Source organism: Acidisoma silvae, from assembly GCF_020618775.1.
In the GTDB taxonomy this organism is placed as follows: Bacteria; Pseudomonadota; Alphaproteobacteria; order Acetobacterales; family Acetobacteraceae; genus Acidisoma; species Acidisoma silvae.
The window spans coordinates 398,686-511,078 of record NZ_JAESVB010000002.1 but is presented as its reverse complement, the minus strand read 5'-3'; the positions used below and the strand labels follow the sequence as shown (position 1 = coordinate 511,078).

The window sequence follows — 112,393 nt, the reverse complement described above, 5'->3', positions numbered from 1 at the left end:
GCGAGGCGATGTAGAGGCTGGCGGCCAGAATGACGAGGCCGGTCGAGATATTCAGCGCGAAGAGGAAGGAGATGGCGACGGGCGGCAACGGCACCACCAGCATGGCCAGGATCAGCAGAATGACGATCGGGCCGGACAGATCGGAGAGGGTGATGCGCCGCGGCGCGCGCGCAAGCGCTGCCTCATTCATGGATGATGCCGGGAATGGCGTTGAGCAGGCGGGACGCGTAACTGTCCAGGCCCGTCATCATGAAGCCGCCGCCGATTGTGGCCAGGCAGGCGAGGCCGATGATTTTGACGATGAAGGGCAGCGCGGAGTCGCGCAGCTGCGTCGCCGTCTGTAGCAGGCCGGTGACGATGCCAAGCGCCAGCATCAACACAACCGCCGGGCCCGCCAGTTGGGCGAAAGCAAGCCAGCCGCCGAGCGCGACGCTGGCTGCTTTCATAACGGTGTGCCATTCGGCTGATCCGCCTCTTCGACCAGCGACAGGACGCGCACGCCATAATGGTCCTGCGCCACGGCAACGACCTCGCCGGCAGCGAGACGCTGGCCATTGGCGAAAATGCCCAGCGTTTCCCCGATGACCTTATCCAGACTGATGATCTGGCCTTTGCGCAGGGTCTTCAGCTCTTTCACGGAAAGGGTGGTACGGCCCAGTTCCACCGTCAGCACGATCGGCAGTTTCTCGACCAGCGGCGGGCTGGGAATGGCTGGCGTGTTGGACGCCAAAGGTTGCAGCTGCTCCAGCTCCACCCGCTCACCGCCCTCCGGTTCCGGGCGTGACGGCATGCCGTCTTGGCTTTCCCGATTTGGCTGATCAGGCAATGGCGCGGGCTCCGTTCGCCGCAGGCGAGGCTGGCGCGATCTTTTCGGTCGCCGGACCGGCTGCGCGGTCGGCGCCTTTCTGCCCTTGGTCCTGGGCCTGGCTCTGCGCCGAACCGTGGTCGATCTGCGCTTGTCCCAAAGACAGGCCGGCACCGGCCATGGCCTGTCTCAGATGATCCATGCTGTCGGTCAAAATCTGTGCCGTCTGCGCGTTACTCGGCAGGAAGACGAGGTTGACGGTGGCGTCACTTGCATGGGTGACATGGATGGACAGGCTGCCCAGGCCCGGCGGGTCAAGCCGCAGCACGGCGCTGGCATGGCCGGAGCGGGCGACGGTGACGACAGCGGCAGGCAAGGCGCTTGCGGGCAGGAAGCTGGTGTCGGAACCCGACGGGATCGGTGCCTTGGCCGGGACAGTATGAAGGTCATGGGCCAAGGGCACAGCAGACGCCACGACAAGGGACGGACTGGATGTGACCGCCGCTGCGGCGGGGGGCGCGGTATCGCCCGGGCTATCGTCAGTCCGTGCCAAACGCAGCGGCGTGTTGCTGGCCGGCATATGGGGCTGGGGCGGGTTTGGATTGCCTGTGAGCTTGGTGGATATCGCTGCCTCGGCCCGTGGGGCGCCAGCCAAGCTTGGCTGAGGCGGTGCCGGGTCGGTGTCGGTGTCAGCACTGGCGGCTTTGTCAGCGGATGCCGTCGCGTGAGCCGCCGGTTTTGCGACGCTCGGCAGATCGGCCGCTTTTGTCGTTGCCGCCGTCGCCGTCGTCATCTTGGCTGCTACGGCCGTTGTGGAGGATGCGCCTACAGAATCCGCGACCTGTGCCGGCACGGCGGCCATCACCGCGGACGGGTGGGTGTCTGGGGCATTCGCTGTCCGGTCCTTCTGCGCAAGGGGCTCATCCGGTCCTGTGTTAGCGGAGACCGGCGACATGGCCGCAAGAACGGAGGTGATGTTAGTTGCATTATCAATGGTGGATTCAGCCGCCGTCTGGTCGGCCAAGGCGAACGAAGCCGCTGCCGGGCCATGCTTGTCCAGGACGCCGATCTTGCGCATGACGGCCTGTGACAAGGCGCTGTCCCAGAGCGCGGGCCGGATGGTTTCCGGCTGAGCCCTGGCAGCCTGGCCGGCGGCAGCCTGGCCGGCAGCGACAGGCATGGCCTGGTGCACCATCGTCATCAGATCAGATCCTCCGACGCATTGATGACGATGCGGCCGTCATTGGCGAGCTTTAGCGCGATGGTGACGATTTCCGATTGCGCGGCCATGGCGTCAGACCGGCGCAGCGGCGGCCCATTGGTCAGTTCCTCCTTCAGAAGATCCACCATGCGGCTGGACATATTGCCGAAGAATTTCGCGCGCAGGGTCTCATCAACGGGCCGCAGCGCAATCACCAGCCGCTCGCTGGGCACCTCGCGCAGCAGGATCTGAATGGCACGGTCGCTGAGCTTGACCAGATCCAGGAAGGTGAACAGGTTTTCGCGGATTTTCTCGGCGGTTTCGGTATCTTTTTCAAACAGGGCCGCCATCATCCGTTCGGACAGGCCGTTCTGGAGCAGGTTCAGAATATCTGCCGCCTGCCTGGGGCCGCCGAGATTGGCCAGCTGCCGGCCCAGACCGCCGGCATGGTTGGCGATGATTTCGCCCAGCATGTCGCGAAGTTCATTGATGGCACCGGGCGAGACGGCGTCCAGCAGCGTATAGCGGTATAGTGCGTCGGTCGCCAATTGCTCGGGGAGATAGGAGAGCATGGCGGCGCCGGTATCATGCGGAATATGGGCCAGCAGCAGCGCCAGGGTTTGCGGCCGCTCGCTGCCCATTTGCATGGCCAGGGTCTGCGCATCGATCTTCTGAAAGGGCGATTCGGAATCCGCGCGGGACAATTGCTCCAGAATCGTGCGGGCCTGGGTCTCTCCCAGGGCTGAGGTCAGAACGGTGGTCAGAAAGCGGAATCCATCTTCTCCGATATCGGCGATGCCGAAATCCTGCACGAAGGTTGTGATGATCTGGTCGCGCAGGTCGAAATTGACCTTGGGCAGAGACGTCATCACCTGGGAGATCTTGGTGATCGTTGTCTCGTCCATATGGCGCAGGATATCGACGGCCAAAGGCTCGCCCAATTCGCGCAGCACCAGGGCCGCGCGTTCCGCGCCGCTGAGCGTGGTGGTGAGGATGGCGGTCTCACTCATTCTCGGCCACCCATGTTTGCAGCAGGCGCGCGACGGCGGGAACGTTGCGGGCGGCCTCTTCCCGCAGCGACGTATATTCAACCCGGCGCGGCAAAGCTGGCGTCGGCGGCGCGGCTGCGGCTGCGGCAAGGTCGGCCGACATGGCGGTCAGCGTCAGCGGCCGGCGGATCAGCGCCAGCGTGCCGATGCGCCGTCCCATGGGCAAAGCAAGCCCGAACAGCAGGGCGATCGCGCCCAGCACTTCCAGCACGGCATGAGACAGCGGGCCGATCGCCTCTTGCAGCATCAGCGGCGGGCCGGCCGCGCGGGCCTGTGTGAAAGGCAAGGCCAGGACGGTCACAGCGACATGGGGATAGGAAAACGCCCCGGCCAAAGCCGCCTGGATCGCCGCACGATCCGTGCTGCCGAGACCGGCCTTGTCGATGACGACGGAGACGGCCAGGCCCTTGACGAACCAATCCGGCGGCGTGACGTCGCTCTCCCGCCGGTCCGTCAGATAGGTCTCGTTCGCGCCATTGCTTGTCTTCTGCGGCAAGGGCAGTGGCGCAGGGGCTGTGGATGCTGGTGTGGCGTCCGTGGCCGGTGCGGGGGCGGACCCTGCGGCACCGGGCGTCGGTGGTGGCGCGGTCGCGGCCGTTGTCGCCGCCGGCGGTTCGTTGGACAATGCGCCGGGGATGCCGAAGGCGCTGGTGCCGGCGCTGGCACCTGTCTGTGTCGTCTGGGTTTTTTCCGTGCGGTCGATCATCTGATCGGGGCCATACAGAACCTGATGCGTGGTCATCCTGGTGAAATCGACATCGGCCGAGACGGCGACGCGGAAATGATCGTGGCCCAGAACGGGGCCGAGCAGGCGAGACACCTGGGCCGAGGCCAAAGCCTCGATCTGGCCGATGGTGGCGAATTGGGTCAGCTTGTCGGACGGGTTGGCGCTGGCCGGATAGAGGCGCAGGCCTGTGGTGGTTGAGACCGTGATCTGCCCGACGTCAAGGCCCGGCACGGCGCCGGCGATGAGCGGCGGAATGGCGGGTGCGACGGCCTGGGCGTCGGCCATATCGGCCTCGATGATAACGGAGGCGCTGGGCTTCGGCTGGTCCGCCAGGAAGGGCGTGTCCTTGGGCTGGGCAATGAAGACCTGGGCGCTTCTGACGCCGCTGAGGCTTTCGATCGATTGCTGCAGTGCGGTTTGCAGCGCCTGCGTTGCCATGGCCGCCTGCGCGCCGTCGGTCGCCGTCATCGGCGCGGATTCCAGCTTGTCCCAGGCATTGGCGGCACCGCTGGCCGGCAATTGCTGGGCGCCGAGTTGCAAGCGGGCCGAGGCCAGCAGGGGCTGCGGCACCAGAATGACATTGCCGGCGGCCTGCAATTGATAGGGTATGCCGAGTTTCTGCAGGGCCGCGATGATTTTGCCGCCATCGGCGGGCGACAATCCGTCATAGAGCGCGACGAAAGGCGGGGCGCTGGTTTCAAGATACAGGACGCAGGCCAGCGCAAGGGCAACGGCCACCGCGCCGAGCCACACCATCATCGGCAGCCGCCCGGCGAAGCCGCGCATTCTCTCGACGATCTTTCGCCAGTCACGCATCAGAATTGCATGCTCATGACAGATTGATAGGCCGCCACGACCTCATTGCGGACAGCGACGGTGGCATTCCACCCGATCTGTGCGCGGTCGCTGGCAACCAGGGCCTTGCCGAGCGTGGCGCCGTTGGCACCGGTCGCGAAGCCGGATTCGGCCTGCGCTGCCTCATTCTGGTTCGCGCTGACCGATTGCAATGCCTGGTCAACCAAGGGCAGGAAAGAGCCGGTGCCTGTTCCAGATTGCGGCGCTGTCGGGTCGGTAGACGCCAGCCCTATAATCGCCGAGACGGACGGCACCCCATTCACCAGCATATGTATCACCTGTTCAGCAAAGCGGGACGGGCGTCCGGGACGGAATCTGTCATGACAAATCATGACACGTCATGATGACCAGAACCACGTAGCAGCGGAAAAGCGGACTGTTATCAGTCGATTGCTGTCATAGAGCCAAAAAGATAAACAAATCGTTTCCAATGATAATTCATAAAAATTCGATGCGTTATTGCGATTGTGTCGCACCGTAATTCTGACTAGAAAAATGCAATGCGATGAATTGCCGCATCAATTTTTTAAAAGATTATTAATAGATATTTTGTATTCACCGTAATTCATAAATTCTGAATGAAGAGCAAGACGGCCAGGGCGCTAGGAGGCATTATGCCGGTCGCATTCACGCAATATTATGGTGCTGTTCTGGATGCCGCGCAGCAGCGTAGCGATCTGCTCGCCAATAACATCGCCAATGCGGATACGCCGGGCTTCAAGGCAAGGGATATTGCCTTCAGCGACACCATCGCCGCCGCGCTGAGTCCGGGAAGCTCCGATCAGGACGGGAATAATACCGACATGCCGCTCTATCGCGAGGCTGCGACCGTCGGTCTGGACGGGAATGACGTTTCTCTGGACAGCGAGCGGCTGGAATCTGCGCAGACGGCGGAACGCATGCAGTCGGTGTCGATCTTCCTGCGCCAGTCGACATCCGACCTGATCACGGCGCTGCGCCCCAACCCGAGCGGCCTGTAAGATGGCGGATGTTTTTGCCATTACCGGCAGTGCCATGAATGCGCAGAATGCCCGTCTGAGCACCATCGCGTCCAATCTCGCCAATGCCAATTCCATCGCCGCACCGGGCGATGCGCCTTATCGCGCGCATGAAGTGGTCTTTCAGGCGGGACCGGTCGATGCCAGCGATACCGAACCCGGCGACGACGCCGATCCGGCGGGGCAGGTTGCGTCGCTTGGTGTCAATATTGTCGGCACCGTGCTGAGCAACGCGCCGCCGGTGCAGACCTATGACCCATCCAGTCCCTATGCCGATGCCCAGGGCTATGTCACCGGCTCCAATGTCTCGCAGGTCGGGCAGATGGTCGATCTCATCAATGCGTCCAACAGCTATTCCGCCTCCGTCGCGGTGCCGCAGCAGGCGACCCGTGTCGATCAACAGATGATCAGCGCATTCCAGGTGAGTTGATGACCAATCTGGCTATTTCCAACGCGACAGCGGCGACGGCGGCCGCCGCTTCCACCACGGCTGCGACGGGGGCGGCTTCCTCGGGCTCCGCCGCGACCATGAACCAGGCGGATTTCCTGCAATTGTTGATGGCGCAATTGAAATACCAGTCACCGACATCGCCGGCCGACCCGACGCAGCTCGCCTCCGAATTCGCGCAGATTTCGACGGTCACCGGCATCAATCAGCTCAACAGCACGGTCAGTGCCATTCAATCGGGACAGGCGGCCTCGCAACTGGCGGTAGCATCCACGCTGGTCGGCAAGCAGGTGACGGTCGCGGGCGATGCGTTGCTGCCGGACGCTTCGGGCAATGCCACCGGCGCTTTTTCCCTGGCCGATGCGGCGCAAAACGTGACGGTGACGATCATCGGTGCGAATGGCACGGTCGCCGGAACCAAAAGCCTCGGTGCCTTGCCGGCCGGGCAGCAAAGCTTCGCCTGGGGCGGCGGCTCTGCCGGCCAATCCTATACCTATCAGGTGTCCGCCGCCGGTGCCGACGGCACGGCGGTCTCGGTTACACCCTATACGGTCTATACGGTAAACGGCGTCAGCGCCTCCGGCTCGACCCAAAGCGTCGATGTGCAGGGCCAATCGGCACCCATTCCCATTTCCTCAATCCAATCCGTTCTCGGGGGCAATGCGTCATGAGTCTGGACACCGCCTTTTCGGGGCTGACGGCAGCCCAGACCGGACTGGACGCCGTTTCCAATAATCTCGCCAATGCCAATACAACGGGGTTCAAGAGCCAATTGGCCTTGTTCTCGGATGTTTTTCCGGTGGGCGAGAGCGGCGTGCCCGGCATTGGCGCACAATCCGCCGGCATCGATACCAATCTCATCCAAGGGACGCAGATCGCCACCGGCAATAACCTCGACAGCATGATCCAGGGCAGCGGTTACTTCGTCATCGATAATAACGGGGCGACGCAATATACACGCGACGGCGCCTTTCAGCTCAGCAATGCCGGCCAGCTGGTGACGGCGACCGGCGCTTCCGTCATGGGCTATCCCATCGATGCCACCACGGGCACGCAAAGCAGCACGTTGCAGCCGATGACGGTCAATACCGGGTCGCTTTCCGCCAATGCGACCTCCAAACTGGGGCTGACCGTCAGTCTGAATGCGGCGGACAGCCAATTCGCATCCCCGGTGACGCCGGTGCCCGGCGATAGCAGCACCTATAACGAAACTACCTCTGCCGTCTCCTATGACAGTCTTGGCAATCCCAATACCGTCAATCTCTATTTCCAGCAGGAAGCACCGGCGACGGCGGGCGGCACGCCAAGCTGGAATGTCTATGCCGAACCGGTCAGCGCCAGCGGAAGCGTGATCAGCGCGCCGTCGCTGCTCACGACGCTGACCTTCAATTCCAGCGGTGCGCTGTCATCGGGCAGCCCGGCGACGTTCGCCGTGGACTGGCAGAACGGTTCGGCTGGTTCCTCGGTCGCGGTGAATTTCACCGGCACCACGCTCGGCGCGCAAAGCTTCGCCATCGCTGGCACGACGAATAACGGCTATCCGCCCGGTAATTATCTCAGCACCTCGGTCGCGTCGGACGGTTCGGTGGAAGCGACCTATAGCAATAACCAGACCCAATCCATCGGCACGCTGGCGCTGGCGAATTTCATCAATCCGCAAGGGCTGCAGAATGTCAGCGGCAATCTGTACGCCGTGACCAATACCTCGGGCGATCCCGTCATCAATACGCCGGGCATTGGCCAGGCCGGCACTTTGCTGAGCGGCAATCTGGAACAATCCAATGTCTCCACCTCCTCGGCGCTGGTCGATCTTATTCAATACCAGCAGGCCTATCAGGCCAATGCGACCGAGTTGCAGGCCGAGCAGCAGAACTTCACCAAGCTGATTCAGATCTGATCATGAGCGCTGACAGCTATTACACCGGCATGGCCAGCCTGCAGGCGATTTCCGCCAAGATGGATGCCTTGTCCGCCAATCTGGCCAATACGCAGACGGCGGGCTATCAGGCCGTGCAGGCCGTGGCCCAGGCCGCGCCCTATGCGGGCGCCAATGCGCCGCCGGGCGCGGATGTGGTGGCTTTGTCGCCGGGGCCGGATTTGCGGCCAGGTGCTTTGACCCATACGGGCAATCCGTTAACGGTCGGCCTGGGCGGCGACGGCTGGCTGGAAGTGCAGACGGCTTCCGGCACGGCCCTGACCCGCAACGGCACGCTGCAAATTTCGGCAGAAGGGCTGCTGGCTGATGGCGACGGCAACCCTTTGCTGGGGGCGGACGGCAACCCGATCAGCCTGCCGAAACTCACCAGCCTGACCATTGGGTCGGATGGCGCCATTTCCGGCGTTCCGGTCGGCCAGCCGGGCCAGACCACATCCTATGGGCAATTGGCCCTTGCCGCGACGCCAGCCGGGGCGATGCGGGCGCTGAGCGGATCGCTGTTTCTGCCCGCCGATCCGACGCAATTACAGCAGAGCCCGGCGGCCAAGCTGTCGCAAGGCTACCTCAACGGCAGCAATGTCGATTCCGTCAAAAGCATGGTGGAGCTGATCGATGTCAGCCGCTCGTATCAGATGCAGACCAATCTGATGAAGACGAGCAGTGACAATAGCCGCGCACTCAATACCGTTCTGGCGCAAGGATAGGGCGATGGACCACGCATTGGACACGATGGCGACCGGATTGCAGGCCAGCCAGATCATGATGGATACGATTGCCGACAATCTTTCCAACGTGAATACGACAGGGTTCAAAGCGGAATCGGCGCAGTTTCAGACGCTGCTGTATCAGAACGGCATTCAGCCCGGCGCGCAATCCACCGGCACCACCATCTATCCCTCTGGGCTGGAACTCGGCACCGGCGTGAAGGCGGCGGCGGTCGCCACCATTCTGACGCAGGGGTCGCTGACCAGCACGGGCAATCCGCTGAATGTCGCGATCAATGGTGCGGGCTATTTTCAGGTCGTGCTGCCAAACGGGCAGACCGCCTATACGCGGGACGGTAGTTTTCAGCTCAACGAAAACGGGCAGTTGGTGACCTCCAGCGGCTATCAGGTTCTGCCCAATATCACCATCGCCGCCAATGCGACCAGCGTGACCATCGGCACGGATGGCACCGTCTCGGTCACCCTGCCGGGCTCGCAGCAGGCCAGTCAGGTCGGGCAATTGCAGATTGCGAGTTTCGTCAATCCGCAAGGCTTGCAGCCTTTGGGCGATAATCTCTATGCCAGCACATCCTCCAGCGGAACGGCCACGCCGGGCGCGCCGCAAAGCAATGGCCTCGGCTCGATCAACCAGAATTACCTGGAAGCCTCCAATGTCGATGTCGTACAATCCATGGTCAATATGATCGCGGCGGAGCGGGCCTATCAGCTTGGCACGCAGGTCATCGCGGCGGTCGACAATCAGATGAATTACCTGGCGCAGGCGGCCCAGGGTGCATGACCAAAAGGGCGATCTGCGGATCGCAAAGCCTGTGTCTAGTCCTGTGTCTTCTTTTGGATGGCTGCGCCACTCAGGCGCCGAGTTCGCGGTCTCTGGTGCCGGAAACGGAATTCCCCATCGCCGTGCCGCGCGGGCCGCTGGCCGAAAACGGGTCCATCTTTCCGCCGAACAGTTCCGGCTCCATCTATGAGCCCAAGCGGGACTGGCGGCCCGGCGATCTGGTCGCCATCGACATCGTGACGACAACGGCGGCCAGCAATAATGACGCAACATCGCTGTCCCGCGCCGGCACTGTCAGCAATTCCGTCACCAGTTTTTTTGGCGTGCCATTGAATATCGGCAGTCTGGCAGGAACGCCCTTTTCACCGACGATCACGACGGCATCAGCGAATAAATATACCGGTAGCGGCACGGAGGCCGCATCCAATACCGTCAGCGGCCAGATCGAAGCGGTGGTGACGCGGGTGGACCCGAACGGCACGCTGGCTTTGGAGGGGCGGACGAATGTGAATGTAAACGGAAACGTCACGGCTCTCGTGGTAACCGGCTATGCCAGCCCGCAGGATATCACGGCCAATGCCACGATCAGTTCCAACAATGTCGCCGGCATGAATGTGCAATATGTCGGCAACGGACCTATCAACGATTCCCATCAGGTGCCGCTATTACAACAGGTTCTCGACAAAATCTGGCCCTTCTGATTGCAGCAGTGATCGGCCTGCTGTGCGGCCCGGTCTGCGCGGCCGAGCGCACGACGATCGGGCAATTGGTGACGGTCGCCGGTGCGCCGTCGAACCAGCTCTATGGCTATGGGCTGGTGGTGGGCCTGTCCGGCACCGGGGACCAGACGACGCAGGTTCCTTATACGCAGCAGACCATTTTAAACATGCTGCGCAATATGGGCATCACATTGACCAATGTGAATGTCATGCAGCCGAATGATGTGGCATCCGTGATGGTAACGGCGGAAGTGCCGGCTTTCACGGCAGCCGGGCAGCATGTGGATGCGATTGTCTCGGCGGTGGGTAATGCAGCGTCGCTCGCCGGTGGCGTGCTGCTGCCGACGCCGCTGCGCGGTGGCAATAGCCAGGTCTACGCCCAGGCGCAGGGGCCGCTGCTGGTCAGCGGCTTTGCCGTGAGTTCCAATGGGTCCAGCACATCCACCAATGTGCCGACGGTGGGCTCCCTGCCCGGTGGCGTCATCATGTCGGTCGGCATTCCGGCGAGTTTCGCGGAAGGCGGCGCGACGCGTCTGCTCGTCAATACGCCGGGCTATCAGATGGCGCAGCAGATCGAGGATACGATCAACCACTTTCTCGGCTATGGCACGGCGGCCGCCATCTCGCCCGGCGAGGTCGATCTCAATAATGGCGGCAGCGCCTCCGTCAAATTCCTGGCCGATCTGCTGAGCCTGCCGATCACGCCGGCCGATGAGGCGCCGACCATCGCGGTCGATGCGCAAAGCGGCACCATCGTCATGAATGCGGGCGTGGAGCTGGGGCCGGCCGTGGTATCCCACGGTAATCTGACCGTCAGCATTCAGCAGCAGAATGCCGTGAGCCAGCCAGGGCCTTTCAGCAATGGCACCACGGTCGGCGTGCAGAATACGGTGGTGCAGGCAAGGCAAGGGAGGGCGGAGGTCGTCTATCTACCCAAGCGCGCGACGCTGGCCCAGGTGGCGCAGGCCTTGAACGCGGTTGGGGCGACGCCGGCTGATCTGATCGCCATCATCCAGGCGCTGAAACTGGCGGGTGCCATTACCGGCACCGTGAAGGTGTTCTGATGACGATCGGCAGTCTCGATGCAACGGCGCCGGTACCGTCAACGCAGACCGCGCAACTGGGGCAGACGGTGGAGAGGCTTGCCGGCAGCCTGTGGTACAATCTGATGACCGAGATGACCCGCACCGGTGGTGATGCCGGCGCGCTCGGCCCCGGCGGCGAGACCTATCAGACTATGTTCCTCTGGGAGATCGCGCAGAAGGATTTCGGCAAATACGATGCGCAGATCGAGCAGGCAGCGCTGCGGCAGATTGGCGGCCAAGGGACCACGCCTGTCATTCGCAACGCGACACCGATCGTCTCGGCGACCGCATTGCCGCAGGGTGGGATCGATGTGGAGACCGATGCCGATCAGGCGCGGCAGGCGCGGTTCCTCACGAAAGCCATCTGGCCGGCGGTGCAGGCCGTGGCCAGCCTGCTCGGCGTGCCGCCGGTCGGCGTGCTGGCTCAGGCGGCGCTGGAAACCGGCTGGGGCGCTGCCGCCCCTGGCAATAACCTCTTCGGCATCAAGGCGGCAGACAGTCAGCCGGCCAGCGACCGCGCGACGCATGAGATGATCAATGGCGTGCTGGTGCCGTTGACCGATCGGTTTCGCGATTATGCCTCGGCAGATGCGAGCTTGGCGGATTATGCGCGGCTCATCCAGTCGCGTTTTCCGCAAGTGGTTGGGCAGGCTTCGGTCGAAGGCTTCGCGCTTGCCTTGCAGAATGGCGGTTTCGCGAGCGACAGCGCCTATGCCGCCAAAATCATCGCCATCGCCCATTCGCCGCTCATGCAGCAGAGCTTGCAAGCTTTGGCGGATGAGCCGGACAAGTTTTGACCGCCCGGCGCGAATATAGCGGTCTGACGGGGAGAATAAGCCCATGAGCGGGCTGAATGCGGCGATGAACATTGCGCTCACCGGTATCGAGGCCTTCGAGCAGGGCATCGGCACGGTGTCGCAGAATGTCTCCAACCAGACGACGCCCGGCTATGCGGTCGAATCGCTGACGCTCTCGACGCTGTTTAACCAGAGTTCGGGTAGCGGTGTTGCATCGCAGGTGACGCGCGCGGCCGATGGTTTCGCCGCCGCCCAGCTGCGAACAGCGACCAGCGCCAGCCAGGCGGCCTCCGTCACCGCATCGTCTCTCACCGCGCTTGCCGGTGCGCTGGCGAATAACGGCGATGTGCAGACGCAGATCAATCAGTTCTTTCAGGACGTCAGCGCGCTGGCCGGCAACCCGACCAGTGCCGCGCAAAGGCAGACGGTGCTGTCGGACGCGCAATCCGTCGCCGGCGGTTTTCAGAGCGCGGCGAGCGCGATGACGAGCAGCCAGGCAGGGGCGGTGACCGCGCTGCAAAGCAATGTCGCCGCCGCAAATGGCCTGCTGACGCAATTGGCGGTGATCAATACGGGGCTGGGTACCAGCCCGAATGACCCTAGCCTGCTGGACCAGCAGGAGGCGGCGCTGAATTCCCTGTCCTCCCTGCTGTCGGTCAATGTCATTCCCCAGGGCAGTAACGGGCAGGTTCTGGTGGCGACCGGCGGCACGATGCTGCTGAACCAGGCCGGGGCGCAGAGCCTGACCGTGCAGCCGGGCACGCCCAGCACGGCGCCCGCCATTACGGTCGGCACCGCAGCGGTGCCTTTGGCGACCACGGCGAATGACGGCGCCATCGGCGGCAACATTGCCAGCTGGCAGGCGGGCGCGGCCGCTCTGCAATCCCTCAATGCCTTGGCCGCCATCTTCGCCTCCGCGGTGAATACCAGCCAGGCGCAGGGCGTGACGGCAAGTGGCGGCGCCGGCGGCGCGCTGTTTGCGGTGCCGCCGCCCAGCGTCACGCCGGCCGACGGCAATAGCGGTGGGGCGACCGTCACCGCCGCTTTGACGGACGCCAGCAGCCTGCCGACCGATGGCGGGCCGTTCACGCTGACCTATAGCAGCGCCAAGGGATGGAGCGCTGTGGATCAGGCCAGCCAGCAATCCTATGCCCTGGGGCAAGGTGCCAGCCTGAGTTTCGCAGGGCTAACGGTTGCGATCTCCGGCGCGCCGGCGGACGGTGACGCTTTTACGGTCAACCCCGCGCCCGCAGCGGCGCAGAGCTTTGCGCTGGCAGCGTCGAGCCCCGATGCCGTCGCGGCGGCGGACCCCTATGTCGCGACCGCCGGCGCGCTGCGATCGGACGGGTCGATCGTCAACGGCAATGGCGGCACCATCACAGCCGGCAGCAGCACGGTGACGAATGCGCCGGCATCCGGCGCGGTTGTGGTGCCGTCTTCGGTCTTCGGCCAGCCGCTGCAGATCACCTTCACCAGTGCCACGGATTTCACGGTCACGACCGCAGCCGATCCGTCCACAACCATCGCCAGCGGCGCGCTCAGCGGCAGCAACCCGACTGCAACTTTGGCACTGGCCTATCCCGATACGGGGGCCACGGCCGGCACCTATTGGCAAGTGCCGATGTCCGGCACGCCGGCGGCGGGCGATGTTATGACATTGACGGTGGGCGGCAGCGGCGACGGCAGCAATGCGACACGCATGCAGGCGCTGTGGACCGCCGCAGGGGCGACCAGCAGCGGCACGATGGAACAGGCCTTCATTGGCCTCGGCACGGGTCTTGGCAGTGCCGCCGAGCAGGCGACCACACTGTCGGGCACCACGTCCGCGCAGGTAACGACGGCGACCACCAATCTGCAAACGGTGGGCGGTGTCGATATCAATCAGCAAGCGGTTCTGCTCAGCCAATATGAACAGGCCTATCAGGCTGCGGCTCAGGTCATATCGGCGACGCGCATGATGTTTCAAAGCATTCTGCAAGCCGTGCAATAGGGAGATAGTTGCAGTTTGTTTACTTCTCTCAGGTAAAGCTGAGGGGATTGGTGAGCGGGCAAGCGATGCGCAAGATTCTGGTTACGGCCGCCGTCGCGCTGGTCTCTCTGCTTGTCGGGATCGGTGGAACATTAGGCGTCACGCAATGGCTGTTTCATGCGCCGCCGGCAGCGGGCAATGCACAGGCCGCTATTCGTAAGCCGGAAAAACCGGTGATCAAGCCGACCTTTTTCGCGTCCCTGGCCGATGTCACCGTCAGCATTCCACCGCAACCCGGTCTGCCTGCAACCTCCTATGTCGTCTTCTCCGTCAAATTCGCAACCAATGACCAGGCGGCGCTCGTCGCTTTCGATGAAATGCAGCCGGTCATCAAATCAGCCATCATCACGCGGCTGCTGAATGAAACGACGCAAAGCCTGCAAAGCCAGCAAAGCCGGACGGAGCTGATGACCGGCACGCTGAGTATTGTGAACAACATCCTGAACAAAAATCTCCGCTACAATCCGCCCAATCCTTTCACGGCCGCCTATATCGCCAATCTCGTGACGCAGGATTGACGATGGGCACAGGTGCCAATGCATCGCTGGTGCTTTGGCCGATGGCAGTCGTTCTTGCCTTGCTTGTCGTCGCTGCCCTGCTTGCGCGCCGGTTTCGTCAGCAGCGAATGCCGGGTTGCGATAACGCCGCGATTGAGATTCTCGCCAGCCGGCGCCTGGGTCTGCAAGTCTCCTTGCTTCTGGTGCAGGTCGACGGGCGAAAATTTCTATTGGCCGCGACCCGATCCGGCATCGTGCCGCTGGCGCCGGTCGAATCCGGCCCAGAACGTGACAGGCGGGGCTGAGATGCGGTGGGCATGCGCCATCGTCATCACGGTTCTGTTGGTCGTGATGCCGTATCATGTTTGCGCGCAGGGCGTGCCGCTGCTGACCGCGACGCCGGGGCCAGCGGGCGAAACCTATTCGCTGGATGTGCAGACACTGATCCTGGTCACGGGGCTGGCCTTTCTGCCCGGCCTGCTGCTGCTGACAACGGCCTTCACCCGCATCATCATTGTGCTGTCGATCTTCCGCCAGGCGCTGGGCCTGCAAACGACGCCGCCGAATATGGTGCTTGCGGCTTTGGCTTTGGCGCTGACCTTTTTCGTTATGCGCGGGGTCATAGCGGAGGAGCAGCGGGTCGCGGTCGACCCCTATCTGGCAGGCAATATCAATTTCCATCAGGCGGTCGCGGCCGCCCAGCCGCCGCTGCAAAACTTCATGCTGGCGCAGACGCGCAAGCAGCCGCTGCATCTTTTCGTCGATCTCAGCGGCGGCGAATACAAGACACCGCAGGATGTGCCTTTCGCGGTTCTGGTGCCGGCCTTCGCGACCTCGGAGCTGGAGACGGCGTTTCAGATCGGTTTTCTGGTCTATATCCCCTTCGTGCTGATCGACCTCGCGGTCGCCTCCATCCTCATGTCGCTGGGCATGATCATGGTTTCGCCGACGCTCATCGCTCTGCCGCTGAAGCTGCTGATGTTCGTCTCCATCCACGGCTGGACGCTGATCCTGGGTTCGCTTGCCCATAGTTTCGCCGGGGCCGGGGGCTGATGCCGCTCTATGTCAGGCTTTTCGGCGAGGCGCTGGCCGCGGCGGTTGGCTGTCTGGCGCCGGTGATCCTGTGTATTCTGATCGTCACCATTGCGACCGCGCTGGTTCAGTCCAGTCTGCAACTGGAGGATACGGCGCTCAGCCTGCTGCCGAAAACCCTGGCCGTTATTCTGCTTGTCCTGGTCTTCGGTCTCCATCTGCTCGGCGGTATCGAGCGGCTGATGATTGCCTGGCTGACCCATGCGGATGGATTGGTGCGGCAGCCATGGGTGTGATGGCGCCAAACCTTGTCGCCGGAGATATTTTCGCCTGGGCCGGTCGCGTGCTTTGGCCTTTGTTGCGCCTGACCGGTCTTTTCCTGACGGCGCCGCTCTATAGTTCCAGCTTCATCCCGGCACGGGTAAAGGCAGTCTTCGTGCTGGCCTATGCCTGGGCGCTGTCGCTCTGGCTGCCGCATCTGCCGCCGTTTCCCGACATCCCGGCCGTCGTGCTGGCGCAGACCGTCACCCAGATCAGCACCGGTGCCGCCATTGGGTTGACAGCGCAGCTTGTCGTGTCGGCGGTCGCGAGTATCGGCGAAATCGCTGGCCTCTCCATCGGCCTCAGTTTCGCTACCCTGCAATTCCGCGATACCGCCGGCAATACCGAGACTCTCTACGATTTGATGTTCTGGCTGGGTCTGGTCGGCTATGTCAGCCTCGGCGGGCCGCTCTGGCTTTTCGCGGCCGTCGCCCACTCCTTCCAGGGCGGCGGACTGACGCCCCTCTCAGCCCAAAGCTGGGGCGATCTGGCGGCCTTCGGTGGCGTGGTCGTCAATGCTGGCGTCATGCTGGCTTTGCCGGTCATGGCAGTCGCCCTCTGCATCAATCTGACGGTCGGGCTGATGACGGTCTTCGCCCCGCAGCTCAATCTGCTGACCATCGGCTTTCCCCTGCTTATCCTCGGCGGGCTGACCATGCTGTCGGCCTCAGTTCTGTTCATGAACGGCGCGATCCAGGCGCTGCTGGACGATGCCGCCCGCATGGTGGCCCGCATGATCACCCATGTCTGACCATGCGCCCGACGCCGAGAAGAAACATGCGCCGACCGAGCGGCGCCTGCGTCAGGCTGTTGAGCGTGGCGACATGGTGCGGTCAACCGACCTGCCCAAGGCGACCGCGACCATCCTCACCGTGCTGATCGCGCTCCATGCCTCTGCCCTGGTCGGCGGCATCATCCTACAGGTCGCTCGCACGGCGCTCATGACAGCGGGAACGGCTCCCTCGGCGGCGGCGGCGGCGGGGGCGGAGATGACCCTTGTCATGCAGTCGGTCCTGCCGGTGCTGGTGCTGGTGGCCCTGCTGTCGCTGCTGGCCTCTTTTTTGTTCGGCGGCTGGGGTTTTTCCCTTTCCAGCCTGTCGCCGGACTTGGGCAAACTTTTCTCCCTCAGCGGCCTGGGCGAGATCTTCAGCGTCTCACACCTGACCGAGACGGTGAAATCCTTCGTGAAATTCGTCGTCATCGGCGTTGTCGGCGGCCTCTCCCTTCTGCAGGAGCGGGACAGTTTACTCAGCCTCGGCCATGTCCGGCCCTTCAGCGCGGCGCCGGCTTTCGCCCTCATTCTGGGGATATTATCCCGCATTTGCCTGGCCATTGCCCTGATCGCCGCCACCGATATGGGTTTGCAGCTTTGGCTGTACCGCCGCCGCCACCGCATGTCGGACGCGGAGATGCGGGAGGAGATGAAGGATGCCGTGGGCAATCCGCAGGTGCGGCAAAGACAGCGCGCGGCGCAGCGGCGCATTGCGCGGGCGCGGCAAATGCGGCGCCTGCCAGAAGCCTCCGTCATCGTCACCAATCCGACGCATGTTGCGGTGGCACTGCGTTTCCGCAAGGGTCAAGACGCAGCGCCCTTTCTGGTCGCGAAAGGCGTGGACCTGATGGCGGCGGAGATCGTCGGCAAGGCGCGCGGCTACGGCATCCCCATCGTCGAAGCGCCGCCTTTGGCGCGTGCCGTCTATCGCCATGTCGAACCGGAGGAGCCTATTCCCGTCGCCCTCTACCGGGCCTGTGCGGAAGTGCTGGCGTATATCTGGCGGCTGGAAGCCTGGCGCGCGGCAGGCATCGCCGCGCAAAAGCCGATGCCGCCGAAAATCCCCGACATCAGAATGCCGCAGGATCAGGGCGAGGCGTGATTCTGCTGGCCTGGGGCAAGAAAAGGCTCCCGGCTAGGAAAGAAAATCACGGTGGTTTCGACATTAGATGTGAATCGCAACCGGGGAGCTGTCGATGTCGGGCAATGCCGGAACACATGTCGAATTCTATCCGTCCGTGGGAGAGTCGCAGCAGGCCATGGCGGCAGGGCGGGCGCGGCGCACGAAGCGGGGGATTGCGCAATTTCCCGTGCAAATTCTGATTCCGGAGGAAACGCGGGACGCGCTGCGGCAACGCTCGGCCGATACCGGTGCCTCCATCCGGCATATCATTCTGCGCTCGCTGGCGGCCGACGGCTTTCCGGTTCCGCGCGACAATCGCCGGCTGCGACGCCTGAGCTGACAATGGCGGCCGGTGCTTAACCTGGCCGCAATATCGGCCTGTCATGCTTCCCCCTCATCCGCAAGGAACGACCTGGGGAGGGATGACCGATGACCTTGCATCACTGGGTGAAGGCGGCGGTCGGGGCAACCTTATGTCTGGCCCTGATGACTGGCTGGCCCGCCCTCGGCCCGGCGCAGGCCGCAAGCGCGCTGAACTGCGCGGCCGCGATGACGCTGGTTTCCCTTCATCCGGGCATAGAGGCGCCGAGCGTGGTGACCGATGTTCTGGCGCAATGGCAGGCGATGGATCGCCAGACCATGGCGGCCGGCCACCCGGCCATCGCCGCGCAGATGGTGAATACGCCTGCGGTCATGACCCTTCTGGCCCGGCAATGTCAGGACAATCCGGGGCAGGCTTTGCAGCAGGCTTCCGCGCAAGTCTATCTGCGCGCGCGGGCGGCGATCGACGGGTTTTAAACCTCGTCGACGGTCTTCGTGCCTTCGGTCAGCAGCCAGTCCCGGAACAGCCGCGCCTGACGGCGCAAGGGGAAGGCGCTGGGCGTGATGAGATAGAATATGCCGATCGTTTCCAGCGGCGCCGGAAAAGGGCGGATCAGTCGTCCCTGTTTCAGCGGAGCCTCGACGAAAGACCCGTGGCTGAGCGCGACGCCGATGCCTTGTTCGGCGAAAGCGAGGGCGGATTCCATGGAGTCGATCTGCAGCACCGATGTCTCGGCATCGGGGGTGACCTTGGCGAGTGTCAGCCATTCCGACCAGCCGCGCCGGTGACCGCCCACATGCAGAAGATGCTGGCTGGCCAAATCCTGGGGCGTGCGCAGCGCGCTGGCCAGTTGCGGCCCGCAGACCGGAAAGACAGGGTCATCCATCAGCACGATGGCATCCAGCCCGCTCATGCGGTCGCTGTCGAAGCTGATCTCGATATCGAATTCGTCCCAGTCCGTATCGACCCCGGCTATGATGGGCGAGATCTGTAGCGAGATTTCGGGATAGGCCGTCAGAAAGCCGCGCAGGCGTGGTGCCAGCCAGTAGGAGACGAAACCGGGTTCGGCGCGCAGCCGCACCGCGCCTTCGCTACCTGAGCCGAAAATATCGGATGTGCCCAGCCGCAGCCTTTCCAGGCTTTCGCGGACGACGCGCAGATAGGCTTCACCCGCATCCGTCAGCCGCACGGCACGCGGCAGGCGGACGAAAAGGCGCTCGCCCAGCTGCTGTTCCAGCATGCGCATATGCTGACTGACGCCAGCCTGAGTCAGGCCCAGTTCCTGCGCGGCCTTGGTGAAACTGAGAAGCCGGGCCGATGCTTCAAAGCTTCGAACCCAGTTGAGGTTAAGAGCGCGCCGCAATTGGGGACCTCGTAGGCAGTGACATCCGCAGGATTTTCAGTGCCTAAATAGGCACGGCTACCCGAGCCCTTGCAAGGGAGTTGCGACAGCCTGCGGGTTGAACCCTGGTCGAGCGGCCTTCTTCAGGCCAGCGCGGGCTCAGCCAGTTTGCGATCGTCGTAGCCCTGGGCATGGGCTTCCCGCCACCGGAAGGCGGTTTCCACCACCGCGTCGAGATCGGTGTAGCGCGGCGACCAGCCGGTATCGGCGCGCAGAGACTCGGCGCCGGCGATCAGCACGGCCGGGTCCCCCAGCCGTCGCGGGGCCAAATGGGCGGGCACCGGCCGGCCGGCGACGCGGCCCACCGATTCGATGATTTCCGTCACCGAATAGCCGCGCCCGGTGCCGACATTATAGCGCACGCTGCGGTGGGTCAGCTGGTCCAGCACGCGGATATGGGCGTCGGCCAGATCCTCGACATGGATATAGTCGCGAATGCAGGTGCCGTCCGGCGTCGGGTAATCATTGCCGAAGATCGCCAGCGGCGGCCGGCGCCCTAGCACCGCGTCGATTGCGAGCGGGATCAGATGCGTCTCCGGGTCGTGATCCTCCCCGATGCGGCCGCGTGCATCGGCGCCGGCAGCATTGAAATAGCGCAGGCAGGCACTGCGCAGGCCACAGATTTCATTGGCCCAGTGCAGCGCGCGTTCGATCATGAACTTGCTTTCGCCATAGGGCGAATGCGGCTCGATGGTGACGGCCTCGTCGATGGGGATGCGTTCGGGCGTGCCGAAGAGATTGGCGGTGGAGGAAAGGACGAAGCGCGAGACCTTGTGGCGCACACAGGCCTCGATCAGCTTCATGCCGTTCACGCCATTCTCGAGCAGATATTTGAAGGGGAGCTTCATGCTCTCCCCCACGAGGGACAGAGACGCGAAATGGAAGACGGCGTCCCAGGGGCCGTCGCTCAGAATGTCGTCGACGGCCTGGGCGTCCGATAGGTCGGCCACGATCAGCTTAGCCCCCGGCAGCACGGCCGCGCGATGGCCAAGCGACAGGTTGTCCAGCACCGTGACGTCGGCATCCTGTTCCAGAAGAGCCGCGACAAGGTGACTGCCGACGAAGCCGGCGCCGCCGGTCACCAGAAAGCGCTTGCGGCTCATGGGCGAGGACCTCGTTACAGAATTGTTGCCGTGACAGGACGTGGTTTTACCAATCCGGTCTGCGGTGCGTCAATCGGCTGAAAAGATGCGCGGCCTTCGATCTAAATAAGTAGGTTGTGTCTTTAAAAACATCACGAGAGGGTGACTGGTTTTTTCTTAGCCGGAATAATATTCGGCGCTTGTTTACGGCCTGACGACATTGTCGATAGAGACGCAAAGGCCGGATGCTTCAAAGAACGTCACCCACTCATATTGCGCGGGGGAGAGCTGGTCGCTCTCCGATTTGACTTCAACAAAGCGATAGCGGTTGTCCTTCCAGAGAAACAGATCGGGAAATCCGCGCGCATGATGACGGATATCCTGCGCGAAGCGGCGCAGCACGGCGGCCAGGCCGGTCGGGGGCAATCGCTCGATAAGGGCTAAAACGCAATGAATGACATCGTCCTGCCAGGGGACGAAGGGATTGGTCAGGCCGCGTTTGGTGGTAAACGTCGTCTGCGCGAGTGACAGTGCCTGCCCGTTCTGCGCCAGTTCCGCCAGTCGCGTTTCGATGGCATTGGCCCGACGTTTATAAAAATCGATATCGTAAAGATCTGACGGCGCGGTCTGCAATGGCGAATGAAAGGTGCCAGGGCCGGTATCGTAAATGCTGTCCCAGAGCAGAAGGCCGAAGGTCGCGTTCCATAGCCAGTTTTCGGCATGAATGCCGTTCCAGCCGCGTGCGCGGTAATGCAGGAGCGTTGCCTCTTCAACCGTATCGGCTGCATGCGTCAGATGCACGATGCGGCCCAGTTTCTGCAGGCTGCGGGCGTCGCTGGTCTGTCGGACCCGCGATAGCCGGCGTTGCAGATGCCGCGCGGCATAGGCTTCCTCCGTGCTGCGGGGGGCGGCCAGCATGGCGTCGACCAGGCGTTTGGCCTCGGCGCGGCGTCCGTCTTTCAGCAATAACCGGGCATGGCGGTCGCGCACCTTGCCCTGCGGGCTTGCGGTGTAAAGCGCGAGGGCGAGCGCGGGTTCGCGCGCGCGTTCCAGCAATCGCCCCAGCCGGTCGATCAGCCGGTCGAAGACCGCCTGGCCGGCTGTCAGAGCGCCGCGATCTATCCCCTGGCTCTGCCACCATGCGAGAGTCTCGGCGGCGCTGGCAGTCTCGCGGATGACGCGAAATTCCGCATAAAGATTGGCCATGCGAAAGGCATCCGTTGCTTCGGTGCGGCTGTGGAAGCGGATGGCAAGCTGATCCGGCGCCATCGCCTCGGGTGTCAGGAAGCCAAGTTCGCGCACCACGAAATCGGAGAGATTGTCCCGCAACTCGCCGAAGAACAGAAAGCGGAGAAAAGGCCAAGCGTCCTTGGCCGGCAACCGGACGACGCGGTAACGGGCCAGAAGCCCGGCCAGCCAGTCATCCCGCGCATCCCAATCATGAAGCCAAGCCAGCAATGCGCCGCGTTGCTTGGGTGCCGCGACATCTCTCGGCCGCAGCGCGGCCGTCAGCTCGGGCAAGGTGAAGCAGCGGAGCAGTGGGTCGCTATCTTCGCCCGTCTGGCAGCTGTGCAGCAGGTCAGCAGCCTGCAACTCGGCGATGGCAGGCGCCAAAGCGGCAATCTCGGGATAGCGCAGCTTGTCGACCCGGAAGCAGGGGCCAAGCCGATTGGCCAGGCGCGCATAAAGCATCTGCGCCGGCAGGGTCAGACCCCGCAGGCGGTCGATATGCCGCGCCTCGTCCTCCGACAGCAGGAAGCCGTAGCGCGCCGCCACGGACCTCAGCACCTGCATGAAATGGTCCAGGTAATAGGGCAGCGGCGCGGGTTGCATTGCCGACCCATCCCAGGGATGACTAATCCCCAGGTCTTTATCCTCGACCTGATCCGGCTCGGCTTCGCCGCGCATCAGCCTCCCCAATCACCCGCCAAAAGCAGATTGCGCCTATGATCGTACGTCCTCATCCCAGTCCCATCAGCCTGCTGTTCATCCTGCGCGGGTCGATCATTCGCGCGATTGTCGCGGAGCTGGTGGTCGTCTTCCTGGCCGCCGCCTGCGTCACCGGGGTCTACCATCTCAGGCCGATGTGGTTTTCCGGAATCAGCCTGGCGCCCTTTACCCTACTGGGTCTTGCGCTCTCGATCTTCCTGGGTTTCCGCAACAATGCCTGTTACCAGCGCTGGTGGGAAGCCCGCCAGCAATGGGGCCAGCTGATTGCCGAGACCCGGTCCTTCATGCGTGATCTTGGCGCCCTTCTGCCGGGTCAGGAGGAGCGACGGCAGCGCCTGGGGCGCCGCGCCGTTGCTTTCGCCCATGCGCTGCGCTGCCAGTTGCGGGGCGAGCCGCTGGAGGCGGCGCAGCCCTGGCTGCCCGCGCAGGACTGGGCGGCCCTTGCGGCGCTGAGAGGCAAGCCGGGCGAAATCCTCAATATCCAGTCGCGTGAGATCGCCGGGGCGCTGCGCGACGGCGCGATGACCGATATCCTGTATCGGCTTTTTTCCGAGCGTCTGGCGGTGATGGGTAATATTCAGGCTGCCTGCGAACGCCTGCAGTCCACGCCGACGCCTTTCGCCTATACGCTGCTTCTGCACCGCACCGCCTGGCTGTTCTGCCTTCTGGCGCCGATCGGCATTGCCTCCACCCTGGGATGGATGACGCCATTCGCAACGGTCGTGCTGGCCTATGCGTTTTTTGGACTTGATGCGCTGGGGCAGGAGCTTCAGGAACCCTTCGAACGGACGGCCAATGCCGTGCCGCTGGACGCGCTGGCGCGCATCATTGAGATTTCTGTCCTGGAAGCCTTGGGGGAGACAGAGATTCCGAAACCGCTACAGCCGCAGGATTTCGTTCTGCTCTAGATACTTACCAAACGCCAATGATCAGCGTGTCGGTGGCCGCTGATAGAGGCGGACCAGCGCCCTACCGCCCTTGCGGGTCGGTGGGGCGCCTATCCTGAGAGGCGGAGAGCCTCAGACGTCTTTCTTCAGCGACGGGCTGGCCTTGAAGCGGACGGTCTTGCCGGCCTTAACCTTCACCGGCTCGCCGGTGCGCGGGTTCAGAGCCTTGCGGGCCTTGGTCTTCTTCACCGTGAAGGTGCCGAAGGACGGCAGGGTGAAGCCGCCGGTCGTCTTCAGCTGATGCACGATGGAGTCCACAAGGGCGCTCGCGGCGCGGTTGGCCGCAACACCGGTGCAATCAAGAGACTCCTGAAGAACGGAGGCGAGGAAGGCTTTGCTCATGTCTCAAAATCCTGAGTTTGACGGGTGCCGGCCCTAATGTAGTTTCCAGCACCGTGCAAGCCCTTCCGAGATTCAAAGAATGCTGGCTTGGGCTGCGTCAATTGCGTGGCGGCTGAAACTTGGCAGTGGGGTCGCGGGACGGCGGGGTTTCAGCGCTGGCGCGCCTTGCGGTCAGACATGAAAAAGGGGACCTGCCTGGCGGCAGATCCCCTTGCCATGCATCGCGATCACATCAGCAACGGCTGGCATATTCCGATTCATAGGCGCTGATGGCTGCCACTTTGGAGGCAGAGGCCGAGCTTTCGTCGAAGCGATGGGCCAGCCACTCCTTCACCAGAACCCGGGCAAGTTCCAGGCCGATGACGCGCTCGCCCAGGCAAAGGACCTGTGCATTATTGCTCAGGATCGCGCGCTGGACCGAGAAGGGGTCATGCGCCGTCACGGCGCGAATGCCGGGCACCTTATTGGCGCTGATGGCGACGCCAAGGCCGGTGCCGCAGATCAGCAGGGCGCGATCGGCGCGGCCTTCGGCCACCATCCGCCCTGCCGTTACCGCGACATGCGGATAGGCCGTCTTGTCATCACCGCTGACGCCGATATCGATGACCTCGGCGACACGCGGATCTTTCCGCAAGTCCGCAGCCAGGGCTTCGCGGAAGCGCGTGCCGGCATCGTCACATCCGATGACGATGGTAAATTTTTGCTCAGACATCGGTCTCTCCCATGAATTCCAGAACGACGCGGCTGCAAAGGGCGAAGGACACAGCCCCCGCATCCGGGTGGCCAAGGCTGCGCTCGGCCAGGGGGCGGGCCCGGCCCAGGCGCGGGATCAGTTGTTTTGTGCCCTCGGCGCCTTGTTCCGCCGCCGCAGCGCCGGCCGCCCAGGCCCTCGGCAAAGCTTCGCCTGCGGCCATGGCCGCACCGAGCGCGTCCACAAACGGCACAAAGGCATCGACCAGGGTTTTATCGCCCGGACGGGCGCGTCCCAGCGTCAGCACGCTGTCGAGCGCCTGGCGCGCCGCCTTCGCGACAGCGGCACCGTCAGCCGACGTTTGATCGGTCAGTGCGCGGCTGGCGGCCAGCAGGCCAAGGCCCCAGATGGCGCCGGAGGTGCCGCCCGCGCGGTCGGCCCAGGCATTGGCGGCAGCGGCCAGCACGCTTGCCGCCCCTGCGCCGGCCTCGGCGGCCCGCTGCGCGGCGGCAGCACCGGCGGCCGAGCCGCGGGCCATGCCCTGGCCGTGGTCGCCGTCGCCCGCTTGGGCGTCGATGCGGCCCAGTTCGGCCTCGGCGTCTTTCAGGGCTGCGGCGAGCCGGGCGAAGCCGGCGGCGATTCGCTGTCCATCGGCCTGCGATTCGGCGCTGCCCGGCGCGATCGGAGCGTCCACCACCTCAGCGGTCAGGGCGTCGATGTCTGCCGGTTCTGCGTCGATGCGGCCGACCGCCAGCACGGCGGTATCGCAGGGGGCAAGCCAGAAGCCCTCAAGCTCGTCGTTCAGCCAGGTCAGGGTCAGCGAGCAGCCTTCCATGTCGAGGCTGGTGACATATTCGCCGACGAGCGGAGCGACCGCGACCAGACCATGCGCCTTCAGTTTGGCGGCGACGCTGGTCCAGAGAACGAAGAGTTCTTCCTGCTTGGTGCTACCGAGCCCGTTGAGGATGACGGCAACACGCTGTCCAGCGCCCTCTGGTGCTTCCTGCACCAGCCGGTCCACCAATAGCGCAGCGAGGTCTGCCGCCGGCAGGATCGGGCTCTCGGCGATACCGGGTTCGCCATGAATGCCCAGCCCGATGGCCATGCGGCCGTGCGGCACGGTAAAGAGCGGCCCATCGGCACCCGGCAGGGTGCAGCCGCCGAAGGCGACACCGAAGGAGCGCGTGCGGTCATTGGCAAGGCGCGCGACGCGCTCAACGGCGTCGAGGGAGAGGCCGGCTTCCGCTGCGGCCCCGGCAATCTTGAAGACCGCGACATCGCCCGCGACGCCACGGCGCTTAGGCATTTCCTCGGCGGATGCGCTGGCAACGTCGTCGGTGATGGCCAGCGTGCGCGCGTCGATGCCGCCGCTGCGCAGCCGCTCAGCCGCCGCGCCGAAGTTCAGCACGTCACCGGCGTAATTGCCGTAGCCCAGGATGACGCCGCCGCCGCGATGCGCTTTTGCCGCAACGTCATGAACCAGACGGGTGGAGGGGGAGGCGAAGACGTCGCCTGCAACCGCCGCATCGGCGAAGCCGGGCCCGACATAGCCGGCGAAAGCCGGGTAATGCCCGCTGCCGCCGCCGATGACGAGCGCGACCTTGCCGGGCTCGGTTTTCGTCGCGCGCAGCACGCCTCCGGGGGTGGCGCGCACCAGACGGGCGTGAATATCACAGAACCCGTGAAGCGCCGCAGCCGCGAAATCGTCAGGGTCGTCGAATAGATGGGTCATGGGAATAATCTGCCCTAGCGAAGCGGAATCCGGTGCGGGAGCATCGCGGTGCGATGCTCCCGCAGTCGCAAGTTACTGCTTCAGCGTGAAGGGGGCCACGAAATCGCCGACATTATCCTTGGTGATAAGGATGCAGTCGAACAGCTGCTTCTCGGCCGAGGCGCCGGTCTTGCCGGTCTTGAGGAATTCATCGGCCTCATCGACCGCCTTCTTGGAGAAGATGGCGACCGGCTGCAGCACGGTATATTGCAGCTCACCGGCCTTGATAGCGGCAACCGCGTCCGGCGAACCGTCGAAACCGCCGACCTTGATCGAGCCGATCTTGCCGGCTTCCTTCAGGGCGGCGATGGCGCCGAGCGCCATTTCGTCATTGCCGCTGATGACGCCGATGATATCGGGATGCGCCTGCAACATGCTCTGCATCTTGTCATGACCCTGGGTGCGGTCCCAGTTGGCGACCTGAGAGGCCGTCTTCACCAAGCCGGGATACTGGCTCAGCACCGTTTCGTAGCCGTTGGAGCGCGTGGCGGCGTTGTTGTCGGAGGGCGCGCCGAGCAGTTCGGCATAATTGCCCTGCTGGCCGACATCCTTCACCCATTCCTGCGCACCGATTGCGGCGCCCTGGGCGTTGTTGGAGACGAGCTGCGCTTTGGCCAGGCCCTGCTGGTTGATTTCGGCATTGACCAGGAACACGGGAATGCCGGCGGCGACCGCCTTCTTGACGGCGCCGATGGAGCCGGACGCATTGGCGGGGTCAAGGATGATGGCGACCGACTTATTGGTGATCGCGGTGTCGATCAGGTTGCTTTCGGAATTGGTGTCGCCCTTGTTGGCGCCGACGGTGGCCTTGTAGCCCAGCGCTTCGGCTTCGGCCTGGGCAACCTTGCCTTCCGTCAGCCAGTAGTTATTGGCCGGGTCGTTGACGATGATGGAGATGAGGCCGCCGGCGGCGTGTGCGGCGGTGGGCGCCACAAAGGCACCCGTGGCGAGCGGGGCTGCCAGCGTCATGGCCGTCAGCATCCAGGCTTTGGTCTTCTTGGACATGGTCGTTCCCTTTGTTTGTAGCAGGCTCTGCCGGTTGCCCGGCTATTCTCTCACCGTCGCGGTCTGGCCTGGGTCAGGCGGGCTTGCCGGTTTGCTGAGGAGAAGCTTTCGGCGCGGGTTTGGCGCGCTTCTTGTACTGAACGGCATTCAGCAGCACCGCGAGGACGATGACCCCGCCGGTGAAGACCGTCTGCCAGTAGGAGGAGATGCCGATGATCACCAGGCCATCGGACAGGAAGCCGATGACGAAGGCGCCCAGCAGGGTGCCACGAATATTGCCGCGTCCGCCGGTCAGCGCCGCGCCGCCGATAACGACGGCGGCAATCGCCGTGAGCTCGTAGGACGTGCCGGCGGTCGGACCGGCCGAAGTCAGCTGCGAGGACAGGATCAACCCGGCAATGGCGGCGCAGACGCCCGACGCCATATAGACCAGGATCTGCACGCGCTTGGTCGGCACGCCCGACAATTCGGCCGCACGCTCGTTTCCGCCCGAGGCATAGAGCCAGCGGCCGAAGGCGGTGCGGTTCAGCATCAGGCTGCCGATGATGGCGATGACGATCATCACCAGCACGCCGATGGGAACATTGAACAGCCGGTTGAAGCCCAGCCAGTTGAAGCCGGTATTGCCGAGATCGGCCTGGCCGCTGAGATTGTTGTAGGTCAGGCCGTTGGTGATGAGCAGGGCGATGCCGCGCACCACATACATCACGCCCAGCGTGGCCACGAAGGCCGGCACCTTGAAGCGGGCGATCAGCACGCCGTTGACAAGGCCCACCACCGCGCCAAGCGCGCAGGACAGCACGACGACCACCCAGACCGAGGGATACAGCGTCACGCCCAGCGCTTTCAGCGTCACGCCCTGCATCAGGAAGCCGGCGATGATGCCTGACAGGCCAAGCGTGGAACCGACCGACAGATCAATGCCGCCGTTCAGGATGACCAGCAGCATGCCCATGGCGAGAATGGCATAGATCGCGACATGCGAGGCCATGGTCAGGAAATTGCCGACCGAAAAGTAATAGGGCGACAGGAAGGAGAAGACGATGATGATCGCGATCAGGGCGAAGAAGGCGCGGCCCTTCAGCAACATCTGGCCGATATCGAAGCCGTCGCTGAAAAGACCGGACCGGCTGCGCTGAAGCGTCTGGCTGGTGTTGCTCATGCTATGTTCCGCTACTCTGTGCGATCTGTGTCAGGCGACCACGGCTTCGCCGGAGGCGGCCATGATCTCTTCCTTGGTGGCGTCAGCGCTGAATTCGGCCGCGATCTTGCCGCGGCTCATGACGACGATCCGATGCGCGATACTGAGGCATTCGCCGACTTCGGAGGTCGAGTAGATGACGGCGAGGCCGGTTTTGGCGCGTTCGGCCAGAAGCTTGAAGACTTCCGCCTTGGCGCCGACATCGATGCCACGGCTCGGCTCGTCCAGCATGATGACGCGGGGATGGGTCGCCAGCATCTTGCCGATGACGACTTTCTGCTGATTGCCGCCCGACAGTGAGCCGATCGGCGCTTCACCGCCGGAGGTCTTGACCGTCACGTCTTTGATCGACTGCTGGATAAGGCTACGTTCCAGACCGGTCGACAAAAACAGACCGCGCACGAAATTGGTGATGCTGGCCAAAGACAGGTTTTCACCCACCGACATGGTCTGCACCAGGCCGTCGCGCTGGCGGTCTTCCGGAACCAGCGCCAGGCCTTCGGCGATACGCTGGGCAATCGTCAACCGCGACACGTCTCGGCCCTCAAGCAGAACTTGCCCGCCGGCTTTCTGCACGCGGCCGGCGACGCATTCCAGCAATTCGGTGCGGCCTGCGCCCATCAATCCGTAGATGCAGACGATTTCCCCGGCGCGGACATCGAGCGACAGGTGATCGACCGACAGTGTATCGGGTAGCGCGCCCGGAACGCTGATATCGCGGATGGAGAGCGCAACCTCGCCGAATTCATAGCCTGTCGGCGGGGAGCCGAGATCGAAATTCTCGCCCACCATATTGCGGACGATCCATTCCAGATCGATGTCGCGGGCCTCGGCCGTGGCGGTGATATTGCCATCGCGCAGAACCACCGCGTAATCGGTGATCTGCAAAGCTTCTTCCAAATGATGCGAAATATAGACGATGGAGACGCCGCGCGCCGTTAGGTCACGGATGACCTTGAACAGAACCTCAACCTCGCTCGCGCTCAGCGCGGAAGTGGGCTCGTCCATGATCAGGATTCGGGAATCGACGGACAGCGCCCGGGCAATTTCGACGATCTGCTGCTGGCCGAGGCGCAATTCCTCGACCGGGGTCAGCGGGTCGATCTCTTCTTCCAATTCCTCCATGAGCAGCTGCGCCTGGCGCGCTTCCTCGGCGAAATTGACCCCCGTGGGCGTCATGATTTCGCGGCCCATGAAGATATTGTCGCGCACGCTCAGATTGGGCGCGAGGCTGAGTTCCTGATGGATGATGGAAATACCGTGATCGCGCGCTTCGGTGGAATTGGCGAAATGCACCGGCTTGCCGTCCAGCGTGATGGTGCCGCTGGTGGGGTTGATAACCCCCGACAGGATCTTCATCAGCGTCGACTTACCGGCGCCGTTTTCGCCGAATAGCGTTGTTACCTTGCCGCGATGGATGTCGAAATTCACGCCCTTCAGGGCATGGGTATTGCCGTAGGATTTGACGACGTCGCGGGCCGAGAGAACGACATCTGGCGCGAGGTAGGAGCTGGGTAGTTGATCCATCACTGCACCTCGACCTTGACCGGGGTGATCAGCCAGCTGTTCGGCACCACATACTGGAAGGAGCCGACGACATTGACCGTCTTGCCGGTGAGGTTCTTGGTATCGATCTTGCCCAGAACCTGCTTTTTGATCTCGTTATTCAGCGATGACCCGGCATTCTGGTAGTCGATCTGATTGGTGAACTGCCCGAAGTTGATCTGGCCGGTAGCGTCGCGCACCGCCGTGCCGTTGATCGCCGGGCCCATCTGCACGCGCACGAAAAGATTGTCCGGCACGCCGGCGATCTTCATGAAATAGATGCCGAAATTGCCCTTGCCGACGACGGCCGTGAACTTGACCGAATATTCGGTGCCGATATCGGCGGCGAGGCCGTATTGCTTGGCCGCAGCCGCCGGATCCTTGGCGATGGCGGCTGCCAGCGTTGCGGCATCCACGGCCTTGGCCTCGATCGCGGACTGGATTTTCGGAAATTCGCTCTGGCCGTAGGTCGCGGGGTCGAAGGCGCCCGGCGTCGCATCGGCCTGGCTGCCGATCTTCACGATCTTCGTGTTCAGCGCCATGGCAATGACGAGCACGACCACGACACCGCCGCCGATCAGGCGGCGCAAGGCGGGGGAGGTGCGGGCAACGGTGCGGGTGGCGGTATTTGCGCTCATGACATCAAACCGTATGGAAATGGGGCAGGTCGCCGCATGGCCTGACCGCGTGAAGGGCGCGGGCGGCGGGCGGCACGAAGAGGCGCGTCATGGCTATACGCATCCCGGACATCTCTGTTCTTTTGGCGGGCAAAAGAGACAAGGCCCGCAACGGAAAAGAAGACTGGGGACTTGCGTCCCTTCTTGTCGACGGCAGTCAAAGGGGCAAGCGATGCTTGCCCCTTTTTGGTCAGGTCGCGAGCTGTTTGATCAGCCCTGCGGCCAGGGTTTCCAAAATCATGTCACAGGACGCGGCGCCGGCATCCAGCGTGCCGCGCGAACGCTCACCCAGGCGGCTGGCGCGGCCGACCTTGGCCACCATGTCGCGCGTCGCTTCCAGCCCGGCGGCGGCGGCGGTTTGTAAGGCCTCGAGCGCTTCGGTGAAGCTTTTGCCTTCGGCGACAGCGGCATTGAAGGCCTGGCTTGCGGGAACGATGACATCCACCAGGGTCTTGTCGCCCGGCTTCGCTTCGCCCAGCCCTTGAACGGCGGCGAGGCCGGCTGCCAGCATCGCGGAAAAGTCGGCGGCGTCCAGGCTGTCCTTGCCGTCCAATACTTCGCTCATATCGGTAAAGAAGGTGCCGTAGAGCGGACCCATGGACCCGCCGATATCGCTCAGCAGCGTGTCGCCCAGCAGTGCCAGACCTTCCGGCAGCGTAAAGGACGGCAGGGCGCGCAGACGCTCACCGGCGATGCGAAAGCCTTTGCCCATATTGACACCATGATCGCCATCGCCGGTCTGGCCGTCGATTTCGCTCAACTTGCCCTGTTCGCGGACGATGATGTCGGCCAGATCAAACATGACCGGGGCGGCGGATTGCAGATTGACGGAGGAAGCGCTGCTCACGCTTGCATCTCCGCAGATAGAATGTGCTGCCTCAGCATATGAGGACCGCCTCCCGTTATCTTATCTTCATTAGTTGCAGACATTCTCCGTCGCGCCCGTGCAAATGTCAACTGGCCGGCACACATGCGCAGTGCCGATCCGGTCGCGAAACCTTGACCTCGGTAGGCAATGGGGGAATTTGGGGTAAGCCTCCGGCGTTTGCGCCGGTTTTTACGTCATGATGTCGCAGACTGTCTGTCTGCCGGCCCGATGCAGCGTGAACGTCTGATCGGCCTATGAGATTTTGCTCTGCACAATTTCACCGGCCGGGCTTCGTCCTTTGCCCAAAATAAAACCGCGACAGCCCTGTGGGCTGCCGCGGTTGCCGTGCCGAACAGAAAGGCGATTGCGGTTCCGGCCGAGACTCAGTGAATGGAGAGGGAGGCGGGGCTGACCGAGACCGCCTGCCAGCGGCGGCCAGGTGACGCCGTGACGGTTGCGCCATTGAAGACATGGCCGCTGTCAGACAGCGCGATGGCGACGCGATTGGCATGGTCGCACCCCGCCATAGCAGCGAATTCGGTGGTGATGCGCGTCAGCTTCTCGAAAGCTTCCTCATGCTGCTCGCGCTGCTGCAGCGCGAAAATGTCGATGAGCGCGGCTTCATCCTCGCTGAACATGGAATTGCAGACGCAATTGACTTCCAGGCTGCGGTTGGCGCCACGGCTGAGCGCCTGCATGAAATGGTCGAAATGGAAACAGGCTTCGGAGGCGCGCAGCTGGTCGAACACGCCCTGGATGCTGTCGCTCACATCCCGCCTGCGGCAATGGCCCAGCACCCAGGCGCGCATCGTCCATAACAGGCTGTTTTCAAGCTGGGGGAGATTGTCGCAAAGTCCGACATATCTGTTCATGAGCATGACGAAAAATCCTTGTCGGGCCGACACGGTCGTGATCGACGGTCAGGGGGATGGCTGCGGCTTTCAGGGCCACATGATATCGGCGCGGTCCCAGGTCGTGCTGCGGCGGCGGGCGACCGACAGCGCCGGGCCGGGCAGGCGGCGGCAATCGCTGTCCGGTTTCGGCAGCCAGTAGCCATGCGTGGCCAGAACGGCGCCCAGCATGGAAGCGGCATCGGCGAGCGCGGAGACCAGCGCGGGATGCGGGCAGAGCATGGCCGTCAACTCGCTCAGAACGGCGTCGTCTTCGGCCTGGGCGGCGGCTGCGGCGCGCAGCAGGTGGCGTTCCTCCACCGTCATGCCCAGCTGGCTGAGTGGCGCGATATCCAGGCCCGCGCCACGTCGGGCCGTGAAGTCCCGGTTGATATCCCGAAAGAGCGCGATGATGGATTGCAGATCGCGCCAGTGATCCCGGTGACCCGTCATCCAGACACTGAAGGGCAGTCCGGGGCCGCGTCTGGCGCTGCGGATAATCCACAAGGCCAATTGCTCGGCCTGACTGCCTTTTTCGTCGCTATCAGTCATCATTCGCCTCTATCGCGGCATGGTCAGCGGCGCGTCGTGGGGCTGCGTCGTGTAAAATTGCGAACGATTCGCAATTGCAGGCTAACCGAGGGCTTCTGCCTCCGTCAAGGAATGATAGTGATAATCATTATCAATATTTTCGAAGCCCTGGCGTGGAGCCGTATCGACGCCAGGCCTCACAAAACCGGGAGCGGGGCTGGTTTGCGGGTGCGTCTTCGCTGGCCTTGGCGGAAAGGCCAAGATTGCGGGGGCAGGATGCCTATGCCAAAACCCTCGGGCGCTTGGACGGGGCATCCGGTCGTACCGAGACCCTGTTTGTTCCTCGTGACCGCTCTCAAGGACCGTGATCATGGCCGATGAAAAAATGCTGACGCAGATGGCTCAGAAAGGCGGCTTCATCGCCGCGCTGGATCAAAGCGGCGGGTCCACGCCTGGGGCGCTCCGGGCCTATGGCATTCCGGACAGCGCCTATAGCGGCGATGCCGAAATGTTCCAGCTGATGCATGAGATGCGCGTCCGCATCATGACGGCACCCGCCTTCACCGGCGATAAGGTGATCGGCGCCATCCTGTTTGAGAAGACAATGGATGGCGAGGCCGAAGGCAAGCCGGTTCCGTCCTTTATGTGGGAAGAGCGCGGCGTCGTTCCCTTCCTGAAGATGGACAAGGGTCTGGAAGCCGAGGCCGACGGCGTCAGCCTTATGAAGCCGATCCCCGGCCTGGACCCGCTGCTGGAACGCGCGGTCAAGCTTGGCGTTTTCGGCACCAAGATGCGCTCGACCATCAATCTGGCCTCGCCCACCGGCGTTGCCGCCATCGTCGCCCAGCAGTTCGAAATCGCGGCGCAGATTTCGGCCCATGGGCTGATGCCGATCATCGAGCCGGAAGTGCTGATCAAGAGCCCGCAGAAGGCCGAGGCTGAGGCTCTGCTGCAGCAGGAAATCCTGAAGGCGCTGGATGCCCTGCCGGCGGGCCGTCAGGTGATGCTGAAGCTGACCATCCCGACCGTGCCGGATTTCTATAAGCCGCTGGTCGAGCACGCGAAGGTCGTGCGCGTCGTGGCGCTGTCGGGTGGCTATTCCCGCACCGATGCCTGCCAGCATCTGGCGGCGAACCACGGCATGATCGCCAGCTTCTCCCGCGCGCTGACGGAAGGGCTGACCAAGCAGATGAGCGACGCCGAATTCAACGCCGCCATCGGCGCGGCTATCTCGGAAATCTACACGGCCTCGACCGTCAAGGTCTGAGCCCAAAAGGTTCCCCATGAAAAAGCCCGGCGGGAGCAATCCCGCCGGGCTTTTTCTTTGAAGATTTCGTGTCGTTCTACAGCGCCGGGCGCTGGGTCGGGGGCGCCATGAATTCCGGCCCGATCGGCTCCCGCACGGTGCGGGCCAGGATGGCGTCGATGTCCTTCTTGGTCTCAGCGTCGAGCGACCAGCCGCTGACGGCGGCGATCGCCTCCAGCTGGCGCGGATGGCGCGCACCCCACAGCGCGATCGTCGGGCCCTGGTCCAGAACCCAGCGCACGGCTAGCGCCAGCACATCCTTGCCGAAGCGTTCCTTCGCGAGCTTGTCCAGTTCTGCCACCGCAGCGGCGTAGCGCGGCAGCGTGTCAGGCTGGAATTTCGGGTCGCGGTTGCGCAGATCGTCGCCGTTGAACTTGGTCTCGGCGGTGATGCGGCCGCTGAGCAGGCCACGGCAAAGGGCACCGTAGCTCAGCACCGTCAGGCCGTTTTCAGCCGAATAGGGCAGCACGTCCGCTTCGATGCCGCGCTCGAACAGGTTATAGGGCGGCTGCACGGCATCCAGCCGGGCGACCTTGGCGAAAGCGGCCATCTGGGCGGGCGAATAATTGCTGACGCCGATGGCGCGAATTTTCCCCTTGTCCAGCAGGCTTTGCAGAACGGCCGCCGTCTCCTCGAAAGGCGTTTCCAGGTCCGGCCAATGAACCTGATAGAGGTCGATCACATCCGTCTGCAGGCGACGCAGCGAGTCATCGATTTCCTGCTCGATACGGGCGCTGCGGCTGTCGCGGAACACCTTGCCGTCCGACCAGGCGAGCCCGACCTTGGTCGCGATCTGCGCCTTCGCGCGCAGGCCGCCTTCGGCCAGGGCTTTGCCGACGATTTCTTCCGAATTGCCGAAACCGTAGACCGGGGCGGTGTCGATCAGGGTCACGCCCATTTCGACGGCCGAGCGGATGGTCGCGATGGCTTCCTTCTCATCGGTGCCGCCCCACATCCAGCCGCCGATGGCCCAGGTGCCGAGACCGACGCGGGACGTGACGACCCCGCTTTTGCCGATTGTCATGGTTTCCATGATTCTTCTCCGATCAGATGAGTCCGATGGCCCTGGATATAATGCGTTGTGTCCCAAGCACAGCCGTAGGAGGCTGAGCCGAATTCAGTAACCGCATGAGGGCAGTTCACAATGCCGCTGCTCGACCGCTCGACCTTGGCCGATCTCAACGCCTTTTCCACTATTTTGCGCCATCGCAGCCTGCGCGGCGCGGCCATTGAAATGGGGGTTACCGCTTCGGCTCTCAGCCATGCCATCCGCCGGTTGGAGACCCGGTTGAACGCGAAGCTGTTGAACCGGACCACGCGCTCCGTCGCGCCGACGGTGCTGGGCCTGGATCTGGCGCGGGCGCTGGAAAGCGGCTTTGGCATTATCGACGATGCGCTGCGGGTGGCGGCCGGCACCCAGGCTGAAGTTTTGGGCGAAATCCGCCTCAATGTGCCGGCGGATGCCGCTGTTTTGCTGCTGCAACCAGCCTTGCCGGCTTTCGCAGCCAAAACGCCAGGCACGCGATTGACGGTCAGTGTGGATAATCGGCCGGTCGATATCGTGGCCGAAGGTTTTGACGCCGGTATCCGCTACGGCGACGCCGTGGCGCAGGATATGATCGCCATCCCGCTGACCGGCGCCCTGCGCTGGGTCTTGGCGGCAAGCCCGGCCTATCTGGCGCGCATGGGCCGGCCGGACAGCCCGGAGGACTTGCAGCAGCATCACTGCATTCGCCTGATGCTGGGCAATAATGCCGTCTATCGCTGGGAATTGGGGGATGGCGCTGCGATGATGCGGGTCGACGTGCCGGGCATGCTGACCTTCAACGACACGCAGACCTCGCTCACCGCCATCCGTGGCGGCTTAGGCATCGGCTATGTGCTGGAAGCCCTGATAGCGGATGATCTCAAAACCGGAGCGCTGGAAGTCGTGCTGCCCACCTGGTCATCTCAAGGCGCGGGCTTCTGCCTCTATTATCCCAGCAGGCGGCAGAGCCATCCGGCTCTGGCGCGGTTGATCGCCATCATGCGTCGGCAATGGAACGATCGCACCGCGCCGGATGGTCAGGCCGTGTGAGACAGCCAGCCCAATAGGTTACGCCACAGCTTGCCGTAGCCGTCCCAGGCGACGAAGTCGTTCGGCACCCAATGCGGTCCGATATCGGAGGCCCAGGCGGCCGTCCGACCGCGACCATGGCCGCCTGTGACGAGCAGCGGATGCCCGCCTTCCTCGGCCGGCAGTCGGGCGAGAATCTCGGTGCCCGGCTTGGCTTCGATCTCGTTCGCGCCCAGCAGAACCGGCCAGGGGCCGGTGATGCCGGACAGGATCGGATGCTCGGGCATCAGGATATCGGCCTGAAATCCCTCGGGCACTTCAAGACGGTCGTCATAGGGCAGACAGGTCACGGGCAGGGCGTCTTCCACCGGCGTGCGGCGCCAGCGGGCCTTTCCGTCGATCCCCTGGAAGCTGAAATAGCCGCCGATCATGGCCAGGCCACCGCCGGCGGCTGTCCAGTCGCGGATGAGCTTGAGGCGATTGGGCACCGGCTTGCCCTGAAGCCAGACGGACTGCGGCAGCAGCAGCGTATTGGCACCGATATCGGACAGCAAAATCACCTGATATTGCTGCAATTCTTCCAGTGCGAAGGGGAATTTCTCCGCCGCTTCGTGCGACGGCATATAGGTCAGTTCAAAAGGGCTGTCCTTCAGTACCGCCACCAGGGGTTCCGCGCCCAGATGAAAGGTAACGCTGCCGAATTGGTCGAAACCTTTCAAATGCGTAGCGGTCGTGACCCAGCTTTCGCCGACCAGCAATACCTTCGTTCTTGCCATGGGATGCGCGCTCCTTGTGCGGTGAAACACGGCGCGCAGCGTCGTGCGAAGAACCTGACGACCCCTTACCGATGGCAGTGTATGGATCGTTTCAGTAGACCGGCCCACCCATCGGGCAGCCCATCTTCATCGTCAATACAAAAGCGACTGCCCCGGAATGCGCTTCAGGCAGTCTAGACCTGTTGCAATGGCTTGTGTGTTTCGACTTCGAACTAAAACCGATTGGTTTTCACGTGCCGCTCCTCGTCCGCGAAACCTGCGCGACCATGCCGTTTCGGGTGTCAGCCGCCGGCTGTGACAAGGTCGAGATCAGTCCAAAGATTGTCCGGCAGGTCCATTTCGAACCACGCGATATTCTGCAGCAATTGCGCTGTGGTCTGCGCGCCGATGACGACGGTTGCGATGCCGGCATGGCGCAGCGGAAACTGGATGGCGGCGGCGGCCAGCGGAATAGCATAGTCCGCGCAGACGGCGCGCAACGCGTCCACGCGGGCGACAATCGCGCTCGGCGCATCGACATAGTTGAACTTTTGTGCGCCACCCGGCGGCGCGGCCAGAATGCCGGAATTGAAGGCCCCGCCGAGGGCAATGGCGACGTGGCGCTTTTCGGCCAGGGGGAGAAACGTCTCTGCGGCTGAACGGTCGAGCAGGGTATAGCGGCCAGCCAGCAGGCAGGCATCGAGGTCGGTTTCCTCCAGCGCCTCTCGAATGATTTCCCATTCGTTAACGCCAAGGCCGAAGCCCGCAATGTCGCCATGCGCCTTCAATTCGGCCAAGGCGCGGAAGCCGCCGCCCCTGGTCAGGGCGGACCAGTGATGGGCCTGCCGGTCACCATGCGTCACGGGGCCGATGTCATGGACATACAGAAGATCAAGTTTGCGCAGACCCAAGCGCTGCTGGCTGTCGTCGAAGCTGCGCATGACGCCGTCATAGCTGTAGTCGAAGACCTCCCGGAACGGCAGGGCGTTCTGGAAGCCGGCATCAAACGGGTTTTTCGGCGGCTCGGGCGGCAAAGCGCGCCCGGCCCGTTCGGTCGTCATAAGCCGGCCGACCTTGGTCGAGACGACAAAATCCTCGGTCTTTTCTTGCAACAGTCGGCCGAGCAGGTGTTCCGACCGTGTCAGCCCATACATCGGCGCGCTGTCGAAATAGCGGAGGCCAGCATCCCAGCCGGTTTCCAGAACCGACATCGCGTCAGCGGCCGAGACCGGCGTGTAAAGCCCGCCGAGGGGCGCGGTGCCGAGGCCAAGCGCCGTCACGGTCAGCCCCGTTTTGCCGAATGCGCGGGGTGTCTTGGCTTTCATGGTCATGCGTCCGTCCCTGGCCCGATCTCCACCGCCATGCTGTGCGGCGGTGTTTGTTTGGGCCAGAGAGTGGCGGCAAGCCTTGCCCCCGGCAAGAGGCGTCAGCCTTGTGCCAGCCTCGCCGCGTGCCAGCGCAGATGGTCTTCGATGAAACTGGCGATGAAGTAATAGGAATGATCGTAGCCGTCCTGACGGCGCAGCGTCAGCGGAATGCCGGCCTTGTCGCAGGCGGCTTCCAGCAGCTCCGGCTTCAGCTGATCGGCCAGGAACTTATCGGCCAGGCCCTGATCGACCAGAATATCGGCGATTTTGGCACCATCCTCGATCAGCGCCACGGCATCATGGCCACGCCAGGCGGCGCGATCCGGCCCGAGATAGCCGCCCAGGGCCTTTTCGCCCCAGGCGCATTGGCTGGGGGCGACGATCGGCGCGAAGGCGGAGGTCGCGCGGAAGCGGCCGGGGTTGCGGAGCGATAGCGTGAGGGCGCCATGACCGCCCATGGAATGGCCCATGATGGATTGTCGCGTCATATCGACGGGCAGGGCGCTGGCGACGGCGCGCGGCAGGTCCTGAAGGATGTAGTCCGCCATCTTGTAATGGCGGGTCCAGGGCAGGGCGGTCGCATTCAGATAGAAGCCGGCACCGAGGCCGAAATCATAGGCGCCTTCGGCATCATCCGGCACGCCTTCGCCGCGCGGCGAGGTATCGGGGGCGATCAGGATCAGGCCAAGCTCGGCCGCGACCCGCTGGGCACCGGCCTTGACCGTGAAATTCTCTTCCGTGCAGGTGAGGCCGGCCAGGAAATAGACGACCGGCAAGGTCTCGCCGATGCCGTGCGGCGGCACGAAGGCCGCGAAAGTCATCGGCGTTCCCGTCGCCTCCGAGCTGTGGCGGAAGACATATTGCACGCCACCGAACAGGCGCGCGGCTGAGATCTGGTCCATGAGCGGTCACCATCAAGCGAATAGGCCGGCACCATGCCGCAGATCGCGACCCGATATAAGGTGTGGCACAGGGGCAGGGTTGCCGCATCCCACTGGCCGGCAGTAAGAGTGAATGCGAATGCGTCGCATTTTTGATAAACGGACAGACCCCTGACGATTGGCCGGTATCGGCTCCCTTATTGATGATATGACAAGCGTGCCTGCGTCCGTGTCGGCACCGGAGAAGCTGTGATGCAGGCTGTCCTTTCCGCGCCATCCATCGATCATGTTGTTGATGGCGCATCACCGCTGTTCGCTTTGCACGAGGCAAGCTTCACGGTGGAGGGGCGATGCCTGTTGCAGCCGCTGACGCTGACATTGCCGGCGCGGCGCGTTATCGCCCTGATCGGCCATAACGGCTCCGGCAAATCCACGCTGTTGAAGCTCCTGGCGCGGCAGGAAACAATGACCGGTGGGCGCATCGCCTTTGCCGGCCAAGATCTTGGTGACTGGGGTGATCGGCCTTTCGCGCGCAAGCTTGCCTATCTGCCGCAGCAGACGCCGGCTGCCCCCGGCATCCTGGTGCGGGAACTGGTCGCCCTTGGGCGCTATCCCTGGCACGGTGCGCTGGGCCGTTTCGGCCAGACGGATCGGGAGAAGGTGGCCGAGGCGATGGCCTTGACCGGCATCGGCCCGCTGGCGGACCGGCTTGTCGATACGCTGTCGGGCGGGGAGCGGCAGCGGGTCTGGCTGGCCATGCTGGTGGCACAGGATGCCGAATGCCTGCTGCTGGATGAGCCGATCGCCGCCCTCGACATTGCCCATCAGGTGGAGGTGCTGGACCTTGTCCATCGTCTGGCGCGGGAGCGGGGCCTGGGCATCGTCATCGTGCTGCATGACGTGAACATGGCGGCGCGCTTCTGCGATGACGTCATCGCGCTGAAGGGCGGGCATATGATTGCGCGCGGCACGCCGGAGGAGATCATGCAACCCGAGCAATTGCAGGCGATCTACGGTCTGCCGTTGGGCATTCTGCGCCATCCGGCGACGGGCCGCCCGATCAGCTATGTTCTCGATTGAGACATGAATGGCCTAGAAAGACAAAAAGCACCCGAAGGTGCTTTTATCTGCCGGCTATCTCACCATCTGAATTCTGGTGGGATAGTTGGAGCGGGCGATGGGATTCGAACCCACGACCCCAACCTTGGCAAGGTTGTGCTCTACCCCTGAGCTACGCCCGCGCTCCGTTGAGCCGGGTTCTAAGCGGGTTACGATCTGATTGCAAGACCACTCCGGCCTTGCCGCCATGCGTCAGCCCCTCTAGCTCAATCTGCCGTTTTCAGCTCCGCGAACCGGCTCGGCCATTCATATGAGGCCGGTCCATGTCAGAGGTTTGGGCTGGCCGCGATCCGCATTATGATCGGTCCCAACGACGACCGACGACCATAGAGAGAAGCACAGTCATGGACCTTATCGGCCAGCCCGCCGCCACGCCCGCCACCGGTCCCACGATTATCGATGGCAATCAGGCGACCTTCATGCAGGACGTGATCGAGGCCTCGCGCCAGATTCCGGTTCTGGTCGATTTCTGGGCGACCTGGTGCGGCCCCTGCAAAACCCTGACGCCGACGCTGGAAAAGGTGGTGACGGCGGCCGGTGGCCGCGTCCGTTTGGTTAAGATCGACGTGGATGCCAATCGGGCGCTGGTCGCCCAGCTCAGCCAGCTTGGCCTGCCGCTGCAATCCGTGCCGACGGTCGCGGCCTTCTGGCAGGGCCAGATCGCCGATATCTTCCAGGGCGGCTTGCCGGAAAGCGAAGTGCGCCGCTTCGTCGAGGCGCTGCTGAAGATGGCGGGTGGCACCATGCCGGCGGCCGATCTGCTGGCCGCCGCCCGCGCGGCGCAGGAAGAAGGCGATATCGAAAGCGCGGCCGAGTTGTATCAGGCCATGCTGCAGGAAGAGCCGGAGAAGCCGGAAGCCTGGGGCGGGCTGATCCGCTGCTTCCTGGCGGCGGGACGGGAAGAGGAAGCGGAAGCGCTGCTGGCGGAAGTGCCGGCCAAGATCGTGGATCATGCCGAAGTCGCCGGCGCGCGCAGCGCCCTGCTGCTTGCCATCGAAGGCAAGCAGGCCAGCGGCCAGTTGCGCGAACTGGAAGCACGCCTTGCCGCCGATGCCGACGATCATGAAGCCCGCTATGAACTCGCGACCGCGCTGAACGCGACCGACCGGCGCGCGGAAGCGGCGGCGGCGCTGCTCGACATCATGAAGCGCCAGCGCGGCTGGAACGAGGACGCGGCGCGGCTGCAATTGCTGAAGTTCTTCGAGGCCTGGGGCCTGGATGACCCGGCCACCATGGCGGCGCGCCGCAAGCTGTCCGCCCTGCTGTTCAGCTGACCGTCATGGCCTCGGGCATAAGGGCGTTTCATCCTGTCCTGGGTGAATTGCCGGCCGAGATTCCGGTCTTTCCGCTGTCCGGCGCCATGCTGCTGCCGGGCGGCCGCCTGCCGCTGAATATTTTCGAGCCGCGCTATCTGGCCATGGTCGAGGATGCTTTGGCGGGCGGGCGCATGTTCGGGATGATTCAGCCGGATAGCCTCAAGCCCGGGGATGCCAAAGGCCCCGGCCTGTTCGGCATCGGCTGCCTGGGCCGTGTCACCAGCTTCGCGGAAACAGAGGACGGCCGTTTGGCGATCGCACTTCTCGGCGTCACGCGCTTTGCGGCGACGGAGGAGGTGGAGATGCGGCGCGGCTATAGGCGGCTGCGCGTGTCCTACGAGCCCTTCGCCCAGGATTTGCAGGAAACGGATGAGGGTATCGGCCTGCCGCGCCAGGGTCTGCTCGCCAGCCTGCGGCTCTATTTCGACAGGCAGAAACTGACCGCCGACTGGGATGCGATCAATGAACTGGACGATCAGACCCTGCTGACCAGCCTCTGCATGATGTGTCCCTTCTCGCCGTCCGAGAAACAGGCCCTGCTGGAAGCGGATACGCTGACGACGCGGGCCATGACCTTGGCCACCCTGCTGGAATTCGGCCAGCACCAAACCGATAGCGAGGGCAGCGACCCTCGGTTCAGCTGAAGGAGACTTGGCGTGAGTGATGTAACGGGTGGCGCTGCCGAAGAGACGGCCGTGCCGAACCAGCCGGTCGATCCCCGGCTGCTGGAAATTCTGGTTTGTCCCTTGAGCAAGCAACCGCTGATCTATGACCGCGAGCGTGACGAACTCATCAGCCGGGCGGCAGGCCTTGCCTATCCCATTCGTGGCGGCATTCCCATCATGCTGCCGGACGAGGCGCGCGCGCTGGAAGATTAGAGCGACTCAGTATGACGTAGAATTATCCCGTCCCATGTCTTGCCCGGCTTCATGCCGGGCATCTACCCGCCTGGGCGCCCAAACGGCGTTCAGGCGCCGCGACGGGTAGACCCGCAGCTGAAGCCGCGGGTGACGATAGGGAAGGTTTCAGTCTCAACCTGAAAAACTTTAACGCCGCAATTTCGGCATCGCGCCGGCGATCAATTCGATCTGCCGCGCGATGCGCCTGAGACTATCGGCGACCGGTTCGTCCGGTGGCGCATCCAGCGCCGGGCGCGGCGGTAGGGTTAGGCTGGCCACGCGCCCCGGGCCATCGTCCAGAATGCGCGCGGCGCAATCCGCGCACCATTGCCGCCATTGCAAGATGATTTCGATGGGAACCGGCGGCGGCTTGCCTTCGGCGATCTCGCCCGCCCAGGACACGCGCAGGACGGTGGAGCGGCCCATGATGCGCCGCAAGGCCGCGTCTATGGTCAGCGCGGCATTCACATGGTTGCCGGAGATCAGGCGCGGCTCCAGCATGCTGCGGCTGAGAGCCGACTCCAGCGTGTTGCTGGTAATGCCGCATTGGCGGCGGCCGCTGTCCCAATGCGCCATGTCGGTGTCGCCCAGCATCAATCCCAAGGTTCCGTCGACGAGTTTGGCATGGGCGGCGATGGCGCCGTGCACTTCCTCCATGGCGCGTTGCGGCTGACGGCCAGGCCACAAAGCAAGGCTGCAAACCAAAGCGAGCAAGCCGCCGATGACGGTATAGAGCGCGCGCATCAGGGCGATGGTGATTTCGGACGCGCCGGGCGCGGAAGACTCAACCAGCAGAATGACCATCGGCGTCAGCGCGGACAGAAACAGCCCGAAGCTGACCCGCCGCAGCGTGAAGGCGATGACGGCGAGGGGAAACATCGCCAGGCTGACGGTCAGCGGCGTATGCAGGAACAGGCTGAGACCCGAGGCGATCAGGCCGCCCAGCACCGTGCCGCCGATGCGCTCCAGCATGCGCTGCCATGTCAGGCTGAAATGCGGCTGCATCGTCATCAGCAGTGTGATGGTCAGCCAGCGTTCGTATTCATGCTCCTGGTGCAGCGTATAGGAGAGGCACAGGATAGCGGCGAAGCCGGCCATCCCGGCATGGCGCAGATGCGACGATGCCCGGTGCAGATTGCTGAGGATCGGCCCCAGCACGCGCTCGGGCCATGGCAGCGCCGAGCGCCCGTCCATGAAGCTTCCGGGATTGAGGTTTTCCGGCGCCGTCAGGCTGGCGGCGACGAAAAGGCGCTCGGCAATGGTTTCCACCAGCTTGCGCAGCGGATCATAGGGCGGCAGTTCGCCAATATAGCCGCGCACGCCGTTCAGGCTTTTCGTCAGGCGCGGCAGGTCGATGCTTTCATCCGTATCGATGGCATGAGCGATCGAGAGCATGTCTTGCCGCAGATGCCGCAGGATGCGCCCGGCGCGGGTTTGATTGACGCGGCGGCCGGCTTCCAGAAGATCGGCCACGCCGCTGAGCGCGGCAAAGGCCTGATCGGCGGCTTCCAGCCGCAGCCATGCGCGCGAAACACGCGGGCCGCTGCCATGGCTGCGGGCCAGCGCCAGAACATCGGTGCGGGCGGTTTCGATAACGACGCGACCGCCGCCGCGAAAGACCCGCGCATTCTGCTCCCAGCGCGCGGCGGCCAGCGGTGCGTCCAGCCGCAAAGCCAGGATTTCCCGCATGTCCTGGGTCATGGCGGCGAGTGACCGGTAGCAATCGCCGATGACATGGCGGAAGGGCAGCGTGGTCTGGATGCGCCAGATGACGCTGGTCAGAAAAATCGCCCAAAGACATCCGATAAAGAACATGCCGCCAGAGATCAGAGCCGTAGGCAGGCTCGGCTGCGGCACGTCGACCGCCAGCACGATCCAGACGGAGAGCAGATTGCCGACCTGCATGCCAGCCGGGCCGTAGACGCGGGCGAAACTCGCCATGAAGATCGCGATTCCGGCCAAGGGAATGGCAAGATAGAGGCCCTGCGCGCGGGCGAGCCCGAAGAGCACGCCGATGGCCGCACCCAAAACCGCGAAAGCGAACAGCGCCGGCAGCCGCTCGCGCCCCGGCGTGCCGGCATCGGCCAGGCAGGTCAGCAGCGCGCCGAGGGCGGTCAGCAGAAGCAGCGGAAAATCGAACCAGGCGTGCAGCACCACGAGTGCGGCGACCGAAAGCCCCGCGCGCACACCTTCCTGCAGGCTGAAAGCCGCGAAATCGACGGCGAAGGAGGAGCGCTTGAGGGCGGTCACGTCGGCTGGGAAACTTCCAATAAAAAAGGCCGCGCGGCGAACCGCGCGGCCTTGGGTAAGCGGGGTCGATCAGGCCGCCTTGGCCATTTCGCGCAGCACGTAATGCAGGATGCCGCCATGCTGGTAATAAGCGACTTCGTCCAGCGTATCGACGCGGCAGAGCAGCTTCACCTCGTCCTTCGATCCGTCCAGGCGATGGATGACAAGCGTTACGTCCATGCGCGGGCTCAGCTCTTCCAGACCCAGCAGGTCCAGCGTTTCCTGACCGGTGAGGCCCAGGCTCTTGCGGTCCATGCCGTCCTTGAAGGTCAGCGGCAGCACGCCCATGCCGACAAGGTTGGAGCGATGGATACGCTCGAAGCTTTCGGTGATGACGGCCTTAACGCCCAGCAGCATGGTGCCCTTCGCCGCCCAGTCACGCGACGAGCCAGTGCCGTATTCCTTGCCGCCGAAGACGACCAGCGGGGTCGCTTCCGCCTTGTAGAGCATGGCCGCGTCATAGATCGGCATCACCTTGCCGGACGGGTAATGCGTGGTGACGCCGCCTTCGGTGCCCGGCGCCATTTCGTTCTTGATGCGGATATTGGCGAAGGTGCCGCGCATCATGACTTCATGATTGCCACGGCGCGCGCCGTAGCTGTTGAAGTCCTTTTGCTGCACCTGGTACTGCATCAGATACTCGCCGGCGGGTGAGCTTTTCTTGATGCTGCCGGCCGGGCTGATATGGTCGGTGGTGATGCTGTCGCCAAGCAGCGCCAGAATGCGGGCGCCGGTCACATCCGTCACCGGCTTCGGCGTCATCGTGATGCCATCGAAATAGGGCGGGTTGCGGACATAGGTGGAGCTGTCGTTCCAGCCATAGGTCTTGCTGCCGGCCTCGACCTCGATCTCCTGCCACTGGCGCGGGCCCTTGAAGACGTCGGAATAGCGCGACTGGAACATTTCGCGGCTGAGCGTGCTGCCGACGATGCCGTTAATTTCGGCGGCGGTCGGCCAGATGTCCTTGAGATAGACCGGCTGGCCGTCCTTCGACGTGCCGAGCGCGGCGGTGGTGATATCCTCGTTCATCGTGCCGAGCAGCGAATAGGCGACGACCAGCGGCGGGCTGGCGAGGTAATTGGCGCGCACATTCGGATGCACGCGGCCTTCGAAGTTGCGATTGCCGGACAGAACGGAGACGGCGACCAGCTTGTTGCTTTCGATGGCATCGACGATGTCGTCATCCAGCGGGCCGGAATTGCCGATGCATGTGGTGCAGCCGTAGCCCACGGTCTGAAAGCCTAGCGCGTCGAGATCGGCGGACAGGCCCGACTTGTCGAGATATTCGGTAACGACCTGGGAGCCGGGGGCCAGCGAGGTCTTCACCCAGGGGCGCGGCGTCAGGCCAAGGGCGCGGGCCTTGCGGGCCACGAGGCCGGCGGCGACCAACACATAGGGGTTCGAGGTATTGGTGCAGCTGGTGATGGCCGCGATCACCACATCGCCATGGGTGATGGTGTAGTTGCGGTCGCCGACCTTGGCGGTGGTGCTGACATCATTCGCCGGCACGCCCAGGCTTTTGGTCAGCTCGGTCTTGAAGGCGGAGGAGGCGTTCTTGAGGGAGACGCGATCCTGCGGGCGCTTCGGGCCGGCGATGGAAGGCTCAACCGTCGAAAGGTCCAGTTCCAGCGTATCGGTGAAGACCGGGTCCGGCGTGCTCGTGTCGCGCCACAGGCCCTGCGCCTTGGTATAGGCTTCGGCCAGCGCGATCGCCTGATCGGTGCGGCCGGTGAGGCGCATATAGTCGACGGCAAGCTTGTCGAGCGGGAAGAAGCCGCAGGTCGCGCCATATTCCGGGGCCATATTGGCGATGGTGGCGCGGTCGGCGAGCGGCATATGGTCGAGGCCGGGGCCGAAGAATTCCACGAACTTGCCGACGACGCCTTTCTTGCGCAGCATCTGGGTGACGGTCAGCACCAGATCGGTCGCGGTCACGCCTTCGTTCAGCTTGCCGGTGATGCGGAAGCCGATGACGTCGGGGATCAGCATGGCGATGGGCTGGCCGAGCATCGCGGCTTCGGCCTCGATGCCGCCGACGCCCCAGCCGAGCACGCCGAGGCCGTTCACCATGGTGGTGTGGCTGTCGGTGCCATAGAGCGTATCGGGATAGGCGAAGGTCTCGCCGTCCGCTTCAGCGGTCCAGGTGTTCTGGGAGATATATTCCAGATTCACCTGATGGCAGATGCCGGTGCCGGGCGGCACGACGCCGAAATTGTCGAAAGAGCCCTGGCCCCAGCGCAAGAAGGTATAGCGCTCGCTGTTGCGCTCGAATTCGATGTCGACGTTCTTTTCCAGGCTGTCGGCGGTGCCGCTGATATCGACCTGGACCGAGTGATCGATGACGAGATCGACGGGAATGAGCGGGTTCACCTTGTCCGGGTTGCCGCCGAGCTTGAGGATGCCGTCGCGCATGGCGGCGAGGTCGACGACCGCTGGAACGCCGGTGAAATCCTGCATCAGGATGCGGGCCGGGCGGAAAGGCACTTCGCGGGTGGAACTGGCCTTCAGCAGCCATTCCGCCATGGCCTTGGCGTCGTCCACCTTATAAGTGCGGCCGTCCTCGTAGCGCAGGATGTTTTCCAGCAGAACTTTCAGGCTGACTGGCAGGCGGGACAGGTCACCCAGGGTCTTCTCGGCCTCAGGAATCGAGAAGTAGGTGTAGCTCTTGCCACCGACGTCTAGGGTCCGCTTGGTACCCAGACTATCCTGCCCGCTCATTTTCATGCTGCTTCTGTCCCTAAAGGAGGCGTTGCTCCCGCCCGGGGAGGCGCCAAGAATCTTATAGCGGCTTAAACCATACCCACCCGCCCGGGTCCACGACGCAGGCGCATGGATAGGCTCTGTTTGCTGCGGGGCATCATAGTGAAACTGCTGCTATCGAGGGTCAATCCGCGCAATTCCTTGTCCCCATGGATAAACCGCGTGTTCAGGCTAGCAGGAGCGTCGGCTTGCTCGAAATTCTTAGCGTCGCGGCCATTCGTGGCGATCATCTTCTGTTCGAGGATTTGTCCTTTGCGGTCGCTTCGGGCGAGGCCATTGCGCTGACGGGGCGTAATGGCGCGGGTAAAACCACGCTGCTGCGCATGATCGCGGGTCTGGTGCCGCTGGCCTCGGGCCGGGTGCTTTGGGCGGGCGAGGACGCAATGGCCGATCTGAACGCCTATCACGCGCGCCTCGCCTATCTCGGTCATCAGGATGCCGTGAAGCCGGGCCTGACCGTCACCGAAAATCTGTCCACCTGGGCCGCAGGCCGCCGCGCGGAGCGGGAGGCCGGCATCGAAGCCGCGCTGGAGCAGGTGGATCTGCTCGATCTCGCCGATATTCCGGCCCGCATGCTGTCGGCCGGACAGAAGCGGCGATTGGCGATCGCGCGGCTGTGCTTGCGACCGGCGGCGCTCTGGCTGCTGGATGAACCCGTCACGGGCCTGGATACGGCCTCCGTCCTGCTGTTCGGGGATATGATCGCCCGCCATCGCGCGCAGGGCGGCATAGTGATCGCGGCCACCCATCAGGATCTGCCGATGCCCGGCGGCCGTTCGGTGCGGCTGTCATGATGACGATTGCCGTGCGCCTGCTGGCGCGGGAGATGCGGCTGTCCTTCCGTCATGGCGCGGATAGCCTGGCCGTTCTGCTGTTCTTTGTGCTCGCAGCCAGCCTGTTTCCGCTGGGGATCGGCCCGGCGCCGGCGCTGCTGGGCAAGATCGCCCCGGGTGCGATCTGGATTGCGGCGCTGCTGGCCGCCCTGCTGCCGCTCGACCGTCTGTTCGGCGCGGATTACGAGGACGGCTCGCTCGACCAATTGCTGTTGCAGGGCCTGCCGCCCGGATTGCTGGGCTTGATCAAGGCCGCATCCCACTGGCTTTTCGCCGGCCTGCCGCTGGTGATCGTCGCCATGCCGGTGGCGCTGATGCTGAACCTGCCGACGGCAGCACTGGTGCCGCTGGAACTCGGCCTTGTCCTGGGCAGCATGACGCTGTCGCTGCTGGGCACGACCGGCGCGGCCCTGGTGATCGGCGCGCGGCGCGGCGGCGTGCTGCTGCCGCTGATCGTGCTGCCGCTGGCGACGCCGGTGCTGATCTTCGGCACGGCGGCGGCGGGCGCGGCCGAAACCGGGGTGGCGGAAAAGCCCGCGCTGCTGCTGCTGGGCGCTTTCCTGTGCCTGGCCGTTATTCTTTGCCCCCTCGCGGCCGGCGCTGCCGCCAAAGCCGCCGCCGAATAGCGGCAACGGCTTTTCCCAAACGAAAAACCCCCGCGCAAAGCGCGGGGGTTTCCGAGGCAAACTCTGCGGTGGCAGACAGATCAGACGATCTGTTCGCCGTGCAGGGTGATGTCCATGCCTTCGACTTCCTCGTCCCGCGTGATGCGCAGGCCAATGGTGAGGTCGATGATCTTGAGCAGGACGAAGGAGATGCCGCCCGACCAGATCAGGGTGGCGCCGACGCCGTAGCACTGGATCAGCAGCTGCTTGGCGCTGCCGCCGGAACCGCCGTAGAGCGGGCCGAAGGCGAAGACGCCGGTGAGCAGAGCGCCGACGATACCGCCGATGCCATGCACGCCCCAGCAATCCAGGCTGTCGTCGTAGCCGAAGAAGTTCTTCACCGTGGTGGAGAAGAAGTAGCAGATCACGCCGGCGGCGATGCCGATGATGATCGAAGCGCCGGGCAGAACGAAGCCGGAGGCCGGGGTAATGGCGACGAGGCCGGCGACGGCGCCGGACACGATGCCGAGCAGGCTCGGCTTACCCTTGGTGATCCATTCGGCGAACATCCAGGCCAGAGCGGCAGCGGCGGTCGCGATCTGGGTCGCGGCCATGGCCATGCCCGCACGGCCGTTGGCGGCGACGGCGGAACCCGCATTGAAGCCGAACCAGCCCACCCACAGAAGGCTGGCGCCGATCATGGCGTAGCCGACATTGTAGGGGTGCATGTTGTCGTGGCCGTAGCCGACGCGCTTGCCAAGCACGATGGCGCACATCAGGCCGGCAACGCCCGCATTGATGTGAACGACGGTGCCGCCCGCGAAGTCGAGCACGCCCATGCCGCCGGCCCAGCCGGTGGTGGACCAGACCCAATGCGCGATCGGGCTGTAGACGACGATCGACCAGATCACCATGAAGACGCACATGGCGCTGAACTTCATGCGGTCAGCGAAGGCGCCGCAGATCAGGGCCGGGGTGATGATCGCGAAGGTCATCTGGAACATCATGTAGACGCTCTCGGGGATGGTCTGATCGACCGTGCCGCCGAGAAGGAAGTCATTGTTCCAGGTCTTGGCGAAGCCCTTGAGCATGAACTGGGACAGATCGCCGACATAGGCATTGCCGGTGGTGAAGGCCAGGCTGTAGCCGACAACGCACCAGACGATGGTGACAAGGCAGCAGATCGCGAAGGACTGCATCATGGTCGCAAGAACGTTCTTCTTGCGCACCATGCCGGCATAGAACAGCGCCAGACCCGGAATGGTCATCATCAGCACCAGCGCCGTGGATGCCAGCATCCAGGCGGTGTTGCCGGTGTCGATCTTCGGCGCGTCGGCGGCGAAAGCCGGAGCGGCGAAGCCCAGCAACGGCAGGGCTAGGGGAAGGGCCCGGAGGAGACTCCGGGAGCTTTTAAAGCGTTGCATGGATGGTCCAGTCATCCGGGTTTCCTTCAAAGAGCTTCTGAGTCGAGTTCGCCCGTGCGGATACGCACGACACGCTCGACGTCCATGATGAAGATCTTGCCGTCACCGATCTTGCCGGTATGTGCGGCCTTCATGATCGCCTCGACAACCTGTTCGGCGAGATCGGAGGGCACTGCCACTTCGATCTTCACCTTGGGCAGGAAATTCACGTGATATTCGGCGCCACGGTAAATTTCCGTCTGCCCCTTCTGACGGCCAAATCCTTTGACCTCAGACACGGTGAGCCCCTGCACGCCCAGCGGAGTCAGCGCTTCGCGAACGTCGTCAAGCTTGAATGGTTTGATAATGGCCATGACCAACTTCATGTCGGCGTCCTCCGTTCGTGGCATCGTCTTTGCCCGCCCCAGCGGCGAGGGCTCTAATGGCCAATTGTTTATTCAAGACCCATGCCAAGTTCGTGATGATAGCACCGAAAGGGGTATTTCTAATCTTTTCTCCATGTCGTGAAAGGGCTGCCTAAATTTTATGCATCGAAAATTGGGTCAAGCGCCTGCGGGCGAGGCAGAAGCTGCTCTTTCAAGGTCAGTGACTTACGGCCTATAGACCGCGACAGAGGGACCAGTTGCGATGAGCGATACCGAGTTTGACGTCTGCATCCTGGGAGCCGGGCCTGTCGGCGGTGCCCTGGCCTGCCAGCTGGCTGAAAGCGGCGCCCGCGTGCTGATCGTCGATCGCGCCGCCCTGCCGCCAATGGAAGATCCCGGTTTCGACGGTCGGGCCTATGCGATCGCCGCCGGAACCCAGCCTCTGCTGGACGATGCCGCGCTGTGGCAGGCGTTGCCTTTCCAGCCTTGCCCGATCGAGCAGATCCATGTCTCGGACGGCAAGCCGGGCCGGCCTGCCTCCCCCCTGTTCCTGCATTTCGATCGCCGCGAGCTGGGGGAGGCGAGCGGTCCTTTCGGCTGGATGGTGGAAGCGCGCAGCCTGCGCATCGCACTCAACCGCCGTCTTCACGCGGGGCGGGGCGTCACCCTGGCGGCGCCGGCCACAGCACGGGTGGAACGGCGCGCGGATGGCGTGACGGTTCGGCTCTCCACCGGCCTGGTCGCGCAGGTGCGCCTCGTCATCGCGGCCGAGGGACGGCAAAGCCCGCTGCGGCGGGAGGCGAATATTCCCGTCATCCGCTATCCCTACCGGCAGAGCGGCGTGGTCTGTGCCATCGCCCATGAATACCCGCATGAGAATACGGCGCTGGAGCATTTCCTGCCCGGCGGTCCCTTTGCCCAGCTTCCTTTGGGCCCAACGGCCGGCGCGCCGCACGTCTCGGCCATCGTTTTCACGGAAAAAACCGCTGTCGCGGACGCGCTGATGCGGATGGACTCCGACAGTTTCACCCATCAGGTGGCGCGGCGCCTGGGGGACCATCTGGGGCCGATCCGGCTGCTGGGCCGTCGCTGGAACTATCCGCTCTCGGCTTTGCTCGCCACGCGCTATGTCGATCAGCGGCTGGCTTTGGTGGGCGACGCCGCCCATGGCATCCACCCCATCGCCGGCCAAGGGTTCAATCTCGGCCTGCGCGACGCGATCGTTCTGTCCGACCTGATCGGCGAGGCCCTGGCCTCGGGCAACGATCCGGGTGAGGCCGATATGCTTGCCCGCTATCAGCGGCAGCGGCGGCCGGACAATCTGGCCATGCTGGCGGCGACGGACGCTCTGGACCGGCTGTTCAGTAACGACAATCCCGCCATCCGTCTGGCCCGCGACCTCGGCATTGCGGCGGTCCATCGCTTGCCGCCGGTCAAGCGCTTCTTCATGAAGCGCGCGATGGGGATCAGCGGCTAAGCAGCCTTGTTAAGCGCCGCGACCCGGCGCGCGGGCGATGGGCGCCACGAATTGCGGCGCGGCGTCGGTGTCCCAGGGAAAGAGAATCCAGGTATTCTGGCTGACCTCGGTGACGAAGGTATCGACGATGTCCTTGCCGGCCGGCTTGGCATAGACGGTCGCGAAATGCGCTTTCGGCAGCAGCTTGCGGACGACGCGCGCGGTAGTGCCTGTATCGACCAGATCGTCGATGATCAGGAAGCCTTCGCCGTCGCCGGCCGCCGTCGGCGCCTTGGTGACGACCGGATGGCCGATCGACTCCTCGTTATAGGTTTCGACCGAGACGCTTTCGATCAGGCGGCATTCCAGCTCGCGGGCAATGATGGCAGCCGGAATAAGGCCGCCGCGCGTCACGGCGACGATCCCTTTCCAGGGGCCGGTATCGATCAGCCGCCAGGCTAAGGCGCGCGCATCGCGGTGCAACTGGTCCCAGGTGACGGTGTAATATTGCGGCGCCATCAAAAAAGCTTCCCTCCGTCCGGCACCTTGAAATCGGGCCTGATCAAAACGATGCCGCCTTGCGCATCCGGCAGGCCCAAGGTCAAGACCTCGCTGACGAAAGGACCGATGCGCCGGGGCGGAAAATTGACCACAGCACAGACCTGTCGGCCGATCAGCGTGTCCGGCCGGTAATGCACGGTAATCTGCGCGGAGGAGCGTTTCACGCCGAGATCGCCGCCGAAATCGATCCACAGCTTGATCGCAGGCTTGCGCGCCTCGGGAAAGGGTTGAGCATCGGTGATGGTGCCGACACGAATGTCGAGTCGCTCGAATTCGTCGATGGTTACGGGTTCCGTCGTCACGGCGCGCTTCCTTTCGGATAGTCTTGCTGGCCCTTGGCTGCCGGACAGCGTTTTTTGACGCAGGCAGAGGGCCGTTCGGCCCTTCCTAGATGAAGCACGGCATGACGGAAGGTTAAAGCTCAGAAATTGCAACGGCTTTCGTGAGCAGGCTCTGGGCGAGCGAGGGATTTTCGTGACAAGTAGCAGTATGACATCAATCGCCCCTCTTCCGCTTCAGCCCCGGCTGCCGGCTTTCGGCGGCGGACTGCGCCTGAGCGCGGGCCTGACTCTGGCGGCAGCGCTGGGCCTGGCCGCCGCGCCGGCCATGGCGCAGCAGGGTTTGCCGAGCTTCCGCAACCTTGTGAAAAAGGTGGTGCCGGCCGTCGTCAGCATTGCGGTGACGGAAAGCGCGGCAGCGGCGGCAGCCGATGACGGTGGCGACCAGGGCGCGCCGACGCCGCAGGCGGGCCACCAGAAAGTGTATGGTGCCGGGTCGGGTTTCATCATCGATCCCAGCGGAATCATTGTCACGAACGACCATGTGGTGGGGGGCGCGACCAAGATCACCGTCTCTCTGGCCGACGGCACCCAGTTGCCGGCCAAGATCCTCGGCGTCGATCAGTTGACCGATATCGCTGTCATCAAGGTGACGGCGGACCGGCCGCTGCCTTATGTCAGCTGGGGCGATTCCCGGCAGGTGGAGGTCGGTGACTGGATCATGGTTGCGGGCAACCCTTTCGGCCTGGGCAATACGGTGACCGCCGGTATCATTTCGGCCCGTGGCCGTGACATCATGAGCGGGCCGTTCGATGATTTCCTTCAGCTGGACGCGCCCATCAATCCCGGCAATTCCGGCGGCCCGGCTTTTGATCTGAATGGCGGCGTGGTGGGCGTCGACACCGCCATCATCTCGCCTACCGGCGGTTCTGTCGGCATCGGCTTCGCTATCCCAAGCGAGATCGCTCAAAACGTCGTCTCGGTCCTGGAGCAGCACGGCCATCTTGATCGCGGCTGGCTCGGCGTGGGCTTGGCCGACGACGAAAGCGGCGACGGCGTGCGCGTGACCATGGTGCAGGCGTCCGGCCCGGCCGGCCATAGCGGCCTGCGAGCCGGCGACCGCATCCTGTCGGTCGATGCGAAGAAGGTCGATACGGCGCTGGGGCTGATCCGCGCGGTGGCCGAAATTCATCCCGGGGAGCGCGCGCGCCTCGCTTTCATCCGGCATGGCCGCGTGCTGTCGGCCAATGTCACGGTCGGCCTGCGTCCGGAGACGCAAGCGCAATGAAAAACCGTGACACCATGTTCGATGCGTTGAGAGGGGACTGAGATGCGTATTCTTCTGGTCGAGGATGACCGCGACGTCGCCGGTTTCGTGGTCAAGGGACTGCGGGAAGCGAATCACGTCGTGGAACATGCGGCGAATGGCCGCGACGGCTTGTTCATGGCGGCAAGCGAGCAGTTCGATGCGATCATTCTGGATCGCATGCTGCCTGGTGGGGTCGACGGACTGCGCCTTCTGGAAACGCTCCGCGCACAGGAAAACACCGTGCCGGTGCTGTTTCTCTCGGCGCTGGGCCAGGTCGATGACCGCGTGAAGGGCCTGAAAGCGGGTGGCGACGACTATCTCACCAAGCCCTTCGCCTTCGCGGAACTGCTGGCGCGGGTGGAAGCGCTGACCCGGCGCGGCAAGGCGGATTCCCCGGTGACGCGTCTGGCCGTGGGCGATCTGGAAATGGACCTGCTGTCGCGCAGCGTGAAGCGCGCCGGTCAGAAGATTGACCTGCAACCGCGCGAATACCGCCTGCTGGAATATCTGATGCGCCATGCCGGTCAGGTCGTGACGCGCACCATGCTGCTGGAGGGCGTGTGGGACTATCATTTCGACCCGCAGACCAATGTGATCGACGTCCATGTCTCGCGCCTGCGGCAGAAGGTGGACAAGCCCTTTCCGAAGCCGCTGCTGCATACGGTCCGCAATGCCGGCTACATCATGCGGGCCGATAATGAGGGCTGAGGGCCTATGGACGCCGCGCGTTTCAAACTGAGCGCGATACGGCTGCGGCGTCCGCCGCGGGCCGGGACGGTGGCGCGTGTGCCGCATTGTCCGGGCGACCGCCGGCGGGCGTTTTTCGCGCGGCTGCGCGGCTCGCCGCTGTTGCGGTCTGCCGGCCTGCGCTTCGCCGCTCTTTACGCGATCATCTTCGGCCTCAGCGCGGTTGCGCTGGCGATCTTCCTATGGTGGGCGACCGCCGGCCTGCTCAACCGGCAGGTGGAAGCCGCCATCAATGCGGATGCGCAAGGATTGGGCGAGCGCTACCAGGAAGGGGGCGTTCCTGCGCTGATCCTGACCATTCAGGATCGCCTGTCCCAGAATGTGGACGAGAACGCGATCTATCTTCTGGCCGATAACGACCTGCACCCCATTGCCGGCAATCTGGCTATCTGGCCGAAAGAGGTCTCGGGGTCCGATTCCTGGTTCGAGCTGACGGTTCAGCGCGGCGACCGCCAGGCGCTCGCGCGGCTGCGCCGTTACGACCTGCCGGGCGGCTTTCATCTGCTGATCGGGCGCGACGTCGGGTCACGCGCCAAGCTGCGCTCGTTGCTGACCGCCGGCCTGCTCTGGGCCGTGCTGGTCATGGTCGTGCTCGGTTCGGCGGGCGCCATCGCCATTCAAAGCCTGTTCCGCCGCAGCCTGGCCGATGTCTCGGCGACCGCGAATGCGATTTCGCGCGGCGACCTGTCCAATCGCGTGCGTATTTCCGGCCGAGGCGATGAGTTCGACCGGCTGGCTGAGACCATCAACGACATGCTGGACCGCATCGCGCGGCTGATGGATGGCGTCCGCCAGGTCTCCAACGCCATCGCGCATGACCTGCGCACGCCGATCACGCGGGCGCGGGCGCGGCTGGAAGATGCGGCGCTGCATGCGCGCGACGCCGGTGATCTGCATGCGGCGGTGGAACGCGCGACTTCGGATCTGGACGGGATCGTCTCGGTCTTCCAGGGTCTGCTGCGCATTGCCGAGATCGAGGCCGGTGCGCGCCGCTCGGCCTTCGCCTCGCTCGATCTCTATGCGCTGCTGGCCGATATGCATGAGCTGTACGGCGCGGCGGCGGAAGAGCAGGGGCAGCAGATCGACCTTCTGGCGCAGCCGCCTTTACCCATGTTCGGTGACCGCGACCTGCTTCAGCAGGCAGTTGCCAATCTTCTGGAAAACGCACTGAAATTCTCGCCCCCCGGCAAGCCTATTCTGCTGGGCGCGGGCCGGCTCGGCGACCGCATCGAAATCGTGGTGGCCGATTCCGGCCCCGGCATTCCGCCCGAAGACCGCATGCGGGTGACGGAGCGCTTCTATCGTGGCGAATCCGCCCGCAGCACGCCGGGCTCCGGTCTTGGCCTGTCGCTGGTGCAGGCCGTGGTGCAACTGCATAACGGCACATTGCGGCTGGAAGACAATCATCCCGGTGTGCGGGCGGTGCTGTCTCTGCCGGCTGAATTCAGCGCCAGCCGCCGCCTGGCGAAGACCGATCTGCGCATGCAGGCGCTGCCGCGCTAGCCCGGGCAAGCGCGCTCTGGCGTCAGCCGGCGTGCCATGTCACATCCCCGTCATCTGCCTGCAACCGATGGGCGGACGGGGAGTGAACAATCATGACATCTGTCGCCGACATCGCCGCGCGCCTCGATCGCCTGCCCGGTACCCGCCGCATCTGGATGATGGTGGTGCTGCTGTCGCTGGGCGGCTGTTTTGAATATTTCGACCTCTTCCTGACCGGTTCCATCGCGCCCGGTCTGGTCCATGCGCATATCTTCACGGCGACGACCGCGGGCTTCTTCGGCAATAACGGCATTGCCAGCTTCGTCGCGGCCTTCTTCATCGGTCTTTTCATCGGCACGCTGGCCTTCGGCTTCGTGGCGGACCGCTTCGGGCGCCGGCGGATCTTCACCGTCTCCCTGATCTGGTACAGCCTCTGCACGCTGATCATGGCCTTTCAGACGGATGCCGCCAGCATCAATCTGTGGCGCCTGCTGGCCGGCATCGGCATCGGCGTCGAGCTGGTGACGATCGATACCTATATTTCCGAGCTGATGCCGAAACATTTGCGCGGTCGCGCTTTCGTCATCAACGCCGCCATCCAGTTCAGCATTCTGCCCATTGCGGCTGCCCTGGCCTGGTGGCTGGTGCCGCAATCGCCGCTGGGTTTCGACGGCTGGCGCTGGCTGGTGATCATCGGTGCGGCTGGTGCAGTCGTCGTTTGGTTCATCCGGCGGCCCTTGCCGGAAAGTCCGCGCTGGCTGGCGGGGCGTGGGCAACTGGCCGAAGCCGATCGCATCGTTGCACAACTGGAAGCGGACGTTCCGCCGGGCGCCTTACTGCCGGTGACGCTTGTCGCCGCGCCGGTGGCAGAGAAAGGAAGGCTGCGGGAAATCTGGCATCGCCGCTATCTGGCGCGAACGGTGATGCTGATCCTGTTCAACGTCTTCCAGGCGGTCGGCTATTACGGCTTTGCCAATTGGGTGCCGACCTTCCTGATCCAGCACGGCATCACCATTACCCATAGTCTTGAATATACCTTCCTGATCGCCATCGCCGCGCCCTTCGCACCGCTGCTGTTTTTCGGTCTGGCGGACAAGGTCGAGCGCAAGGTGCTGGTCATCGTCAGCGCGGCGGCGGTCGCCGTCTTTGGCCTCTGTTTCGGCGAGGCGCGCAGCCCGGCGGCGGTGGTCGGCTTCGGCGTCCTGGTGACGATGGCGAATAACGTCCTGTCCTTTGCCTTCCACAGCTATCAGGCCGAGTTGTACCCCACGCGCATCCGCGCGGTAGCGGTGGGCTTCGTCTATTCCTGGAGCCGCCTGTCGGTGATCTTCATGGCCTTCGTCATCGCCTTTACGCTGCGGGACTTCGGCGTTTCCGGCGTCTTCATGCTGATCGCCGGCAGCATGGTGGTGGTGATCGCGGCGACCGGCCTGCTCGGGCCCCGCACCCGCAACCGTTCCCTGGAAGAGATTGCTGGCTGAGGATGTGGGTGGCCGGGGTTAGCCCCGGCCAGATCAGGCAGTCGAAAGCAAAAAGGGCGGCGCCACCGGCGCCGCCCTTTTTGCGGGTGACGGGTCACCCCACAAACGAAAGGGGCGCTCCTTGCGGAGCGCCCCTCACCATTCGGCAAGTTCCCGAAAGGGAAATTACTTGATGATGATTTCGACGCGGCGGTTCTGCGGCTCGCGGACGCCCGGGCCGGTCGGAACCAGCAGGTGGGTGTCGCCATAGCCCGCGATGGAGATCGCGGAAGCCGGGACGCCGTCGGCGATCAGCTGAGCCTGAACGCTCTTCGCGCGGCGGATGGACAGACCCATGTTGTAGGAGGCCGTGCCCGACGTGTCGGTGTAGCCGTTAACAGCGATCTGCGTGTACTGCACGTGCGTCGAGTTCGAAGCGGCCTCGGCGATGATTTCCTTGGCGCGCGGCGTCAGGTTGTACTTATCCCAGTCGAAGAAGACGAGGTAGGTACGGGCCGGAGCCGGAGCCGGAGCAACCACCGGAGCGGGCGGCGGCGGCGGAGCGGACGGCGTGTTGAAGGCGTAACGCAGGCCAATAAGAACCGTCTGAGTGGTGGACGGGCCAAAGGTCACGTCGTTCGGGGCGCCCTGGTAGGTCGCGCTGAACTTCTCTTTGTTGGTCTGGCCGATGTAGTGGTACTCAGCCGTGATCGAGAGGCCCGGAGCCGGGGGAACCGGGATCGAGACGCCAGCGATGCCCTGGTAAGCGAAGCTGCCCGAGGTGTCGCTGATGTTGGAAACGCCAGCCGAGGTCACAGCGCCGCTCGGGATGGAGGTCCAGAGGTAGCCAACGCCGGCACCGACATACGGGAAGATGTAGGGGCTGCCGACATCGATGTCATACAGAGCGTTCGCGAACGCGCCGTACTTCTGCTGGTAGCCATGGTAAGCGTTGTTCGGACCATAAGCGCCCGGCTTGATGTTCTTGTTCGAAGCACGAAGGTAGATGCCCTCGATTTCGAGACGCAGACCATTGCCGAGGCCGTAGCCGATGCTGCCGCTACCGGAAACGCCACCCTTGTAGAAGGCGCGACCGCCAGCGAGACCGCCCGGGCCACCGGTAACCTTCGTGCTGCCCTGGTAGTCATAGCCGGCGCCAGCGCCGACATAGAGACCGGTAACCGGCTGTGCCTTCGCCAAGCTGGGAAGGGCAAGAACCGGAACCGCCAGCACAGTCGCCGCCATAAGCGTGCTGCGAAGCTTCATTGTATTTCTCCTCTTTGACCGACGCATACCATTCAGCCGGGCCGGTCGCTCGGAGGCGTTGCCTGCTGTTCGGTAAGATAAATCTATCATCTTCTTCTAGCTTTCCCAGTCTTTCCGCTGCGTTTCCGACACACCGTGATAAAAATAACACAGAAGGCGGAACGAACGGTCCAACTCGGTGAATCCAAAGGAATTCTTAGCTCTTTAAGCATTCATTTGCCGGGTGCGGAAGCAGCCAAAATATCACCAAGCGTTACTGTAGAAACACTAACACGTGAAGACCGTGACTTGGCTACTTAATGGCATCCCTTGACGGACACATCCGTCGCCGGATCCGTCATCCCGGATAGCGCCGGTTCCGCCGCGAAAACCCAGCCGCGGAACTTCGGTGGGGTTCCGGCAGGGGCTTTTGTATCAGTCACTTGCAGGAAAACAGCGGCGTCCGGCGCCAGGTCCGGCGGGCGCACGTAACAGGCAAGAACCGTTATCGTCAGGAAACGTTCCGTGAAAGGGGTGCCAACATTAGTTGTGACCTCCCGGGCGCTGCCGTAAATCTTGTCGAGGACGATGAGATCGGCCTGGCTTTTCGCGACCCAGCTGGTGGAAGCCGGGATCGTGGCGGTACTTGCCGGTGGCGCGGCCTCGGGGGCGGGTGGTGTGACCGGCGGTGCAATCTCGCCGCTCGCCGTCGTGTTCGCTGCGGCGCCGCTGCCCAGCACCTTGCTTTCATCGGTATTGGGGGGTGCTGCGAGCGACTGCCCTTGAATGGCGGCCGTGGACGGATCCTGCGACTGCGCCCAGCTGCTGCCGGTCGGCAGGGCTGTCAAAACGGCACAAGCCGACAGGGCGACAAGGCAATGCCGGACTGTCGTCGTCATGCGCGGCCGTGCCGAGGATCACGCAACCGGTCGACCATGCCGTGCAGAAGGCGGCGCAGCGCTTCCGCGTCGACATCCATCAAAATCGCGTCTTCGAAATAATCCTGCAGGCACTGTGTCAGGTCGGCCTGATTTTCGCGGAGCTGACGCAGCTTTTCGCGGCAATCGACCGCGCTGCCATCCGTTCGCGGCCAGTGATTGCCGTCCGGGTCAACGATGGCCGGATCGGCGGCAACCGGACCGGCGCCCGTGGTCATTGCGCGCCGCCCGGTGTGCTGCTGCCCGCAGCGTCGCCAGCCTGTCCGCTATTCTTCTTTAGGCCCGAGACAAGATCGGTGACGCTGAAGATGAACTTGCCGAGCAGGTCTTCAAGACTGACCGAGCCCTGCGTGATGGTCACGCGGCCGCCGGGCTTGAGCATGGTTTCTGCGCCACCGGGAACCAGGGCGAGATAATCGCCGCCCAGCAGGCTCTGGCTGCTGATGGCAGCGCTGCTGTCCGACGGCAGGTCGATATTCTTCTGCACCGTGAAATCGACGACCGCGAGATAGGTCTTGGGATCGATTGTCGTATTGGTGACGGAGCCGACCTTGACGCCCGCCATGCGCACGTCGGAACCGACGCTCAATCCATCGATACGATCGAATTCAGCCGAAAATGTATAGCCGGGAACGCCGGCGGAGCCCGATGTCGCAAGCGCATAGGCCAAAAAGCCCGCAGCGACGACCAGAACGGCAAGGCCCGCCAGTATCTCGGCGGCGTTACGCCGCGCCACGCTTATTCTCCCGGTGTCCAGGCGTCGTAGTCGCCGGTTGCCCGATGACGGCGACCGCCGCGATAATCATGTCCCGGCGGGCGATAGCTGTAGGCCGTGCCGGTGCGGTTCGGCAGGTGCGGCTTCATCCAGGGCAAGCGCGCGCTTTCCGAAAGCGGCGCATCAACCGTGTAATGCAGCCAGGCATGCCATTCCGGCGGTACGGTGGAAGCTTCCAGCGGGCCGGCGTAAACCACCCAGCGGCGCACATGCCGCCCGGGTACCGCCGACTTCTCTTCGAAGTAGCGATTGCCAAACACATCCTTGCCTACGCCACGGCCGCGAAAGCGCGTGAAGAGGGAGGTGCCGATGTAGCCGATCTTCGCGAGGTTCATGCTGCTTCTATAGGCGAAGGCCGGACGCTGGTCCATCGGGCAGCGCCGATCTTGCTGCTTCGTGTTCGGCATGGGCGATTTGCCGGGAATGGAGGGGTCGGATCGCTAGAAGTTGTGGGTAACGTCGAATCGACGCCCCACATGTTCTTCCGCTTCCCGACTCGATGAGGTAACTTGTCAGCATGAAAGCAAGCAAGGCGTGGCGGGGCGTGCGGTTGCGTTGGGTGGAGGCGGCGGCCGATCCCGATTCCGCCCCGATTCCGGTCCTGCTGCCGACCACCTGGGATGACGGTGCGGCGGTGGCACTTGCCGGGCTTTTGCCGGACGCCCGGCGCGTCAGCCTGGCTGATCTGGCCGATGGCTGGATCGGGCTGGCCGCAAGCCGCGCTGAGGCGGCGGAGGTTTTCGCCGCCACCAGTCTGGCCGACACATTGCACGATCTTCTGCTGCGCCGGCGCGCGGCGCCCGGCGGCAGCTTGTGGACCGACCCGGCGACCAGCCTGGGCGCGGCACCGCGTTTTGTCCTTAATCTGCCGGCCTTCCTCGACCCCAGCACCGGCTTCGACCTGGCGGGCTTTCAGGAAGCGGCCGAGGTCGCGACTGTCACGCTGACGCTGCTGCGCCCCGACGCCAAGCGGATCGCTGTGGGTTTCGCCGATCTGGACGGGCTGCTGGCCGGTCTGGGCATCAATTATGACAGCATCGCCGGCCGCGACATTGCCGCCTGCGTCGCCGCAATTTTGCGCGGCCACGCGGAAGCGGCGTCCGCCCGTCTGTCGGGCCTCACCGGATTGCAGGTTCTGCCGGATATCTGGTCGGCACCGCCGCTGCATTGCGCCGTGCCCGGTCTGGCCGAGGCCGCTGCCCGCGCCTTTCATGACGCCGCCGCCCTGCATAGCTGCGCGCATGAAGTGGTTGCGGCGCAGACGCCGGCCGATGTCGCGGAAGCCATTTTGGGTGTCGAGACAACCGGTCTCGCCCCTGCCTTCGCCCGTGTCTCGGGTGACGGCCGCCTGACGCGCGCGGCCCGGCAGTTTTTGGCCGTGCGCAATCTTTCAACCGATCAGGCTCTGGCCGCGATGCTGCAGGGCGAGCAGCCGCTGCCTGCGGCTGCCGCCGAAGCGCATGCGGCCATGCACGCCGCTCTGGCGCCCATCATGCCTGTGCTGCCGCTGGTCCAGCCGCGCCGCAACCGTCGCGGCATGATGCAGCAAGGTCAGCCTTTGTCGCCGCATCCGGCGCAGCCGGTCGAGCTGCCGATGCGCCGCAGCGGCACGATGCAGAAAGCCGCCGTCGGCGGCCATCGCGTCTATCTGCGCACGGCCGAATACGAGGACGGCAAGCTGGGTGAGATCGGCATTTCCCTGCAAAAGGAAACGCCGGCCTTCCGCGCGTTGATGGATGCCTTCGCCGCTTCCGTCAGCCTTGGCCTGCAGCACGGCGTGCCGCTGGAGCAATTCGTCGAAACCTTCGTCGGCACCCGTTTCGGTGCGGGCGGCCTGGTCGAGGGCGATCCCAGCGTTGGCGCCGCAACCTCGACGCTGGATTACGTCTTCCGCCATCTGGCCGCCGCCCATCTTGGCCGCAGCCTGCCCGAGCCGGACGAAAGCGAATTGGCGCAGTCGGCCTCCGTCGTCGATTTGGAGCCGACCCTGCCACTGGAATGGCCGCAGGAAACGCCGGAGACGCGCCGGCGCGGCTTGCGACTCGTCTCTTAGTCTCGGAATCGCTACGATCGGCCCATAGATCGGTCACAAAGCGCTATCAAACAGATTGGGCGGCCGACGGGCAGGATGATCTCCTGCCTGCGGCGCCGAACTTTTGAGATTGCTCCGAGCGTGAAGGAACAGAGATGCGCGTCACGATGATCGGCGGGGGCTATGTCGGGCTGGTGTCCGGCGCCTGTTTTGCCCAGTTCGGCATGGAGGTCGCGGTCGTCGAGGTCGATGAGCGCAAGCTCTCGGCCTTGCAGCAGGGAAAGATTCCGATCTTCGAGCCCGGCCTTGATACGCTGGTGGCCGAGAATGTCGCCGCCGGGCGGCTGTCTTTCACGGGTAATATGGACGAAGCGCTGGTCGGCGCCGAGGTTGTGTTCATCGCCGTCGGCACGCCAACCCGTCGTGGCGATGGCCATGCCGACCTGACCTATGTCTATCAGGCGGTGGAGCAGGTCGCGCGCAAGCTGACGGGCTATGCGGTGATCGTGACCAAATCCACCGTGCCGGTTGGGACCGGCCGTAAGGTCGCCGAAATCATGCGTGCGGCGCGGCCGGATCTGGATTTCGATGTCGCCTCCAACCCCGAATTCCTGCGGGAAGGCAGCGCCATCGGCGATTTCATGCGGCCGGATCGCGTTGTCATCGGGGTCGAGAGCGAGCGCGCCGAGGCTGTGCTGCGCACGCTGTACCGGCCGCTCTTCCTGATCGAGACGCCGATTGTGGTGACCGCGATCGAGACCGCCGAGCTGATCAAATACGCCGCCAATTCCTTCCTCGCGATGAAGGTCACCTTTATCAACGAAGTGGCTGATCTTTGCGAGCGCGTGGGCGCGGATGTGCATGACGTCGCGCGCGGCATGGGGCTGGACGGGCGTATCGGCCGCAAGTTTCTGCATGCCGGTCCCGGTTTCGGCGGCTCCTGCTTCCCCAAGGATACGCTGGCGATGGCGCGTATCGGCCAGGACGCCGGCGCGCCGCAGCGGCTGGTGGAAACGGTGGTGCAGGTCAATGACGCGCGCAAATCGACCATGGCGAAGCGCGTCACCACGGCCTGCGGCGGGTCCGTGCGGGGCAAGAAGATCGCGGTCTGGGGCCTGACCTTCAAGCCCGAGACGGACGACATGCGCGATGCGCCGTCCATTCCCGTCGTCAGCCGGCTGGTGGAGGAGGGGGCCGATATTCACGCCTTCGACCCTGAGGGGATGGAGGCCGCGAAGCCGCATCTGCCAGGTGCCGTGGTCTATGAAACCGACGCCATCGCGGCGGTGACGGGTGCGGATGTTCTGGTCGTGCTGACCGAATGGAATGTTTTCCGCGCTGTCAGCCCGGCGCGGCTGAAGGCGGTCATGAAGGGCCGCGTCATCGTCGATCTGCGGAATATCTTCGATCCCACGGCCATGCGGGCGGATGGGTTCAAATACAGCTCCATCGGCCGCGCGGTGCCCGACCGGGCGTGAACGCGCTTTTCTAGAGCGTTTTAGGTTTGGGCTGGCGCCCCTCTCAGACCGTCATGCCCGCGAAAGCGGGCATCTTTTACGCTTCGTCGCAGTGCCAAAGGGAAAAGATTCCCGCTTACGCGGGAATGACGATGGTTCAGTGAAAGCCTGAAACGATCTAAGCCTGGATATCGTATTCCGGATGGCGGCCCTTGGCGTCCGACCAAAGGCGCGCGCCGCCGTCGATGCCGGCCTCGTTCGAGACCAGCCGGACGGAGGTCGACAGGCTCAGCGTCACATGTTTGGAATTGCCGCCGCCGATATAAAGACGGTCGAAATGCGTGAGCGCGCGGATGGTCGCGATCACCCGTTCCACACGCTTGTTCCAGCGCTTCTTGCCGATCTTCTCTAAAGCCGCGTTACCCACATAGAGATCGTACGTGTATTTCTTGTGGATCGGATGCGTGGACAGCTCAAGATGCGGCGCCAGCTCGCCGTTGTAGAAGATGCCGGTGCCGCAGCCGGTGCCGAGCGTGAGGATGACTTCCAGGCCTTCGCCCTTGATCACCGCCAGACCCTGCATTTCGGCATCGTTCACGATTTTGGTCGGAATGCCCTCGAAGCGATGGGAGACGAGGGCCGCCAGGTTGACGCCGTGCCAGACATCCTCGCCCAGATGCGGCGCGGTGAGGATGACATTGGCCCGCACCGCACCGGGAAACCCGATGGCGATGCGGTCAAAATGCGGCAGCGGCTTCACCAGATTGGCAATCGCTTCCACCAATACGCCGGGCGGGCAGGGATGCGGGGTCGCCACCCGCACCTTGTCCGCGATCATGGCCCCGGTGTGATCGATGACGGAGGCCTTGAGCCCGGTTCCGCCGATATCGATCGCGAGGATATTCAGTGCCTGCGCCGTTTCCGGCTGGGACGCTGATCCGGTATTTTGTCCGGTTTCGTTTGGCGTCAGATCGGCAGCCAAAATCTCCCCTCCCTTTCCAGAAGATGATTCGCTTCTTCGGGCCCTGCTGAGCCCGCTGCGTAATTCGGAAAGGATGCGTCGTGGAGAGCCCAGTTGTCCACAACAGGTTGCACGACACGCCAGGCCGCTTCCAACTGATCAGCACGCTGGAACAGCGTGGCGTCACCGATGAAGCAGTCGAAGATCAGCGTTTCGTAACCGGTCGAGGGCGCCTGCTTGAACCAGTCATCGTAGTTGAAGTTCATCGAGACCCGCTCGAAGGTCAGCATCGGACCGGGCTTCTTGGCATTGAACTGAAGCCTGATGCCTTCTTCCGGCTGGATCGAGATGATCAGCCAGTTGTCGCCCAGCACATCGACGCGCGTATTGCGGAACATCGCGAAGGGCGCTTGCTTGAAGCGGATCGCGATTTCCGTCTTGCGCTTGGACATGCGCTTGCCGGTGCGCAGATAGAAAGGCACGCCGGCCCAGCGCCAGTTGTCGATCATCACCTTCATGGCGACGAAGGTTTCAGTGACGCTGGTGGGGGAGACATGCGCCTCGTCCCGATAGGCGGGAACCGGATCGCCGCCAAGCTCGCCGGCCGCATATTGTCCGCGCACGGCATTATCGGGCGCGAGCGCATGCATGGAGGTGAAGACCTCCGCCTTTTTTGCGCGGATCGCTTCCGCGTCGAAAGCCGAGGGCGGTTCCATCGCCGTCATCGCCAGGAGCTGAAAGACGTGGTTGGGGACCATGTCGCGCAGCGCGCCGGTATGTTCGTAGAAGGAGCCGCGCTGTTCCACGCCCACCGTCTCAGCGACGGTGATCTGCACATGGTCGATGCGGTCGCGATTCCAGACCGGCTCGAACAGGCCATTGGCAAAGCGCAGCGCCATGATGTTCTGGACGGTCTCTTTGCCCAGAAAGTGGTCGATACGATAGACCTGATCTTCCGACAGGACCGACAGCACCTGCTTGTCGAGCGCGATGGCCGAGGCAAGATCATGACCGAAGGGCTTTTCGATCACGACGCGCCGCCAGCTTTCGCCTTCCTGGACGGTCAGGCCGGCACGGCCGAGGCCTTCCACGGTTGAGCCGAAGAAGCGCTCGGCGACGGCCAGATAGAACAGGACGTTCTTGCCGAGACCTTTTTCGTGATCGAGCTTTTCCAGATGGTCGCTCAATCGCTCGAACGTGTCTTCGCTCGAGAAATCACCGGAAAGGTAGGACATGGTGGCGGCAAGCCGCCCCCATGCCGTTTCGTCCACGGCGTGATCCTGATCGGCCCCTTCTCCACCCTTCTTGCGGGTGGAGACCAGGAAGTCATGCAGGTTCTGCGCCCAGGCGTCCTTGTCCTGCTGCACGAGATCGACGCCGACGAGGGCGAAGTTCTCAGGCAGCAGACCGGAGCAGCAGAGATTGTACAGCGCAGGCATGACGAGGCGTTTCGTCAGATCGCCCGCCGCGCCGAAAATCACCATCGCGCATGGCGGGGCGACCGGAGGGGCGCGGTGGGTTGCGCTGTCGCCGCTCATCCCTGGATGCTCGGCGCGTGGCTCTTGCCTTCGACGTGGCCGCCGAACTTGTTGCGCATCGCCGAGAGCAGCTTCTCGCCAAAGCTGTTGTCGATGCGGCTGCGGAAGCGGGCGAAGAGAGCAGCGGTGAGGACTTCGGCGGAAACCGCTTCCTCGATCGCGGCATTGATGGTCCAGCGGCCTTCGCCACTGTCATCGACCTTGCCGGTGAATTCTTCGAGGTCCGGGCTCTCGTTCAGCGACATGGCGGTGAGGTCGAGCAGCCAGGAGGAAACGACGCTGCCACGGCGCCAGACTTCGGAAATGTCGGTGAGGTTGAGGGTGTAACGCTCGTCTTCCGGCAGCTTGTCCGAGCTTTTGCCGCGCATGATGTCGAAGCCTTCGGCATAGGCCTGCATCAGGCCGTATTCGATGCCGTTATGGACCATCTTCACGAAATGGCCGGAACCGGCGGGGCCGGCATGAATGTAGCCCTGCTCGGCGCGGGCATCGCCGCTGAAGTTCGGCGTGCGCTCGATTTCGCCGAGGCCGGGGGCGAGGGTTTTGAAGATCGGGTCGAGGTGATCAACAATCGCCTTCTCGCCGCCGATCATCATGCAATAGCCGCGCTCGACGCCCCAGACGCCGCCCGAGGTGCCGACATCGACATAGTGCAGGCCCTTCGGCTCCAGCGCTTTGGCGCGGCGGATGTCTTCCTTGTAGAAGGTATTGCCGCCGTCGATGATGATGTCGCCCGGCTCCAGAATGCCGGTCAGAGTCTCGATGGCCTTCTCGGTGATTTCACCGGCCGGCAGCATGACCCAGACAGCGCGGGGCTTCGCGAGGGACTTCACGAGTTCCTCGAGCGAATGGGTCGGGGTCGCGTTTTCCTTTGCCAGCGTGTCGACGCTTGCGGGGTTCACGTCGAAAACCGAGACCTCATGGCCGTGCTGCATAAGTCGGCGGGCAATATTGCCGCCCATCCGTCCCAAGCCGATCATACCGAGCTGCATGCGAGCCTCCTTATGAGATTGTCCGGCGGGACGATATCGTGATGATCGCCCAGAGACTAGCGGCCGGATTCCTACAGTTTCGTGTTTCCGGTTCTCATCCGGTCCAAAGTCGCGGATTTTCGTCGTCACCTTTGCCCTGTCGCTTGGCTTTAGTGCTGAGGAGGCCTTGGTGGATTTCCATGCGGGGCGGGACGGGGGGCTTCGGCGTGCGGCGCCGGTCGCGGGGCTTCCATGCGCGGCGCGGGCGCCGGTCGCGGCATTTCGACCCGAGGAGCGGCAGGTCGCGGCGCTTCCACCCGTGGCGCCGGTGCCGGGCGAGGCGCCTGGACCCGAGGCGCCTCCGCCCGAGGCGCTTCGGCCCGAGGCGCTTCCATGCGAGGTGCCACAGCGCGGGGCGCCTGCGGCGCAGGGCGGGGTGCGGCTGTCCGGGGTGCCTGGATTGGCGGCGTGGTAGGCCGAGCAGCCTCGGTGCGGGGCGGTTGGCCGGGCTGGATCGCCGCCGGACGCGGCGCTTGCGGTTGGCCAGGGGCGGCATGCGCCTGCATTGGCGCCTGCATGGGCATCGCCTGCGGATGGGCGGCCGCCGCATGACCGGCCGCCGGAGCCAGAGCCGGCAGATTATGGGCCGCGATGCCGGGCGGGCCGGCTTGAGGCGCATGTGGTTGCGGCATCGCTGCCGGCCTAGCGCCGGGCACGGGCTGGCCGCCTGTAAGCTGGCCGCCGCCATGGAAGCTGGGCGCGACCGCGCCATGGGCAACGAGCATCGGCGGTGCTGCGCGTCGGCCGCCGGCCTCGCCTGCCTGTATCGGGCGGAAAGCCGGGCCAGGTGCCGCCGCGCCATGGGGCTGCTGGCCGGCCTGCGGTGCGGGCGGCAGGCCATGCTGTCCGCCGCCACCGGCGCCGGGGCGGAAGGCCTGGACCTGCGCGCCCTGCGGCAGGCCGTGGGCCACGGTCGCGATGGGGCGTCCGCCGACCATGGCGTCGCGCGGCGCGAAAGTGGCACCCTGGCGATTGTAGAAGCCGCCACCTGCGCCCGGCCCGTTATTCTCGTTGCCGACATCGCGGTAGCTGATGCGGTTGTTCACGACCGTCACGTTGCGCTGATAGAACTGGTTGTAGTTCTGCACATAAGGGCGGTTATAGGCGCCGAAATAGCGCGGCGAGACCGGATAGGGCGGGTAATAGGCTTCGCGCGGCCCGAGTGGCGCCCAGCCGATGGCGCCGGAAGCGAAGGCCGCCGCCGTCAGCACGCCGGCCGCCGCGCCGATGAAGGTGACGAGCGCCGGGGCGTAGACCGGCTGATAGCTGGCCTCATTATAGCCGGGGTCGCCGGCGGGCTCCGGCACCCAGCCCCAGCGGTCGCCGTATTGCGCCCAGCGGCCGTAATGGAAGGGCGCGAAACCCCAGGGCGCGTTATCCACCCAGGTCCAGCCCCAGGGCTGGACATAGGCCCAATGCCCGTCGCGATAGGGTACCCAGGACGACGCGACCTGCGGAAACCAGACTGCGCCGACACCGGCCTGCTGCGACCAACTGCCGTATTGGGTCAGCACGCTGGCGCCGGTCATCTGCGCTGTCACGGGCGGGGCGGCGGTCGCGGTCGGCGGCGGGGGTGGGGCCGCCTGCTGCAGCATGCTGGTCAGGAACTGGTCCTGCTGCATGCCGCCCAATTGGGCCTGCACCGGATTGGTGCCGGAGACGACCAGGGTTTGTTGTGCCGCGATGGCCTGCGGGCCGCTGGCGCCGAGGCCGGTGAACTGGATCGCGCCGGTCACCGCCGTCACATAGGTCGGCGTATTGCTGTCGCCGGCAAAAATTTCATATTGGCCGGCGCCGGTAATCTGCGCGGTGCCGCGCGGTGTCTGGATCACCACGCTCTGTCCGTTTTCGAGGGCGACGATATTGAGGAAGATCTCTCCCTGCGACAGAGCGGCGGTGATGGTCGACTGGTCAATTTCCTGGGCCGTCAGTTCGGTGCCGCCGGCCAGCGCGATGCGGCTGGAATCGATCATCACCGAAGCCTGGGCCTGGGGCTGGGTCCAGACCGCGTCGCCGGTCGCGACCGGATAGTTCTGCGTCGCCGTCGCCCAGGCATTCTGGCTGGCACTGTGGAAGGAGACGGCGCCCGAGAGGTTGGACAGCCAGCCGACGCGGGCAGGCGGGTCACCCGCATCAGCGGCTGTATTCGCGGTGGCGCCGGGCGGCGCCGGTGGCGGCGCGGCTTGGGCGAAAGCGGGCGCGCTCGCCGCCAGATTGGCGCTGACCAGGCCGATACTGGCAATGACGGTCGGCACAAGCGACCATCGGACGCGATAGGACATGGCAGGCTGCCTCAGGCTGTGGACGCTTCTGTGAGCCGTAGTTGGAACTCACATGAGGCCGAAACGGTGTTTCGCCTGTGGCAGAGATAAGGCTCTCCGGAATGTGATTACGGAGGCGGGACTGTCCCGGCGGCGATCGGCCGCAACCGGGACAACGCGCGTGGCTTAGAAACGAACCTCGGTGCCGACATAGAAGGTGCGGCCGGGGCCATTGCCGGTGGTGCTGAGGAAGGGTGTGTAGTCGGCGTTGAGCAGGTTCGCGACCTCGCCATGGACATTGATATTGTCCGTCACCTGGTAGCTCGCGAAGAGGCCGACGATATTGTAAGGGTCGCCGCTATTGGGAACGGTCGTCGCGGCGGTCAGGGTGGAATTATAGCCGGTCGTCCAGCCGCCCGAGGTGAACTGGTAATTAGCGCCGACGGTCAGCTTGCGCTGTAGCAACCGTCCGGCGACGGTTGTGGCCACGACATTATCGGGCAGGTATTGCGATGCGCCGAGGCCGCTGAAGGTCGCCGGCAGATCCGAATGGGAATGCGTATAGTCGAAGGTCGCGAAGGCGAAACCGGCATCGTATTTCGCCGACAGTTCCACGCCATCGACCTTGCTGGTGCCGGCGATGTTCTGGAACTGATAGGCTTTCTGGCTCGCGACATAGGCGCCGGTGATGTAATTGCTGACATTCATCAGGTAGAAATCGCCACGCGCGGTGAAGGCATCATCCGCCGTAAAGATGCCATGGGCGCTGCTATTGGTGCCGAATTCCCAGCCGGTATCGGTCTCAGGCTTCAGATAGGGGTTGGGAATGAAGCTGGCCGAGACGGTGCCAGGGTGTTCGCCGCCCAGCATGGTTTCCTGCACCGTCGGCGCGCGCATGGACTCAGACCAGGTGACATAGGGTTGCAGCCAGGGTGTCGCTTGAACCGCGAGTGTCAGCTTGGGTTCGACTTTTCCATGCGACTGGTTGATCACGTAATTGCCATAGCCGGTCGACAGATAGCCATTGCCGTTTTCCGAGAAATACTGATAGCGCAGGCTCGGCGAGACGCTGAAGATGCCGTAGTTTAAGGTATTATTGGTAAAGACGCCGACCTGGGCCTGCTGGCCGGTACCCGGATTGACGCCGCCGTTACGCGAACCGGCATTGTCATGGAAGATCTCGAAGCCGTTGGCGCTGGTGATTTGAACGCCATGGACATTGAAATGGGATGTGTTCTGCGCGTCGCCGCCGATGCCCTGGTCATAGATTTTGCGGCCGACATAGGAGCCGGTGCCGCCCGTGTATTTCATGTTCAACTCGTTATAGTAAACGTGCGACACGAAATCGACGAGGTCGCCGCCCGGCGTATAGGCGTAATTGGCGCTCATCGTATTGTTGTGGATCGTCTGGTAATAGCTGTCGGCATAGAAATTGTTGTTGTAGATGACGGCGCCGAAACCGAAGGTCTGGTCGGTGCCGATATGCACTTCGGTTTTGGCGAGGCCAGAGGTCAGGTTCTGGCCGCTATGGGCGACGGAGTTGTAGTCGCCGTCCTTGTAATCGCCGGAGACATTTCGATCGATCGCCGCGACAACACCGACGCCATCCTTCTGGGCGCCGACGCCGATCATGGATTGCAGGCCGGCCGAATTGCTGCCGAGCGATACGCGGGACAGCGCACCGAAGGTCTGGCCGTCCTTCACGATGTCATCGACGCCGAGCGTATGAAAATTGACCGTGCCGGCCAGCGCGCCGCCGCCAAGGCCGGTGACCTGGCCACGGCTGATGTCGATGCCGGACAGTAGATTGGGATCGACATAGGTGAAGCCTGCGGCTTCATGATCGGTAAAGCCGAAGCTTTGCCGCACGCCGTCGATCGACATATTGACGCGGCCGCTGCCTTCGAAACCGCGAATATTCACAGCCACGCCGGCCTGCTGCGAACTTTGCCGCGTATAGACGCCGGCGGTGGAGCGCAGAACATCGTCCAGCTTGCGGGAGCCGTGTTCCTGCACGGTTTTATGACTGATAGAAGTTGAATTATCGCCCGGCTGCGCCTGTGTCGCCCTGACGACCAAGGGTTTCAGGCTTTGGGTCTGATCCGTGTCGCTCTGGGCGGAGGCGAGGGCCGGAATCAGAAGGAAGGCCGTGCCGAGAGCGGAACTTGCCAGTAACCAGCGCGAACGCGACGTCATAACAGGGAATCTCCACGATACTTGATAGCGCAATCATGTGGCGCCAGCGCATTCGCAGTTTCTGCCGTCGGCGGATGATCGCGCGGGAGGAGAGAGGAATGCCTGTCGCCAAGCTCACGAAGAGTTAATGCAATTAAGAGTCAATTGCAATGCGAATAATTCGCAATTGAACGACGGGCCTTGGCTTATGCCACCGGCACGATATGCGGCACATCGAAAGCGGGATGGCGCTGCACGATGACGCGCACGCCGAGCGCGGCCTCGATGATATCCGCCCGCAGAACGTCATCGGTCCGCCCTTGCGCCACAATGCGCCCTTTGCTCAGGATGATGACCTGATCAGCGAACATGGCAGCCAGATTGGGGTCATGCAGAACCGCGAAGACGCCCGCGCCGCCGCGTGCCAGCGATCGCGCGACACCCAGAATTTTAAGCTGATGCGACAGATCCAGATGGTTGGTGGGCTCGTCCAGCAGCAAGAAGCGGGCGCCAGAACTCGGCGCGCCGGAAATCTGCGCGATGACACGCGCCAGTTGCACGCGCTGTTGCTCGCCGCCCGAAAGGCTGGTGAAGGCGCGATCCGCCAGCGCTTCCGCGCCGGTCATCCGCATCGCGTCCTGCGCGATGGCGCGATCCTCCGTGCGCGTGGTGAGACCGGCATGGGCGCTGCGGCCCATCAGCACCACCTGAAGCACGGTAAAGGGAAAACTGACGCTCGTCGTCTGTGGCAGCACGGCACGAAGCCGTGCCAAGGCCATACGCGGCAGGTCGGCCAGTTGCGAGCCATGCAGATGCACGCTGCCCCGATCGGGGGGCAATGCGCCGGACAGAATATGCAGCAAGGTTGATTTGCCGGCGCCATTGGGGCCGATCAGCGCGGTGACCTTTCCGGGCGTTACCGTCACGGTGACATCGCTCAGAATCGGCGTTCCGCGCCGCGCGAAATGGATAGCCTGAGCCGCCAGCACAACAGTCAGCCTTCCGCCGCTGCGCGATGGCGGAGCAATTGGACGAGAAAGAAGGGGGCTCCGACCGCGCTGGTAAGGATACCGATCGGGATTTCCTGCGGCAGCGCCAAAGTGCGCGCCAGAAGGTCGGCCAGGGTCAGTAGGCTGGCGCCCAACAGCAGGGCCGCCGGCATCATCACGCGATGATCGGGCCCCACCAATTGCCGTGCGATATGCGGCACGACAAGGCTGACGAAGCCGATGATCCCTGTCAGGGCGACAGCCGCACCGACGGTCAGCGCGGTCAGCACGGTGACGGTGCGTTTCGTGCGCTCGACCGCAAAGCCGAGATGAAAGGCTTCGGTTTCACCGAGCAGCAATCCATTCAACGGACTTGCCAGTTTCAGCAGAAGCAACGCGGGGATGGTCAGCAAAGGTGCCGCGACGATGAGATTGGGCCAGGTGACGCCGCTGAGACTGCCAAGGAGCCAGAAGTTGAGATCGCGCAGGCTTTGGTCATTGCTCAGGAAAATCAGCAGGCCCAGGGTGGCGCCGATGCCGGCATTCAGTGCCACTCCGGCCAGCAGCATGGTCGTAACATGCGTGCGCCCCTGGCGGCTTGCCAGATGATAGACGATGCCGGTGGTGACAAGGCCGCCGAGGAAGGCGGCAAAGGGCAGCATCGCCGCGCGATATTCCAGCGGCATATGGGTCAGCAGCCGGTCGCCGAGCACGATGAGCAAACCAGCCGCCAGTGCGGCGCCGCTGGATATGCCGATCAGGCCGGGATCGGCGAGGGGGTTGCGGAATAGGCCCTGGGTCGCGGCGCCGGCGGCAGACAGACTGGCGCCGACCATCAGCCCCAGCAGGACGCGCGGCAGGCGAATGGATATCAGCACGGTTGCCTGAAGCGGCGTGTGATCGCCCAAAGCCGGCAGACCAAGCGCTCGACCTAAAACCAACAGGATGGCGCGCGGGGGAATGGGAACGGCGCCTATCCCGGCCGACAGCAAGACGCTGACAATAAGCAAAAGCCCCAGCATGAGCATAACGATGCGCGGCCGGGTCAAGTGCGTGCGCAAGACCGCTCGGCCGGACAGCACTGCACGGCTCATCTTTCGACTACTGGGCCGATGGCAGGTCAGGGTGCAGGACGGCGGCCAATTGCGCGGCGGCCTGCGGCGTGCGCGGGCCAAAGCCCAGCAGCAGCATGCCGTCCATCACCACGATGCGTTTGTTGCGCGCGGCCGGGCTGCCGGCCAGATCGGGCAAGGTCAGCACGGCTTCTTCGCCGCCAAGCCCGGGCAAAGCGAAATCGGGAATCAAGATGACATCGGGTGCGCTGGCGGCGACGATTTCCGGCGAGAGCGGTGCATAGCCGGGAAAGCCGGTGACGGCGTTCTGTCCGCCGGCGAGGCGGATGATGGCCTGGGCTGCGGTGCCGTCACCGGCTGCCAGGATATTGCCTTTGCCCCCGGACATCAGGACCAGAACCTTCGGATGGCGTTGCACATGGGTGAGACGAGCGGCGAGTTTTTGCCCACTATCCTCCACCTGCGCGGCCAGCACATCCCCGGCTGCCTGCTGGCCGAGCGCCGCCGCGACTGTGTGGATTTTATCGAGCACGCCGGGCAGGCCGGGCTGGTCAGGAATCATGATTATCGGCACGCCCGCGCCTTGTAGCTGCGTCAGCACGCCCTGCGGACCGGATCCGGCCTCGATCAGCAGCAGATCGGGGTGCAGCGCCAGAATGGGCTCGGCCGCCAGACGCCGCATATAGCCGATATCGGGGCGTGTCTTGGCGCCTTCGGGATAGTCGCTGGTGCTGTCGACGCCCGCCAGCCTGTCCTGCTGATGCAGGTCGTAGACGATTTCGGTGACGGCACCGCCGACCGAGACGATATGCGTCTGCGCAAAAGCGGCGTTGAAGGGCACCGCAAATATCGCGGCGGTCAGGAGGGTACCGGCCAGCAGGCGAGGGGGAAGCCAAGGAAGCGCGCGCACGTCTGTCTCGATTTTACAGGGAGGAAAAGGGATGCCGGGTTTGCAGCCTGCCGGCCGCCGCATCGGCCGGCAGGCTGGCACGGGCGACGGAAATCAGGCGGCTTGCGTGGCGCCCGACGTCAGGAAGCCCGGTGCGCCGTCCATCACCAGTTCCTGCACCACAGCGAAGCCTTCGAATTCCGGACGGCCGAGTGCCATGGAAACGCCCTGCGCGGCCTGCACATGGGCGGCACGAAATTGCTCGGATTTCGTCCAGGCTTCGAAATCTTCGCGCTCCTGCCAGATGGTATGCGACACGAAGAGAACATGGTCGTCTTTCTTCGGTCCTTCCAGAAGATGGAAAGCGACGAATCCGGGAACGGTTTCCAGATGCGTCTCGCGCGCCAGCCAGCGATCGCGGAAGGCCGTGTGATGGTCTGGGTTGATTTTGAATCGGTTGGTGGCGATGAACACGATCGTATTCCTGTAGTTGATCGAACAAATTTGTCCGCAAGGCCGTCCGGCGGTGGCATGCGGGGAAGGGTGAAGCAGGGTGAAAGGTGATCATCCTGGCGCGAACGCACCCTAGGATGCCTCACTATCAACTGCAAGTGATTCTCAATCGCATAATATACGAGTCTCGAATCCTCGCCCGATGGTACGGCCGGTCGCTCAAAATTGAAGGCGGCTGGCCTGGTGGCAGAACAGGGATGCCTTGGTTCGGCCTCGCTTCCTGCATCTCCGCGCCCAAGTTGAGGTCCAGTCTGAATGTCTGGGTAGAAGCCCAGGGCTCAACCGGGGGTGCCGCATCATGGCCCGCAGAGTATCGTTAGTGTTCCGCGCAGCCTTGGCCGGCGCGTCGCTGCTGGCCTTGGGCGGTTGTTATTACCCGGACGGGTATTACGGATCGCCCGGCTATGGATCGGCCGGCTATGCAGCCCCGGCCTACGCACCATCTTATGCGCCCGGCTATGCGCCGGGCTATGTCGCGGCCCCTGTTGTCGTTGGTGGCGGCTATTGGGGTGGCGGCGGCGGCGGTTACTGGGGTGGGGGCGGTGGTCCGCCCCCTGGCGGTTGGCATGGCGGTGGCGGTGGCGGTCCGCCGCCGGGTGGTTGGCATGGCGGTGGCGGTGGCGGTCCGCCGCCGGGTGGTTGGAATGGCGGTGGTGGCGGTCAACCGCCTCAGAGTGGCTGGCACGGTGGCGGCGGTGGTGGCGGTCAACCGCCGCAAGGCGGCTGGCATGGTGGCGGCGGCGGTGGCGGCCAGCCCTATACGCAGCAGCCCTCAAACCAGCGGATGTATAGCCACTAGATCGCCGCCGCTTGCGGCTTCTGTCATTCTGCTATGCACTGCCCCTGTAGCGTGTGAGAGCAGGGGGAAGCCGTGGGCAGTTTTGATCGCGTCGTTCGCGGCGGTATTGTGGTGACCGGCAGCGACACGGTGCGCGCCGATATCGGCATCATCGGCGAAACCATAGCGGCCATCGGCCTCGATCTCTCGACGGACGGCGCCGATGTGATCGACGCAGGCGGTCTGCTTGTCTTGCCGGGTGGCGTCGATCCGCATTGCCATATCGAGCAGTTGGAGCCGGACGGATCTTCCTACGAAGATAGTTTCGCCCATGCCTCGGCATCCTGTTTCGCGGGTGGCACCACCAGCGTAATCACCTTCGCGGCGCAGTTCAAAGGCCAGCGGCTGGGACCGGTGCTGGCCGAATATCATCGCCGCGCGGCACAGGGCATGGTCGACTACAGCTTCCACCAGATCATCAATGATCCCTTCTACGCCGTGGTGCAGGAAGACATCCCCGAAGTCGTCGCGTCGGGCGTGCGCAGCCTGAAAGTCTTCCTGACCTATGACGATGTGCGCATCGATGACCGGCAATATCTGCGCGTGCTGGCCGCTGCCCGCCGGGCGGGGGCCATCGTCACGGTCCATGCAGAGAATTACGATGCGATCGGCTGGCTGACCGAAGCGCTGCTGAAGGCCGGCATGACGGCGCCCAAATATCATGCCTGGGCGCGGCCGACGGTGATCGAGCGTGAAGCGACGCACCGCGCCATCGCGCTGGCCGAACTCATCGATCAGCCGATTCAAATCTTCCATGTCTCCGGTCCCGAGCCGGCGCATGAAATCGCCGCGGCACAGGATCGCGGTCTGAAAGTCTGGGGAGAGACCTGCCCGCAATATCTGGTGCTGGATGCGGCCGATATGGACCGTCCGGGGTTCGAGGGCGCCAAATTCGTCTGCAGCCCGGCGCCGCGCGGCCAGGCGGAGAGCGAGGGGCTGTGGCAGGCGATTCGCGCCGGGACCATCGACATCATTTCCTCCGACCATAGCGGCCATAGCTTCTATAAGGAGGGCATCGGCAAACAGAAAAACGGCACCGAGGCGCCTTTCACGCGCGTCCCCAACGGGGTTCCTGGCCTGGCGGCGCGCATGCCGATCATCTTCAGCGAAGGCGTGTCCAAGGGCCGGATCGACCTACAGACCTTCGTGCGCCTGACCTCGGTCAATGCCGCCAAGCTGTTCGGCCTCTATCCGCGCAAAGGCACCATCGCGCCGGGCGCGGATGCCGACCTCGTGCTGTGGGATCCGACCCGTCGCGTCACCATCACCAATGACCTGATGCAGCATGCCATCGATTACACGCCCTATGAGGGGCTGGAGGTGATCGGCTGGCCGCAGATGACGATAGCCCGCGGCCGTGTGGTGATGCAGGACGGCGTGGTGACGGCCGAACCGGGCTCGGCCAAGTTCCTGGCGCGCGGCCCTTACGAGCTGATCCGTCCGCGCGGCGTGCTGCCCAACGGTTTCGATACCAGTGCGATCATGATCTGAGCACCGGCCAAGCAGCTGGGCCTGCGCGAATAGCTGCCCGGCAGCGCGGCAGGCCTCGTTCCGCTTGCAAAGACGGAGCCAATGCGTAATAGGAGCCCCGCTTCGGTTCCGATTGTCGGGACAGGAGCAAATTCGCACGCAGGGCGCCTTTCTCGGCCGAAAACGACCGGGTCCGGTGCTTACAAGCTACGCCCTGCGGAGGGTTAACCGGACGAATAGGAAAGGAGCACGCTCATGGCGATGCCCGAATACACGCTGCGTCAGCTGCTGGAAGCTGGCGTTCACTTTGGTCACCACACCCGTCGCTGGAATCCCGCGATGGCGCCGTACCTCTTCGGCGTCCGCAATCAGGTCCATATCATCGACCTGCAGCAGACCGTGCCGATGCTGGATCGCGCCCTGCGCGCGCTGCGCGACACGACCGCCAATGGCGGCCGCGTTCTGTTCGTCGGCACCAAGCGCGCCGCGGCTGAGCCCGTCGCCGACGCCGCTCGCCGTTGCGGCCAGTATTACGTCAACCATCGCTGGCTCGGCGGCATGCTGACCAACTGGAAGACGATCACGGCCAGCATCAAGCGCCTGCGCCAGATCGAAGAGCTGGTCGGCGGCGACACCCAGGGTCTGACCAAGAAGGAAGTTCTCGAGATCACGCGCGACCAGGAGAAGCTGGAACGCGCGCTCGGTGGCATCAAGGAAATGGGCGGCCTGCCCGATATCCTGTTCATCATCGACACCAACAAGGAAAAGCTTGCCGTTCAGGAAGCCAACAAGCTTGGCATCCCGGTCGTTGCCGTCCTTGACAGCAATTCGGACCCGGCCGGCGTGACCTACCCGATCCCGGGCAATGACGACGCCATCCGCGCCATCATGATGTATTGCGATCTGGTGTCGAACGCCGTTCTCGACGGCATCAGCGCTGAGATGGCCGCTTCGGGCCGTGACATCGGCGCGGCCGAAGAACTGCCGGCTGGCGTTCTGCCGGACGACGAAAGCGAAGACGAGGCTCCGGTCGTGGCTGCGGAAGCTCCCGTCGAAGCCTGAGACCTTTCCAGCCTGTCGGGTGGCTTTGCGGCCCGACAGGCCGGTCTGATGACGTAGGGCTCCCAGTCCATGATTGAGGGCGAGATTCCGATTTCAGGTCGCATGACCTGAAATCGTCTCGCTTTGGGGGCCTTCTCTGGATGTTCGGGGCCGATATAAAGGCTCGCCTAGAGGAACCGATGGCGGAACTGCCGATCTGGGGCGCCGCTTAACCACACGGAGATCGAAATGGCCGAGATCACAGCCGCGCTGGTCAAGGACCTGCGCGAGAAGAGCGGCGCCGGCATGATGGATTGCAAGAAGGCGCTGTCCGAGAATGGTGGCGACCTCGATGCCGCCATCGACTGGCTGCGCAAGAAGGGCCTGTCCGCCGCCGCCAAGAAGTCCGGTCGCGTCGCGGCCGAGGGCCTGATCGGCGTTGCGAGCAGCGTCAATGTCGCCTCCATGGTCGAGGTCAATGCCGAGACCGACTTCGTTGCCCGCAACGAAACCTTCCAGGATTTTGTCGAGACGGTCGCGAAGATCGCGCTTGAAGTCGGTGAAGACGTCGAGGCCATCAAGGCTGCCGCTTTCCCGGGCACCAGCCACACGGTCGGCGATGAGCTGACCAAGCTGGTCGCGACGATTGGCGAGAATATGACGATCCGTCGCGCCCGCGTTCTGCGCGTATCGAGCGGCGTCGTCGCGACCTATGTTCACAGCGCGCTGAAGCCGGGTCTCGGCAAGATCGGCGTGCTGGTGGCTCTGGAAGCGCCGAGCGAGCTGGACGGTCTCGAAATCCTGGGCCGTCAGGTCGGCATGCATGTCGCGGCCACCCGCCCGGACGCGCTCGACGTCGATTCGGTCGACCCTGCTGCCCTGGTGCGCGAGCGTGAAGTGCTCAGCGAGCAGGCGCGGGCCTCCGGCAAGCCGGAAGCGATCATCGAGAAAATGGTCGAAGGTCGCATCCGTAAGTATTACGAGGAAGTGGTTCTGCTGGAGCAGGTCTGGGTGCATGACGGCGAAAGCCGCGTCCGCGCCGTGGTCCAGAAGGCCGGCGCCAAGCTGATCGGTTTCGACCGCTTCCAGCTCGGTGAAGGCATCGAGAAGCAAGTATCTGATTTTGCTGCTGAAGTTGCAGCAACCGCCGGCATCGCTCCCGCCAGCGTCTAAGGCTAACCGTCGGGGGTGGCGTGTTGCACGCCGCCCCCGCGCGCCTCCGCACACACATTTTCGTGGTCGCGGACCTGCTCTGCGCGTTTGCGCCGGGATTGAGACTCTGACACTTGTGGCGCTATCACCCTATCTCTAGGGTGCGGCCGCCCAGGCCCTCTGGGCCGCATCGGCCAGTGACGTGTCGCTACAGGAATTCAAGGACAACATGGACGGTCAGCCCCTTTACAAGCGCGTGCTCCTTAAGCTGTCGGGTGAGGCGCTGATGGGGCCCGGCGAATACGGGCTCGACTCTAACACCGTGAAGCAGATCGCGGCCGATATCGGCTCCGTCGTCGCCATGGGTGTCGAAGTCTGCGTCGTTATCGGCGGCGGCAATATTTTCCGTGGCATGAAAGGTGCGGCTGCCGGCATGGACCGCGCCCAGGCCGACTATATGGGCATGCTGGCGACCGTGATGAACGCGCTGGCCATGCAGAGCGCGCTGGAAATCGCCGGCCTGCCGACCCGCGTGCAATCCGCGATCCCCATGGCCAGCCTCTGCGAACCCTATATCCGTCGGCGCGCTCAGCGGCATATGGAGAAGGGCCGCATCGTTATTTTTGCGGCCGGCACCGGCAACCCGTTTTTCACGACCGACACCGCCGCCGCCTTGCGCGCGGCCGAGATGAGCTGCGACGCCATCCTAAAAGGCACGCAAGTCGACGGCGTCTATTCGGCTGATCCTAAGAAAATTGCCGATGCCAAACGGTTTGACACGCTGACCTATCTGGAAGTGCTCTCTCAGGATCTGGCCGTGATGGACGCGGCGGCGATCAGCCTGGCGCGGGAGAGCAAGCTGCCGATCGTGGTGTTCAACCTCCACCGTCAAGGCGCATTTGCGTCTGCCATGCGCGGTGAAGGCCCCTATACGATCATCCGCGACGTTTGACGAAGGAGGGGCATGTGCCCGCTGACCTGAATGCTCTGAAGCAAGACCTGACCCGCCGCATGGACGGCGCAGTCGAGACCCTGCGCAAGGACCAGAGCGGCCTGCGCACCGGTCGTGCGAGCCCGGCTTTGCTGGAGCCGATCCGCGTTGAATCCTACGGCGCGATGATGCCGCTGCCGCAGGTCGGCACCATTGCCGTGCCGGAAGCGCGCATGATCACGGTCCAGGTTTGGGACCGCAGCATGGTCAATGCCGTTGTCGCCGCGATCCGCGATTCCGGGCTTGGCCTCAACCCGGGTGCCGACGGCCAGACCGTACGCGTGCCGATTCCTCAGCTGACCGCAGAACGCCGCGTCGAGCTTGCCAAGGCCGCGAATAAATATGCGGAAAGCGCCCGTATCGCCGTGCGCGCCGTGCGCCGCGACGGCATGGAGCAGATCAAGGCCTTCGAGAAGAAGAGCGAAATCGGCAAGGACGAGGCCGAGGATTGGTCTGGTATCGTGCAGAAGCTGACCGACAGCTACGTCAAGAAGCTCGACGAGATGGCGGCCGATAAAGACCGCGAAATCCGCCAGGTGTGAGACAGTCGATCGATGAACCGCGCCGTGCCCTCTGAGAGGGCCGCCGTTACCAGTGACGCTGGCGGCAAGCGTTCGAAAACCAGTGGCAGCGTGACCCCTTGCCACGTCGCAATTATCATGGATGGCAATGGCCGCTGGGCCAAGTCGCGCGGTATGCCGCGCGTGGCCGGCCATCATAGCGGCGCCAAGGCCGTGCGCCGCTGTGTTGAGGCCGCCATCGACCAGGGTGTCGAGTGGCTGACGCTGTTCGCCTTCAGCAGCGAGAACTGGCGCCGGCCGGAAGGCGAGGTCATGGAACTGACCAGCCTGCTGAAGCAGTACCTGCGCAGCGAAGTGGCTGAGCTTGCCAAGCAGGGAGTCTGTTTCCGGGTCATCGGCGACCGCGCTCGCTTCTCTCCCGAATTGCGCGCGGAATTCGACCGTGCCGAGCGGGAAACGGCCGGCAATCGTCGCCTTAACCTCACCGTCGCGCTGTCCTATGGCGGGCGGGATGAGATTGTGAAAGCCGCCCGCGCCATGGCCCATGCCGTGCAGGCGGGGACGCTCGATGCCGAAGCGGTGGACGAGCAGGCTTTCGGCAAATTCCTGTGGACGGCCGCCATGCCGGACCCGGATCTTCTTATCCGCACCAGTGGCGAGCGGCGTCTGTCGAATTTCCTGCTGTGGCAATGCGCTTATGCCGAGCTTATCTTCATGGATGTGCTCTGGCCGGATTTCGATGCCACGCATCTGGCCGCTGCCCTGGCCGATTTCGCCCGGCGTGACCGGCGCTACGGCGCCAGTGTCGGCTGAACCATCCAGTCTGATGCCGGAGACCGGCGCCTTGCCGCCGTCTCCGCCGCCGGCCAGGAAGGGACGATGGGGCGATCTGGGCAAGCGGGTCGGGTCCGCCATTGTCCTGGCGCCGCTGGCGCTGACCTGTCTGTGGTTTGGCAAGGGCGCCTGGGCCATTCTCATCGCCGCCTGTGCTTTGGGCTGCGCCGCCGAATGGGTGGGCATGAACAAGGCCAAGCCCTGGGCCTGGCCAACCGTGCTGCTCCCGCTGGGCATGGCCGCGATTCCGCTGATCGATCATAATTTCGGCGGCCTCACGGCGCTTGGTACTGCCGCCGTTTTCGCGGTGATCGGCTGGCTGGTCTTCGGCCGCGATACCCGTGCGCTGTGGCTGGCCGGTGGCTTCGTCTATCTCGCCCCCGCGGTCATCGCCCTGGTGCGGCTGCGGCATCTGCCCAGCGTCGGGCGCTGGGACATGGTCTATCTGGTGCTGATCATCTGGGCGAGCGACATCGGCGCCTATCTGGTCGGGCGGCTGGTCGGCGGCCCGAAACTGGCGCCGGCGATCTCGCCGGGCAAAACCTGGTCCGGCGCCGTGGGCGGAACGCTCGCGGCGGCCCTGGTGGGCCTGGGCGTCGCGGGGCTGGTCAGCCACCGCATTCCGCTCGTCCATTGCGTCGTGATCTCCATCATCATCGGCATTGCCTCGATGATAGGCGATCTGCTGGAAAGCGGTTTCAAGCGGTATTTTGGCGTAAAAGATTCCGGGCGCTCGATCCCCGGACATGGCGGCTTGCTGGACCGGCTCGACGGTATGCTGACGGCGGCCCCCACCGCCCTCGTGATAGCGCTATTGATCGGGGAAGGAGTGTGGCTGTGGCAGTGAAGACAATCAGCATCCTGGGCAGCACGGGCAGCGTCGGCACGCAAACCCTGGACCTGATCCTGGCCGAGCCCGACCGCTACCGCGTCCGCGCGCTGGTGGCTGGCCGCAATGCCCAACTGCTGGCGGAACAGGCAAAACTCTGCCGGCCGGAAATCGCCGTCATCCATGACGAGGCCGGGCTCGATACGCTGACCGAGGCCTTGGCCGGGACCGGCATTGCCGTCGCCGCCGGGCCGGATGCCGTGAACGCGGCGGCAGCTTTGCCGGCCGACTGGACCATGGCCGCGATCATCGGCATGGCCGGGCTTCACCCGACGCTGACGGCCATCCGCCGTGGCGGCGCCATCGCCTTCGCCAATAAGGAAGTGCTGGTTTCGGCCGGCGACATCATGATGGACGCGGTGACGGCGGCAGGCGCCCGTCTGCTCCCGGTCGATTCCGAGCACAATGCCGTCTTCCAGTGCTGGGAGCCGCAGAACGCGACGGCCATCGAACGCATCGTGCTGACCGCCTCCGGCGGGCCTTTCCGCCAGACCGAGCGGGCAGCCATGGCCGCCATCACGCCCGAGGCCGCGCTGAAGCATCCCGTCTGGTCGATGGGCGCCAAGATCACCATCGACTCGGCCACCATGATGAATAAGGGGCTGGAAGTCATCGAGGCGGCCCGCCTGTTCCGGCTGCCGAGTGCGGCGGTCGAGGTTCTGGTCCATCCGCAATCGGTCGTGCACGGCATTGTCTGCTATGCCGATGGCAGCATGCTGGCCCAGCTTGGCGCGCCGGACATGCATATCCCCATCGCTCATGCCCTGGGATGGCCGGACCGTCTGGTGACCAATGCCAAGCGGCTGGATCTCACCACGCTGTCACAGCTTGAATTCATGGCGCCTGACACGGACCGCTTCCCGGCGCTGCGCGTGGCGCGGGAGGTTCTGGTCGCCGGCGGTGGCGCGCCGGCCATCATGAATGCCGCTAACGAGGTGGCTGTGGCCGCCTTTCTGGCGCGGCGCATCGGTTTTCTGGATATCGTTGGCACAGTCGAAGCCGTGCTGGACCGGCTGGGCGTGCCGCCGGCGCCGGATCTGGACGCGATCATCGCGCTCGACGCGGCGGCGCGGCATGCGGCCGACGCCCTTATCCTGTCGCGTGCCGCGTGACGGCACCCCGGCCAATCCGCTAAAGACGGACCATTATGCACGATCTCATCAGCCTGCTTCGTACCGTCGTCTCCTTCGCCATCGTTCTGGGCGTGCTCGTCTTCGTCCATGAGATGGGCCACTACCTCGCCGCGCGCTGGCGCGGCGTGCATGTGGAAACCTTCTCGATCGGCTTCGGCCAGTCGGTGGCGCGCTGGACTGACAAGCGCGGCACGGTGTGGAAACTGGCCTGGATCCCCCTTGGCGGCTATGTGAAGCTGCACGGGCAGGAGCGTCCGGAGGATGTGTCCGACGAAGACCGCGCCGCCTGGCAGCAAGGCCGCACCTTCCACGAAAAATCCGTCTGGTCGCGCATGATTGTCATTGCGGCCGGCCCGATCGCAAATTTCATTCTGGCCGCCGTGCTGTTCATCGGTCTCTTCATGGCCGTCGGCAAGCCGATCGACGCGCCGGTCATCGGCCAGATCATGCCGGAATCCGCCGCCTCCCACGCCAAGCTGAAGACCGGCGATCTGATCCAGAGCGTCAATGGCGTCGCGGTCAAAAGCTTTACGGACATCCAGCAGCAGGTGGCACCCAATCCGGGCAAGGACATGGGGCTGATCGTGAAGCGGGGTGACGCCTCCATCATGTTCCGTGTGACGGCCGGCGCGGTGTCGGACGGTCATGGTGGGCAGAAGGGCGTTCTCGGCATCATCGAAGGGCCGCCCAGCTTTCAGCGTCTGGGGCCGGGCCAGGCCGTGGTTGAGGGGCTCAACCAGACCTGGACGGTCGGAAAGGAAACGCTGGCCGGATTGTGGCAAATTGTAAGCCATCGCACCGGGCTCAATCAGCTCGGCGGGCCGCTGCGCATCGCCTCGCTGTCCGGTCAGGTCGCCGCCATGGGCGTGGCCAGCCTGATCTCCTTCATCGCCGTGCTGTCGGTCAATCTCGGCCTAATCAACCTCTTTCCGATCCCCGTTCTCGATGGCGGTCATCTTCTTTTTTATATCGCAGAGGCGATCCGTGGCCGGCCGCTTCCGGTCAAGGCTCAGGAATATGGCTTCCGGGCTGGATTCGCCCTGTTGCTGTGCCTTTTCGTCTTCGCGACCTGGAACGACGTCAATCAATTGGGCTTCGTTCACTGGGTGACGCATCTCGCCGGATAACGTAGGAAGGACCCGATGTCGCGGTGAGAAAGACCTTGCCGCGATACGGGGGGCTGAGATAGGGCAAAGCCGCCGGTCCGTGTCTTGCGGTCGGGGCTGATTGCCGGACTATCCAGCAACTGCCGCGTGTCGCCAGACCGGAAGGTTTGGCCTCTCGATGGCGGAAGGTCCGACGGTCGGGGCCCACTGACGTTTTTGCCCGCCTGCCGATCGGGCTGGTTCTGCTACCGGCTTAAGCCGGAACTGAGGGAGACGCGTTCTTTGCTTCGCACTCGTGCTGCGCTGCTCGCAACAGCCTGCCTTCTGCCCGCGTTTGTCCCCGGTGCAGCCCATTCGCAAACTTTGCGCCCTCACACGAAACACGCGCGGCCGACTGCCGTTCCCGTGCAGTCGGGCAATACGATTGCGGCCATCGAGGTGCAGGGTAATCACCGCATCGAGGCCGGGACCATCGAGTCCTATATGCTGCTGACCCCGGGCGAGCCCTTCGACGCCAAGGCGATCGACCAGAGCCTGAAGACGCTCTACGCGACGGGCCTCTTCAAGAACGTCTCCATCACCCGCGTGGGGAATAATCTGGTCGTGGCCGTCAGCGAAAATCCGCTGATTGCCCAGGTCGCTTTCGAGGGCAACCACCAGCTGGTCAACAAGGACCTGGTCGGCATCGTCTCTCTGCGTGGAAATTCGGTCTATACGCCGCAGGCCGCTGAACAGGACCGCCAGGCGATTCTCGATGCCTATGCCCATAAGGGCTATTATTCGACGACGGTGGTGCCGCAGATCATTCTGCTGCCGGAAAACCGCGTCAACCTCGTCTATAAGATTCATGACGGTAAGGCGACCTTCATCAGCCGCATCGCTTTCGTCGGCAACAAGCACTTCAGCGAAGGCGCGCTGCGCGACGTCGTCAGCAGCCGCGAAAGTGCCTGGTGGCGCTTCCTGTCCACCAGCGATTCCTATGATCCTGGCCGCGTCGGCCTGGATCAGGATCTGCTCAGCCGCTTCTACCATCGCAGTGGCTATCCGGATTACCAGCTGCTGAATACGGAAGCCGAACTGGCGCCCGATCGCTCGTCTTTCTACATCACCTTCGTGCTGAACGAAGGGCCGCGCTATCGCATCGGCAAGGTCAATATCGTCTCGCATCTGCCGCATCTGGACGGTGCCACGACCAAGGGCGACCTGCAGCTGGGCTCCGGCGACTGGTATAACGGCGACGCTATCACCCAGAGCGTCCAGGCCATCACAACTGACGTGCAGGGCCGCGGCTTCGCCTTCGTTCAGGTCAAGCCGATCGAAACCAAGCGCGTGACCGCGACCGGCCAGCATGTCGTTGACCTCACCTTCGAGATCGACGAAGGCCCGCGCGTCTTCCTTGAGCGGATAGACATCACCGGCAACAGCCGCACGGAAGACAAGGTCATTCGCCGCGAGTTCCAGATCGCGGAAGGCGACGCCTTCAACGCGCAGAAGATCAAGGACTCTCGCGAGCGGCTGAATGAGCTGCAGTATTTCAAGAGCGTGGACATGAGCACGCAGCCGGGTTCCGCGCCCGACAAGATCGTGCTGACGACCGCCGTTCAGGAACAGGCGACCGGCTCCTTCACCATCGGCGGTGGTTACTCAACCGATGACGGTGCGCTGGTCGATCTCGGCCTGAACGAAAAGAACCTCATCGGCACGGGTATCGATGCCGGCATCACCGGTGTGCTGGCGCAGCGCGCCAGTCAGATCGATCTGTCAGTGACTGACCCCTATTTCCTCGACCGGAACCTGATGGTCGGCGGCGAGGTCTTCGACACCACGAACAACAACCTCGATATCTCGCAATACGAGGAACAGCGGCTGGGCTTCACGGCGCGCACGGGCTACGCGTTCAACAACTTCCTGTCGCAGACCTGGAACTACTCGCTGGTCGATCGTGACGTTTACAACGTCGAATCGGACGCCAGTATCTACGTCAAGAACGAGGCCGGCTGGTCCCTTCTGTCTCAGGTCGGCCAGTCGATTACCTGGGATCATCGCAACAGCACGCTTGACCCGCATACCGGCTATATCATCCGGCTCGGCACCGACTTTGCCGGTTTGGGCGGAAGCTCGGACTATGTGCGCGTAAAGCTGGACGCGGGCTACTATATCCCGCTCGACTATTTCACGGGCAACAGTTCCTGGACGCTGGCTCTGCGTGCCGGCGCCGGCAAGCTGTATCGCTACGGCAACGGCAACTACTACATCATCGATAACTTCTTCCTTGGCGGCGACAATATGCGCGGCTTCCAGGAAGGTGGCGCCGGTCCGCATGATACGGCGACGGGCGATAGTCTTGGTGGTGACACCATGATGACCGGGACGGCGGAAGTGCATTTCCCGCTGCCGATTTCCAAGGATATCGGGCTTTCGGGCCGCGTGTTCACCGATATCGGCACGCTCTATGGTACAACCGATTCTTACGGTGGCGTCTATCAGAACAAGTCGCCCCGCGTGTCGGTCGGTATCGGCTTCTCCTGGAATACGCCTTTCGGCCTGATCAACATCGATCTTGCCGATCCGATCGTGAAGTACAAATACGATCAGACTCAGGTTTTCCGCTTCGGCTTCGGCACGAACTTCTAGCTTTCATCCCGCTTCGGTAAGGTTGTAGATCCTTTGCGATACCTTTCTCGTTCTATTGTCGCCGTGGCGGCGGTGCTGATCCTCACCCCTGGCGCAGTCTATGCCCAGACGTCGCAGGGCTGGTTCGTTCCCAGCCAGGGCGGCGGCGGTGGCAGCGCCAAGCATGGTGCCGCCGCACCCGCGCATACCGCGCACCGTTCGGCAGCGATGCCCGACATGGGGCCGGCCATTCCGGTTGCGCCGGCCGCTGACCCGCAGGCCGAGGCTGCGGCCCAGGCTCAGGCCAGTGCGCCGATCCCGACCTTGCCGACGCTGATGAAGGAAAGCCCGCCGCCGGCGCCGATCATCGGTGTCATCGGCGTGCCGGACGTGCTGCAGGCTTCCACCGCGGCCCAGGCCGTGCAGAAGGAAATCGAGCGCCGCCGCGCGGCACTGACCGCCGAAGTGCAGAAGGAACAGGACATGTGGCGCCGCGTGCAGGCGGCACTGGCCGATCCCAATGCGCATTACAGCCAGGATGATCTGCGCAAGCGTGAACTGGCGCTGCAGCAGCGCATCGGCAATTCGCAGCTTGCCTTCCGCAACAGTGAAGCCCGCATCCAGGCCGCTGCCCAGGTGTCTCTCGGCCAGATCGAGCGCACGCTGATCGCCGTTATCCGCCAGGTGTCCACCAGCCGCGGCATGAATCTGGTGCTGCACCGGGCGCAGGTTGCGCTCAATATGAATGAGTTCGACATTACGGCCGAAGTCATCAAGCAGCTGAACCAGGTGCTGCCGTCTGTGACGGTTCCGCCGGACGCGGCTTTCGCGAAGGTGACGGCGGCCTCCATGCAGGCCCAACAGCAGGCTGAGCAGGGTCAGGGCGGCCCGATGGGTCAGTAAGGATCGACGGTTTGGTTCAATCCGTAGCTGGGGACTCGCGCTTTTTTCTGCGCGCGGGTCCTTTTCCACTTTCGGCCATCGCTGAGACGGTCGGCTTGGAGTTGGCGGGGCTGCCGATGGACCGTGTTTTCGCGGGCGTCGCACCTTTGCAGACGGCAGGAGCTGACGAGATCAGCTTCCTGACCAATCGAAAATATCTCGACGTGCTCAGCGAGACGCGGGCAGGGGCGGTGATCCTGGAACCGGCCTTGGTCGCGCAGGTTCCGGCCGGCGTCCTGGCAATCGCCTCGGCGCGCCCGACCACAGTCTGGGCGCAGGTCGCGCGGCTGTTCCATCCGCTGGAACTGGTGACGCCCGGCATTCACCCGACTGCGGTCGTGGACCCGACGGCGCAGATTGCGCCCGAGGCCGAGATCGGCCCCTATTGCGTGATCGGCGCCCGGGTCGAAATCGGGCCGCGCTGCCGGATCGGTCCTCTGGTTTCCATCGCCGATGGCGTCATCGTCGGCAGCGACACGCGTATCGGCTCTCACGCCTCGATCAGCCATAGTCTGATCGGTGACCGGGTGTTCATTTTTCCCGGCGTGCGTATCGGGCAGGAGGGTTTTGGCTTCGACCCGATGCCGACGGCGCGGGGTTTCACCACGGTGCCGCAGCTTGGCCGCGTCATTATCGAAGATGACGTCGAGATCGGCGCCAATTCCATGATCGACCGGGGGTCTGCCCAGGATACCGTGATCGGCGCAGGGTCGCGTCTCGACAATGCGGTGCAGATCGCCCATAACGTGCGCCTTGGTCGATGCTGTGTTATCGTGGCGCAGGCTGGTATATCCGGCTCCACGACTTTGGGCGATTACGTAACGCTCGCCGGCCAGGCGGGGGTTGCGGGCCATCTTCATATCGGTCAGGGGGCAAGAGTCGGGGCGCAGGCTGGCGTCATGGCGGATGTTGCACCCCGGGCATCGGTTGTTGGCAGTCCGGCTGAGCCCGTGAAAGAGTTTTTTAGACAGGTTGCCTTCTTGCGCCGGATGATGCGGCGCGAGGAAGCAGCGAAAAATTAGCGCGAATGCGGGCCTGAATTGATGGATGCAGAGACTGATCAAGGTCGCGAGGTGATGCCCGCAACCGTCGAGCGGCATAACGTGAATCTCGCGGAGATCATGCTTGATATTCCGCATCGATACCCGTTTCTCCTGATCGACAAGGTTATCGACATCGAGAAGAACGTCTCGGCTGTCGGGATCAAGAATGTCACGATCAATGAGGGCTTCTTCCAGGGACATTTTCCCGGCCATCCGGTGATGCCGGGCGTGCTGATCATCGAAAGCATGGCGCAGACCGCGGGTGTGCTGGTGGTCGAGACGCTAGGCCCGGAGTCCCGCGGCAAGCTCGTCTATTTCATGTCGATCGAAAGCGCCAAGTTCCGCCGCCCGGTCGTGCCGGGCGATCAATTGCATGTCCATGTGAGCAAAGAGCGCAATCGCGGCAACGTCTGGAAATTCCGCGGTGTGGTGCGGGTAGACGGCGTCTCGGTCGCGGAGGCGAATTTCTCCGCCATGATTCGCGATCGCGACGCCTCGTGAGTGCCGTTCATCCCTCGGCCATCGTCGAGGATGGTGCGGTTCTCGGCCAGGGCGTCGAAATCGGCCCCTTCTGCCATATCGGCCCGAATGTGGTGCTGGAAGATGGGGTCCGCCTTGTCTCCCATGTTGTGGTCGACGGTCATACGCGGATCGGCGCGGGCGCGGTTCTGTTCCCTTACGCCAGCGCCGGCTTGCCGCCGCAGGATCTGAAATACAAGGGCGAGCCGACGCGCTGCGAAATCGGCGCCGGCACGCAGATCCGCGAGCATTGCACCATCCATCGCGGCACCGCGACCGGCACCGGCATCACCAAGGTCGGTGAGAAATGCCTGCTGATGGCGGTGGTCCATGTCGCGCATGACTGCGTGCTGGGCGACGGCGTCATCATCGCGAATAACGTCGTCATGGGCGGCCATGTCAGCATCGGTGCCGGCGCGGTCATCGGCGGCAGTGCGGCCATCCACCAATTTGTGCGTATCGGTCACGGCGCCATGGTCGGCGGCGTTTCCGGCGTCGAGGCCGATGTCATTCCTTTCGGCCTGGTCATGGGCAATCGCGCCCGGCTGGCCGGGCTGAATATCGTAGGTCTGCGCCGCCGTGGCCAGGAATCGGCAGATATCCGCCGACTGCGCGCGGCCTTCCGGCTTCTGTTCCAGCAGGAGGGCGTCTTCGCGACCCGCCTGGCCGAAGCCCATCAACGCTACGGCGCTGATCCCTTGATCGCTGAAATTCTCGCCTTCATCGATGCGCCGAGTAAGCGCGGCCTGATTCGCCGCGACACCCGCACGGTCGAGACCGAAGACGCGGCCTGATCATTCGTCATGGAACCGGCCCTTGGCATCATAGCCGGAAGCGGACCGCTGCCGGCGCAGGTGGCCCGGGCCGCCGAGGCGGCCGGGCAGCGGGTTTTCATCATCGGCCTTGAGGGCCATGCCGAGCCGGATCGGCTGGCGCCTTTTCCCCATGCCTTTCTGCGTTTCGGCGGTGCCGTCCGCATCCTGTCCCTTCTTAAAGAACAGAACTGTCGTGACCTTGTCCTGGTCGGGCCGGTCAAGCGGCCGTCCTTCCGCGACCTGCGGCCGGACGGGGAAGGCCTGAAACTCCTCGCCCGCATCGGCAAGGCCGCCTTCATGGGCGATGACGGGCTGCTGAAGGCCGTCATCCGCGTGCTGGGCGAAGAGGGGTTTCGCGTCCGTGGCGCGCATGAAATTCTGGGCGGGCTGGTCGGCCGCGCCGGGCTGATGACCCGCACGGTGCCGGACGATCAGGCGAAATCCGATATCCAGCGCGGTATCGCCGTTTGCCGGGCGCTGGGCGTGGCGGATGTCGGCCAAGGCTGTGTGGTGCAGGCGGGAATTGTGCTCGCGGTGGAAGCGGTCGAGGGAACCGATGCCATGCTCGGCCGCTGCGGCGGCCTGGCCTGGCCGGGGCCGGGCGGTATTCTCGTGAAACTGGTGAAGCCTGGGCAAGAGCGGCGGGCCGATCTGCCGACCATCGGTGAGCAGACAGTACGCGGCGCGATCGCGGCCGGCCTGCGCGGCATCGCTTTCGAGGCGGGCGGCACGCTGATCGTCGAGCGCGAAAGCATGGTCGCGGCCGCCGATGCGGCAGGCTTTTTCGTGATCGGCCTGGGGCCGGAGGCGCTTGGCGCGCGTACGACCACAGGACGAAACTGATATTTTACTGTCACGGTGGCCAGCTTGGAAATGCCGGCGGCAGGGCGCACTCTGCCGCCGTGTTGCGGCCGGCCTTGGCTGCAGTTCCGATCTCAGTCTGAAGGACCAGAAATCATGAGCGGCACGTTTTCCTATCTCCACACCATGCTGCGGGTCGGCGACCTGGACCGCAGCATCGGCTTCTACACGACGCATCTCGGCATGAAGGAATTGCGCCGGAACGACGTCCCGGACGGTAAATATACCCTGGCCTTTCTGGGCTATGGCGATGAGAGCACGCACACGGTGCTGGAACTGACCTATAACTATGGCGTCGAGACTTATGATCTCGGCACCGCCTTCGGCCATCTGGCGCTCGGCGTGCCGGATATCTATGCGACCTGCGACGGTCTGCGGGCCGCCGGTGTCAAGATCAGTCGCGAGCCCGGCCCGGTGAAGTTCGGCACCACCGTGATCGCCTTCATCGAGGATCCGGACGGCTACAAGATCGAGCTGATCGAGCGTAAATAGGCAGCTAGGCAGGGGCTCGGCGCTAGCAAGAGCCCCTTTTCCCTCTGAAGATCAAGCTGCAACACCTGATTCTTAAACGAAAAGAATTTCGCGCGATTCGCGTGTGGTGACCCACTTCACGATTTTTATCGATGAAGTTTTTTTCACCAAATCCAAGACGGTTTGACGTAGCATTTCCTTGAGATTCGGGGGTGCCGGCACTCGCCACGCAGCCTTGGCTTCCCTGTCAAGCACAAGATGTGGTTGCTCTCCCGGGGTGTTAACCACTAGATTTGGTTAACGACGCGGCCGCGCTTCAGGCCAATCCCCCAATAGACCAGACTCTCTGACAGAGGATCATCGCATGCGCTTCGAACGCGAACTGACGGCCGGATTGGATGGTCGATACGGCGATATCGAGTTTGTTCGCGCGACGAGTGAAATCCGCAATCCCGATGGTTCGGTGATTTTCCGCCTCGCCGATATCGAGGTGCCCAAGGCCTGGTCGCAGGTCGCCTGCGACGTTCTGGCGCAGAAGTATTTCCGCAAGGCGGGCATCCCGGCGGCGGTGAAGCCGGTCGACGAACCCGGCGTTCCCGCCTGGCTGCGCCGCCATGTGCCGGATACCGATGCGCTGGCGAAGCTGCCCGAAGGCGAGCGTCTGGTCGGGGAAAAGCAGGCTCAGCAGGTCTTCGACCGCCTGGCCGGCACCTGGACCTATTGGGGTTGGAAGGGCGGCTATTTCGATTCCGAGGAAGACGCCCGCGCCTTCCGCGACGAGCTTTGCTACATGCTGGCCCGCCAGATGGCCGCGCCGAATTCCCCGCAATGGTTCAATACCGGCCTGCACTGGGCTTATGGCATCGACGGTCCGGCCCAGGGCCATTTCTATGTCGACCCCGCCAGCGGCCAGGTCGTCGAATCGAAAAGCGCCTATGAGCATCCGCAGCCGCATGCCTGTTTCATCCAGTCCGTCGCCGACGATCTGGTGAACGAGGGTGGCATCATGGACCTGTGGGTCCGCGAGGCGCGCCTGTTCAAATACGGTTCCGGCACCGGCTCCAACTTCTCCCGCCTGCGTGGCGACGGCGAGCGCCTGTCGGGCGGCGGCCGTTCCTCGGGCCTCATGAGCTTCCTCAAGATCGGTGACCGCGCGGCTGGCGCCATCAAGTCCGGCGGCACCACGCGCCGCGCCGCCAAGATGGTGACGGTCGATGTCGACCACCCCGATATCGAGGCCTTCATCGACTGGAAGGTGATCGAAGAGCAGAAGGTCGCGGCCCTCGTCTCCGGCTCCAAGATGACGAAGCGCCAGCTGGATGGCGTCGTGCGCGCCGCCCGCGAAGCGGCGCCTGATCTCGGCGACGCGGCCTATGACGTCACGAAGAATAGCGCGCTGAAGGCTGCCGTGCGAAAGGCCAAGGATTGCGCCATCCCGGAAAACTACATCCGCCGCGCCATCGACGCCGCCAAGAACGGCGCCGAGAGCTTCGACTTCCGCACCTATGACACCGATTGGGACAGCGAAGCCTATCTGACGGTTGCCGGCCAGAACTCCAACAACTCCGTCCGTCTCACCAACGACTTCCTGCAGCGCGTGCTGGATGACGGCGAATGGAACCTGATGCGCCGCATCGACGGCAAGGTTCACAAGACGCTGCGCGCCCGCGCGCTTTGGGACAAGATCGGCTATGCCGCCTGGGCCTCTGCCGATCCGGGCCTGCAATTCGATACGACGATTAACGAATGGCATACCTGCCCGGCCGGTGGACGCATCAACGCGTCCAATCCCTGCTCGGAATACATGTTCCTGGACGACACCGCCTGCAATCTGGCGTCCCTCAACCTGCTGACCTTCCGCCGGGAAGATGGCAGCTTCGACACCGCGCTCTATACGCATTGCGTCCGCATCTGGACCGTCGTGCTCGAAATCTCCGTGCTTATGGCGCAGTTCCCGTCCAAGGAAATCGCCCGCCTGTCCTATGACTATCGTACGCTCGGTCTCGGCTACGCCAATCTGGGCGGCCTGCTGATGGCCGAAGGCATTCCCTATGACAGCGACGAAGGCCGCGCCATCTCCGCCGCCGTCAGCGCGGTGATGACGGGCGTCGCCTATCGCACCTCCGCCGAAATGGCGGGTGAGCTTGGCCCCTTCCCGGAACATGCGCCGAACGCCGAGAGCATGCTGCGCGTCATCCGCAACCATCGCCGTGCGGCGATGGGCGAGACCAAGGGCTACGAAGGTCTCACCGTTCTGCCCGTGCCTTTCATGCGCGAAGATTGCCCGGACAACGGTCTGGCCGGCGCGGTCGCCGATGTCTGGCACGAGGCTTTGGCACTCGGCGAAAAGAATGGCTACCGCAACGCGCAGGTTTCCGTCGTGGCGCCGACCGGCACTATCGGTCTGGTCATGGATTGCGACACCACGGGTATCGAGCCGGACTTCGCGCTGGTGAAGTTCAAGAAGCTGGCCGGTGGCGGCTATTTCAAGATCATCAACCGCGTTGTCCCCGATGCCTTGAAGACGCTCGGTTATGACGCGGCGCAGACCGACCGCATCATCCGCTATGCCGTGGGTCATGCGACGCTGGCCGGCGCGCCGGCCATCAATGCCGAGAGCCTGACGGCCTTCGGCTTCGGCCAGGACGATCTGGCGAAAGTCGAGTCCTCGCTGCTCAGCGCTTTCGACATCAAGTTCGTCTTCAATAAATGGACGCTGGGCGAGGAGATGCTGACCGGCAAGCTCGGCTTCACCTCGGCCCAGATCGAGGCACCCGGTTTCGATCTTCTGTCCGCGCTCGGCTTTACCCGCGCGCAGATCGAAGCGGCGAATACCTATGTCTGCGGTGCGATGACGCTGGAAGGCGCGCCGGAACTCAACCCCGCGCATCTGCCGGTCTTTGACTGCGCCAATCCCTGCGGCCGCATCGGCGTGCGCTTCCTCTCCGCCGAGAGCCATATCCGCATGATGGCGGCCTCTCAGCCCTTCATCTCGGGCGCCATTTCCAAGACCATCAACATGCCGAATTCGGCTTCGGTCGAGGATTGCGCGCAGGCCTATATGCTGTCCTGGCGCCTGGGCCTGAAGGCCAATGCGCTGTATCGCGATGGTTCCAAGCTCAGCCAGCCGCTATCCTCGCAGCTGATCGAGAGCGAGGATGAGGCGGAAGAACTGATCGCCGCGCCGCCGACCGTGCAGGCCGTCGCCATGGCGGAGCGTATCGTGGAGCGTGTGATCCAACGCGCTGAGCGCCGGCGCCTGCCGGATCGCCGCAAGGGCTATACGCAGAAGGCGACCGTCGGCGGTCACAAGGTCTATCTTCGCACCGGCGAATACGAGGACGGCTCACTCGCCGAGGTCTTCATCGACATGCACAAGGAAGGTTCCGCCTTCCGCTCGCTGATGAACAACTTCGCCATCGCGATTTCGATCGGCCTGCAATACGGCGTGCCGCTGGAAGAATTCGTCGAGGCCTTCACCTTCACCCGCTTCGAACCGGCGGGCATGGTGCAGGGCAACGAGGCCATCCGCATGGCGACCTCGATCATCGACTATATCTTCCGTGAACTGGCGATTTCCTACATCGCGCGCAATGATCTGGCCCATGTCGACCCGGCCGATCTGATGCCGGACACCATCGGCAACGGCGCGTCGGAAGGCAATTTGCCGCGCAGCGGCGATGCGACGGCCGAGCAGGCGCGCTCGATGCTGGCCGATATCCAGCGCGGCGTCAGCAAGGGCTTCGTGCGCGGCACCATGGGCGTGCCGCCCGCGGCCTCGGCGGCGGTGTCCGGCATTGCCGCCACCACCAGCCTGCGTCCGGCGATGATGGCGGAAGCGGTGACGCCGGGTGATGACCGCGCCGCCAAGATGCGGGAAGCCAAGGTGAAGGGCTATGAGGGCGACAGCTGCCCCGAATGCGGCAATTTCACCATGGTGCGGAACGGCACCTGCCTGAAATGCGTCACCTGCGGGTCCACCAGCGGCTGCTCGTAATCGGGTAAAGCTGTGACGGTCTGACAAGGGCCGGCCGATCCCGATCAGGGATCGAGCCGGCCCTTTTTAATTGACGGCCTATGATCTGCCGCAATGGCCGTCACGGATGCATAGGCGTCTAATAGGGCAAAGCCTCGCCAACGCATTGTCACTGTCGTATCACAGAGACTGCGAATGAGACTGACTGCCTTGCCTGCGGAGATCAGCGATGAATACAGCAACCACGCCCCAGGCTGCGGCCGGGACAGATCATGAAGCCCAGCAGAATTTCGGGACGGCCGGCATCAAACCCATGGGCCGCCCCAGCCTGACCACCCGGATTGTCATGCGAGTCGTGTCCTGGGTCGAAAAGCTCAATCTCAGCTGCGCCAAGCTCGGCAATCCGCCCGTCTATGACAAGGCGACCTTTCCCTGGGCCGTCGAGGTTGAAAAGGAATGGCATCTGATCCGCGCCGAGCTGGACAAGCTTCTGCTGCGCAAGGCCGATCTGCCGAGCTTCCACGATATCTCGACCGATGTCTCCACCATCAGCACCGATGCCGGCTGGAAGACCTTCTTCCTCACCGGTTACGGCCTGACCTCGGAGAAGAACACGCAGCAATGCCCCGAGACCTGGCGCATCGTGCAGAAAATCCCCGGTCTGCAGACGGCCATGTTCTCTATCTTCGAGCCCGGCAAGCATCTGCCCGCCCATCGCGGCCCCTATAACGGCGTGCTGCGCTTCCATCTGGGCCTCATCGTGCCGAACCACCCTGACAAGATCGCCATCCGCGTCGATCAACAGGTCTGCAATTGGCAGGAAGGAAAGGCGCTTATCTTCGACGACGCCTTCGAGCACGAAGCCTGGAACCATTCCGACGAAACCCGCGTGGTTCTCTTCGTCGACTTCAACAAGCCGCTGCGCTTTCCGGCGAACCTGATCAACGCCGCCTTGCTGCGCATCGCAATCTTCACGCCCTTCATCAAGGAAGGGGCGGATAATCATAATGAGTGGGAGAAGAAGTTTTACGCGGAGGCCGAAGCCCTGCGTAATGCGCCGCCGAAGCACTGAGCTCAGTTCGCTTAAAAGGACCTGTCATGACGAAATCCGCTAATTTCCGCGAAGCCGATCACGAGATCGAGCCGATCTTCCTCGAGCGCTGGTCCCCCCGCGCTTTCACCGAGGAAACCATTTCCGAAGCCGACCTGTTCTCGATGTTCGAAGCGGCCCGCTGGGCGCCGTCTTCCTACAATTCCCAGCCCTGGGTCTTCGTCTATGCCCTGCGCGGCTCCGCGCATTGGGACAAGCTGCTCGGGCTGCTGAACGAGTTCAACCAGTCTTGGGCCAAGCGCGCCGGTGCCATCGTCGTCATCGCGTCCCACACCACCATGCTGCCGCCGGGCGCCGAAAAGGCCATTCCGTCGCATAGCCATTCCTTCGATGCCGGTGCCGCCTGGGGTGCCTTTGCGTTGCAGGGCTCCAAGCTCGGCTGGCACACCCATGCCATGGTCGGCTTCGACATTCCGCGCGCCTTTGCCGAACTCGGCTTCCCGGAAGGCGTCCGCGTCGAAGCGGCGGTCGCCATCGGTCGTCAGGGCGACAAGTCGATCCTGCCGGAAGGTCTGGCCAAGCGCGAAACGCCGAGCCCGCGCAAGCCGATCACCGACTTCATCTTCGAAGGCTCTTTCTCGAAGTAAGGCTGCATTCCGCCGGGGCAGCGCCACGGCGGAACCGTCTATACTGCCTGGCCGGCGGCAAAACCGCTGGCCCAGGCCCATTGAAAATTATAGCCGCCCAGCCAACCGGTGACGTCCACGGACTCGCCGATGAAATGCAGACCCGGTACGTCATTGGACGCCATGGTCTGAGAGGAGAGAGCGCGGGTGTCGATGCCGCCGCGCGTCACTTCCGCCTTCGCAAAACCTTCCGTACCTTCCGGCGTCAGCCGCCAGTTCTGCACGCGCTCGGCCAGAGCCCCGATCACCTTGTCACTCGTCTCGCCGATCGGCGGGGCCTGATCGTCTTCCGGTGCGAGCGCATGGGCCAGGCGCTGCGGCAGATGCTCGGCGAGCGCCGTGCGCAATGCGACCCGAGGCCGGGTACGCTTGGTCGCCAGCAGCGCCTCGCGCGCATTCGCCCCCGGCAGAAGATCGACCGTGAAACTGTCGCCGGCCTTCAGATAGCTTGAGATTTGCAGGATCGCGGGGCCGGAGAGGCCGCGATGGGTGAAGATCATCGCCTCGCGGAAGCGCGTCTTGCCCGCCGTGGCCACCACCTCGCAGGGCGTGCCGGACAGGCCGCGCATCAGCGGCAGATCGGGCTGGTCAAAGGTCAAAGGCACCAGCGCCGGCTCGGGTTTGATCATGGGCAGGTCGAATTGCTCGGCGATGCGATAGGCGAAGCCGGTGGCGCCCAGTTTGGGAATGGATAATCCGCCGGTCGCGATGATGAGGGCCGGCGCCCTGAACTCCTCGCGGCCCTCTGTCTTCACGTGAAACATACTCTGGCGACTGACGGACGCGATGGGCGTGTCGAAGCGGAAGATGACGCCGGCGTCCCGGCAGCCCTTCATCAGCATGGCGACGATCTGCTGCGCAGACCCGTCGCAGAAAAGCTGCCCGAGCGTCTTTTCATGCCAGGCGATGCCGGCGCGATCGACCAGCGCGATGAAGTCTGCCGGCTTGTAGCGGCTGAGCGCCGATTTCGCGAAATGCGGATTGCCGGACAGAAAGCGGTTGGCCGGAGCCTCCCGGTTGGTGAAGTTGCAGCGCCCGCCGCCGGAGATAAGGATCTTGGCGCCGGGCTCGGCATTATGGTCCAGCAGCAGCACGCGGCGGCCGCGCTGGCCCGCCGTCATGGCGGCCATCAGCCCGGCGGCGCCGGCGCCGATGATGATGGCGTCGAATTTCGTCTCGGTCGTCATGCCTGTCCTAGCCTTCGAGCAGATGGCCGAAGGCGCGGAAGGGGCGCAGCCGGTCGCAGATGATCTTCAAAATGGCGAGCATCGGCACCGCCAGAATGGCGCCGGCCACGCCCCACATCCAATACCAGAAGATGAGCGACAGCATCACCGCGACAGGATTGATGGTGAAACGGCTGGCCAGCAGCATCGGCGTGATGATCTCGCCTTCCGCGACATGGATGCTGAAATAGAGACAGGCCGGCAAAACCGCGATCCAGGCGAAACCCGAGGTCACGATGCCGACGGCAAGAAAAACAAGAATGCCGACGAAGGGACCGAGGATTGGCACAAAGTTCAGGCAGAAGGCGACAACGCCCCACAGCACCGGTCCCGGCACACCGCAGATCCACATGACCAGCCCGGTGGCGCAGCCGACCACCGCGTTGATGATGGTGATCGTCAGCAGATAGGCGGAGAGGTCGCGCTCCATATGCATGGAGATCTCAACCGCTTCGCGTTTGTCATCGAAGCGCGGCAGAACTTCGACCAGACGGCGCAAAAATGTTTCGCCGAAGACAAGAAGGTAGAAAAGTACCAGAAGCGTTTCGAGCAGGTTGGAGGCGACGGTTCCGGTACCGCTGAAGACCGCTGTCACCATGCCGACAGGGTGCGAAAGGATAGAGTCCGCGCTGCCGAAATGGATGCCCATGCCCGACAGGAGATGATCCAGTCTATGCACGGTCGGCTGCAAAACCGCGAAACGTTGTTGCAGCATCGGCCAGGCCTGCGGCAGTTGCGCGGCCCAGCGCGAGGCCGGGCTGGACAGCAGCGCGCCGAGACCGACGAAGACCCCCAGCAGCAGAATGATGCAGACTAGGGCGCCAACCGCTTTGGGAATGCGGATGCGTTCCAGCAGCTTGACCAGCGGCTGGAACAGAAGCTTCAGCACCATCGCGAGCACGACCGGCAGAATGATATCCCGCGCGACGTAAAGACAGCTGAGCACGGCGATGATGGTCAGGATGCCGAGGAACACGGTATTCCAGTTGCGCGGCAAAGGCATTTCGCGCGGCTTCGGGTCGTGCAGATGCGGGTCACTGACCGCGATGCCGAGTGCGCGCCCTAATTCGCCACGCGCTTTGCGCGTGGCGGTTTCCATGGGTCCGGCTGTGGGCTTCGCTTCGTTCAAGGGCGTGGAATCGGGCATTCCGTTTATCCGGCTGTCAGCAGTTGCGGCGCCAGATCAATTGCCCAGCCAGGGTGGCGTCGGCAGGCCCTTGCTCTTGAGGAAGGTGGGGTTGAAGAGTTTGGATTGATAGCGGCTGCCGCCGTCGCACAAAATAGTGACGATGGTGTGCCCCGGCCCAAGGTCGCGTGCCACGCGGATGGCGGCGGCGACATTGATGCCGGCCGAGCCGCCGATGGACAGGCCCTCATGCTGCAAAAGGTCGAAGACCTGTTCTAGCGCTTCTGCGTCAGGGATGCGAAGCGCGTCATCGATGGCGGCGTTGTCCAGATTGCCCGGCACGCGGGACTGGCCGATGCCTTCCGTGACCGAACTGCCGGCGATTGAAAGGTCATTCGACTTTACCCAGCCATAGAGGCCGCTTCCTTCGGGGTCCGCGAGCACGATGCGGATGCCTGGGTTCCGCGCCTTCAAGGCGTCCGAGACGCCGGCCAGCGTGCCGCCGGTGCCGCAGGCGCAGGTGAAGGCGTCGATGCGGCCGCCGGTCTGCTCCCAGATCTCAGCCCCCGTCGTCGCGGCATGGCCGGCACGGTTGGCAAGATTGTCGAACTGATTGGCGTAGACGGCGCCCAACTCCTCCGCGAGACGGCGGGAGACATGGACGTAATTGCCGGGATCACGAAAGGGTGCGGCCGGCACAAGGCGCAGATCGGCGCCGATCATGCGCAGGAAGTCGATCTTCTCCTGGCTTTGCGTCTCCGGCATGACGATGACGGAGCGGTAGCCGCGCGCATTGGCGACCAGCGTGATGCCGATGCCGGTATTGCCGGCCGTGCCTTCGACGATGGTGCCGCCCGGCGCAAGCAGGCCGCGCTCCTCGGCATCGGTGATGATGGCGAGTCCGGCGCGATCCTTGACCGAACCGCCCGGATTCATGAATTCGGCCTTGCCCAGAATAGTGCAGCCCGTCGCCGCGGAGGCGCGTTTCAGCTTGATCAAAGGTGTGTTCCCGATCGCGCCGATAAGCCCGTCTGCAATGCCTGCCGTCATGCGCTGATCTCCGACCCTTGCCAACTGCCGGCACAAGCGGCCTTCTGAAGCCTGTTTAACCGTCCGAGGACACACATGATCGAAGATATCGAACCCGGCAAGGTTTGGGACGCCCTGGTGGCCGACCCCAAGGCTCAGGTTTGCGACGTGCGGACCGATGCCGAGTGGAATTTCGTCGGCATTCCCGATCTGCACAGCCTGGGGCGTGAGCCGGTGCTGATCCCCTGGCAGGTCTATCCCACCATGCAGCGCAATGGCGGCTTCCTGGACCATCTGCGCGAGGCTGGGCTGACGCCTGAGACGCCGATCTACTTCCTGTGCCGCAGCGGCGCGCGCAGCCTGGCGGCAGCCCAGGCGGCAGCAGCGGCGGGCTTCACCCAGGTTTATAACATCGCCGATGGGTTCGAAGGGCCGCTGGACCCCGAAGGGCATCGCGGCAAGGTCGGCGGCTGGAAGGCCCAGGGCCTGCCCTGGCAGCAGCGCTAATTATCGCAGGCGGGAGGACGACCATGACAAAGCCCGATCTTGTCGCCCTATGGGAAGAGCATTGCCGGCACGAATTCGCGACGCGCGACGTCGATGCGACCATGGCGACGATGGTCGCCCAACCCTATGTCAATCACATCCCGACCATGACCGGCGGCGTCGGTCATGATCAGCTCAAGCGTTTCTACAAATATCACTTCATCAGCGGCAATCCGCCCGACTTCCGTCTGACCTCGATCAGCCGGACGGTGGGCGAGGATCGCATTGTCGATGAATTCATCATGCATTTTACCCATACGACGGAGATCGACTGGCTTCTGCCGGGTGTTGCGCCCACGGGCCGGCAGATCGATATTCCGGCGGTCGCCATCGTGCAGTTCCAGGGCGACAAGCTGGTGCATGAGCATATCTACTGGGATCAGGCGACTGTTCTGGTGCAGGTGGGCCTGCTTGATCCCGCAGGACTGCCGGTCGCGGGTGCCGAGACGGCGGCCAAGGTTGCCGACAAGTCCCTGCCCAGCAACGCGCTGATGGCGCGCTGGGCCAGCAGCGAAGGCAAGCCGATCTGATTTTGGCAGACCTTCATCGAGTGAATGCGTCATCCCGGGCTTGACCCGGGATCTTCTTGCTTGGGCGCCCGCGCAGTAGATTCCCGCGTCGCGGGAATGACGCTACTTCGATGAAAGCCCGACAGACACGAAACGCCGCTGCTTCGCCTATTGATTATAGGCGACGCGAATGACGACCATCCAGGGATAGCGCGTGTCGAGCACGGTGCCGTCCGGCCCGGCCAGCAATCCCTGGTCGGTGACCGGAACATGGGTGAGGGCCACGGCATCTTCGACATTGCCGCCGATGATGCTGATCTGGTCGGGCGCTTTCGCGACGACGAGGCCGCAATGGCTGGTATAGCGGCCGGCCGGCAATTGCGCGTAGGTCAGATCGGCCGCGCCCTCGCGCCCGAAGCAGATAAGATCACCCACCACCGGCGCATAGGCATCGGGCGCTTCCGCCTGGATCGCATATTGCCCGAGATGGCTCTGCGTCTCCGCCACCGCCGCGTTGATATAGACGCTGTGTGATTCGGAATAGGGAAAGGCGGGGCCTGCGCCGGCCATGCGCATGACGAAGGAGATGAAAGCGGCGGACCAGGCGAAACTGCCGTCGACGTCGGGCGAGAACATGACGCCGGACGCATCATGCTCGCCCGTCCAGCCTGCGGTCGGATTGCTCTCGTTCATGCCGAGCCACCAATAGAGCCCGACGCGCTGCCAGAAACCCGGCTGGCGCTCTGCCTTGGTATCGGGGTCGACCGGGCCTTCATCCTTCGGATCAGCGTCATAGACGACCTGGCCCCAGGCCCGCCATTCGGCAAAGGCGATGGCGACGGCCGAGGCACGGTCGAAATTGCCGAAGCAATTGCGGATGAAGGGCGGTTCCTGCCCGTCATCCGACTGTGCCGTGCAGGTCGCCAAGGAGGGCGGCGAGACCCAGCCGCCCTTCAAGGTGGTTGTCGTCTGCTTATGCGCGCAGGCTGTCAGAGCGACGGCCGCGAGGGTCAGACCAAGAGCCGCTTTCCTCATGCCTGCGCGCCGAGCCTCAGGCGCGTTCGGGGAAAAGCGACAGCAGCCCTTCGGGGCTGGCCGCGCAGCGCCCGCGTTCGGTGATCATGCCGGTGACAAGGCGTGCCGGCGTGACATCGAAAGCCGGGTTGGCGGCGCCGCTGCCGGGCGGCGTCACCTGGATGGTGGCGAGGCTGCCGTCAGCGGTTTGACCCGTCATCCGCGTGACCTCGGCGGCGGACCGCTCCTCGATCGGAATTTCCCTGACGCCATCCGTGATGGTCCAGTCGATGGTGGTCGACGGCAGCGCCACCCAGAAGGGGATGCCGTTGTCATGAGCCGCCAGCGCCTTGAGATAGGTGCCGATCTTGTTCGCGACATCGCCGCCGCGCGTGACGCGGTCGGTGCCGACGATGACAAGATCGACATCGCCATGCTGCATGAGATGGCCGCCGGCATTGTCGGCGATCACCGTATGCGGCACGCCGTGGCTGCCCAGTTCCCAGGCGGTGAGCGACGCGCCCTGATTGCGCGGGCGGGTTTCATCCACCCAGACATGCACGTCGATCCCTTCATTGAAGGCCATGTAGATCGGCGCGAGCGCGGTGCCCCAGTCGACTGTCGCGATCCAGCCGGCATTGCAATGCGTCAGGATATTGACGCGCTGTCCCGGCTTCTGCGCCGCGCGGATCAGTTCCAGACCATGCCGGCCGATGGCTTCGTTCTGCGCCACATCCTCATCCGCAATCGCGGCCGCTTCCGCGTAGGCGGTGGCGACACGCTCTTCCACGCGGGTATTGCGCAGCCGTTCCAGCATGCGGTCGATGGCCCATTTCAGATTGACCGCCGTCGGCCGCGTGGCGGCGAGCATGGCGGCATCACGTTCCATCGCGTCGGTCGAGGCATCGACGCGCAGCGCGAGGCACAGGCCGTAGGCGGCGGAAGCGCCGATCAGCGGCGCGCCGCGCACCTGCATGGTGCTGATGGCGACGGCCATCTCGTCCACCGTCGCGATGCGCAGGATGTCGAGCGACCAGGGAAGTTTGGTCTGGTCGATGATGCGTACGGCCCAGCCGTCGTCATCCAGCCAGATGCTGCGATAGGAGATGCCGTCAATCTTCATGGTGTGTGACTTTGCGCTGATGGTCCGGTAACGCGGTGATGCAGGACTGTGACGAGCGTGAAAAGACGTCGCGCGGTGTCATGGTCAATCGTGACCTTGCTGGCAAGCCGCGCGGCGACCAGGGCGGCCCCTTCATTATGCAGCCCGCGCCGTCCCATATCGATGGCCTGAATGCGAACCTCCCGGCCGTCCTGAATGGCGGCCGCATAACTGTCGAGCATGAGCCCATAGTCCTTGATAAGGCGGCGGAACGGGCCAAGTGCAAGACCGATCAGGGCGACAGGATTGCCGTCCTCGTCACGAATGTCGAACAGCAGCCGACCGTCGCGCAGCGAGAGTGCTAATACGAAAGGCCCGGGTCCTGCATCGAGCGGTGCGAAATAATTGGCCGTTTCCAGGTCGATGATCGCCTGTGCGCGATCGGCTTCGATCAGCGCCGGCAGATGGCGCGCCATGCCATCTTCAAGACGGATAAGCGACAGACGCGGGGAGGGGACTAAAGAAACAGTCATGCAACTGACTCAATGCCTGCCGCGCACGCGCTTTGGTGTCTGGTCGCATGCAAAATCCGGAGCGTGTCGAAGACAGGATCGGTCATGGCGCGAACACTGTGATGCGAATGGTTCAGTTGGTGAAATCTGCTGCGGTCATCGGGCAAGGCCCTGCGTGTTTCATAGCATCCAAGAACACGAAATGCCGCATCCGAATCGGTTGCGGGGCTTTCGTCCCGATCACTTGCGTGTCGGCCGGGCATTTTCAGACCCGCATGGACAGGGAATGGCAGCCCTGCGGTGGCGCGGTGCGGCAGAACCGGCCGCCGCTTGACTTTCAGTGCGCCCGGCACGGGAAGAAGAGAGAAGGTTGATGATGGTGTCAGAGGAAATCCGGATCCGATCCTGCTTGGTTGACCCGTCCTGCTTGGGCTGTCCTTCAGATCAGCCACTGCCGTTACGAAATAAATTGTAAATTCGCTGATAGTTTTATCGTCTTTTTCTTGACAGTTTGATTCAAGACTTGAGATAGCGAAAAAGCCGTACTGAAACGCGAGTCGCAAATGGGGCGTGCTGGTCGGCAGGTTGAGGGGGACTAAGCTATCAGGTGGTAACGCATCGGCATGATGCCATGTCGCGCGGTGGGCTTCGTCAGTCATCACTCGGGTTCATTTATCCGAGCCTGACATCTTCGCCGCGATGAAACGTGAAAGCGAGCCTTGCCCAGTGCCAAAGCAGTGCGCGCCATTTTTGAAGAAACGAGTGGCGGATGGAACTTTCTCCATCCGACTGAAATCAAGCCAATCTGAGACAGAAGGAGAATGACATTGAGTAACGATAAACAGGGCGAAACGGGTTCTGCCCCGCGCAGCCAGGCTCTTGCCGTTCGTGCGCCGGCCCGCCGCGCGCCCGTGAAGCGCGCTGTTGCCGCCCGCACCACGACGGCCCGTAAGACCGCGGCCGCCAAGCCCGTTGCGGCGAAGATCACGAAGACCGCTGCCAAGACCGTGAAGGCGCCTGTCCGCGCAACGAAGGCTGCGGCCAAGACGACGAAGACGGTGAAGGCTCCGGTTCGTGCGACGAAGGCCGCCGCCAAGACGGTGAAGACGCCGGTCCGCGCTGCCGCGAAGAAGACGGTTGCGGCTAAGACGGTGAAGACCGTGAAGGCGCCGGTTCGTGCGACGAAGGCCGCCGCCAAGACGACCCGTGCGGTGAAGACGCCTGTCCGCGCCACCAAGGTCGCGAAGCCGGTGAAGGCCGTGAAGACGGCAAAGACGGTGAAGCCGGCAAAGACGGTGAAAGCCGTGAAGACCGTGAAGACGCCGGTCCGCGCGACGAAGACCACGACCGCGCGCAAGCCGGCCGCGACGAAGACCGCCAAGACGGCGGTGACGAAGACGACGGCGCGCAAGTCCTCTGCCGTTGCCGCGAAGCGCGCTCCGGCTGCGAAGGCAACGCCGGCCCGCAAGACCGCGACGACCGCGCGCAAGACGCCTGTCGCGCGCAAGCCGGCCGCGACGACCCGCAAGGTCGCGACGACGACGCGCAAGGCCGCCGCTGCCACGCGCACCCCGGCCACCGCCCGCAAGACCGCGACGACCGCGCGCAAGCCCGTCGTGCGCAAGCCGGCGACGACCCGCAAGGTCAAGGCACCGGTTGTGAAGGCTACCCGTGGTCGCCGTCCGGCAGCCGCTGTGACGCCGGTCGTCGAAACGCCGGTGCTGCCGCCGGTTGTCGAGAAGAAGATCCGCCGTCCGCGCAAGCCGAAGGAAGTGACGCCGGCGGCCGCCGTGGAAAGCCCGGTGGAATCGCCCGTCGAGACCGCGACGCCGGAAGCCGATACCGAAGAGTAATCGGTCCTTCCAAGACGAAAAAAGGCCGGCCGATGATCATCGGCCGGCCTTTTTTATTTAGGGCAATTGAGATTGTGCAGTCACCCTATGCGGCGCGTCGACAGGCGCCAGGCGCCAGGTCAGCGATCCAGTAAGGTCGCGAAACGTCCTGCCTGATCGGCCCAGCTGGGCAATCGGCGGCCCGCGGCCCAAGCGGCGTCGCTCAGACTTTGCCGCACGGCGCGATCGAAGATCAGCCGGCGTAGGCCTTTCGACAATTGCATAGCGTCGCCGACGTCCACCACGACGCTGCCGCCGGCCGGAATAACGTCGGGCGTCGCCGCACCTTTCGTGACGGCCAGCGGCAGGCCGCGCCGCACCGCTTCCGCGACCGCCATGCCATAGCCCTCATAGCTGCTGCCGGAGACGAAGATATCAGCGCCGGCCCAAAGCGACTCGAAATCGGCGGGCGCGCAGGGGCCGGTGAAGGTGATGCGGCCGGCAAGACCCGGTTCTTCGGCCAGGGCCTGCAAGGTCGCGCTATGGGCGGGGTCGATGGTGCGGTCGCCGCAAATGGTCAGCCGCCAGTCGAGATCCTGTAGCGGTTGCAAGGCTCTCAGAACGGTCTCATAGCCTTTGCGGGGGATCGGGCTGGCGACGGCCAGCAGATGGCAGCCGGCACCTTCAGTGCCCCGGCTACGCGGCGCATCCGGCAGGCCCGGCGTGATGACGGTCACCTTGTCCGCCGACACCGCCGGCAGGGTCGCAAGCTGTGCGGCGACTGCGTCGCTCGGCACCGCGATGCGGGTGAGCAGAGGCAGCAGGCTTGCCTCCGTCGCGGCATAGAAGGCGTGCTGCGCGGCGGTCAGATCAGGCTCGAAGGACATCGGGTGATGGATCATGCCGATGGCGCCGGCGGCCTTCAGCTCGGCGCCCAGATCGGCGAAGGCGTAGAGGCAAAACCCGTCGATGACGAGCTGTCCACCGGTGGTCTGCGCGGCCTTCAGGCAATGCGCGGCACTGTGCCGGGCCGCGTCATCCGGCCAGGTGTGCCGGCCGGCAATCGGCACGAAACTGATCGTCTGGCCCCGCGCCGAAAGTTCCGCCGCGATCTTGCCGTCATAGACGATGGCACCGGTCGTCGGCGGATAATTACCCGGAACGAACCACGTGATAGCCATGGGCGAGATCAGACCTTTAGGTGATCGGGAATGGTAAAGCCGAGGCGATCCGGGATCGACCAGATTTCCTTGATGGCGCGGGTGCGGCTGAAGCCGGCACGCTCATAGGCCGGCAGGGCGCGGGGATGGTCGGCCGTGCAGGTATTGACCGTCATGCCGCGAATGGGGCCGGACCAGGCATTCTCCACCGCATGGCGCAGGAAGGCGCTGCCCAGCCCGCGCCCGACGGCATGCGGCATCAGGCCGAAATAATTGAGATTGATGAAGGGCCAATGCCCGGCATCCAGCTCGTAGAAACCGGCGGGATTGTCATCGATATAGAGAACATTGATGGCAAGCTGCGGATTGCGCAGGATCGCGGCCAGTTCCGCCTCCGGCATGACGCGGCGCAGCCACCATAGATAGGGATGGCCCACCTTCATCTGCAGATCGCGATAGGCGTCGTTGCTCGGCGCCCGCCACTGCCGCACCGTCGCATTGGGCGGCAGCTGAGGTACGGGCGATGTCGGGCGTTCCGTCATGCGGAGAAAGGTGACCGTGACGCCAACCCGCGTCACGGCATCGCTTTCCCGTGGTCCGCTTCCACGCACCTTGCCCAACATCCCGCCCAGTACCATCAATCGTCCAGGAAGCTGCGGAGCTTACGGCTGCGGCTGGGATGCTTCAACTTGCGCAGCGCCTTCGCCTCGATCTGCCGGATACGCTCGCGCGTCACGTTGAACTGCTGGCCGACTTCCTCCAGCGTGTGATCGGTATTCATGCCGATACCAAAACGCATGCGCAGCACGCGTTCCTCACGCGGGGTGAGGCTCGACAGAACCCGCGTCGTCGCTTCGCGCAGATTGGCCTGGATCGCGGCATCCAGCGGAATGACCGCGTTCTTGTCCTCGATGAAATCACCGAGATGGCTGTCTTCCTCGTCACCGATCGGGGTTTCGAGGCTGATCGGTTCCTTGGCGATCTTCAGAACCTTGCGCACTTTTTCAAGCGGCATGCCCAGCTTCTCGGCCAGTTCCTCGGGCGCCGGTTCGCGGCCGATCTCGTGCAGCATCTGGCGCGAGGTGCGGACAAGCTTGTTGATCGTCTCGATCATATGCACCGGAATGCGGATGGTACGGGCCTGATCGGCGATCGAGCGCGTGATTGCCTGACGGATCCACCAGGTCGCATAGGTGCTGAACTTGTAGCCGCGACGATATTCGAACTTATCGACCGCCTTCATCAGGCCGATATTGCCTTCCTGAATCAGATCCAGGAATTGGAGGCCGCGATTGGTGTATTTTTTGGCGATGGAAATGACGAGGCGCAGGTTCGCCTCGATCATTTCCTTCTTGGCGCGTGCGCTGTCGCGCTCGCCACGGCTGACGGTCATATAGACGCGGCGGAATTCCTCGATCGGCAGGCTCGCGTCATTGGCGATGCCACCGATCTGAGCGCGCAGATCCACAACGCCTTCGGTATGCTTCAGGACGAAAAGCTGCCAGCCCTTGCCCTTCAGCGTGCCGATACGCTCCAGCCAGTTGGGGTCGAGTTCGTTGCCGCGATATTCTTTCAGAAAGTCGTCGCGCGGCACTTTGCAGGATTCGGCCAGGCGCAGAAGCTGGCCTTCGAGTGCGGTCAGGCGCTGATTGAGCTGCTTGAACTGCAGCACCAGCTCCTCGATGCGATTGTTGTGCAGACGCACCTGCCGCACCTTCGCAACCAGCTCTTCGCGCTGCTTGGCGTAGCTCTTTTCCGAGCGAAGGTTTACTTCCTCGCCGCTGGTGATCGATTCCAGCCGCTTGTGCTGAACCTTTTGCAGCTTTTTGTAGAGGTTCTCGATCTCGTCGAAGGTCGCCAGCGTCTCCGGCTTCAGCTTTTCCTCAAGCGCGGAGAGGGACAGGCTGCTGCCTTCGCCCTCTTCATCGTCGCTTTCCTCGGCCGCCTCGAAAGCCGGCGGCGGCGCGGGTTCCGCGTCGTCGGTCTCGCCTTCGGTCTCGCCCTCGGCCGGCGGATTGCCCATGCCCTGGGTTGCTTCGAGATCGATGACGTCGCGCAGCAGAATCTTGCCGTCCTTCAGCGCCTCATGCCAGGCGACGATGGCGCGGAAGGTCAGCGGGCTTTCGCACAGACCCCCGATCATCATGTCACGGCCGGCTTCGATACGCTTGGCGATGGCAATTTCGCCCTCGCGCGACAGCAGCTCGACGCTGCCCATTTCGCGCAGGTACATACGCACCGGATCGTCGGTACGACCGGCGCTCTCGGCATTGATATTGCCGCTCTGCTCGGAGGCTTCCTCGTCCTCGGCGTCGACCGGCTTGGCGGCGACGGCCTCGCCTTCCTCGCTCTCCTCGCCCTCGATGACCTGGATGCCCATCTCGCTGAGCATGGACATCACGTCCTCGATCTGCTCGGAGCTGTTCTGCTCCGGCGGAAGGACGGCATTCAGCTCGTCGAAGGTGATGTATCCGCGCTCTTTACCCTTGGAGATAAGGCGCTTTACGGCGCCCGACTGGGTATCGAGAGTCGTTTCGGTGTCGGAGTCCGGCGCGGGTGTCTCAGCCGTTGTCGTAGGCTTCGTTGCCATCATTCACACCTCTTCGCCGTGGGTCCGCATTGTAGTCATGCCCCGATACCGAGGCAAAATTCCGTCTAGTCTCATTGAATATTGTCCATGTCGCCCGACCTCAGCCGCTGCAAGGCCTCAGTCAAAGCGACAAGCTGGCGGGCTGTCTCGGCGTCCTGGGTCTGGCTGAACTGGCGCTGCTTGGCAGCCACCTCTTCTTCCAACTGCGCCTGTCGCATAAAGCCGTATATCTGCCACCAACTCGAAGCCGCTTCCGTCAGGGACGCGTTCGGCATCGCGCTCGCCGGAAGATGCCGCGCCTCCAGCACGACAGACACATCCCCATCATACCCGAGCCGGCGGAGATGGGCGTTCAAGGCCTCTCTGTCAAGCTCGGGGTGGCCGTCCAACCATGCGGCCAGAGCATCGCGCAGCCGCGTGAGGTGGGGGGGTAGGTCCAGCATGCCCAATGGCTCTTCCAGGTCCGGCAGCAGCTGCGGATGGGTCAGCAGAATAGCGAGCAAAACGCGGGCGCGTTCGGCGGACTGCA

112 protein-coding genes and 1 tRNA gene (2 of these 113 running past the window's edge) are annotated in these 112,393 nt (G+C 63.8%); 57 read left to right on the top strand and 56 right to left on the bottom strand.

Annotation, left to right across the window (positions count from 1 at the left end):
* The 7 genes in view from ASILVAE211_RS06985 to ASILVAE211_RS06955 are tightly spaced (at most 28 nt apart) and all read right to left on the bottom strand, a layout consistent with a single transcriptional unit that may run on beyond the window.
* On the bottom strand, positions 1-190 hold the 5' portion of the coding sequence (locus ASILVAE211_RS06985) for a flagellar biosynthesis protein FlhA (protein ID WP_227320573.1). It extends 1,895 nt beyond the left edge of the window; only the first 190 of its 2,085 coding nucleotides appear in the window; the start codon lies at positions 188-190; the stop codon falls past the left edge of the window.
* Positions 183-446, bottom strand: coding sequence for a flagellar biosynthetic protein FliQ (locus tag ASILVAE211_RS06980; RefSeq protein WP_227320572.1), 264 nt, complete (start codon positions 444-446; stop codon positions 183-185). Before ASILVAE211_RS06980 ends, ASILVAE211_RS06985 begins: the two co-directional genes overlap by 8 nt.
* Positions 443-790 carry a FliM/FliN family flagellar motor switch protein gene (locus ASILVAE211_RS06975; protein ID WP_227320571.1) on the bottom strand — a complete coding sequence of 116 codons (348 nt, stop codon included), beginning with the start codon at positions 788-790 and terminating at the stop codon, positions 443-445. Before ASILVAE211_RS06975 ends, ASILVAE211_RS06980 begins: the two co-directional genes overlap by 4 nt.
* A gap of 28 nt (positions 791-818) precedes the next feature.
* Positions 819-2,006: a flagellar hook-length control protein FliK gene (locus ASILVAE211_RS06970; RefSeq protein ID WP_227320570.1), complete on the bottom strand. Its 1,188-nt coding sequence runs from the start codon at positions 2,004-2,006 to the stop codon at positions 819-821.
* Complete coding sequence (gene fliG, locus ASILVAE211_RS06965; protein ID WP_227320569.1) at positions 2,006-3,016, bottom strand: flagellar motor switch protein FliG; 1,011 nt, start codon at positions 3,014-3,016, stop codon at positions 2,006-2,008. Before fliG ends, ASILVAE211_RS06970 begins: the two co-directional genes overlap by 1 nt.
* Positions 3,009-4,598, bottom strand: a complete 1,590-nt coding sequence (locus ASILVAE211_RS06960; RefSeq protein WP_227320568.1) for a flagellar M-ring protein FliF C-terminal domain-containing protein — start codon at positions 4,596-4,598, stop codon at positions 3,009-3,011. Before ASILVAE211_RS06960 ends, fliG begins: the two co-directional genes overlap by 8 nt.
* Positions 4,598-4,906 (bottom strand): flagellar hook-basal body complex protein FliE, encoded by a 309-nt coding sequence (locus tag ASILVAE211_RS06955; protein ID WP_227320567.1) that lies wholly within the window; start codon positions 4,904-4,906, stop codon positions 4,598-4,600. Before ASILVAE211_RS06955 ends, ASILVAE211_RS06960 begins: the two co-directional genes overlap by 1 nt.
* 345 nt (positions 4,907-5,251) lie before the next feature.
* Here ASILVAE211_RS06955 and ASILVAE211_RS06950 point away from each other — a divergent pair, with 345 nt between their 5' ends.
* From ASILVAE211_RS06950 to ASILVAE211_RS06865, 18 genes are all read left to right on the top strand, one after another.
* On the top strand, positions 5,252-5,617 hold the full coding sequence (locus ASILVAE211_RS06950) for a flagellar basal body rod protein FlgB (RefSeq protein WP_227320566.1): 366 nt from the start codon (positions 5,252-5,254) through the stop codon (positions 5,615-5,617).
* 1 nt (position 5,618) lies between these two features.
* Complete coding sequence (flgC, locus tag ASILVAE211_RS06945) at positions 5,619-6,065, top strand: flagellar basal body rod protein FlgC (RefSeq protein ID WP_227320565.1); 447 nt, start codon at positions 5,619-5,621, stop codon at positions 6,063-6,065.
* Positions 6,065-6,754 (top strand): flagellar hook assembly protein FlgD, encoded by a 690-nt coding sequence (locus tag ASILVAE211_RS06940; protein WP_227320564.1) that lies wholly within the window; start codon positions 6,065-6,067, stop codon positions 6,752-6,754. Before flgC ends, ASILVAE211_RS06940 begins: the two co-directional genes overlap by 1 nt.
* Complete coding sequence (locus ASILVAE211_RS06935; RefSeq protein WP_227320563.1) at positions 6,751-7,980, top strand: flagellar hook protein FlgE; 1,230 nt, start codon at positions 6,751-6,753, stop codon at positions 7,978-7,980. The genes ASILVAE211_RS06940 and ASILVAE211_RS06935 overlap by 4 nt, the downstream gene beginning before the upstream one ends.
* 2 nt (positions 7,981-7,982) lie before the next feature.
* Positions 7,983-8,723, top strand: a complete 741-nt coding sequence (locus ASILVAE211_RS06930) for a flagellar hook-basal body complex protein (protein ID WP_227320562.1) — start codon at positions 7,983-7,985, stop codon at positions 8,721-8,723.
* A gap of 4 nt (positions 8,724-8,727) precedes the next feature.
* Complete coding sequence (flgG, locus tag ASILVAE211_RS06925) at positions 8,728-9,522, top strand: flagellar basal-body rod protein FlgG (RefSeq protein WP_227320561.1); 795 nt, start codon at positions 8,728-8,730, stop codon at positions 9,520-9,522.
* On the top strand, positions 9,519-10,223 hold the full coding sequence (locus ASILVAE211_RS06920) for a flagellar basal body L-ring protein FlgH (protein WP_227320560.1): 705 nt from the start codon (positions 9,519-9,521) through the stop codon (positions 10,221-10,223). Before flgG ends, ASILVAE211_RS06920 begins: the two co-directional genes overlap by 4 nt.
* Before the next feature lie 8 nt (positions 10,224-10,231).
* Positions 10,232-11,305 carry a flagellar basal body P-ring protein FlgI gene (gene flgI, locus ASILVAE211_RS06915; RefSeq protein WP_227320559.1) on the top strand — a complete coding sequence of 358 codons (1,074 nt, stop codon included), beginning with the start codon at positions 10,232-10,234 and terminating at the stop codon, positions 11,303-11,305.
* Complete coding sequence (locus ASILVAE211_RS06910) at positions 11,305-12,123, top strand: glycoside hydrolase family 73 protein (protein WP_227320558.1); 819 nt, start codon at positions 11,305-11,307, stop codon at positions 12,121-12,123. The genes flgI and ASILVAE211_RS06910 overlap by 1 nt, the downstream gene beginning before the upstream one ends.
* Positions 12,124-12,166: 43 nt before the next feature.
* Positions 12,167-14,113 carry a FlgK family flagellar hook-associated protein gene (locus tag ASILVAE211_RS06905; RefSeq protein ID WP_227320557.1) on the top strand — a complete coding sequence of 649 codons (1,947 nt, stop codon included), beginning with the start codon at positions 12,167-12,169 and terminating at the stop codon, positions 14,111-14,113.
* Between the two features lie 65 nt (positions 14,114-14,178).
* The gene (locus ASILVAE211_RS06900; protein ID WP_227320556.1) at positions 14,179-14,670 is read left to right on the top strand and encodes a flagellar basal body-associated FliL family protein; all 492 of its coding nucleotides are present in this window, start codon (positions 14,179-14,181) and stop codon (positions 14,668-14,670) included.
* Positions 14,671-14,672: 2 nt separating this feature from the next.
* A complete protein-coding gene (locus tag ASILVAE211_RS06895) occupies positions 14,673-14,954 on the top strand; it encodes a flagellar biosynthetic protein FliO (RefSeq protein ID WP_227320555.1) in 282 nt (93 codons plus the stop codon).
* 1 nt (position 14,955) lies between these two features.
* A complete protein-coding gene (gene fliP / locus ASILVAE211_RS06890; RefSeq protein ID WP_227320554.1) occupies positions 14,956-15,702 on the top strand; it encodes a flagellar type III secretion system pore protein FliP in 747 nt (248 codons plus the stop codon).
* Positions 15,702-15,977 (top strand): flagellar biosynthetic protein FliQ, encoded by a 276-nt coding sequence (locus ASILVAE211_RS06885; protein ID WP_227320553.1) that lies wholly within the window; start codon positions 15,702-15,704, stop codon positions 15,975-15,977. Before fliP ends, ASILVAE211_RS06885 begins: the two co-directional genes overlap by 1 nt.
* Positions 15,968-16,753 (top strand): flagellar biosynthetic protein FliR, encoded by a 786-nt coding sequence (locus ASILVAE211_RS06880; RefSeq protein ID WP_227320552.1) that lies wholly within the window; start codon positions 15,968-15,970, stop codon positions 16,751-16,753. Before ASILVAE211_RS06885 ends, ASILVAE211_RS06880 begins: the two co-directional genes overlap by 10 nt.
* Positions 16,746-17,876, top strand: a complete 1,131-nt coding sequence (locus ASILVAE211_RS06875; RefSeq protein WP_227320551.1) for an EscU/YscU/HrcU family type III secretion system export apparatus switch protein — start codon at positions 16,746-16,748, stop codon at positions 17,874-17,876. The genes ASILVAE211_RS06880 and ASILVAE211_RS06875 overlap by 8 nt, the downstream gene beginning before the upstream one ends.
* A gap of 94 nt (positions 17,877-17,970) precedes the next feature.
* Positions 17,971-18,237, top strand: a complete 267-nt coding sequence (locus ASILVAE211_RS06870; protein ID WP_227320550.1) for a hypothetical protein — start codon at positions 17,971-17,973, stop codon at positions 18,235-18,237.
* A gap of 89 nt (positions 18,238-18,326) precedes the next feature.
* Entirely contained in the window at positions 18,327-18,695 is a 369-nt protein-coding gene (locus ASILVAE211_RS06865) for a hypothetical protein (RefSeq protein ID WP_227320549.1), read from the top strand.
* Here the strand turns inward: ASILVAE211_RS06865 and ASILVAE211_RS06860 are convergent.
* The 3 genes from ASILVAE211_RS06860 to ASILVAE211_RS06850 all read right to left on the bottom strand — a co-directional run bounded on the left by ASILVAE211_RS06860 (position 18,692) and on the right by ASILVAE211_RS06850 (position 22,611).
* Positions 18,692-19,582: a LysR substrate-binding domain-containing protein gene (locus tag ASILVAE211_RS06860; protein ID WP_227320548.1), complete on the bottom strand. Its 891-nt coding sequence runs from the start codon at positions 19,580-19,582 to the stop codon at positions 18,692-18,694. The two genes, ASILVAE211_RS06865 and ASILVAE211_RS06860, sit on opposite strands and share 4 nt — an antisense overlap.
* 122 nt (positions 19,583-19,704) lie before the next feature.
* A complete protein-coding gene (gene galE / locus ASILVAE211_RS06855) occupies positions 19,705-20,724 on the bottom strand; it encodes a UDP-glucose 4-epimerase GalE (RefSeq protein ID WP_227320547.1) in 1,020 nt (339 codons plus the stop codon).
* A gap of 183 nt (positions 20,725-20,907) precedes the next feature.
* Positions 20,908-22,611: a VRR-NUC domain-containing protein gene (locus tag ASILVAE211_RS06850; RefSeq protein WP_227320546.1), complete on the bottom strand. Its 1,704-nt coding sequence runs from the start codon at positions 22,609-22,611 to the stop codon at positions 20,908-20,910.
* A 38-nt stretch (positions 22,612-22,649) separates the two neighbouring features.
* Here ASILVAE211_RS06850 and ASILVAE211_RS06845 point away from each other — a divergent pair, with 38 nt between their 5' ends.
* Positions 22,650-23,561, top strand: coding sequence for a bestrophin family protein (locus ASILVAE211_RS06845; RefSeq protein ID WP_227320545.1), 912 nt, complete (start codon positions 22,650-22,652; stop codon positions 23,559-23,561).
* Positions 23,562-23,672: 111 nt separating this feature from the next.
* Here the strand turns inward: ASILVAE211_RS06845 and ASILVAE211_RS06840 are convergent, their stop codons facing one another.
* The 10 genes from ASILVAE211_RS06840 to ASILVAE211_RS06795 all read right to left on the bottom strand — a co-directional run bounded on the left by ASILVAE211_RS06840 (position 23,673) and on the right by ASILVAE211_RS06795 (position 33,142).
* Positions 23,673-23,942, bottom strand: coding sequence for an HU family DNA-binding protein (locus tag ASILVAE211_RS06840; protein ID WP_227307200.1), 270 nt, complete (start codon positions 23,940-23,942; stop codon positions 23,673-23,675).
* A gap of 232 nt (positions 23,943-24,174) precedes the next feature.
* Positions 24,175-24,654: a ribose-5-phosphate isomerase gene (locus ASILVAE211_RS06835; protein WP_227320544.1), complete on the bottom strand. Its 480-nt coding sequence runs from the start codon at positions 24,652-24,654 to the stop codon at positions 24,175-24,177.
* Positions 24,647-26,365 (bottom strand): dihydroxyacetone kinase family protein, encoded by a 1,719-nt coding sequence (locus ASILVAE211_RS06830; RefSeq protein ID WP_227320543.1) that lies wholly within the window; start codon positions 26,363-26,365, stop codon positions 24,647-24,649. The genes ASILVAE211_RS06835 and ASILVAE211_RS06830 overlap by 8 nt, the downstream gene beginning before the upstream one ends.
* Before the next feature lie 72 nt (positions 26,366-26,437).
* Complete coding sequence (locus ASILVAE211_RS06825; protein ID WP_227320542.1) at positions 26,438-27,409, bottom strand: D-ribose ABC transporter substrate-binding protein; 972 nt, start codon at positions 27,407-27,409, stop codon at positions 26,438-26,440.
* Between the two features lie 73 nt (positions 27,410-27,482).
* Positions 27,483-28,571 carry an ABC transporter permease gene (locus ASILVAE211_RS06820; RefSeq protein ID WP_227320541.1) on the bottom strand — a complete coding sequence of 363 codons (1,089 nt, stop codon included), beginning with the start codon at positions 28,569-28,571 and terminating at the stop codon, positions 27,483-27,485.
* Positions 28,572-28,601: 30 nt separating this feature from the next.
* Positions 28,602-30,137, bottom strand: coding sequence for a sugar ABC transporter ATP-binding protein (locus ASILVAE211_RS06815; RefSeq protein ID WP_227320540.1), 1,536 nt, complete (start codon positions 30,135-30,137; stop codon positions 28,602-28,604).
* Positions 30,137-30,793: a DUF2291 family protein gene (locus tag ASILVAE211_RS06810; protein WP_227320539.1), complete on the bottom strand. Its 657-nt coding sequence runs from the start codon at positions 30,791-30,793 to the stop codon at positions 30,137-30,139. Before ASILVAE211_RS06810 ends, ASILVAE211_RS06815 begins: the two co-directional genes overlap by 1 nt.
* Before the next feature lie 229 nt (positions 30,794-31,022).
* Positions 31,023-31,679 (bottom strand): dihydroxyacetone kinase subunit DhaL, encoded by a 657-nt coding sequence (dhaL, locus tag ASILVAE211_RS06805; RefSeq protein ID WP_227320538.1) that lies wholly within the window; start codon positions 31,677-31,679, stop codon positions 31,023-31,025.
* Positions 31,680-32,083: 404 nt separating this feature from the next.
* Positions 32,084-32,578 carry a hypothetical protein gene (locus tag ASILVAE211_RS06800; protein ID WP_227320537.1) on the bottom strand — a complete coding sequence of 165 codons (495 nt, stop codon included), beginning with the start codon at positions 32,576-32,578 and terminating at the stop codon, positions 32,084-32,086.
* Between the two features lie 63 nt (positions 32,579-32,641).
* Positions 32,642-33,142, bottom strand: a complete 501-nt coding sequence (locus ASILVAE211_RS06795; protein ID WP_227320536.1) for a hypothetical protein — start codon at positions 33,140-33,142, stop codon at positions 32,642-32,644.
* Between the two features lie 349 nt (positions 33,143-33,491).
* Here ASILVAE211_RS06795 and ASILVAE211_RS06790 point away from each other — a divergent pair, with 349 nt between their 5' ends.
* Complete coding sequence (locus tag ASILVAE211_RS06790; protein WP_227320535.1) at positions 33,492-34,388, top strand: fructose bisphosphate aldolase; 897 nt, start codon at positions 33,492-33,494, stop codon at positions 34,386-34,388.
* 76 nt (positions 34,389-34,464) lie between these two features.
* On the opposite strand, the gene ASILVAE211_RS06785 is transcribed toward ASILVAE211_RS06790, so the two are convergent.
* Entirely contained in the window at positions 34,465-35,460 is a 996-nt protein-coding gene (locus tag ASILVAE211_RS06785; RefSeq protein ID WP_227320534.1) for an aldo/keto reductase, read from the bottom strand.
* A 111-nt stretch (positions 35,461-35,571) separates the two neighbouring features.
* Here ASILVAE211_RS06785 and ASILVAE211_RS06780 point away from each other — a divergent pair, with 111 nt between their 5' ends.
* Positions 35,572-36,504, top strand: a complete 933-nt coding sequence (locus ASILVAE211_RS06780) for a LysR family transcriptional regulator (protein ID WP_227320533.1) — start codon at positions 35,572-35,574, stop codon at positions 36,502-36,504.
* Here ASILVAE211_RS06780 and ASILVAE211_RS06775 read toward each other — a convergent pair.
* From ASILVAE211_RS06775 to fghA, 3 genes are all read right to left on the bottom strand, one after another.
* A complete protein-coding gene (locus ASILVAE211_RS06775) occupies positions 36,492-37,259 on the bottom strand; it encodes a glutamine amidotransferase (RefSeq protein WP_227320532.1) in 768 nt (255 codons plus the stop codon). The genes ASILVAE211_RS06780 and ASILVAE211_RS06775 overlap by 13 nt on opposite strands.
* Positions 37,260-37,540: 281 nt before the next feature.
* Positions 37,541-38,569: an aldo/keto reductase gene (locus tag ASILVAE211_RS06770; RefSeq protein ID WP_227320531.1), complete on the bottom strand. Its 1,029-nt coding sequence runs from the start codon at positions 38,567-38,569 to the stop codon at positions 37,541-37,543.
* 95 nt (positions 38,570-38,664) lie between these two features.
* The gene (fghA, locus tag ASILVAE211_RS06765; protein WP_227320530.1) at positions 38,665-39,507 is read right to left on the bottom strand and encodes an S-formylglutathione hydrolase; all 843 of its coding nucleotides are present in this window, start codon (positions 39,505-39,507) and stop codon (positions 38,665-38,667) included.
* Positions 39,508-39,738: 231 nt separating this feature from the next.
* Between fghA and ASILVAE211_RS06760 the strand changes: the two genes are divergently transcribed.
* Positions 39,739-40,566: an ATP-binding cassette domain-containing protein gene (locus tag ASILVAE211_RS06760; RefSeq protein ID WP_227320529.1), complete on the top strand. Its 828-nt coding sequence runs from the start codon at positions 39,739-39,741 to the stop codon at positions 40,564-40,566.
* Positions 40,567-40,652: 86 nt separating this feature from the next.
* On the opposite strand, the gene ASILVAE211_RS06755 is transcribed toward ASILVAE211_RS06760, so the two are convergent.
* Positions 40,653-40,727 (bottom strand) — tRNA-Gly (locus tag ASILVAE211_RS06755).
* Between the two features lie 222 nt (positions 40,728-40,949).
* Here ASILVAE211_RS06755 and ASILVAE211_RS06750 point away from each other — a divergent pair.
* The 3 genes from ASILVAE211_RS06750 to ASILVAE211_RS06740 are packed head-to-tail and all read left to right on the top strand — an operon-like array spanning position 40,950 to position 42,799.
* A complete protein-coding gene (locus tag ASILVAE211_RS06750) occupies positions 40,950-41,879 on the top strand; it encodes a tetratricopeptide repeat protein (protein ID WP_227320528.1) in 930 nt (309 codons plus the stop codon).
* Between the two features lie 5 nt (positions 41,880-41,884).
* Positions 41,885-42,565 carry an LON peptidase substrate-binding domain-containing protein gene (locus ASILVAE211_RS06745; RefSeq protein WP_227320527.1) on the top strand — a complete coding sequence of 227 codons (681 nt, stop codon included), beginning with the start codon at positions 41,885-41,887 and terminating at the stop codon, positions 42,563-42,565.
* A 51-nt stretch (positions 42,566-42,616) separates the two neighbouring features.
* Entirely contained in the window at positions 42,617-42,799 is a 183-nt protein-coding gene (locus tag ASILVAE211_RS06740) for a Trm112 family protein (protein ID WP_227320763.1), read from the top strand.
* 168 nt (positions 42,800-42,967) lie between these two features.
* On the opposite strand, the gene ASILVAE211_RS26305 is transcribed toward ASILVAE211_RS06740, so the two are convergent.
* Positions 42,968-45,070 carry an FUSC family protein gene (locus ASILVAE211_RS26305; protein ID WP_227320526.1) on the bottom strand — a complete coding sequence of 701 codons (2,103 nt, stop codon included), beginning with the start codon at positions 45,068-45,070 and terminating at the stop codon, positions 42,968-42,970.
* A gap of 69 nt (positions 45,071-45,139) precedes the next feature.
* A complete protein-coding gene (gene acnA, locus ASILVAE211_RS06730) occupies positions 45,140-47,833 on the bottom strand; it encodes an aconitate hydratase AcnA (protein ID WP_227320525.1) in 2,694 nt (897 codons plus the stop codon).
* A gap of 224 nt (positions 47,834-48,057) precedes the next feature.
* Between acnA and ccmA the strand changes: the two genes are divergently transcribed.
* Complete coding sequence (gene ccmA, locus ASILVAE211_RS06725; protein ID WP_227320524.1) at positions 48,058-48,663, top strand: heme ABC exporter ATP-binding protein CcmA; 606 nt, start codon at positions 48,058-48,060, stop codon at positions 48,661-48,663.
* Positions 48,660-49,328, top strand: a complete 669-nt coding sequence (gene ccmB, locus ASILVAE211_RS06720) for a heme exporter protein CcmB (protein WP_227320523.1) — start codon at positions 48,660-48,662, stop codon at positions 49,326-49,328. The genes ccmA and ccmB overlap by 4 nt, the downstream gene beginning before the upstream one ends.
* Before the next feature lie 80 nt (positions 49,329-49,408).
* Here the strand turns inward: ccmB and ASILVAE211_RS06715 are convergent, their stop codons facing one another.
* Together ASILVAE211_RS06715 and ASILVAE211_RS06710 are read right to left on the bottom strand one after the other, a co-directional pair.
* Entirely contained in the window at positions 49,409-50,746 is a 1,338-nt protein-coding gene (locus ASILVAE211_RS06715; RefSeq protein WP_264478723.1) for an ammonium transporter, read from the bottom strand.
* Between the two features lie 11 nt (positions 50,747-50,757).
* Positions 50,758-51,096 carry a P-II family nitrogen regulator gene (locus tag ASILVAE211_RS06710; protein ID WP_227320522.1) on the bottom strand — a complete coding sequence of 113 codons (339 nt, stop codon included), beginning with the start codon at positions 51,094-51,096 and terminating at the stop codon, positions 50,758-50,760.
* A 262-nt stretch (positions 51,097-51,358) separates the two neighbouring features.
* Here ASILVAE211_RS06710 and ASILVAE211_RS06705 point away from each other — a divergent pair, with 262 nt between their 5' ends.
* The gene (locus ASILVAE211_RS06705) at positions 51,359-52,573 is read left to right on the top strand and encodes a UbiH/UbiF/VisC/COQ6 family ubiquinone biosynthesis hydroxylase (protein ID WP_227320521.1); all 1,215 of its coding nucleotides are present in this window, start codon (positions 51,359-51,361) and stop codon (positions 52,571-52,573) included.
* 9 nt (positions 52,574-52,582) lie between these two features.
* Here the strand turns inward: ASILVAE211_RS06705 and gpt are convergent, their stop codons facing one another.
* Together gpt and ASILVAE211_RS06695 are read right to left on the bottom strand one after the other, a co-directional pair.
* Entirely contained in the window at positions 52,583-53,071 is a 489-nt protein-coding gene (gene gpt, locus ASILVAE211_RS06700) for a xanthine phosphoribosyltransferase (protein WP_227320520.1), read from the bottom strand.
* Positions 53,071-53,415: a tRNA-binding protein gene (locus tag ASILVAE211_RS06695; protein ID WP_227320519.1), complete on the bottom strand. Its 345-nt coding sequence runs from the start codon at positions 53,413-53,415 to the stop codon at positions 53,071-53,073. Before ASILVAE211_RS06695 ends, gpt begins: the two co-directional genes overlap by 1 nt.
* Positions 53,416-53,587: 172 nt before the next feature.
* On the opposite strand from ASILVAE211_RS06695, the gene ASILVAE211_RS06690 reads away from it, so the two are divergent.
* The 4 genes from ASILVAE211_RS06690 to ASILVAE211_RS06675 all read left to right on the top strand — a co-directional run bounded on the left by ASILVAE211_RS06690 (position 53,588) and on the right by ASILVAE211_RS06675 (position 58,410).
* Complete coding sequence (locus ASILVAE211_RS06690; RefSeq protein ID WP_227320518.1) at positions 53,588-54,679, top strand: S1C family serine protease; 1,092 nt, start codon at positions 53,588-53,590, stop codon at positions 54,677-54,679.
* A gap of 42 nt (positions 54,680-54,721) precedes the next feature.
* Positions 54,722-55,408, top strand: coding sequence for a response regulator transcription factor (locus ASILVAE211_RS06685; RefSeq protein WP_227320517.1), 687 nt, complete (start codon positions 54,722-54,724; stop codon positions 55,406-55,408).
* Positions 55,409-55,414: 6 nt separating this feature from the next.
* Positions 55,415-56,950 (top strand): sensor histidine kinase, encoded by a 1,536-nt coding sequence (locus ASILVAE211_RS06680; protein ID WP_227320516.1) that lies wholly within the window; start codon positions 55,415-55,417, stop codon positions 56,948-56,950.
* A gap of 92 nt (positions 56,951-57,042) precedes the next feature.
* On the top strand, positions 57,043-58,410 hold the full coding sequence (locus tag ASILVAE211_RS06675) for an MFS transporter (protein WP_227320515.1): 1,368 nt from the start codon (positions 57,043-57,045) through the stop codon (positions 58,408-58,410).
* Between the two features lie 165 nt (positions 58,411-58,575).
* On the opposite strand, the gene ASILVAE211_RS06670 is transcribed toward ASILVAE211_RS06675, so the two are convergent.
* From ASILVAE211_RS06670 to ASILVAE211_RS06650, 5 genes are all read right to left on the bottom strand, one after another.
* Positions 58,576-59,655: an OmpA family protein gene (locus ASILVAE211_RS06670; protein ID WP_227320514.1), complete on the bottom strand. Its 1,080-nt coding sequence runs from the start codon at positions 59,653-59,655 to the stop codon at positions 58,576-58,578.
* 296 nt (positions 59,656-59,951) lie between these two features.
* Positions 59,952-60,533 carry a DUF2155 domain-containing protein gene (locus tag ASILVAE211_RS06665; RefSeq protein ID WP_227320513.1) on the bottom strand — a complete coding sequence of 194 codons (582 nt, stop codon included), beginning with the start codon at positions 60,531-60,533 and terminating at the stop codon, positions 59,952-59,954.
* Entirely contained in the window at positions 60,530-60,790 is a 261-nt protein-coding gene (locus ASILVAE211_RS06660; protein WP_227320512.1) for a hypothetical protein, read from the bottom strand. The genes ASILVAE211_RS06665 and ASILVAE211_RS06660 overlap by 4 nt, the downstream gene beginning before the upstream one ends.
* Entirely contained in the window at positions 60,787-61,308 is a 522-nt protein-coding gene (gene mlaD, locus ASILVAE211_RS06655; protein ID WP_227320511.1) for an outer membrane lipid asymmetry maintenance protein MlaD, read from the bottom strand. Before mlaD ends, ASILVAE211_RS06660 begins: the two co-directional genes overlap by 4 nt.
* Before the next feature lie 2 nt (positions 61,309-61,310).
* Complete coding sequence (locus ASILVAE211_RS06650; protein WP_406566020.1) at positions 61,311-61,754, bottom strand: NADH:ubiquinone oxidoreductase subunit NDUFA12; 444 nt, start codon at positions 61,752-61,754, stop codon at positions 61,311-61,313.
* Between the two features lie 137 nt (positions 61,755-61,891).
* On the opposite strand from ASILVAE211_RS06650, the gene ASILVAE211_RS06645 reads away from it, so the two are divergent.
* Together ASILVAE211_RS06645 and ASILVAE211_RS06640 are read left to right on the top strand one after the other, a co-directional pair.
* Entirely contained in the window at positions 61,892-63,400 is a 1,509-nt protein-coding gene (locus ASILVAE211_RS06645; RefSeq protein ID WP_227320510.1) for a TSCPD domain-containing protein, read from the top strand.
* A gap of 134 nt (positions 63,401-63,534) precedes the next feature.
* Positions 63,535-64,857, top strand: coding sequence for a UDP-glucose dehydrogenase family protein (locus tag ASILVAE211_RS06640; RefSeq protein ID WP_227320509.1), 1,323 nt, complete (start codon positions 63,535-63,537; stop codon positions 64,855-64,857).
* 157 nt (positions 64,858-65,014) lie between these two features.
* On the opposite strand, the gene ASILVAE211_RS06635 is transcribed toward ASILVAE211_RS06640, so the two are convergent.
* From ASILVAE211_RS06635 to ASILVAE211_RS06595, 9 genes are all read right to left on the bottom strand, one after another.
* Positions 65,015-65,818, bottom strand: a complete 804-nt coding sequence (locus ASILVAE211_RS06635) for an ROK family protein (RefSeq protein ID WP_227320508.1) — start codon at positions 65,816-65,818, stop codon at positions 65,015-65,017.
* The gene (gene zwf, locus ASILVAE211_RS06630) at positions 65,803-67,335 is read right to left on the bottom strand and encodes a glucose-6-phosphate dehydrogenase (protein WP_227320507.1); all 1,533 of its coding nucleotides are present in this window, start codon (positions 67,333-67,335) and stop codon (positions 65,803-65,805) included. The genes ASILVAE211_RS06635 and zwf overlap by 16 nt, the downstream gene beginning before the upstream one ends.
* Positions 67,332-68,327 (bottom strand): phosphogluconate dehydrogenase (NAD(+)-dependent, decarboxylating), encoded by a 996-nt coding sequence (gene gnd / locus ASILVAE211_RS06625; RefSeq protein WP_406566019.1) that lies wholly within the window; start codon positions 68,325-68,327, stop codon positions 67,332-67,334. Before gnd ends, zwf begins: the two co-directional genes overlap by 4 nt.
* 149 nt (positions 68,328-68,476) lie before the next feature.
* On the bottom strand, positions 68,477-70,648 hold the full coding sequence (locus tag ASILVAE211_RS06620; RefSeq protein WP_227320506.1) for a DUF6600 domain-containing protein: 2,172 nt from the start codon (positions 70,646-70,648) through the stop codon (positions 68,477-68,479).
* Between the two features lie 165 nt (positions 70,649-70,813).
* Entirely contained in the window at positions 70,814-72,823 is a 2,010-nt protein-coding gene (locus ASILVAE211_RS06615; protein WP_227320505.1) for a TonB-dependent receptor domain-containing protein, read from the bottom strand.
* A 185-nt stretch (positions 72,824-73,008) separates the two neighbouring features.
* Positions 73,009-73,791, bottom strand: a complete 783-nt coding sequence (locus ASILVAE211_RS06610; RefSeq protein ID WP_227320504.1) for a heme ABC transporter ATP-binding protein — start codon at positions 73,789-73,791, stop codon at positions 73,009-73,011.
* Between the two features lie 5 nt (positions 73,792-73,796).
* Positions 73,797-74,885: a FecCD family ABC transporter permease gene (locus tag ASILVAE211_RS06605; protein ID WP_227320503.1), complete on the bottom strand. Its 1,089-nt coding sequence runs from the start codon at positions 74,883-74,885 to the stop codon at positions 73,797-73,799.
* A gap of 7 nt (positions 74,886-74,892) precedes the next feature.
* On the bottom strand, positions 74,893-75,774 hold the full coding sequence (locus ASILVAE211_RS06600; protein ID WP_227320502.1) for a heme/hemin ABC transporter substrate-binding protein: 882 nt from the start codon (positions 75,772-75,774) through the stop codon (positions 74,893-74,895).
* A 93-nt stretch (positions 75,775-75,867) separates the two neighbouring features.
* Entirely contained in the window at positions 75,868-76,227 is a 360-nt protein-coding gene (locus ASILVAE211_RS06595; RefSeq protein WP_227320501.1) for an antibiotic biosynthesis monooxygenase family protein, read from the bottom strand.
* 337 nt (positions 76,228-76,564) lie between these two features.
* On the opposite strand from ASILVAE211_RS06595, the gene ASILVAE211_RS06590 reads away from it, so the two are divergent.
* The 20 genes from ASILVAE211_RS06590 to ASILVAE211_RS06495 all read left to right on the top strand — a co-directional run bounded on the left by ASILVAE211_RS06590 (position 76,565) and on the right by ASILVAE211_RS06495 (position 99,179).
* On the top strand, positions 76,565-77,065 hold the full coding sequence (locus ASILVAE211_RS06590) for a hypothetical protein (protein WP_227320500.1): 501 nt from the start codon (positions 76,565-76,567) through the stop codon (positions 77,063-77,065).
* A 72-nt stretch (positions 77,066-77,137) separates the two neighbouring features.
* Entirely contained in the window at positions 77,138-78,595 is a 1,458-nt protein-coding gene (hydA, locus tag ASILVAE211_RS06585) for a dihydropyrimidinase (protein WP_227320499.1), read from the top strand.
* A 234-nt stretch (positions 78,596-78,829) separates the two neighbouring features.
* Positions 78,830-79,636 (top strand): 30S ribosomal protein S2, encoded by an 807-nt coding sequence (gene rpsB / locus ASILVAE211_RS06580; RefSeq protein ID WP_227320498.1) that lies wholly within the window; start codon positions 78,830-78,832, stop codon positions 79,634-79,636.
* A gap of 228 nt (positions 79,637-79,864) precedes the next feature.
* A complete protein-coding gene (gene tsf / locus ASILVAE211_RS06575; protein ID WP_227320497.1) occupies positions 79,865-80,788 on the top strand; it encodes a translation elongation factor Ts in 924 nt (307 codons plus the stop codon).
* Between the two features lie 208 nt (positions 80,789-80,996).
* Complete coding sequence (gene pyrH, locus ASILVAE211_RS06570; RefSeq protein ID WP_227320496.1) at positions 80,997-81,719, top strand: UMP kinase; 723 nt, start codon at positions 80,997-80,999, stop codon at positions 81,717-81,719.
* A gap of 14 nt (positions 81,720-81,733) precedes the next feature.
* On the top strand, positions 81,734-82,300 hold the full coding sequence (frr, locus tag ASILVAE211_RS06565; protein ID WP_227320495.1) for a ribosome recycling factor: 567 nt from the start codon (positions 81,734-81,736) through the stop codon (positions 82,298-82,300).
* A gap of 117 nt (positions 82,301-82,417) precedes the next feature.
* Positions 82,418-83,092: a polyprenyl diphosphate synthase gene (uppS, locus tag ASILVAE211_RS06560; RefSeq protein WP_264478754.1), complete on the top strand. Its 675-nt coding sequence runs from the start codon at positions 82,418-82,420 to the stop codon at positions 83,090-83,092.
* Entirely contained in the window at positions 83,019-83,960 is a 942-nt protein-coding gene (locus ASILVAE211_RS06555) for a phosphatidate cytidylyltransferase (protein ID WP_227320493.1), read from the top strand. Before uppS ends, ASILVAE211_RS06555 begins: the two co-directional genes overlap by 74 nt.
* Positions 83,951-85,114, top strand: coding sequence for a 1-deoxy-D-xylulose-5-phosphate reductoisomerase (locus tag ASILVAE211_RS06550; RefSeq protein WP_227320492.1), 1,164 nt, complete (start codon positions 83,951-83,953; stop codon positions 85,112-85,114). The genes ASILVAE211_RS06555 and ASILVAE211_RS06550 overlap by 10 nt, the downstream gene beginning before the upstream one ends.
* Positions 85,115-85,149: 35 nt before the next feature.
* Positions 85,150-86,262, top strand: a complete 1,113-nt coding sequence (gene rseP / locus ASILVAE211_RS06545) for an RIP metalloprotease RseP (RefSeq protein ID WP_227320491.1) — start codon at positions 85,150-85,152, stop codon at positions 86,260-86,262.
* 261 nt (positions 86,263-86,523) lie between these two features.
* Positions 86,524-88,875, top strand: coding sequence for an outer membrane protein assembly factor BamA (bamA, locus tag ASILVAE211_RS06540; protein WP_227320490.1), 2,352 nt, complete (start codon positions 86,524-86,526; stop codon positions 88,873-88,875).
* 33 nt (positions 88,876-88,908) lie between these two features.
* On the top strand, positions 88,909-89,757 hold the full coding sequence (locus tag ASILVAE211_RS06535; protein WP_227320489.1) for an OmpH family outer membrane protein: 849 nt from the start codon (positions 88,909-88,911) through the stop codon (positions 89,755-89,757).
* A 2-nt stretch (positions 89,758-89,759) separates the two neighbouring features.
* On the top strand, positions 89,760-90,818 hold the full coding sequence (gene lpxD / locus ASILVAE211_RS06530; RefSeq protein WP_406566030.1) for a UDP-3-O-(3-hydroxymyristoyl)glucosamine N-acyltransferase: 1,059 nt from the start codon (positions 89,760-89,762) through the stop codon (positions 90,816-90,818).
* Between the two features lie 54 nt (positions 90,819-90,872).
* Positions 90,873-91,340, top strand: a complete 468-nt coding sequence (gene fabZ / locus ASILVAE211_RS06525) for a 3-hydroxyacyl-ACP dehydratase FabZ (protein ID WP_227320759.1) — start codon at positions 90,873-90,875, stop codon at positions 91,338-91,340.
* Positions 91,337-92,152 (top strand): acyl-ACP--UDP-N-acetylglucosamine O-acyltransferase, encoded by an 816-nt coding sequence (gene lpxA, locus ASILVAE211_RS06520; RefSeq protein WP_227320487.1) that lies wholly within the window; start codon positions 91,337-91,339, stop codon positions 92,150-92,152. Before fabZ ends, lpxA begins: the two co-directional genes overlap by 4 nt.
* Positions 92,153-92,161: 9 nt before the next feature.
* Positions 92,162-93,016 carry an LpxI family protein gene (locus ASILVAE211_RS06515; RefSeq protein ID WP_227320486.1) on the top strand — a complete coding sequence of 285 codons (855 nt, stop codon included), beginning with the start codon at positions 92,162-92,164 and terminating at the stop codon, positions 93,014-93,016.
* A 114-nt stretch (positions 93,017-93,130) separates the two neighbouring features.
* Positions 93,131-93,526: a lactoylglutathione lyase gene (gene gloA / locus ASILVAE211_RS06510; RefSeq protein ID WP_227320485.1), complete on the top strand. Its 396-nt coding sequence runs from the start codon at positions 93,131-93,133 to the stop codon at positions 93,524-93,526.
* Between the two features lie 343 nt (positions 93,527-93,869).
* Entirely contained in the window at positions 93,870-97,502 is a 3,633-nt protein-coding gene (locus ASILVAE211_RS06505; protein ID WP_227320484.1) for a vitamin B12-dependent ribonucleotide reductase, read from the top strand.
* Positions 97,503-97,710: 208 nt separating this feature from the next.
* On the top strand, positions 97,711-98,553 hold the full coding sequence (locus ASILVAE211_RS06500) for an ornithine lipid ester-linked acyl 2-hydroxylase OlsC (protein WP_227320483.1): 843 nt from the start codon (positions 97,711-97,713) through the stop codon (positions 98,551-98,553).
* 26 nt (positions 98,554-98,579) lie between these two features.
* A complete protein-coding gene (locus tag ASILVAE211_RS06495; RefSeq protein ID WP_227320482.1) occupies positions 98,580-99,179 on the top strand; it encodes a nitroreductase family protein in 600 nt (199 codons plus the stop codon).
* A 38-nt stretch (positions 99,180-99,217) separates the two neighbouring features.
* Here ASILVAE211_RS06495 and ASILVAE211_RS06490 read toward each other — a convergent pair whose 3' ends face one another.
* The 3 genes from ASILVAE211_RS06490 to ASILVAE211_RS06480 are packed head-to-tail and all read right to left on the bottom strand — an operon-like array spanning position 99,218 to position 102,620.
* Positions 99,218-100,405: a BaiN/RdsA family NAD(P)/FAD-dependent oxidoreductase gene (locus ASILVAE211_RS06490; RefSeq protein ID WP_227320481.1), complete on the bottom strand. Its 1,188-nt coding sequence runs from the start codon at positions 100,403-100,405 to the stop codon at positions 99,218-99,220.
* A 7-nt stretch (positions 100,406-100,412) separates the two neighbouring features.
* A complete protein-coding gene (locus ASILVAE211_RS06485; protein ID WP_227320480.1) occupies positions 100,413-101,591 on the bottom strand; it encodes an AI-2E family transporter in 1,179 nt (392 codons plus the stop codon).
* A 36-nt stretch (positions 101,592-101,627) separates the two neighbouring features.
* Positions 101,628-102,620: a cysteine synthase A gene (locus tag ASILVAE211_RS06480; RefSeq protein WP_227320479.1), complete on the bottom strand. Its 993-nt coding sequence runs from the start codon at positions 102,618-102,620 to the stop codon at positions 101,628-101,630.
* A gap of 75 nt (positions 102,621-102,695) precedes the next feature.
* Here ASILVAE211_RS06480 and ASILVAE211_RS06475 point away from each other — a divergent pair, with 75 nt between their 5' ends.
* Positions 102,696-103,106 (top strand): rhodanese-like domain-containing protein, encoded by a 411-nt coding sequence (locus tag ASILVAE211_RS06475; protein WP_227320478.1) that lies wholly within the window; start codon positions 102,696-102,698, stop codon positions 103,104-103,106.
* Between the two features lie 23 nt (positions 103,107-103,129).
* Positions 103,130-103,675: an ester cyclase gene (locus tag ASILVAE211_RS06470; protein ID WP_227320477.1), complete on the top strand. Its 546-nt coding sequence runs from the start codon at positions 103,130-103,132 to the stop codon at positions 103,673-103,675.
* A 147-nt stretch (positions 103,676-103,822) separates the two neighbouring features.
* Here the strand turns inward: ASILVAE211_RS06470 and ASILVAE211_RS06465 are convergent, their stop codons facing one another.
* From ASILVAE211_RS06465 to ASILVAE211_RS06450, 4 genes are read right to left on the bottom strand one after another with little or no spacing between them, the layout of a single operon-like run.
* Positions 103,823-104,689, bottom strand: a complete 867-nt coding sequence (locus tag ASILVAE211_RS06465; protein ID WP_227320476.1) for a DUF2272 domain-containing protein — start codon at positions 104,687-104,689, stop codon at positions 103,823-103,825.
* A 16-nt stretch (positions 104,690-104,705) separates the two neighbouring features.
* Positions 104,706-105,791, bottom strand: coding sequence for an S-methyl-5-thioribose-1-phosphate isomerase (gene mtnA / locus ASILVAE211_RS06460; protein ID WP_227320475.1), 1,086 nt, complete (start codon positions 105,789-105,791; stop codon positions 104,706-104,708).
* Entirely contained in the window at positions 105,788-106,303 is a 516-nt protein-coding gene (locus tag ASILVAE211_RS06455; protein WP_264478721.1) for a UPF0262 family protein, read from the bottom strand. Before ASILVAE211_RS06455 ends, mtnA begins: the two co-directional genes overlap by 4 nt.
* Positions 106,300-106,941, bottom strand: coding sequence for a hypothetical protein (locus ASILVAE211_RS06450; protein WP_227320474.1), 642 nt, complete (start codon positions 106,939-106,941; stop codon positions 106,300-106,302). Before ASILVAE211_RS06450 ends, ASILVAE211_RS06455 begins: the two co-directional genes overlap by 4 nt.
* Before the next feature lie 168 nt (positions 106,942-107,109).
* Between ASILVAE211_RS06450 and ASILVAE211_RS06445 the strand changes: the two genes are divergently transcribed.
* The gene (locus ASILVAE211_RS06445) at positions 107,110-108,135 is read left to right on the top strand and encodes a hypothetical protein (protein WP_227320473.1); all 1,026 of its coding nucleotides are present in this window, start codon (positions 107,110-107,112) and stop codon (positions 108,133-108,135) included.
* Positions 108,136-108,254: 119 nt separating this feature from the next.
* Here the strand turns inward: ASILVAE211_RS06445 and ASILVAE211_RS06440 are convergent, their stop codons facing one another.
* From ASILVAE211_RS06440 to dnaG, 4 genes are all read right to left on the bottom strand, one after another.
* Positions 108,255-109,295, bottom strand: a complete 1,041-nt coding sequence (locus ASILVAE211_RS06440; protein WP_227320472.1) for a glycosyltransferase family 4 protein — start codon at positions 109,293-109,295, stop codon at positions 108,255-108,257.
* 8 nt (positions 109,296-109,303) lie between these two features.
* The gene (locus ASILVAE211_RS06435) at positions 109,304-109,885 is read right to left on the bottom strand and encodes a GNAT family N-acetyltransferase (protein ID WP_227320471.1); all 582 of its coding nucleotides are present in this window, start codon (positions 109,883-109,885) and stop codon (positions 109,304-109,306) included.
* A gap of 26 nt (positions 109,886-109,911) precedes the next feature.
* Positions 109,912-111,864 (bottom strand): RNA polymerase sigma factor RpoD, encoded by a 1,953-nt coding sequence (gene rpoD / locus ASILVAE211_RS06430; RefSeq protein ID WP_227320758.1) that lies wholly within the window; start codon positions 111,862-111,864, stop codon positions 109,912-109,914.
* A 71-nt stretch (positions 111,865-111,935) separates the two neighbouring features.
* A protein-coding gene (gene dnaG / locus ASILVAE211_RS06425) for a DNA primase (protein ID WP_227320470.1) crosses the window boundary here: on the bottom strand, positions 111,936-112,393 show its 3' end. The gene runs 1,402 nt beyond the window's last position; the window shows 458 of its 1,860 coding nt (coding positions 1,403-1,860); its start codon lies beyond the right edge, outside the window; its stop codon occupies positions 111,936-111,938.

Bases quoted from the DNA above. Each gene is read 5' to 3' on its own strand.
- ASILVAE211_RS06870 (WP_227320550.1), top strand. From the start codon at position 17,971: ATGTCGGGCAATGCCGGAACACATGTCGAATTCTATCCGTCCGTGGGA.
- ASILVAE211_RS06495 (WP_227320482.1), top strand. From the start codon at position 98,580: ATGACGAAATCCGCTAATTTCCGCGAAGCCGATCACGAGATCGAGCCG.
- ASILVAE211_RS06825 (WP_227320542.1), bottom strand. From the start codon at position 27,409: ATGTCCAAGAAGACCAAAGCCTGGATGCTGACGGCCATGACGCTGGCA.
- ASILVAE211_RS06775 (WP_227320532.1), bottom strand. From the start codon at position 37,259: ATGGCAAGAACGAAGGTATTGCTGGTCGGCGAAAGCTGGGTCACGACC.
- ASILVAE211_RS06670 (WP_227320514.1), bottom strand. From the start codon at position 59,655: ATGAAGCTTCGCAGCACGCTTATGGCGGCGACTGTGCTGGCGGTTCCG.
- gloA (WP_227320485.1), top strand. From the start codon at position 93,131: ATGAGCGGCACGTTTTCCTATCTCCACACCATGCTGCGGGTCGGCGAC.
- ASILVAE211_RS06835 (WP_227320544.1), bottom strand. From the start codon at position 24,654: ATGTCTGAGCAAAAATTTACCATCGTCATCGGATGTGACGATGCCGGC.
- ASILVAE211_RS06810 (WP_227320539.1), bottom strand. From the start codon at position 30,793: ATGAGCGCAAATACCGCCACCCGCACCGTTGCCCGCACCTCCCCCGCC.
- ASILVAE211_RS06665 (WP_227320513.1), bottom strand. From the start codon at position 60,533: ATGACGACGACAGTCCGGCATTGCCTTGTCGCCCTGTCGGCTTGTGCC.
- fliP (WP_227320554.1), top strand. From the start codon at position 14,956: ATGCGGTGGGCATGCGCCATCGTCATCACGGTTCTGTTGGTCGTGATG.
- ASILVAE211_RS06710 (WP_227320522.1), bottom strand. From the start codon at position 51,096: ATGAAGTTGGTCATGGCCATTATCAAACCATTCAAGCTTGACGACGTT.
- ccmB (WP_227320523.1), top strand. From the start codon at position 48,660: ATGATGACGATTGCCGTGCGCCTGCTGGCGCGGGAGATGCGGCTGTCC.
- ASILVAE211_RS06500 (WP_227320483.1), top strand. From the start codon at position 97,711: ATGAATACAGCAACCACGCCCCAGGCTGCGGCCGGGACAGATCATGAA.
- ASILVAE211_RS06505 (WP_227320484.1), top strand. From the start codon at position 93,870: ATGCGCTTCGAACGCGAACTGACGGCCGGATTGGATGGTCGATACGGC.
- ASILVAE211_RS06680 (WP_227320516.1), top strand. From the start codon at position 55,415: ATGGACGCCGCGCGTTTCAAACTGAGCGCGATACGGCTGCGGCGTCCG.
- rpsB (WP_227320498.1), top strand. From the start codon at position 78,830: ATGGCGATGCCCGAATACACGCTGCGTCAGCTGCTGGAAGCTGGCGTT.
- ASILVAE211_RS06715 (WP_264478723.1), bottom strand. From the start codon at position 50,746: ATGACTGGACCATCCATGCAACGCTTTAAAAGCTCCCGGAGTCTCCTC.
- ASILVAE211_RS06605 (WP_227320503.1), bottom strand. From the start codon at position 74,885: ATGAGCCGTGCAGTGCTGTCCGGCCGAGCGGTCTTGCGCACGCACTTG.
- ASILVAE211_RS06840 (WP_227307200.1), bottom strand. From the start codon at position 23,942: ATGAGCAAAGCCTTCCTCGCCTCCGTTCTTCAGGAGTCTCTTGATTGC.
- ASILVAE211_RS06960 (WP_227320568.1), bottom strand. From the start codon at position 4,598: ATGCGTGACTGGCGAAAGATCGTCGAGAGAATGCGCGGCTTCGCCGGG.
- ASILVAE211_RS06675 (WP_227320515.1), top strand. From the start codon at position 57,043: ATGACATCTGTCGCCGACATCGCCGCGCGCCTCGATCGCCTGCCCGGT.
- ASILVAE211_RS06760 (WP_227320529.1), top strand. From the start codon at position 39,739: ATGCAGGCTGTCCTTTCCGCGCCATCCATCGATCATGTTGTTGATGGC.
- ASILVAE211_RS06440 (WP_227320472.1), bottom strand. From the start codon at position 109,295: ATGGCTATCACGTGGTTCGTTCCGGGTAATTATCCGCCGACGACCGGT.
- ASILVAE211_RS06660 (WP_227320512.1), bottom strand. From the start codon at position 60,790: ATGACCACGGGCGCCGGTCCGGTTGCCGCCGATCCGGCCATCGTTGAC.
- zwf (WP_227320507.1), bottom strand. From the start codon at position 67,335: ATGAGCGGCGACAGCGCAACCCACCGCGCCCCTCCGGTCGCCCCGCCA.
- ASILVAE211_RS06895 (WP_227320555.1), top strand. From the start codon at position 14,673: ATGGGCACAGGTGCCAATGCATCGCTGGTGCTTTGGCCGATGGCAGTC.
- fghA (WP_227320530.1), bottom strand. From the start codon at position 39,507: ATGGACCAGATCTCAGCCGCGCGCCTGTTCGGTGGCGTGCAATATGTC.
- ASILVAE211_RS06615 (WP_227320505.1), bottom strand. From the start codon at position 72,823: ATGACGTCGCGTTCGCGCTGGTTACTGGCAAGTTCCGCTCTCGGCACG.
- ASILVAE211_RS06980 (WP_227320572.1), bottom strand. From the start codon at position 446: ATGAAAGCAGCCAGCGTCGCGCTCGGCGGCTGGCTTGCTTTCGCCCAA.
- acnA (WP_227320525.1), bottom strand. From the start codon at position 47,833: ATGAAAATGAGCGGGCAGGATAGTCTGGGTACCAAGCGGACCCTAGAC.
- ASILVAE211_RS06515 (WP_227320486.1), top strand. From the start codon at position 92,162: ATGGAACCGGCCCTTGGCATCATAGCCGGAAGCGGACCGCTGCCGGCG.
- ASILVAE211_RS06875 (WP_227320551.1), top strand. From the start codon at position 16,746: ATGTCTGACCATGCGCCCGACGCCGAGAAGAAACATGCGCCGACCGAG.
- ASILVAE211_RS06935 (WP_227320563.1), top strand. From the start codon at position 6,751: ATGAGTCTGGACACCGCCTTTTCGGGGCTGACGGCAGCCCAGACCGGA.
- ASILVAE211_RS06845 (WP_227320545.1), top strand. From the start codon at position 22,650: ATGATCGTACGTCCTCATCCCAGTCCCATCAGCCTGCTGTTCATCCTG.
- flgC (WP_227320565.1), top strand. From the start codon at position 5,619: ATGGCGGATGTTTTTGCCATTACCGGCAGTGCCATGAATGCGCAGAAT.
- fliG (WP_227320569.1), bottom strand. From the start codon at position 3,016: ATGAGTGAGACCGCCATCCTCACCACCACGCTCAGCGGCGCGGAACGC.
- ASILVAE211_RS06815 (WP_227320540.1), bottom strand. From the start codon at position 30,137: ATGGATCAACTACCCAGCTCCTACCTCGCGCCAGATGTCGTTCTCTCG.
- ASILVAE211_RS06555 (WP_227320493.1), top strand. From the start codon at position 83,019: ATGCCACGCATCTGGCCGCTGCCCTGGCCGATTTCGCCCGGCGTGACC.
- uppS (WP_264478754.1), top strand. From the start codon at position 82,418: ATGGATGGCAATGGCCGCTGGGCCAAGTCGCGCGGTATGCCGCGCGTG.
- flgG (WP_227320561.1), top strand. From the start codon at position 8,728: ATGGACCACGCATTGGACACGATGGCGACCGGATTGCAGGCCAGCCAG.
- ASILVAE211_RS06620 (WP_227320506.1), bottom strand. From the start codon at position 70,648: ATGTCCTATCGCGTCCGATGGTCGCTTGTGCCGACCGTCATTGCCAGT.
- ASILVAE211_RS06940 (WP_227320564.1), top strand. From the start codon at position 6,065: ATGACCAATCTGGCTATTTCCAACGCGACAGCGGCGACGGCGGCCGCC.
- ASILVAE211_RS06790 (WP_227320535.1), top strand. From the start codon at position 33,492: ATGGCCGATGAAAAAATGCTGACGCAGATGGCTCAGAAAGGCGGCTTC.
- ASILVAE211_RS06885 (WP_227320553.1), top strand. From the start codon at position 15,702: ATGCCGCTCTATGTCAGGCTTTTCGGCGAGGCGCTGGCCGCGGCGGTT.
- ASILVAE211_RS06490 (WP_227320481.1), bottom strand. From the start codon at position 100,405: ATGACGACCGAGACGAAATTCGACGCCATCATCATCGGCGCCGGCGCC.
- gnd (WP_406566019.1), bottom strand. From the start codon at position 68,327: ATGCAGCTCGGTATGATCGGCTTGGGACGGATGGGCGGCAATATTGCC.
- ASILVAE211_RS06850 (WP_227320546.1), bottom strand. From the start codon at position 22,611: ATGCGCGGCGAAGCCGAGCCGGATCAGGTCGAGGATAAAGACCTGGGG.
- ASILVAE211_RS06590 (WP_227320500.1), top strand. From the start codon at position 76,565: ATGGCCCGCAGAGTATCGTTAGTGTTCCGCGCAGCCTTGGCCGGCGCG.
- fabZ (WP_227320759.1), top strand. From the start codon at position 90,873: ATGCCCGCAACCGTCGAGCGGCATAACGTGAATCTCGCGGAGATCATG.
- ASILVAE211_RS06800 (WP_227320537.1), bottom strand. From the start codon at position 32,578: ATGCTCATGAACAGATATGTCGGACTTTGCGACAATCTCCCCCAGCTT.
- rpoD (WP_227320758.1), bottom strand. From the start codon at position 111,864: ATGGCAACGAAGCCTACGACAACGGCTGAGACACCCGCGCCGGACTCC.
- ASILVAE211_RS06455 (WP_264478721.1), bottom strand. From the start codon at position 106,303: ATGACTGTTTCTTTAGTCCCCTCCCCGCGTCTGTCGCTTATCCGTCTT.
- pyrH (WP_227320496.1), top strand. From the start codon at position 80,997: ATGGACGGTCAGCCCCTTTACAAGCGCGTGCTCCTTAAGCTGTCGGGT.
- galE (WP_227320547.1), bottom strand. From the start codon at position 20,724: ATGAGCCGCAAGCGCTTTCTGGTGACCGGCGGCGCCGGCTTCGTCGGC.
- ASILVAE211_RS06820 (WP_227320541.1), bottom strand. From the start codon at position 28,571: ATGAGCAACACCAGCCAGACGCTTCAGCGCAGCCGGTCCGGTCTTTTC.
- ASILVAE211_RS06450 (WP_227320474.1), bottom strand. From the start codon at position 106,941: ATGACTGACGAAGCCCACCGCGCGACATGGCATCATGCCGATGCGTTA.
- ASILVAE211_RS06795 (WP_227320536.1), bottom strand. From the start codon at position 33,142: ATGACTGATAGCGACGAAAAAGGCAGTCAGGCCGAGCAATTGGCCTTG.
- ASILVAE211_RS06465 (WP_227320476.1), bottom strand. From the start codon at position 104,689: ATGAGGAAAGCGGCTCTTGGTCTGACCCTCGCGGCCGTCGCTCTGACA.
- ASILVAE211_RS06480 (WP_227320479.1), bottom strand. From the start codon at position 102,620: ATGACGGCAGGCATTGCAGACGGGCTTATCGGCGCGATCGGGAACACA.
- ASILVAE211_RS06770 (WP_227320531.1), bottom strand. From the start codon at position 38,569: ATGACCATGAAAGCCAAGACACCCCGCGCATTCGGCAAAACGGGGCTG.
- ASILVAE211_RS06905 (WP_227320557.1), top strand. From the start codon at position 12,167: ATGAGCGGGCTGAATGCGGCGATGAACATTGCGCTCACCGGTATCGAG.
- ASILVAE211_RS06830 (WP_227320543.1), bottom strand. From the start codon at position 26,365: ATGACCCATCTATTCGACGACCCTGACGATTTCGCGGCTGCGGCGCTT.
- ASILVAE211_RS06745 (WP_227320527.1), top strand. From the start codon at position 41,885: ATGGCCTCGGGCATAAGGGCGTTTCATCCTGTCCTGGGTGAATTGCCG.
- ASILVAE211_RS06950 (WP_227320566.1), top strand. From the start codon at position 5,252: ATGCCGGTCGCATTCACGCAATATTATGGTGCTGTTCTGGATGCCGCG.
- ASILVAE211_RS06705 (WP_227320521.1), top strand. From the start codon at position 51,359: ATGAGCGATACCGAGTTTGACGTCTGCATCCTGGGAGCCGGGCCTGTC.
- ASILVAE211_RS06920 (WP_227320560.1), top strand. From the start codon at position 9,519: ATGACCAAAAGGGCGATCTGCGGATCGCAAAGCCTGTGTCTAGTCCTG.
- ASILVAE211_RS06865 (WP_227320549.1), top strand. From the start codon at position 18,327: ATGACCTTGCATCACTGGGTGAAGGCGGCGGTCGGGGCAACCTTATGT.
- ASILVAE211_RS06975 (WP_227320571.1), bottom strand. From the start codon at position 790: ATGCCGTCACGCCCGGAACCGGAGGGCGGTGAGCGGGTGGAGCTGGAG.
- ASILVAE211_RS06475 (WP_227320478.1), top strand. From the start codon at position 102,696: ATGATCGAAGATATCGAACCCGGCAAGGTTTGGGACGCCCTGGTGGCC.
- ASILVAE211_RS06650 (WP_406566020.1), bottom strand. From the start codon at position 61,754: ATGCCGAACACGAAGCAGCAAGATCGGCGCTGCCCGATGGACCAGCGT.
- ASILVAE211_RS06640 (WP_227320509.1), top strand. From the start codon at position 63,535: ATGCGCGTCACGATGATCGGCGGGGGCTATGTCGGGCTGGTGTCCGGC.
- tsf (WP_227320497.1), top strand. From the start codon at position 79,865: ATGGCCGAGATCACAGCCGCGCTGGTCAAGGACCTGCGCGAGAAGAGC.
- ASILVAE211_RS06900 (WP_227320556.1), top strand. From the start codon at position 14,179: ATGCGCAAGATTCTGGTTACGGCCGCCGTCGCGCTGGTCTCTCTGCTT.
- ASILVAE211_RS06470 (WP_227320477.1), top strand. From the start codon at position 103,130: ATGACAAAGCCCGATCTTGTCGCCCTATGGGAAGAGCATTGCCGGCAC.
- ASILVAE211_RS06785 (WP_227320534.1), bottom strand. From the start codon at position 35,460: ATGGAAACCATGACAATCGGCAAAAGCGGGGTCGTCACGTCCCGCGTC.
- ASILVAE211_RS06930 (WP_227320562.1), top strand. From the start codon at position 7,983: ATGAGCGCTGACAGCTATTACACCGGCATGGCCAGCCTGCAGGCGATT.
- ASILVAE211_RS06685 (WP_227320517.1), top strand. From the start codon at position 54,722: ATGCGTATTCTTCTGGTCGAGGATGACCGCGACGTCGCCGGTTTCGTG.
- ASILVAE211_RS06485 (WP_227320480.1), bottom strand. From the start codon at position 101,591: ATGCCCGATTCCACGCCCTTGAACGAAGCGAAGCCCACAGCCGGACCC.
- ASILVAE211_RS06880 (WP_227320552.1), top strand. From the start codon at position 15,968: ATGGGTGTGATGGCGCCAAACCTTGTCGCCGGAGATATTTTCGCCTGG.
- mtnA (WP_227320475.1), bottom strand. From the start codon at position 105,791: ATGAAGATTGACGGCATCTCCTATCGCAGCATCTGGCTGGATGACGAC.
- ASILVAE211_RS06750 (WP_227320528.1), top strand. From the start codon at position 40,950: ATGGACCTTATCGGCCAGCCCGCCGCCACGCCCGCCACCGGTCCCACG.
- rseP (WP_227320491.1), top strand. From the start codon at position 85,150: ATGCACGATCTCATCAGCCTGCTTCGTACCGTCGTCTCCTTCGCCATC.
- ASILVAE211_RS06955 (WP_227320567.1), bottom strand. From the start codon at position 4,906: ATGCTGGTGAATGGGGTGCCGTCCGTCTCGGCGATTATAGGGCTGGCG.
- ASILVAE211_RS06970 (WP_227320570.1), bottom strand. From the start codon at position 2,006: ATGACGATGGTGCACCAGGCCATGCCTGTCGCTGCCGGCCAGGCTGCC.
- gpt (WP_227320520.1), bottom strand. From the start codon at position 53,071: ATGGCGCCGCAATATTACACCGTCACCTGGGACCAGTTGCACCGCGAT.
- ASILVAE211_RS06780 (WP_227320533.1), top strand. From the start codon at position 35,572: ATGCCGCTGCTCGACCGCTCGACCTTGGCCGATCTCAACGCCTTTTCC.
- ASILVAE211_RS06910 (WP_227320558.1), top strand. From the start codon at position 11,305: ATGACGATCGGCAGTCTCGATGCAACGGCGCCGGTACCGTCAACGCAG.